Raw genomic sequence first — 92,018 nt, 5'->3', positions numbered from 1 at the left:
GCTTCCTTTGTACTCACCCTCTCGGGCTTTCCTCCGGGCTTTCGTTCTGTTGTGTTGCTGTGTTCTTGCGTTTCCGACTCTATCAGACTCTTTCGGGCCTGACCCCCAGTCAGCGGGGTTTGTCTTCCGGGCTGTTGGGCCCTTCCGACTCCCGAACTCTAGTGGATTTCCCCGGCGATTCATAATCGGCCTTCGGAAATGAATTCGGGCATGCCGAATTCGTTCCCAGTGGGAGATCGTGCTGAGTTGGGTGCCGCAACGAGGCGGCGGGATGAGTGGTCGCCTGAACCTTCCGGTCTCAGGGACAACTCGAAGAACCTTACGGATCCCCGCGTTCCGTGTCAACCCCGGTGGTCAGCTGGGGGACTGGAGGTCCTCCACGCGGTCCAGCAGCCGGGTGAGCATGTCGCCCAGCACCCCGCGCTCCGCCGTGGAGAGGTCCTGGAGGAGGTCCTCCTCGAAGACCGTGGCCGCGCGCATCGCGTCCAGCCACTTGCTGCGGCCCTCGTCCGTCAGCTCCACGATCACGCGGACCCGGTTGGACTCGTCCCGTTCGCGGGTGACCAGTCCTTCCGCGGTCATGCGGTCGATCCGGTGGGTCATCGCCGCCGGCGTGAGGCCCAGCTGCTTCGCGAGCTCGCTCGGGCCCATCCGGTACGGGGCGCCGGAGATGACGAGGGCCTTGAGGACCTCCCACTCCGCGTTGCTGATGCCGAGGGCCGCGGTCTGGCGTCCGTACGCGACGTTCATCCGGCGGTGCAGCCGGCTCAGTGCCGACACGACCTTCTCGACCTGGGGGTCGAGGTCCTGGAACTCGCGCTGATAGACGGCGATCTGTTCGTCGAGGGTCGGCTCGTGGACGGGCGTGGTGCCGTCGGGGGTGTCACCCATGGGTCGAAGTATGGCACGAGCCCGTTGGCGTCTAACTCCTTCGATGTGTAGAGTTAAGGATCGAAGTTTAGGTATGAAGTTCTGAAGTCTTCAGTCTTCGGCTCTCAAAGGCAGGTGAGAAGTGACCAAGGTGATGGGCGCTGCGATGCGGCGGATCCAGGCCGGGAACGCGCTGACCGCGTTCGGCATCGGTTTCACGGTTCCGTTCCTCTACATCTACGTGGCGCAGGTGCGAGATCTGGGCTCCATGGCGGCCACGAGCGCGTTCGTGGCGTTCGCCCTGGGCGCCCTCGTCGCGCTGCCCTTCACCGGTCGGGTCATCGACCGACGCGGTCCGGTGCCCGTGGTCATGGGTGCGGCCGTCGCCGCGTCGGCCGGTGCGCTCTCGCTCGGGCTCTCCACCGGCATCGTGCCCATCCTGCTGTCGGCGCTGGCGCTCGGCGCCGGGCAGGCCGTCATGCAGCCGGCGCTGGCCACGATGATCGTGTGGTGCTCCACGCCGTCCACCCGGACCCGTGCCTTCGCCCTGCAGTTCTTCATGCAGAACCTGGGTCTGGGCATCGGCGGTCTCATCGGCGGTCAGATCGTCGACGAGAGCCGGCCCGGCAGCTTCACCCTGCTGTTCGGCATCGAGGCCGTCATGTTCCTGGTGCTGGCCGGGGTCATCGCCACCGTGCGTCTGCCGCAGGTGCAGGGGTTCAAGGACGCCCGGCCCAAGGACACGGCACAGGCGGGTGGCGGCTGGAAGCGGCTGCTCCGGCACAAGGCCATGGTGCAGCTGTGCGTGCTGGGCTTCGTGGTGTTCTTCGCCTGCTACGGGCAGTTCGAGTCGGGTCTGGCAGCCTTCGGTACCGAGGCCGCCGGGATCTCCCCCTCCACGCTCGGTTTCGCCCTGGCCGCCAACACCGGTGCGATCGTCGTCGCGCAGTTCGTCGTGCTCAGGCTCGTCGAGAAGCGCCGACGGTCCCGGGTGATCGCGCTCGTGGGTCTGATCTGGACCGTGGCGTGGGTCATCGCCGGGTTCTCGGGTCTGGGGCACGGCAGCGCCATGATGGCCGCCGCGGCGTTCGTCAGCACGTACGCGCTCTTCGGCATCGGCGAGGCCATGCTGTCGCCGACCCTGGCGCCGCTGGTCGCGGACCTGGCGCCCGAGGGCTCGGTGGGGCAGTACAACTCGGCCTTCGCGCTGGTCAAGCAGATGGCGCTGGCGCTGGGACCGCTCGGGGTGCCGCTCGGTGCGGGCGTTCCGATGCTCTACATCGGTGTCTTCGTGCTGGTGTCGCTGGGGATCGCCGGTCTGGCGCTGCGGCTCGGCAGGCGGCTGAGTCCGGCGCAGGACAACCCGTGGCTGGCGAGCCGGGTCGTGGCGCAGGGCGGTCCGGTGGTGGCGGCCAAGGCCGGCGCCGCAGCGGAGCCCGTGAGCGCGTGAGCGCGTAGCGACGTACGCGTGGCACGAACGCGCGGCACGTATGTACGTACGCGTGAGTGGACGGATGCGCGGAAGGCCCCGGTCCTTGTGGACCGGGGCCTTCCGTGTGTGCGGCTGCTACTTGTCCGGCAGGGCGAACTCGCACCAGACGGCCTTGCCGCCGCCCGGGGTGCGGCGGGAGCCCCAGGAAGAGGCGATGGTGGCGATGATCGAGATGCCGCGTCCGGTCTCGTCGCCCGGTTCTGCGCGGCGGCGGCGCGGGAGGTGGTCGTCCCCGTCGGTGACCTCGATGATCAGGCGGCGGTCGGTGCGGCGCAGTCGCAGGCGCATCGGCGGGGTGCCGTGCTGGAGGGAGTTCGCCACGAGCTCGCTGGCGGCCAGGACGCCGAGGTCGCACAGCTCGACCGGGAAGCGCCAGGAGGCGAGGACTCCCTGGGCGAAGGCGCGGGCGCGCGGGGCGGCCTCGATGCCGCCGAGGAGTTCCAGGGCGGCGTTGTGGAAGAGCTCGGCGTCCGCGCCGGTGCGGGCGGGCTGCTGGAGGACCATCACGGCGACGTCGTCGTCGTGGTCGGCGTCCACGCCGAGGGCGCGCATCAGGCGGTCGCAGATGACGGCCGGGGTGCCCTGGGCGCCGGCGAGGGCGCGTTCCAGGGCGGCGACGCCCTCGTCGATGTCCTCGCCGCGGCGTTCGACCAGGCCGTCGGTGTAGAGGACGGCGGTGGAGCCGGGGCCGAGGGCGATGGTGCCTGAGGTGTGCAGCCAGCCGCCGGTGCCGAGCGGTGGTCCGGTGGGGTCGGCGGCTCTGCGGACGGTGCCGTCCTCGTCGCGGACCAGGATCGGGAGGTGGCCTGCGGAGGCGTACGCGAGGAGGCCCTCGTTGGGGTCGTGGACGGCGTACACGCAGGTGGCGATCTGGCTGGCGTCGATCTCGGCGGCGAGTCCGTCGAGGAGCTGGAGCACCTCGTGCGGGGGCAGGTCGAGGCGGGCGTAGGCGCGGACGGCGGTGCGGAGCTGGCCCATGACGGCGGCGGCGCGGACCCCGCGGCCCATGACGTCGCCGATGACGAGGGCGGTGCGGCCGGCGCCGAGGGTGATGACGTCGTACCAGTCTCCGCCGACGGCGGCCTCGGTGCCGCCGGGCTGGTAGGTGGCGGCCACCCGGAGGTCGTCGGGCTGTTCCAGTTCCTGCGGGAGCAGGGAGCGCTGGAGGGTGACGGCGGCTTCGCGCTGGCGGCGTTCGCTGGCGCGGAGCCGTTCGACGGCCTCGGTGTGGTCGGTGACGTCGGCGAGGTGGATGAGGACGCCGGTGTGGTGGGCCTCCGGCTCGCTCGCGGCTTCGGCCGCCGTGCCCGTGCCCGTGCCCGTACTCGTGCTGGTGCCCGTGCCCGTGCTCGTACCGGTGCTCGGGTGGGGCTTGGCCCTGGGGAACTCGACCGGGGTGCAGGTGACCGTGTACGAGTGGGCGCCGCCGGGTGCGGTGCGGTTCTTGGCGGTACGGGACTTGCCGCTGCGCTGGACCTGGTCGAGGAGGGGGAGGAGGCCGAGCTCGCCCAGTTCGGGGAGGGACTCGTGGGCCGGGGCGCCGGGGGTGCGGGCGCCGAAGCCGGCCGTGTAGGCGTCGTTCACGTAGGCGACGCGGTGCTCGGGGCCGTGGACGAGGGCGACGAGGGCCGGGAGCCGGCCGAGGACCTCGCGTACGGAGAGCTCGTCGAGGGAGGGTACGGCGGTGAGGGCGCCGGTCCGCCGGGCCGTGGCCGTGCCGTTGCCGCTGCCGGGGCCGGTGCCGGTCCCGGATCCGCCGCCGGTGGCCGTGCCGGTGCCGCGGACCGTGGGGTCGGCGGGGTGGCCGTCGGCGGCGGGCGCGGCCCGCTCGGTTCCGGGGTCGGCGCGGCCGCCGCGGGCTGCCGGGACCGCGCCTTCACCCCGCTTGGCCTGGGCGGCGGCGTGTTCGGTCCGGGCGGCGGCGCGGCGCTGCGTTCCGGGAAACCGGGCGCTCCAGCGCGTGAAGTTCACTGCGTTCAAGCCTCGTGGTGTCGCGAGTGGTCGCTGTGTCGCTCGTGGGCGGTCGCTGACTGGACGATGTCACTCTGTGCAGGGGTGAGCCCACCTATGGTCACACGTCCAGTGTGGCCGACCGCACTGACAACGTCAGCCCTGGCCGTTCTTCGGGGGGTTGGGGGCGAGGGGCGGGGGAGGGGCCTTCGGGCCGCCGCTTGCGGCCAGTTCGAATTCTGCCCTGGGGTGTTCGAGGGAGCCCAGGGAGACGATCTCACGCTTGAAGAGGCCGGAGAGGGTCCACTCGGAGAGCACGCGCATTTTCCGGTTGAAGCTGGGGAGGCGGCTGAGGTGGTAGGCGCGGTGCATGAACCAGGCCGGGTAGGCCTTGATCTTGCGGCCGTAGATGTGGGCGACGCCCTTGTGGAGGCCGAGGGAGGCGACGGAGCCCGCGTACTTGTGGGCGTACTCGGTCAGGACCTCACCGCGCAGGGCGGCGAGGAGGTTGTCGGCGAGGACCTTGGCCTGACGGACGGCGTGCTGGGCGTTGGGGGCGCATTCGGCGCCCTTCTCGGCCGCGGTGATGTCGGGGACGGAGGCGGCGTCGCCCGCGGCCCAGGCGTGCTCGACTCCTTCGACGGTGAGGAAGGAGGTGCAGGCCAGCCGGCCGCGCTCGTTCTTGGGGAGGTCGGAGGCGGCCAGCAGGGGGTGCGGTTTGACTCCGGCGGTCCACACGACGGTGCGGGTGGGGAAGCGGGCGCCGTCGCTGAGGACGGCGACGCGGTTCTCGCAGGATTCGAGGCGGGTCTGCAGCCGGACGTCGATGTTGCGGCGGCGCAGTTCGCGGACCGTGTAGACGCCCATGTCGGGGCCGACCTCGGGGAGGATCCGGTCGCTGGCCTCGACGAGGACCCATTTCATGTCTTCGGGCTTGATGTTGTGGTAGTACCGCGCCGCGTAGCGGGCCATGTCCTCCAGCTCACCGAGGGCTTCGACGCCGGCGAATCCGCCGCCGACGAAGACGAAGGTGAGGGCGGCGTCGCGGAGGGCGGGATCGCGGGTGGAGGAGGCGATGTCCATCTGTTCGATGACGTGGTTGCGCAGGCCGATGGCCTCTTCGACGGTCTTGAACCCGATGCCGTAGTCGGCGAGCCCGGGGATGGGGAGGGTGCGGGAGATGGAGCCCGGGGCGAGGACGAGTTCGTCGTACTCCATCTCGAGGGGGCCGGTGCCCTCGTCGGGGGTGGCGAGGGTGCTGACGGTCACGGTCCGTTTGGAGTGGTCGATGCGCTGGGCCTCGCCGATGACGATGCGGCACTTGGGGAGGACGCGGCGCAGGGGGACCACGACGTGGCGGGGGGAGATCGCGCCGGCGGCCGCTTCGGGGAGGAAGGGCTGGTACGTCATGTAGGGCTCGGCGGTGACCACCGTGACCTCGGCTTCGTCGGCTCTCAGCTTTCGCTGGAGCCGGAGCGCCGTATACATGCCGACGTAGCCGCCGCCGACGATCAGGATGCGCGTACGGGGCGGGGTACCGGGGGCCGTGCCCCGGGAGTTAGCAGCCTTCACCATCCCATGACGCAACGTGGCCGGGAGTTTGTCCACAGGCCCGACAAATTGTGTGACCGGAGGTAGTGCTGGGGCGGGGTGGAAGCGGGCGTTCGGTGTGAGCGTAAATCCGCAGGTCAGGACGTGCGGAATGACAGATTCCGAGGGTATGGAACGGAAAAGTGGGGGTGAATGCTCCGATCGGGCGGTGGTCCGTCCGGGGCTGCCTCTTCTGAATTGACTCTGGCTCAACTATGTTCGTATCTCGTCGAGGAGTAGTAGGACCGGGCCCGAGACCGTGGCCCCCTCGACGTGAAGGCGGGGAGTGTCTCCGGGGGGAGACAAATGATTACCGGGGGAAACATATGAACATTTCCGATTTCCATGGCTCTGCGACCGCGCTCTCGGTCGAGAGCAACGGTCGCGCGCTCGCGGGCGGCACCACGCACGGCGTAGGCCGGTCCACGCCGCTGCGCGTCGACGCCCAGCGCAACCTGGAACACGTGCTGCGAGCGGCCCGCGAGGTCTTCGGCGAGCTGGGCTACGGGGCTCCGATGGAGGACGTGGCGCGGCGCGCGCGGGTCGGTGTCGGCACCGTGTACCGGCGCTTCCCGAGCAAGGACGTCCTCGTCCGGCGGATAGCCGAGGAGGAGACCGCGCGACTGACCGAGCAGGCCAGGACCGCACTGGGTCAGGAGGAGGAGCCGTGGCAGGCGCTGTCGCGCTTCCTGCGCACCTCCGTGGCCTCGGGCGCCGGGCGGCTGCTGCCGCCGCAGGTGCTGCGGGTCGGTTCGGCGAGCGAGGACGGGGCCGAGGAGGCCGAGGAAGTACGGGTTCCGCAGCAGCGCCAGGCCGTCGTGGCCGCCGGTTCCCCCGACCTGCGGGTCGTGGGCACGCGGAGCGCGGTGGAGGACGAGCCCTCGGACGACGCGGGTGCGGGTGCGCTGCTGGAGGTCGTCGGCCGACTGGTGCACCGTGCACGGGAGGCCGGTGAGCTGCGCGCCGACGTCACGGTGGCCGATGTGCTGCTGGTGATAGCGACGGCGGCGCCCGCGTTGCCCGACCCGGCGCAGCAGGCGGCGGCTTCGACCCGGCTGCTCGACATCCTGCTCGAAGGGCTGCGGTCCCGGACGGCGTGACCTGCGTGGTTCGGCATCGGTCCGGCGCCGCTTCGGCGCCGGGCGGATGCCCGCCCACTCGAATCGGGTGACTCTCGTACCGTCCGGCCGTTCGCACGTCGGGGCGACCACAGGGCGATGGGCCGAATTGTGCCCGGACGAGTGGATGGCGCGCAGAGAGCTCCGACGCGCGAGCGCCGTGTGACACGCTTGATTGGTGTACCGGTTGAGTGTGTCGTGCGGGGGCTTCCGCGATGAGCGTTGACGGTCGGGAAGAGCCACTCGGTGGCGGCGGCAGCGAGGTCGAGACGGGCAGCCTGCCCGCACGGCAGGTGCCGGCCCAGCGCGAACCGGGCGGGCGCCACGCACGCCCCTCGGGCTCTTCCGGCCCCGGCGGGATCGGGAGCGAACTCCCCTCGTCCGACGGTGACTTGATCGCCCGGATGCGGGGCGGGGACGACGGTGCGTACGAGGAGCTGTTCCGTCGCCATGCCGATGCCGTACGGCGCTACGCGCGGACCTGCTGCCGGGACGGGCACACCGCCGACGACCTGACCGCCGAGGTGTTCGCACGGACCCTGCAGGCGGTACGGGGCGGGGCGGGGCCGGACCAGTCGGTGCGGGCCTATCTGCTGACGACCGTGCGCAGGGTGGCCGCGGCCTGGGCCAAGACGGCCAAGCGGGAGCAACTCGTCGAGGACTTCGCGGTCTTCGCGGAGCAGGCGTCCGCGGGCGCGGAGAGCGGAGCCGGGATCTCGGGGCTGTCCGGGGACGACACGCTCGAACTGGGCGCGGACGTGCGGGCGATGCACGAGGCCGAGCAGTCACTGGCCATGCAGGCCTTCCGCAGCCTGCCCGAGCGGTGGCAGGCCGTGCTGTGGCACACCACCGTCGAGGAGGCGTCGCCGAGCGCGATCGCCCCGCTGTTCGGGCTCAGCGCCAACGCGACGGCCGTGCTGGCCAGTCGTGCCCGAGAAGGGCTGAAGCAGGCCTATCTGCAGGCCCACGTGAGCGCGGCGTTGAGCGCGGGCGGTGACTGCGCGCGCTACTCGGACCGGCTGGGCGCGTACGCGCGGGGCGGGCTGCGGATGCGGGCGGAGCGGGGGCTGCGCAAGCACCTGGAGGAGTGCGCGAAGTGCCGGCTGGCCGCCGGGGAGCTCAAGGACGTCAACGCGGGCATTCCCGCGCTGCTTCCCGTCGCGGTCATCGGGTGGTTCGCGGCCGGGTACGCGGCCAAGGCCGCCGGGGTGGTGGCCGGTGGTGCGGTCGCCGCGGGCGGGGCCGGGGCCGCGGCCGCCGCCTCCGGCGGGTCGACCGCGGGGGCCGGGGCCGCCGGGGCCGCGGGGGGTGCCGGGGCGGGTGCGGGTGCCGCGGGCGGGGCCGCCGGGGCGGGCGCCGGGAGTGGGGGCGGGGCCGGGGCGGGGGGTGCGCTGGCTTCCGAGGGGCTCGGGATGCCGGCCAAGGCCGCCATCGCCGCCGGGATCGCGGTGGCCGCGGCCGCCGGGGTGGTGTTCGCGCTCGCGGGCGACGATCCCGAGCCGCAGGCCCGGGCGAAGCCCGCGCCCGGGGTGGCCGCGCCGGTGGTGCCCGATGCCCCCGCCTCGCCCTCGGCGGAGCCGAGGCCGGGTGGGGAACCGCCGCGCGCGCGGGGCTCCGTACCGCCGGCGCGGGTGCCGTCGCCGACGCCTTCGGCTCCGGCCGCCGCGGCTCCCCCGGCCCCCTCGCCGTCCTCGTCCCCGGCGCCGCCTTCGCCCTCGCCTTCGCCGAGCCGGGAGAGGCCCGCGCCCAGGCCGTCCCCGAGCCCGCCCTCCCCGAAGCCGACGCCGCCGCCGTCGAAGTCGCCGCAGGGGTTCCAGCTGGCCCGGCTCGACCAGTCGGCCTTCGGGAACCACAGCGGTCCCGAAGTGCAGACCTGGCGCAGCAGCTGGGTGTGGCAGCGCTGGGGGCTGGAGGTGGGCGGCCGCCGCTTCGCGCAGGGCATCACCGTGAACTCGCGTTCCTCGGTGGAGATCGCCCTCAACCGGCAGTGCACGAGTTTCTCGGCGCAGGCCGGGGTGGACGGGCTGTCGCTGTTCACCGACGGCTCGGTGCGGTTCTCCGTCTACGCCGACGGGCAGCGGCTGTGGCAGTCCGCCGCCCTCGGCCACGACGACCCGCCGGTGGGCGTGCAGGTGTCCCTCGCCGGCCGCGAGACGCTGCGGCTGGTGGTGGAGAAGGCCGGGCCGGGCAGCCTGCCGACGCTGGCGAGCTGGGCCGACGCCGTGATCAGCTGCCGGTGAGCCCGGCGGTGCGCGTGGCGATGCGGGCCGCGGCGAGCCAGTACGGTCTCGGCGGGCCGGCCGTCGTCAGCTAGCAGTACGGCGGCCGGCTCCGGGCCACCGTCTGGTCACCGCCGTCTGGTCACCGCCGTCTGGTCACCGCCGGCCGCCCTCGCGGCAGGGCTCAGGTGATCGAGACGTCTCCGTTGTCCTCCAGCAGCGTGCGCAGGGCCCCCGCCAGCGTGGCGCAGGTGGCGGCGTCGAGGGGGGCGAGCAGTTCGGCGTAGCAGCTGAGGTGGTCGGTGATCAGCGACTCGGTGAGTGCGAGGCTCTGCTCCGTGAGGCGGATGCGGACCGAGCGGCGGTCCTGCCCGTCCCGGACCCGCTCGACCAGGCCCTTGGCCTCCATGCGGTCGATGCGGTTGGTGATCGCGCCCGAGGTCACCATGGCGGCCGGGATGAGGGCGCCGGCGGTCAGCGCGTACGGGGGGCCGGAGCGGCGGAGGGTGAAGAGGATGTCGAGCTCGCCCACCTCCAGGTCCCGTTCGGCCGCGAAGGCCTTGAGGTGGCGGTCGACGATGCGGTTCATCCGCTGGATGCGGGCCACCACCTCGACGGCCCACAGGCCGGGCGCCAGCTCGGGCCGCTCGGCCGCCCACTGGCCCACGATCGCGTCCACCGCGTCACTCATGTCGCGTCCTCACCCTCATCCTCGTGCGTCGTCTTGCACCTCCAGACTATCTCAACGTTAAGACACTTGACGTTGAGAGGACTCCTCTGATTTTATCTCAACGTTGAGATTCTGAACCTTCAGAGGAATCGGGGTTGGGGCCACCATGACCACCAGTACGAGTGCCACGCGCACGACCGCCGCCCGCGGCAACACCGGCAGCGACACCGGCCGGCCCCGCCTCGTCCCCGTCCTGTGGCTGGCGCTGCTGGCCACCCCCGTCGCCGCCGCCGCCAACGCTCCCGTGCTGATCCTTCCGGACATGGCCGGCTCCCTCGGGGTGGCCACGTCCACCGCCGCCTGGCTCGTCGCCGCCTTCGCCTGGGCCATGGCCGTCGCCATCCCGCTGCTCGCCGGGCTGCTGCGCCGCCGCGGCCTGGCTCCGGTGCTCCGGCTGTCCAGCGCCCTCCTCCTCGGCGGCACGCTCCTCGTCGCCGCGTCCCCCTGGCTGCCGCTGACCCTCCTCGGGCGGGCCGCGCAGGCCGCCGGCGGCGCCGGTCTGGTGGCCGCCGCGATGAGCCTGGCCGGTTCGGCCCGCCGCATGGGCGTCATCAGTGCCGGCTTCGGCATGCTCGGCGCGACCGGCCCGCTCCTCGGCGCCCAGCTCTCGCACTCCGTCTCGTGGCGGCTCTCGCTCTCGGTGTCCCTGATTTCGCTGCTGGCGGTGCCCGCGGTGAGCAAGTACGCGAAGGCCCCGGCGGCCGCCCCGCAGGGCAGGTTCGACGCACGCGGCGCCGCACTGCTGACGCTGCTGGCCACGGCCCTGGTCCTGCTGCCCCACGCACCGGCCGTCGCCCTCGGCTCCGCGGCCCTCGCCGCCGTACTGCTCGCGCTCCACATGCGGCGGCGCCCCGAGGGCTTCGTCCCGGCCGCGCTGATCCGCAAGCCCCTCTTCCTCGGCTCCGCGCTGCTGGCGCTCGCGCTGTCGACCTCGTACTTCACGCTGCTGTTCGCCGTGCCCCGGCTGATCTCGGACCGTGCGGGCTGGGACACCGGCGCGGCCGGCGCGGGTCAGCTCGTGGCACTGCTCCTCGGCTCCGCGCTCTCCTGGCTGCTGGCGGCCGGCTCGGCGCGCATGGGGCGGGTGGCCGTCCGCACGGTGCTGATCGGGATCGGCACCCTGGCGGCCCTGGTCGCGGCCTTCGCGAGCCACGGACCCCTGCTGCTCCTGGCCACCATGGGCGGCGTGTTCGGTGCGACCGGAGCCAACGCCGTCCTGTCCACGCACGCCGCGTCGAGCGTCCCCGAGGCCCAGCGCCCCACGGCCATCGGCCTGTTCACCCTCTGCTACCAGCTCGGCGGCGCCTTCGGCCCGGCGATCGCGACGGCCCTGGTCCTCGGCTCCTGAGCCCCGGGTGCCTCAACCCCCGGGTGCCTCAACCCCCGGGCACCTCAACCCCGGCCGCCCCTACGGACCCACCTCGGCCCCGCGGCCTCAGGACAGCGCCGGGCGGTGCACCGGAACCCCCTCCGGCACCGCCCGCCGGCGTGCCGTCGAGGTCCCCGTCCAGCACGTGCCGCGGCGGGCCAGCAGCCGGCGCAGCCACAACTCCATCGAGACCAGTTCCGCCAGCCCGTCCAGCGGGACCGGCCGGCCGTCCGCCGCGTCGAGCAGGGCCTGGCGCACCACCCGCGCCTCGATCAGGCCCGCGTCCGCGAGCAGCGGCGAGGCGAAGAGCGACAGCAGCTCGCCGAGGGCGGCGCGCAGCCCCAGCCGGGTCGCCGTCTCGTTGGGGGTGTGGGCCGTGGCGCCCCAGCCCGGCGGGAGTTCGCGCACCCCGGCCGAGGCCAGGACGCTGCGCAGGATCTCCGCCCGGGCCCCCGGCTGGACGCGCAGGGACTCGGGGAGGGCGCGGGCGGCGCGTACGACCTGGTTGTCCAGGAACGGTGCGTGCAGGCGCTGGCTGCGGACCTCCACGGCCTGTTCGAACACCCGGTGGTCGGCGGCGTGCCGGGCCAGCAGCGACCGCGCCCGGGCCTCCCCCGGCCGCAGCGACAGCGGCGGCCGGCCGGCCGCGACCGTGAGCCGGATCGACACCTCCGCCAGGGCCTCGCCCGTGAGCCAGCCGGCCGCGGGACCCGGCCGCGACCAGGTCAGGGCGGCGAGGGAGGCGTCCACCGGACCGGAGGCGCGCTCGGTGACCCCGCCGTCGCGGAGCCGGGCCGCGGCGGCTTCCATGCCCGCGCGGTACGTCGTACGGGCGAGTCTGCGGGCCGCCGAGTACACGGTGAGCGGCACCAGCAGGGACTCCCCGGCAGCTCCGGAGGCGGAGGCCGAACGGGCCAGCGCCGCCACCGGCCGCAACAGGTGACGTCGGCGGCGGTCCATCAGGAGGTCGGCCATGCGCGCCGGGTGGGCGTCGAGGACCTGCCGGGCGCCGTGGCCGGTGAAGTGGTCGGCCGAGCCGGCGGCCAGTCTGCGCCGCTCGCGGGCGGCGAAGACGAGCGAGGGGCCGGGTTCGTCGGTGAGCGGGCCGTCGAGTTCGGCGTACGGGAGGGCTTCCCCGGCGGCGGCCACCACGACGTGGTGCAGGCGCGGGTCGGCGGCGATGGCCCGGGCCCGTTCCAGTTCGGCCTCGCGCCCCTGCGGGGTGGCGAGGTCGTTGAAGGTGACCGCGAGCAGCCGTGCCCCGGCGGGGCTGAGCAGGGTGCCGGGCGCTCCCGGCAGACCGGCCGCGAGCAGGGCGAGGGTCGCGGAGGCGCTGCCGCCGGAGAGGTCGGCGCCCACCCCGGGGGCCGGGGCGCCGCGGGCCGCGCGCCGGTCGGCGGGGCCCATGCCGGGCACGGGGCCGGGATCGTACGGCGGCAGCGTGTCGGGAGCATGCCGCGGCGCCGTGAGCCGGGCGCGCACCGCGTCCACCAACGCTTCCCGTACGCCCTCCACCGCGCGCTCGGGATCCGCCTCGGGGGCGGCCACCGCGAGCGAGGCGACCTGCTCGTAGCCCGTGATCTCGCGGGAGCCCTCGCGCAGGATGAGCGCGTGCCCGGGCGGGATGCGGCGCACCCCGGCGTACGGTGTGCCGTCGCCCAGTGCCTCCGGGCTGTCGGGGCACGCCAGCAGGGCGGCGAGATGGCCGATGTCGAGCTGTGCCTCGATGAGGTCGGCGAGCGGGAGGGCGGCGGTGGCGTACGCCGTGCCGCTCGCCCACGGGGTGTAGAAGACGGGGCGCGCGCCCGCGAGGTCGCCGACGACGGTGATCCGGCGGCCGGCCTGCACGACGGCGGTGTAGCTGCCGGACCACTGGGTGAGGTGGCGCAGGGCTCCGCCGCGGGCGGCGTACAGGGCCCGCCTCAACTCGGCGTCGGTCGCGCCGCAGCAGCCGAGGACGGCGAGCCGGGTGAAGGGGTCGGCGGGGTCGGCGGTGACCGTGCGGATCTCGTCGGGGCGCCAGTCGCCGACGGCCCAGAGGGGGTCGGGGTCGCCCCAGAGGAGTTGGGCGCCCACGGGGTGGACGGTGCGTTCGGCGTCCGCGCCGGGGTCGTCCGCGTGGGCCGCGTCCGCGAGGCCGCCGCTCAGCGGGGCGCCGCCCTCGGCGTGCCCGCTCGGGCCCAGGCCGTGGCTGTTGACCCGGCCGGCCGTGCCGAAGCTCGCGGCGATACTGCTCCAACCCACCAACCAGCGCACCGCCGCCTCCCCAGCCTGTGGGCACATGACCGGGGCACGGGCAGTACGGTCAGCGCTGAGGGCGCGGCCGACGGGACCCCGGGTGGCTCGGGTCCATGCTGCCACGGGACAGGCGTGCGAGAGTGGTTAAAGGGGGCGCACATGCAAACGAACACGCCCCGGCCACTCGGTATTTGGCGTTCCGTTCCCCCCGCCCCATAGGTCGCTTTCAGCCATTCTTCGGCCGTCGGAAGAGTCCCCCCGGGCCGGCGGAGCCCGGTGCGCGGGCGCGGTCCGGGAGGCGGAATCCGCCCCCCGGACCGTTCCGCCACCCGCGGGGATTGAGGTAGCGGCATCCCCCGGCCCGCCCGATCCGCGCAGCGGGCCGACCCACGCACCGCACATCGAATCGCCGGGCCACCGGACCGGCCAGAGCGCACGGGTGGGCGCACGGCCACACAGGCGGAGCACGCGATGACACGTGCGCCCCGGCACCGGGCCCGGGGCGGACTGTGCAAACGGACAACAATCCCGCCAAACGGAAGTAAGGGCCTTAACGCTTGGGAGGCGGGGAACTACGCTGGGTTTACGAAATGCCGGGCGCCTATGCCCCGGCGGCGTCTGCGTTCCGCGTGTGACGAGGGGTGGCGCATGTCCAGGGAGCTCCGCGAGCCCAATGAGAAGCTCGGCGCCGTCCTCGCCCTCGCGGGCATCAGCAACGCCGGGCTGGCCCGGCGGGTCAACGACCTCGGCGCACAGCGCGGCCTGACGCTTCGGTACGACAAGACGTCGGTGGCCCGCTGGGTGTCGAAGGGGATGGTGCCGCAGGGCGCCGCCCCGCACCTGATCGCCGCCGCCATCGGCGCGAAGCTGGGGCGGCCGGTGCCGCTGCACGAGATCGGACTGGCGGACGCGGACCCCGCGCCCGAGGTCGGCCTGGCCTTCCCGCGCGACATCGGCGCGGCGGTGCGCTCGGCCACCGACCTCTACCGGCTCGACCTGGCCGGGCGGCGCGGCGGTGGCGGGATCTGGCAGTCGCTCGCGGGCTCCTTCTCGGTGGCGGCGTACGCGACGCCGGCCTCGCGCTGGCTGATATCTCCCGCCGACGGCTCGGTCGCGCGGGAGGCCCACGGCCCCGGCGCACACGGTTCGGCGGTCCACGGCCCCGCGGCGCAGAGCCCCGTACCTGCTGCCACCCCCTCGGCTCACGACCCGGCGACGAACGGGACGGCCGCTTCGGCGCCGGCGCGCGAGGCGACGGCACCGGGTCCGCGGCCCTCCCCGGAAGGCCGCACGACCGGACCCGCGACAGGCCCGATGGCAGGTCCGGCGACGGGTCCGCCGTCCACCGTTGTGCCCGCGCAGCCCGCCGCCGAAACGCTCCGCGACCACGGGCAGCGCGTGGGCCACAGCGATGTGACGAAGCTGCGCGAGGCCGCAGAGGACGCGCGCCGCTGGGACTCGAAGTACGGCGGTGGGGACTGGCGTTCCTCGATGGTCCCGGAGTGCCTGCGGGTGGACGCGGCGCCGCTGCTGCTCGGCTCCTACACCGACGAGGTGGGCCGCGCCCTGTTCGGCGCGACCGCCGAACTGACCCGGCTGGCCGGGTGGATGGCCTTCGACACGGGCCAGCAGGAGGCCGCCCAGCGCTACTACATCCAGGCGCTGCGGCTCGCCCGCGCGGCCGCGGACGTACCGCTCGGCGGGTACGTGCTGGCCTCGATGTCGCTGCAGGCGACCTACCGGGACTTCCCGGACGAGGGCGTGGACCTCGCGCAGGCGGCCGTCGAGCGCAACCGCGGCCTCGCCACCGCCCGCACGATGAGCTTCTTCCGGCTGGTCGAGGCGCGGGCGCACGCGAAGGCGGGCGATTCGTCGGCCGCGGGAGCGGCGCTGCGGGCGGCGGAGGGCTGGCTGGAGCGGTCGCGGGAGGGCGATCCGGATCCGACCTGGCTGGGTTTCTACTCGTACGACCGTTTCGCGGCGGATGCGGCAGAATGCTACCGGGATCTGAAACTGCCCCGGCAGGTACGGCGCTTCACCGAGCAGGCGCTGTCCCGGCCCACCGAGGAGTACGTGCGTTCGCACGGGCTGCGGCTGGTGGTGAGCGCGGTCGCCGAGCTGGAGTCGGGCAATCTCGACGCGGCGTGCGCGGCGGGCACCCGGGCGGTGGAGGTGGCGGGCAGGATCTCCTCGGCGCGGACGACCGAATACGTACGGGACCTGCTGCACCGGCTGGAACCGTACGGGGACGAGCCGCGCGTCGCGGAGCTGCGCGAGCGGGCCAGGCCGCTGCTGGTCACACCGGCGTAGGACCTGATCGGGCGGCGGGCCCCGGGGCCCGCGTGGCCTCGTTGTCGGTGCCGGGGTGCAGTATGCAGGGGTGGGAGGTGTCAGCGTGGGCGGCGGCATGGGCGTGGACTGCGATGTGCTGGTGATCGGCGGCGGGATCGTCGGCCTGTCGACGGCGCATGCCTTGTCGAGCCTGGCTCCGGGGACCAAGGTGGTCGTCCTGGAGAAGGAACCGGGCCCGGCCCGGCACCAGACCGGCCGCAACAGCGGTGTGATCCACAGCGGGATCTACTACCGGCCGGGATCACTGAAGGCGCGCTTCGCGGTGAGCGGCGCCGCCGAGATGGTCAAGTTCTGCGCGGAGCACGGAATTCCGCACGAGGTGACGGGCAAGCTGATCGTCGCCACGGAGCGGGAGGAGCTGCCGCGGCTGCACGCCCTGGTCCAGCGCGGCCGGGAGAACGGCATCCCGGTGCGCGAGCTGGGTCCGGCGCAGATCAGCGAGTACGAACCGGAGGTCCGGGGCCTGGCCGCGATCCACGTCGGCAGCACCGGCATCGTGGACTACGGCCGGGTGAGCGCGCAGCTGGCGGAGTCCTCGGGCGCGGAGATCGTCTACGGCGGCGCGGTGGACCTGATCTCCCGCCGCGCGTCGGCGGTGGCGGTCCGCACCACGTCCGGTCTGGTGGTCCGGGCACGGGTGCTGGTGAACTGCGCGGGGCTGCAGTGCGACCGGATCGCCCGCCTGGCCGGCGACGATCCGGGGATGCGGATCATCCCCTTCCGGGGCGAGTACTACGACCTGGACCGCCCCGAACTGGTCCGCGGGCTGGTCTACCCGGTGCCCGACCCGGCGTTCCCCTTCCTCGGGGTCCACCTCACCCGCGGCATCGGCGGCGGGGTCCACGTCGGACCCAACGCGGTGCCGGCGCTGGCCCGCGAGGGCTACGACTGGTCGACGGTGCGGCCCCGGGACCTCGCGGACGAGCTCGCCTGGCCGGGATCCTGGCGGCTGGCCGCCCGGCACTGGCGGTACGGGACGGGCGAGATCCACCGCTCCCTGTCGAAGCAGGCCTTCACCCGGGCGGTACGGCGGCTGCTGCCGGCCGTCACCTCGGCGGACCTGCGGCCCGCGGCGGCCGGGGTCCGCGCGCAGGCCGTCCTGCGGGACGGGACGCTGGTGGACGACTTCCTCATCCGGGACGCCCCGCGCACGGTCCACGTCCTGAACGCCCCCTCGCCCGCGGCCACCGCCTCGCTCCCGATCGGCCGTGAGATCGCCGCCCGGGTCCTTCGGACCCTCGGCTCGGCCTGAGCGGCCCCGAAGCCGGCGCCGCGCCGCTTCCCGGGCGCTGCGCCCCGGCCGCCGTGCGTGCGCCGCCCGCCTGTGCCTGCGCGCCGCCCGCCCCTGCCCGCAGACGCCGGGCAGGGCGGAAGTCGTAGAATCACGGCATTGTGTCTGAGTCCCTGAACCCCCAGTCGCCCAGCCTCCCGGACGCCGCGCCGGAGGCGAGTTCGTACGTGCCGCCCAAGTGGCGGACGGAGCCCCGCTTCCCCGACGGGCCCTCGCCGGATCCGGCCGGCTCGCACCACGAGCGGCGGATCCGGAGCTTCCAGCCCCGGCGCAGCCGGGTCACCACCGGTCAGGGCGAGGCCCTGAAGCGCTTGTGGGGCACCTGGGGCCTGGACATCGACGGCCGCGAGGTCATCGACCTGAACGCGATGTTCGACGGCCTCCCCGTCGTTCTGGAGATCGGCTTCGGCATGGGCGAGGCCACCGCGCAGATGGCCGCCGAAGACCCCGGCACCGGGATCCTCGCCGCCGACGTGCACACCCCCGGACAGGGCAACCTGCTCGCGCTCGCCGAGCGCGGGGGGATGACCAACGTCCGCGTGGCCAACGGCGACGCGATCATCCTGCTCCGCGAGATGCTGCCGGCCGACTCCCTCGCCGGGATCCGCGTGTACTTCCCGGACCCCTGGCCCAAGGCCCGCCACCACAAGCGCCGACTGATCCAGCCCGAGTTCCTCACGCTGGCCGCCACCCGCCTGGCCCCCGGGGCCGTACTGCACTGCGCGACCGACTGGGAGCCGTACGCCGAGCAGATGCTCGAAGTCCTCACCGCGCACCCGGACTTCGAGAACACGCAGCCCGACGGCGGCTACGCGCCGCGCCCCGCGTTCCGGCCGCTCACCCGCTTCGAGGGCCAGGGCCTCGACAAGGGCCACGTCGTACACGACTTGCTCTTCCGTCGCAGGCAGAACTGACAACGTCACGGCGCGTGTCAGACCGGATCGCTAGGGTCATGGTGTGTTCCGAGCGCTCCTCGCTGTGCTCGCACGTCCGTCGGGCACGGTCCGCACGTGCGTGCTCCTCGTCCTGCTCGCCGTCACCGGCGTCTCGATCCTCGAACTCGTGCGGGAGCAGACCGGTACCCCGGGCTTCCTCGTCGGTCTCGCTCTGGCCGTGCTGCCGGTGGCGCCGCTCATGGCGGCCTTCCGGTGGCTCGGCCGGGCCGCGCCCGCGCCCTGGCCGCAGCTGCTGTTCTGTTTCGGCTGGGGCGCCTGCGCCGCGGCGCTGATCGCGATACTGGCCAACAACTTCGCCACCGAGTGGATAGCTGCGGCCACCGCCGATCCCTCCGACGCCGATCACCTGGGCTCGGTGGCCGTCGCCCCGGTGGTGGAGGAGAGCGCCAAGGCGGCGGCCCTGCTGCTGGTGTTCGTGTTCCGAAGGCGCCATTTCACCGGGCCCGCCGACGGTTTCGTCGTGGCCGGATTCACCGCCACCGGCTTCGCCTTCACCGAGAACATCCTCTACCTCGGCAACGCCTACGGTGAGGACCTCGCCGAGGGCTCCGGCGTGCTGGAGTCGGTGACGGCGGCGACCTTCTTCGTCCGGATAGTGCTGTCTCCGTTCGCGCATCCGCTGTTCACGGTGCTCACCGGGCTCGGTTTCGGGGCGGCCGCGCTCAGCGCGCGCCGTTCGCGCCGGATCTGCCTGCCGCTGCTCGGTCTGGCGCCGGCCATGGGCATGCACGCGCTGTGGAACGGCTCCTCGCGGTTCGGGGACCACGGCTTCTACACGGTCTACGCCTTCGTGATGGTCCCGGCGTTCGGGCTGCTGGTGTGGCTGGCGGTGTGGATACGGCGCGGTCGGCTGCGGGTCGTGTCCGGGGAGCTGGCGGTGTACGCGGCCGCCGGCTGGATCGGCCCCGCCGAGGTGCCGGCGCTGGCTTCGATACCGGCCCGGTCGCTGGCGCGCGCCCTGGCCCGGCGCACCGGTGGCCGGGCCGCCGGACGCGCGGTCGCCCGGTACGAGGCGGACGCGGCCGCCCTGGCCCTGCTGCGCAACCGGGCGCGCCGCGGCGGCCCGCTGGGGGAGCCGGACTTCGCCGGCCGGGAGAAGGAGTTGCTGCACCTGCTCTGGCAGCGCCGTGCGACGGCGGGCCCGGCGCTGGCCCGGGCTGCGGTCATGGAGGAGCTGCTGCCGCCGTCGTTCGACCCCTTGCGAGTTCCCCTGGCCGTCCCCGCGCCGGCGGCCGCGCCGCCCGCCGTACCCGTGCCGCGGCGGGCGGGGCCGCAGCTCAGACGTTCAGGCCCTTGGACTCCAGCCAGGCCAGCGGGTCGATCGTCGAACCGCCCTTGCGTACTTCCAGGTGGAGATGGGGTCCGGTGACGTTGCCGGTGGCGCCGACGCGGCCGATGGTCTCGCCGGCGCCGACCGCGCCCGAGGTCACGGACATCGAGGACAGGTGGCAGTACCAGACCTCCGTGCCGTCCTCCAGCTCCAGCACGATCCGGTAGCCGTACGCGCCGGACCAGCCGGCCGAGGTGATCTTTCCGGCGGCCACCGCCTTGGCGGGGGTGCCGGTCGGGGCCGCGAAGTCGAGGCCGGTGTGGTGGCCGGAGGACCACATGGAGCCGGAGTCGCCGTAGTGCGAGGTGAGGGTGTAGGCGGAGGTCGGCAGGGAGTAGCCGCCGGCGGATCTGGCGCGCTCCTGCTCGGCCTTGGCCTCGGCGGCCTTCTGCGCGGCCGCGGCCTCTTCCGCCGCCTTCGCCTCGGCCTGGGCCTTGGCCTCCTCGGCCGCCTGACGGGCCGCCTCCAGCTTGTCCTTGGCCTCCTGGGCGGCGGTCTCCTGCGCGGCCCGCTCGGCGTCCGCCCGGGCCTTCGCCTCGGCGGCGCCCTGCTGGGACTCGGCCTGCTGGAGAATGCGGTTGCGCAGCGCCTCGCCGGCGTCGGCGGTGCCGCTGTCGCTCTGCTGCGCGAGGATCCCCGTCCGTGCGGCCGCCTGGGCCGCCGAGCCGGAGCCCCCGTCCGACTGGCGGGAGTCGTCGCCGGACATCAGACGGGGCAGATCGGATAGTTCGGGCATCGACGGCAGGGATATCGCCACCTGCGGCCGGTCCTGCGCGTGGGCGATACCGCCGGCGCCGACCGCCGCGATGACGCCGACACCGAGGACGGTGGAGCTGCGCGCGAGCCCCCCGCGCTGCTTGGCGATCCTGTGCTTGCCGCGGACCGGACGGACCGAGTCCTCGGTGGGGTTCCACTCGCCCCAGGCGCCCGCGGTGGGCGGCTCCTGGATCTCGGTGCCTTCAGGGGCAGGCAAGTTGGAGGCCACCGGGGCACACTCCTCATTGACGCGCACGCGCACGGCGCCGTCTCTTGCGACGGCTGGGACGACCGCGCTGCGTTATCGAAAGGTAATAGACGCAGGGGAGTGATTCCAAGCTGTTGCGCTTGATCGTTCGCACCAATCGGCCACGCAATGGCTGGCTCTGGCCAGGCCTTTTCGCCGCAGAAGGCCATCAACTCGGGCAAAAATCAGGCAACTCCCCCCTCTCTTCGGCCACACGCAGAACATGACACCGCGTCAATAAACTTGCAGAGAGCATCACTTCGCACACAGTGCGTCACGCAGCGTCGTCGCGGCGCACCACCGGCACGGTCCTGCGCCGCTCCGGCTGCCGCGGCTCGGGCCGGCCCACCGCGAGCAGCGCCATGTCGTCCGTGGCCCCGCCGCCCGTGTGCCGGCGCACATCGCTGCTGAGCGCGCTGAGCAGGTCATGCGGCCCGGGGAAGATCCGCCCGCGCAGCCGGGCCGCCGGATCGTAGAAGTCGCCCGCCCTGTCGCGGGCCTCGCTCAGGCCGTCCGTGTAGAGCAGCAGGGTGCCGCCCACGGGGAAGGGCCACTCCTGCGCCCGGTCAGGCCGGCCGCCCAGCTCCCCCAGGCCGAGCGGCAGGGCGCGCTCCGCCGGGGCGAGGACCGCCAGCTCCCCGTTCCCGTGCAGCAGGAGGGGCTCCGGATGCCCCCGGTTGAGCAGCCGCAGCACCTCCGCGCCCGGCGGGACCTCCCCGAGCACGCACGTGGTGAACCCCTCCACCGCGTCCAGGCCGTCGCGCCGGGTGCCCTCCCGGGCCAGGGCCCGCTCCAGCCGCTGCGCCAACGCCTCCAGGGTGGGCTCGGTCTCCGCCGCCTCCCGGAACGCTCCGAGCACCACCGCCACGGCCTCCACCGCCCCCAGCCCCTTGCCCCGTACGTCACCCACCGCGAGCCGCACTCCGTACGGGGTGTCCTGGACGGCGTACAGGTCCCCGCCGATGAAGGCGTCGGCCTGCGCGGCCTCGTACCAGGCGGAGACGTGCAGTCCCCCGATGCGCTCGGCGGGCTCGGGCAGCACCGCCCGTTGCGCGGCCTCGGCGATCCCGCGCGCGGAGGCGAGCTGCTCGCCGCTGCGCCGCACCACCCGGTTGATCAGGAGCGCCAGCCCGGACACGGTCACCACGGTGGCCAGCTCGGTCAGCGTCTCGACCTTGCGGCCGGTGCCGTTGTGGAGGTGCAGCAGGAACACCGCGAGCGAGGCCAGCAGGCCGGTCAGCACCGTGGCCCGGAACGTGTAGAGCGGGGCGGCGACCAGCGGGGCCGCGGAGAAGAAGGGGGATCCGGTGAAGCTGGGCGGGGTCAGCAGGCTGAAGGCCGTGCCGAGTGCGATCAGCGCACCCGGCAGCACCCGGACCACCCGCCGGGCCGGACCGCTCCCGCCAGCGCTCCCGCGACCGCCCGCGCGCCCACCGTTGCCCTGTCGGCCCAGCCCCGCCACGCTGCTCTCCTGCCGCCCGGATCCCTCGTACGGATGCGGGCCCGCCGCCGCCACGCCCCTCAAGGCTGGCGGCAGGAGCGGCCGGAAGGCGAGCCGGCGGCGGCCGGACGGGTGACGGGGCGTGAGGAGCGGGGACCGTGGGCGGGACCGAGATCGGGGCCGGGGCCGGGCGGGCCGGGGCCGGGAAACGACGAAGGCCCGGCTCCCCAAGGGGAACCGGGCCTTCGTACTGAGTAGCGGGGGCAGGATTTGAACCTACGACCTCTGGGTTATGAGCCCAGCGAGCTACCGAGCTGCTCCACCCCGCGTCGGTAAACACAACTCTACGCCATCCGGGGGGAGCCCTTCGCCAATTAACGGCCGACCCGCCCCCGGATCCACATCGCCGCAGGTCAAAGCCCTGAAACCGACCCCAGACGGGCACTCTGCGGAACTCCGCTGAGCAAGATCGTCTCTGTTGCGGGCCGGTGACACTTCGGGAATCGTTCCGGGATCAGGCGCGGGCGATGATTCACCTGTCGCCAAGGCCAGGGGGAACACGAACCGGCCGGGCGACACCCACCACACCAACCGGCTCGGCCCTCCGCCGATGCCCCTGTGATTCCCGGGGGGAGTCCACCATGTCCGTTCGCACCGCAGCCGCCATCGCAGTCGTCGCCGGCGTCGTCACCACTCTGCTGCCGTTCTCGGCCACCGCCGCGTCCGCCGCACCCGCCACCGACGACCACGCCGTGCTGCGTACGGAGATGGGCGCTCCCGTCCCGAACGGCCCGCTGACCCGCGGCGGCGCCACCGAGTCCTTCGACCTGACGGTGAAGAACCCGACGGGCAAGGCCGTCACGTACACCCCGTGGATGCTCGTGGACCCGACCGGCCCGAGCCGGCTGAAGAAGGACGACGTCGTCTTCAAGGTCGAGGCGGTGGACGCCCCGGCGACCGGCTCCTCGATCGGCCAGCAGGACGGCGGGTGGCAGGGCACCTTCTTCCCCGCCGGCGGGCCGGGCGGGGCCGCGGGCGGCTTCGACGTCCCCGCCAACGGCAAGATGACCTGGAAGGTCACCATCGGCCTCGGCGCGAACTACCCCACCAACGACGGGGACTTCAGCCTCAGCGCCACCAGCTCCAACAACTCCGTGGCCGCCGGCGGCGCGGCCTCGCACACCTTCAAGGTCGACCCGCAGATCAAGACGGGCGAGCTGAAGACCTGGTTCAAGCAGGTCGACTCCGGCAAGGACGGCCGGGAGCAGCGCGCGTACCTGGACCTGAACTACCAGGCCACCGGCGACGGCACCTTCGGCACCGCCCTCGCGACCAGCCTGAGCCTGTCCCACCCGGGCGGGCAGGAGGCGGACTTCCGCGTGCAGGCGCTGTTCGACGGCCGCTGGCAGGACCTGAAGGCCGAGGACAGCCGCTACGAGCTGCCGCAGATCCCCAAGGGCTTCGGCGCCGCCGACGGCGTCCACACCCTGCCGCTGCGGGTCAGCCTGGGCAACCGCACCAAGCTGACGAAGCGGACCACGGTCACGATGGAGGCCGAGGTCCGTCACGCCGAGGGCAACTCCTACCCGCTCAAGACCGGCTCCGTGCAGTTCCCGCTCGTCCCGTTCGCGGAGACGGTGCCCACCGCCAGCCCCTCCACCACCCCCTCGGTCCAGCCGGCCGTCGCCACCTCCACCGGCAACGGCACCGTGACGGCCACGGGCACGACCAAGACCACGGCCACGACGGCGACCACGGCCACCGGCTCCCTCGCCACCACCGGCGCCGGCTCCTCCACCGGTCTGTACGCCGGTCTCGCCGCCGCCCTGGTCGCGCTCGGCGCGGCCGCCACCTGGCTCGGTCGCCGCCGCCGCGGCCTCTCCGCCTGATCCCCACCCCGTACGCACCTGCGCCCCACCCGGTCGGACCGGGTGGGGCGCAGGTGCGTACGGGTCCGGGTCAGCCGTCGGCGGGCGTGCGCCGGCGGGTCAGCACGTGGGTGGTGGAGCCGTCGTCCTCCCGCAGGTCCCGGACGTGCGTGAAGCCGATGCGGTGCAGCAGGCTCAGGGAGGCCGTGTTGGCGGCGGCCACGGTGGCGTGCACCTCGGTCAGGCCGAGGGTGGCGAAGGCGTACGCGACGATCGCCTCCGCGAGCTCGGTGCCGAGGCCCGAGCCCCAGGCCTCGGCGGCCAGGGCGTAGATGATCTCGTGTCCGTCGACCTCGTCGGTCCGCTTGATCTCGGCGTGCCCGATCAGCTCGCCGCCCCGCCGCACGGCCCAGACGTCGAAGAGGTCCTCGGCGTAGACCTTGGTGAAGACCCGCCCGAAGAGCGCCCGGTCCTCGGCCTCCGTAACGGGGCCGTCCCCCATCCACCGGGACACCCGGCTGTCCTGGAAGAGGGCCACGAAGCGTTCCTCGTCCTCGGGGACGTACGGCTCGAGGAGCAGGCGTTCGGTGCGCAGGACTGGAGTCACGGGCGACGACGCTACCCGCACCGTCCGGGACGCTCACCGGGTTTTCCGGGCCGCTCCCGTGGCATGACGGCACGTCCGCTCGCGTGGCCCGGCCGGAAACGACCGAGCGCCCCCTCCGGCCGGAGCCGGAAGGGGCGCTGGGCGCCGGGCAGGAGGCTTCGCCCCCGCCCGTGAGCGGTAGGCCATGTCGGACTCGAACCAACAACCAACGGACTAAAAGGCCTGTTCAGGCCGCCGAATCCTGCCGATTTGTGCGCCCCCGATCCAGCCGTTCCAACACGTCCGCTCACGCATCGCTCACGCATGCTGCCGCCCTCATCAGGCGGAGGTTCTGGCGCGCAAACCCCCCGGGGCCGATGACGACGTGCGTACAGAGCCGGCCCGGTTTATCGCCCCTGGATGTCCGCATGGTCCGAGGAACCATCACCGGAGACTGCTGCCGCCGACGCGCTTGCAGTCCCTTGCAAGATCACCGGTCCGTCAAGGCCGCTCCCCCGCCTGACGCAGCCTGGTTTTACCGGACGTTTCTCGAGGCAGTGGTCTCGATCGCTCATACCTGTGGTGCTGCGGAGATCACGGTTGAGGGGGCTGGACGACAGCAGTCATCACTGGGACACGGAACGCGGCAGCCGCCGCGCAGCGCGCGCAAATGATCGACTCCGTGATGGGAGCTGTGATCCACACTGCTGCCACAGGGGACGGAAGCCAGTGATCTTCAGGTCCGTCTGCCGGACCAGCGATCGGGAAGGTTGACGGCCCCGGAGCTGGGTTGGCGGAAACCTGTCCCTGGCCCACGGCCAGGCCAGGGCACACTTGTACGGTTCCAGGGCGGCCAGGCATAGGAGGGGGAGCCTTGGAGCTGGAACACCGAACAGAGAACTTCGTCAACGCGTCGTGGTCCATGGTGGATCTCAGGGACCTCATCTACGACATGGTGGGCCTGCTCTTCACCGAGCTGAGCCAGCACGGTGGGATGGCGGGAGACGACGGCGCCGGGCGGGCTTTCGCCGCTGTGTACAAGCCGGCGGTGGCGACCGTGTTCGCTTCGGCAGGCCGCGCGCACCAGGTCATGGCGAACGGAGCCGGCACCCTTCTCAAGGCCGCCGAGGACTTCGTCCGGCAGAACAGTGAGATCGCTGCGTCATTCCTCGATCAGAGCCTGGCTGCCCCTGGTATCGGTCCACAGCCGTCCGGCCCGGACTGCAACCCGCGTGTCAGTCACAAGGCCGAGGATCTTCCCGAGGTCGTCGGCGAGACGAGCTGGACCGACCAGTACCTCCTCGACAAGCGCTTCCATGGGTAGCGCGACAAGTTGCGCAAGACAGCAGCTGTCTGGAATTCGGCCGCGAAGATCCTCGAAGACGCCTACTGGGACTCCGGGACAGCTTGGAAAACCGCGACCGCCAACCAACAGGGCGATACGGCGACCGCGGTGGAGCAGTTCTTCAACCTGTTCGTGGGAAAGACGCCGCCACCCATCGAAGTGGGTGGCGAAGAAACCCTGATGGCGAACCTCCCCACCGCCTGCCGCATGATCGCCAAAGCGTGCGAGGCGTACGCGGACCACGTCGAAACGGCATCGAAGCGCATCCCCGAAGAGTCGAACCCCATCACGGGTGACACCTTGCTCCCCTGGGACCGCGCCCGCTTCGGCGGCGACGGACACGACGGCGGGCTGCACGAGCTGGTCTCCGGCGACATGCGCATCGCGAGCCTGGGCAAGATCCCGCCCGCCATGGACAGCTCCCAGGCGCGCGTCCCCATGCCCCAGCCCGACGGCGGCGGCTTCCTGCCATCGCTGCCGCCCTTCCTGGCGCCCCTGGTCCGTGCGCCGCTCCTGGTCCCGGTGGCGTACCGCCCCGCGAACGGGCCGCGGGTCCAGCCGATAGCGCCACCGACGCCGCCCAACCCGCGGTTCCCTCCCCTCACGCCACCGCAGCAGCAGAACTTCCAGACCTGGCTGAACTCGCTGCGTGCGGGCGACGTCTCGGGCGGCAAACCCGCCGAGGTCGCCTATCAACTGCGTGTGGCCGGCTATCCCGAGTACGAAGTCCCCATCGCCCCGGGCACCGGCAAGGGCACCACCCTTATGGTCGACGGTTTCCGTGACAGCGACGGGATGGCTGTCGAGGCCAAGTACGTCAACAACCCGGGCAAGAAGTGCTACCGCTCGCTGGAAGAGCTCCGCGCCAATCACCAGACGGGCAAGAAGGAGTTCCTCTTCGACCCCGACCGGAACGAGCTGCAGAAGTACGCCGCCGCACTGAACGACCCTCGCAACACCGAGATGCGCGGAGTGGAAACCGTAACCAACAATCCTGACTCCGTCGCCTACTGGCGCGTGATGATGGCGGCACACGGCGTCAAGGGCTATGCCCGCTACGTTCCCTGACCCACCCTGCCCCGCCGAGGAGTACACCCGTGGACGCGTCCCAGCTCGCCGAACTGCGCACCATGTACGTCTTCACCCCCATAGAGGGGCAGACCTGGGGGCTGACGTACGACAGCCTGAAGGCCAGGCTCCTGGAGCGCGATCCGGACGAGTTCATCCGGATCCAGGAGGGCGGGCAGGTCCGAGGTTCGGCCATGCACTATGGCATCACCCTCGACGGTGAAGAGCTCGAAGGGTACGCACGGGTCCAGCCGGAAGGCATCTCGATCCTCGACTCCACCGCCCGGACGGCTGCGAACTTCGTAGGCTGGCTCCGGGAGCACGTCGTCCCGGAAGGTGTGGCGATGACGTTCAACACCGCGTGGGGGCTGGAAGAGGATCTGCCTGACGCCACTGTCCCCGAAGTGACACGGCCCCGGCTTGTCGCAGCCTTCCTTACCCACCTCGAAGCCACCGGCCTGGAATGAGCGCACAGGGGCGATGCAGCAGTCCTGCCGCGTACTACCCGCCATGCTGCCGGCAAGGTCTTCACGATCGGCTTCGAAGCAGCACCCAAGCAGCACTGCCCCCACTCCGTACGGTCGATGACCTGGCCTCTCCAAGGAGGTGACAGCCGCCGGCCTGTGGTGCCTTCGCCTGCTCCGGCCCCCATGGCGCTCGCCGGGCCGGATCGGGGTCACGCTCCGGCACTCCACGATCGCTGACCTCGGGCATGTGCACGAGCCTGCTCCCCGAGGTCGACCAGGCAGCCGCAGAAGCCGTGACCCAGTTGGTGCCTCGTGCCCGGCCGTCCGTCTCCTGACCTGGGATGACGGGCCATCCGCTCACGCACGAGCCCGGAAACGGCTGAGCGCCCCACCTGGCCGAAACCGGGTGGGGCGCTCAGGAGCAGGTCGGAGGGGTCAACCCCCGCCCGTGAGCGGTAGGCCATGTCGGACTCGAACCGACAACCAACGGATTAAAAGTCCGCTGCTCTGCCAATTGAGCTAATGGCCCTCCAGGTGCTCACCCCAGAGCATAGCCGGACAGCGCCGGTCAGCCGATCGGGTATCGACTGACCGGCCTGTCGCCGTCAGTTCAGCGGCGTACCGGGGGGCGGGCGGCGGACGGGACGCCGGTCACCTTGACCGCCCCGGAGGTCCTGACCTCGGCGCCCTGGCCGTCGGCCGGGCGGGCCACGAGCGTCCACTCGTACTCGCCGGTGAAGAGGTACGTGCCGGCCGGGGACTTGCCGTCCCACGAGGGGGCGATCACACCGCGCGCCTCGCCGCCGGTGCGCACGACCGTGGTGATGCCGGACGTCCTGTTGCGCACCATCAGCTTCCACGACGCGACCGGCTTGGACAGCCACCAGCGGGCCTGCCAGGTCTTCGCCTGCCTGAAGTCCACGGTGGCGGCGAGGTCCTGGTCGATCACCGCGAGCGGGGAGGCCTGGCCGGCGACCCCGACCAGGTGCACGGTCTCGCTCGCGTCCGTGTAGGCCAGGCGGCCGCCGAACCGGTCGATGGTCCAGTCGGTGCCGAACGAGCCGACGTTCGCGGTGATGTCGGGCTCGCGGACCGGCGCGCCGGAGCGCAGGTTGGTGATCTCCAGGCCGGCGCCCGCCCGGTGCACGAGGTAGCCGTCGCCGAGCCGCACCTGGAAGGCCTCGGGGGTGAAGGGCAGCGGGATCCGCTTCCTGGTGGGCGCGTGGTAGGCGGCCGCGGCGTCTCCGTAGGAGGAGCAGGTGGAGTAGAACCAGTCGCCGTTCACCTTGAGCTCGAAGGGACGGCAGCCGGAACCGAGGTCGACCCGCTGCGTGACCTGGCCGGTCCGCAGATCGGTCCCGGTCACGACCCCCTTGTCACCCTCGGGAGCCCACAGGGTGGAGCCCCACAGCACGGACTGCGCCACGGCCTTGGCGTCGAGGATCCGTCCGGCGTCGATGTCGGCGACGAAGTAGCGCAGGGCGGAGTTCTCGGTCGCCGCGAAGAGCACGTAGCGGCCGGAGGCCTGCTCCAGCTGGACGGGTTGCAGCCACGTCTTGTGGGGCAGCGGCACCTGGCGGATCGAGCCGCCGGCGCCCGCGTCGATCACGTTCAGCGCGATTCCGCAGCCCCGGCACATGGGGTCGCCCGCGTCGACGGCCGACAGCGAGACGAACCGGCCGTCGCCCGTCGCGACGCTCCGCGCGGCGGGGGCGTCCTGGAGCCCGCACAGCTGGAGGTTGACGGTCGCGTCGCACTTCCAGGTGGGGGTCTGGGACACCGAGGGGGTGCCGGACACCGAGGCCGTGTATCCCTGGACGCTCTTCTGCGGGTCCTCCTGGCTCACGGCGAGCCGGCCCTGGGCGAAGGTGAGCCCGACACGGTTCGCCGGGTTCGGCGGAAGGTCCCTGACCTTCTTCACCACGGGAGCTCCGTCGGAGCCCGCCGTGATGCGGTGGATTCCCCAGTGGCTGGAGTCGGTGCCGCCGGCGAGGTAGGCGGACCCGTCGGCTCCGGGCGTGATCGGGTCGGTCCCGGTGCGCGGCAGCAGGGTCCGCGTCGCTCCGCCCGCGAGCGGCGCCGCGACCAGGCCCTCCGGGACCCGGGCGAGCAGCCAGTCCCCCACGGGCTGGACGGACCCGATCGACGCCGGGAACAGGTCGACGGTGCGGGTCACCTTGCCGTCGGCGCGCGAACGCAGCGTCACCTTGCCCGAGTTCTCCATCGCGATCCACTGCGCGCCGAGACCGAACGTGACGTGGGTCGTCTCCGTGACACCGTCCGGCAGCGGCACGGGGCGCAGGGTCGCCGTGGCGAAGTCGACCAGCGCGACGCTCTCGCCGCCCTTGCCGTTCAAGTACGAGACCAGTGCGCCCTTCTGGTCGAAGGCCCGCACCTGGAAGGCGTACATCCCGAACCGGTCCGGCGACGTGACGACCACGTCCTTGCGCGGCTCCTCCGCCCGGCCGATCAGGTGCAGCGTGACCCAGCCGACCTGGTCCACCTCGGTGGCGAGCACCTGGGACGGCGAGAAGGCCTTCGTCCAGGCACGGCCCGCGGGGGCGGCCAGCGTCTCGCTCCTGCCGGTGGCGAAGTCGTGCAGGGCCATCGGCCCCGCCGCCCCGCCGCTGCCGGCCTTCTCGCAGGCGACGGTGTCGCCGGAAGCCGCGGACCAGACGTCCGAGCCGTACACGACCTGGCAGCCCGTGTACGAGGCTTCGCGGCCGTCCTGCAGGCTGCGCCAGAGATAACTTGTGTCCCGCCACATCGCCAGACCGGTACCGGCGCCCGAGACGTACTCGTGGGCCGGATCCTGGTGCGGCGGCGGAGGGATCGTCAGGTCTGCGGTCGGCGTCGGCCCGGCCGTGGCCGGTACGGCCGTCACCCCACCGAGTCCGATGGCCAAGGCGAGCGCGGCGGCGCCCAGCACACGTGACCGTCTCAAAGAAGTCCCCCCCAGGAAGTGCGCGGGGGCGGTCGCGGGTTTCGCGTTGCCGTGCCCCCGCCGCAAAAAGTGTGTGGATCGTAGCAACACGCGGCAGGGCCCCCACGACCGCGGTCGTGGGGGCCCTGTCAGGGGGTTCAGCTCAGCTGGGGTCAGCCGTTGCGCTTCCAGCGCGGCTTGTCGTCACGGCGGCCGCCGAAGCCGCCGGCGGAGCCGGAGCCGGAGCCGGACGGACGGTGGTCGTCACGACGGCCGTAGGGACGGTCGCCGGCGCCACCGGCGCGGAAGCCGCCGGAGGGACGGTCGTCACGACGGTCACGGGTGAACGGACGGTCGCCACCGGAGCGGAAGCCGCCGGAGGGGCGGTCGTCACGGTTGTAGGTGCCGTTGCCCGTGGCCGGACGGTCGCCACCGGAACGGAAGCCACCGGAGGGACGGTCGTCGCGGCGGAAGCCACCACGCTCGCCACCACGGTCGTCACGGTTGAAGCCACCGGACGGACGGTCGTCGCGGCGGAAGCCACCACCGGACGGACGGTCGCCACCGGAACGGAAACCACCGGACGGACGGTCGTCGCGGCGGAAGCCACCACGCTCGCCACCACGGTCATCACGGTTGAAGCCACCCGAGGGACGGTCGTCGCGACGGAAGCCACCACCGGACGGACGGTCGCCACCGGAACGGAAACCACCGGAGGGACGGTCGTCGCGGCGGAAGCCACCACGCTCGCCACCACGGTCATCACGGTTGAAGCCACCGGACGGACGGCCGCCGCGGTCACCGCGGTCGTCTCGGCGGAAGCCGCCACGGTCGCCGCCGCGGTCGCCACGGTCGCCGCGGTTGTCGCGACGCTCGAAGTTGCCGCGGTCGTCGCGCTGGGTGCGCTGCTCCTCGCGGCGCTCCTGGGCGGCGATCTCGGCGGCAGCGGCTGCGGCAGCAGCCGCGACCTCGGCCTCGGCGGCCTCGGCCACCTCGGCGACAGCGGCCTCCGGGTCCTCGCCGCGCTCACGGGCGGAGCGGGCGACCAGGCGGTCGGCCTCCTCGCGGAGCTCGACGGCACGGCGCGACAGGCGCTCCAGCTGCTTGGTGAGCTCGGCGACCTCGCGCTCGGCCTGCTTGGCGGCGTTGTTCGCGGAGTCGGCCTGGACCTCGGTCAGCGAACGGGCACCGGTGATCTCGGCGACCTCGGGCTCGAAGGCGCCGGCGCCCTGGACGATGTGGCGCGAGGCGTCGACGCCCGCGTCCTCCATCAGGCGGAAGATCTGGCGGCGCTGGTGCGGCAGGGCGAGGGAGACCACGACGCCCGACTTGCCGGCACGGGCGGTACGGCCCGAACGGTGCAGGTAGTCCTTGTGGTCGCCGGCCGGGTCCACGTTCAGGACCAGGTCGATGCCGTCGACGTGGATGCCGCGGGCGGCGACGTCGGTCGCGACGAGCGCGTTGACGTAGCCGTCCTTGAAGTCGGCGAGGACGCGGGTACGGGCGCCCTGCGTCATGCCGCCGTGCAGTGCGTCGGCCTTCACGCCGGCCTCGACGAGCTGCTCGGCGATGCGGTCGGCGCCCAGCTGGGTGCGGACGAAGATGATGGTGCGGCCCTTGCGGGCGGCGATGGCGGCCGTGACCGGCGCCTTGTCCTTCGGCTTCACGACGAGGACGTGGTGCGTCATGGTCGTGACGTTGCCCTGGGCGCTGTCGACCTCGTGCGTGACGGGGTTGGACAGGTAGCGCTTGACCAGGGTGCCGATCTCGTTCTCCATGGTGGCGGAGAAGAGCATGCGCTGGCCGCCGCCGGGGATCTGGTCGAGCAGCTCGGTGACCTCGGGCAGGAAGCCCAGGTCGGCCATCTGGTCGGCCTCGTCGAGGACGGCGATCTTGACGTTCTCGAGGGAGCAGGCGCCGCGGTTGATGATGTCGCGCAGACGGCCCGGGGTGGCGACGAGGACGTCGACACCGCGCTCCAGGGCGTAGATCTGGTTGCTCATGGAGGTACCGCCGCAGACGACCTTCATCTTCAGGCCGAGCACGTCGCCGTAGGGCTGGAGGGCGTCCGCGACCTGCATCGCGAGCTCACGGGTCGGCGTGAGGATGATCGCGCGGGGCTTCTTCTTCTCGGTGTGACCGCCGGCCAGGGAGGCCAGGGTCGGCAGACCGAAGGAGAGGGTCTTGCCGGAGCCGGTGCGGCCACGGCCCAGGATGTCCTTGCCGGCCAGGGCGTCCGGGATGGTCGCGGCCTGGATCGGGAAGGGGGCGGTGACGCCGTTCTGGGCGAGCTTGCGCACGATGCCCTCGGGCAGACCGAGGTCTCCGAAGGTGATCGAGGGCTCGGCGTCCGCGTCGGCGTCGTCGAAGTCGGTGTCGGTGTCGGCGTCGATGGAGTCCTCGACGGACTCACCGTTCGTCACGTCGGCCTCAAGGGCCTCGATGATCTCGTCGGCCTCTGCGGCCTCGATGGCCTCGGTGACCACAAGGGCCTCGGCGTCGACGATCTCGTTGGAGTCGTTCTCGGGCATGACGGAACGGTCAGAACTGGAAATGGACATGCGAAATGCGAAACCTTCCGGAGTCTCGGCACGCGCCCAAACTCCGTGAATCGCAAATCGACCGCCTCAATGCGGTCAGCCACGGCTAGGGAGAGTACGCGCCACACGGCGCTCTTCGGATTCGGCGCCGGGCAATGGGATCAAACGATCTATAACCATACGCACCCTCCCCCGGGTCTGGCAAGTCAGTCCGACCGAAGTGCGTCTGACCTGCGAAAACAGTCCGCACCCGGCCACCCCGTCCGACCCCGGAGGCCCCGGGAGGGGCCCCGGCGACCCTAGGACTGGGGCGCCGGCTGGGTCGGCGGATCGGGTTGCGGAGTCGGCGGGTCCGGCGTGGGTTCCGTCACAGGGGGCGTCGTCGCCGGGGGCTGCGGAGTCGGGCTGGCCGGCTGCTGCCCACCGCCGGAGCCGCCCGATCCGCCGGAGCCCCCGGAGCCGCCCGACCCGCCGGATCCACCCGCGCCGCCCGAAGCACCCGCCGGGGGCTGCTGCGGGCCCTGCCCGCCCGCGCCGCCCGAAGCGCCCGCCGACGGCGCGGGCACGCCCGGCCGGCCGCTCGGCGCGCCCGGGCCGGGCGAGGCCCCGGTCGCGCCGGAGGCCTTGCCGTCCTCCTTGGGCCTGCCGTCCTGGTTCCCCGTACCGTCCTTCGTGCCGTGCCCGTTGCCGTGGACCCCGGAGCCCCGCCCGGACACGGACGCGCCCGCCTCGGCGCCGCTTCGGCGGTCCGCCGACGAGGAGGGACCGGGCTTCGCCGCGTCCTCGCCGACGCTCATGCAGCCGGCCGTCGCCGCGACCGCGAGCGCGGTGACGGCCAATCGGAGGGAAGCGGACAACTGGCGCACGGGGGCACCTCCGGAGCCTGAGGGTGAGAGTCCGCATGAGCGGGTCAATGTGCCCAACTCCCTTCGACCCGCTGGGGACACGCCCTCGGCGCCCTCAGCCGAACAGCTGCTCCGCCACCTGCGACCCGAGGTGCACCGCGCCGAGCCCCACCAGCACCGACATCACCACGTTCGCCCCCGCCAGGAACCGGTGGCCGCGCTCGGCCAGCCGCAGCGTCTCGTACGAGAACGTCGAGTACGTGCTCAGCGCCCCGCACAGCCCGGTCCCCAGGAGCAGTTGGAGCCGCGAGGAGGCGGCCCCCGCCAGCAGCGCGCCGGTCAGCACGCCGAGCAGCAGGCAGGCGCCCGCGTTGACCACGAAGGTGCCCCACGGGAAGACGGAGTCGTGCCGCGCCTGCACCGTACGGTCCGTCAGGTAGCGCAGCGGCGCCCCGACGACCGCGCCCACCACGACGAGCAGCCAGTTCACCGGGCGGCCCGGCCCGGCCGCCGTCCGCCGCCGTCCCCGACCGCGCGCCGGGTCACCGCGGCCGCCGCCCACACCGCGCCCAGCGCCGCCACCACCGTGAGTCCGGCGTAGGCCAGCGCGGCCCCCGCCCGCCCCTCGTCGAGGAGCCGCGAGAAGTCCACCGCGTAGGTGGAGAAGGTGGTGAAGCCGCCCAGCACCCCGACCCCGGCGAAGGGCCGCAGCAGCGGATGCGGCGCGCTCCGACCGCCTTCGCTGATCAGGACCATCAGTACGCCGATCAGCGCGCACCCGGACGTGTTGATCCACAGGGTCGCCCACGGGAAGGCCCCGGGCCCGGCCGGCCACAACAGGGCGACCCCGTACCGCGCCGCGGCCCCGACGGCCCCGCCCGCCGCCACCGCCGCGAGCACCCGGCCCTGCGGCTCGGCGCGCTGCGCGGGGACGTGCAGGTCGACGTCCGGGTCGATCGCCTCGGCGCCGGGGACCGGCCGGGTCACCCGTACCCCAGCGCGTGCAGCCGCTCGTCGTCGATCCCGAAGTGGTGGGCGATCTCGTGCACCACGGTGACCTCCGTCTCCGCGACCACGCTCTCCCGGTCCTCACACATCCGCAAGGTGGGGTTGCGGTAGATGGTGATCCGGTCCGGCAGCACCCCGGCGTACCACTCGCCGCGGTCCGTCAGGGGAGTCCCCTCGTACAGGCCGAGCAGCTCGGGGTCGTCGGCGGGCGGTTCGTCCTCGACGAACACCGCCACGTTGTCCATCAGCCGCGTCAGCTCCGGCGGGATCCGGTCCAGCGCCTCTGCGACGAGCTCTTCGAACTCCTCGCGCGTCATCTCCAGCACCCGGTCATTGTCCCTCCGGTGGGGGCGCCTCCCGCTTGCGGGGGAGAAACCGTTTTGGCGATAGCTCCCCGGATCCCATATGCTTCTCACGTCCCCGACGCGCTGAAGAAGTGCCCGGCGGGCCTTTAGCCCTCATCGTCTAGTGGCCCAGGACGCCGCCCTTTCAAGGCGGTAGCACGGGTTCGAATCCCGTTGGGGGTACGCATTACCGTGTGCAAGACTTGTTCTCGCACACTGCAAGGTCCTGTGGAGCAGTTGGTTAGCTCGCCACCCTGTCAAGGTGGAGGTCGCGGGTTCAAGTCCCGTCAGGATCGCTGAAGCCGGAAACGGTTTCGTGGCTGGGTAGCTCAGTTGGTACGAGCGATCGCCTGAAAAGCGATAGGTCGCCGGTTCGACCCCGGCCCCAGCCACCATCAAGAAGGCCCCGTCCATCGGACGGGGCCTTCTGTGGTTACTCCTCCTCGGCCCGCGCCGCCGTCCGCGACCTGCGGTGCCACTGCACCAGGCCGACGGCGAGGGCGCCCGCCGCGACCAGCCCGAGCAGCGCCCAGTCCGGGACCGCGTCGGCCACGGAGCCGACCCACTGCTCCACCGCGAACGAGTCGTCCACGTCCAGCAGCCCCGGCAGCGCGCTCGCCCCGTCGTAGACGAGGAACAGCGCGCCCAGGGTGATGAAGAACAGCCCGGACAGCAGCGAGGTGGTGTGCAGCTCGAAGCGGCCCACCGTGCACGTCCGTCCGCGCAGCCAGCGCCGCCGGCCCAGCTCGAACCTCTCCCACAGCAGGGCCATCAGGAAGAGGGGCACCGCCATGCCCAGCGCGTAGACCGCCAGCAGCAGGCCGCCGTAGACGGGGCTGCCGCTGACCGCCGCGACCGTCAGGACGCTGCCCAGGATCGGCCCGGCGCAGAAGCCGGCCAGTCCGTAGACCGCACCGAGCGCGTACACCGACAGGGCGGTGGTCGGCCGGATCCGGCCCGACAGCTCCGAGATCCGCTGCGAGGCGAAGCCCAGGCCCAGGATCTGCGCGAGCCCGAGCGCGATGATCAGCCAGCCGCCCGCGAGGACGAGCAGGTCGCGGTTGCCGTGGAAGAACCGCCCGGCGTACGAGCCGGCCGCCCCCAGCGGTACGAGGGTGCTCGCGAGGCCCGCGTAGAAGATCCCGGTGCGCGCCAACAGCCGGGAGGCGGAGTCGATCGAGTACGCGAAGAAGGCCGGCAGGAGCAGCGCGCTGCACGGGCTGAGCAGCGCGAGCAGGCCGCCCAGCAGGGCGGCCAGGTAGCCGATGTCGGTCACCGCTTCGCCGCCGCGGCCTTGGCCTCGGCGATGGCGGCCGTGAAGGTGGCGAGCGGCCGGGCGCCGGCGATGGGCTTGCCGTCGAGCAGGAACGACGGGGTGGAGGTGACACCGATGCGGTAGCCCTCCTCCTGGTCCTTGCGCAGCGCCGCCGCGGCCTGCTCGCCGGCCATGTCCGTCTTGAAGCGCTCCAGGTCGGGGACCCCGGCCTCCCGGGCCAGCTCCACGAGCCGGGCCTCGGCGAAGCCCTTCTCCTTGGAGCCGTCGGCGTACGCGGCCGCGTGGAAGGCGGTGAACCGGTCCTGCTGCCCGGCCGCCCAGGCGGCCTTGGCGGCGGCCTCGGAGTCGGCGCCGAAGATCGGGAAGTTGCGCCACTCGATGCGCAGGGTGCCGTCCTCGACGTACTTCTTCACCAGTTCGGGTTCGGTGTCCCGCGCGAACTTGCCGCAGTAGCCGCACTTGAAGTCGGAGTACTCGATGAGAACGACGGGCGCGTCGGCACGGCCCACGGCCAGTTTGTCGCCGGACTCGCGGCGGGCCAGTGCCCTGAGCTCGGCGGCGGGGTCGGTCCGGGACGCGGCGGCCGCGGAGGAATCGGCGGGGCGCTTCTCGGCGGGGGCGGTGGCCTGCCAGGAGACGAGGCCGAGGGTGATCGCGGCGACGGCGACCCCGGCGGCGTACAGGAGGGGCTTGCGCGAGGAGGAAGAGGAGGAAGAGGAGGAGGAACGGGAGGAGGAAGAGGACACGCGGGTGCTCCAGTGCTGCGGGTGGTGAGAGGGACCGGTGGGGGGCGGCCCTCCTAGACCCGCATCACGGACAGCTCCACCGGGCCGGGCGCCGGCCGGTCCGGACCGCGTACGAGGACGCGTACGGGCATCGGCACGCACGGCCGCGCCCCCTCGGGCAGCGGCCGCGCCGGCGGTACGTGCGCGTGCTCGCCCCCGGCCCGGGCCGGGGCGGCGGGGAGCCCGCCGTGGTCGTGGGATCCGGGGTCGCAGGCCGGACCGCCGCCGTCGGGGGCTGCCGGGAATCCGGAGGCGACGGCCACCGGCGGGCCCGGGGCCGCCTCCAGGACCGCCGCCAGGACCGCCGCCGGGCCCGCCGGGGCGGGTGCGGGAGCGGGCGCGGCCGGGAGCAGCACCGCGAGAACCGCCACCACCACTGCCGTGGCCGCCAGGCCGGCCCACACCGTCAGGGCGGCGCGGGACAGGGGACGGCGACGGGGCAAGGTGGGCTGCCTCTCATACGTACGGCTGACTGAGTCGTCCCGAAATGGTACGGGTCCGCCCGACAAATGCGTTCGCCACCCGGAGGGCCCAGGTGAGATCCTCGATCAGGTATGTCTACTTCCTTCGCCGCCCTGCAGACGCTTCTCGGTGAGATCTCCCTCCGTGACGCGCACCGCCTCGGCCGCCGCCTCGAAGGCGCCCGCCGTATCCGCAAGCCCGAGGCCAAGCAGGCCGTGCTCGACGAGATCGCCGCGGAGGCCGAGAAGGCCGCCGCGCGACTGGCCGGGCGCGCCTCGCGGATGCCGGAGGTCACGTATCCCGAGAACCTGCCCGTCAGCCAGAAGAAGGACGAGATCGCCGAGGCGATACGCGACCACCAGGTCGTGATCGTCGCCGGTGAGACCGGCTCCGGCAAGACCACGCAGATCCCCAAGATCTGCATGGAGCTGGGCCGCGGCGTCCGGGGCATGATCGGGCACACCCAGCCCCGCCGGATCGCCGCCCGCACGGTCGCGGAGCGCATCGCCGAGGAGCTGAAGTCCGAGATCGGCCGGACGGTCGGCTGGAAGGTCCGGTTCACCGACCAGGTGGACCAGGACGCGACCTTCGTGAAGCTGATGACGGACGGCATCCTGCTCGCCGAGATCCAGACGGACCGCGAGCTGCGCGCCTACGACACGATCATCATCGACGAGGCCCACGAGCGGTCCCTCAACATCGACTTCCTGCTCGGCTACCTGGCCACGCTGCTGCCCAAGCGCCCCGACCTCAAGGTGATCATCACCTCGGCGACGATCGACCCCGAGCGCTTCTCCCGGCACTTCGGCGACGCGCCGATCGTCGAGGTCAGCGGGCGGACGTACCCGGTGGAGGTCCGCTACCGGCCGCTCCTCGAAGAGGATTCCGAGGACAGCGACCGCGACCAGATCACCGCGATCTGCGAGGCCGTGGACGAGCTCCAGTCCGAGGGCGCGGGCGACATCCTGGTCTTCCTCTCCGGCGAGCGCGAGATCCGCGACACGGCGGACGCCCTGAACAAGCGCAATCTGCGGTTCACCGAAGTGCTGCCGCTCTACGCCCGCCTCTCGCACGCCGAACAGCACCGCGTCTTCCAGCAGCACACCGGCCGCCGGATCGTCCTCGCCACGAACGTCGCCGAGACCTCCCTGACCGTCCCGGGCATCAAGTACGTGATCGACCCGGGCACCGCCCGGATCTCCCGCTACAGCCACCGCACCAAGGTCCAGCGGCTCCCGATCGAGCGGATCTCACAGGCCAGCGCCAACCAGCGCAAGGGCCGCTGCGGCCGTACCTCCGACGGCATCTGCATCCGGCTGTACTCCGAGGACGACTTCGAGGCCCGCCCCGAGTTCACCGACGCCGAGATCCTGCGCACCAACCTGGCCTCCGTCATCCTCCAGATGACCGCGGCCGGCCTCGGCGAGATCGAGAAGTTCCCCTTCATCGACCCGCCGGACCACCGCAACATCCGCGACGGCGTGCAGCTCCTCCAGGAGCTCGGGGCGCTCGACCCGGCCGAGAAGGACCCCACCAAGCGGCTCACCCAGATGGGCCGCCAGCTCTCCCAGCTCCCGGTGGACCCGCGGCTCGCCCGCATGGTCATCGAGGCCGACAAGAACAACTGCGTCCGCGAGGTCATGGTCATCGCGGCGGCCCTGTCCATCCAGGACCCGCGCGAGCGGCCTTCGGACAAGCAGACCCAGGCCGACCAGAACCACGCCCGCTTCAAGGACGAGACCAGCGACTTCCTCTCGTACCTGAACATGTGGCGCTACGTCCGCGAGCAGCAGAAGGAGCGCGGCTCCTCCTCCTTCCGCCGGATGTGCAAGCAGGAGTACCTGAACTTCCTGCGGATCCGCGAGTGGCAGGACATCTACTCGCAGCTGCGCACGGTCGCCAAGTCGATGGGCATCCACGTCAACGAGGCCGACGCCCCCGAGCAGGTCATCCACGTCTCGCTGCTGGCCGGTCTGCTGTCCCACATCGGGCTCAAGGACACCGACAAGAACGAGTACCTGGGAGCCCGCTCGGCCAAGTTCGCGATCTTCCCCGGCTCCTCGCTCTTCAAGAAGCAGCCGAAGTTCGTGATGTCGGCCGAGCTGGTGGAGACCTCGCGGCTGTGGGCCCGGGTGAACGCCAAGGTGGAGCCCGAGTGGGTGGAGCCGCTGGCCCAGCACCTGATCAAGCGCACGTACAGCGAGCCGCACTGGGAGAAGGACCAGGCGGCCGTGATGGCGTACGAGAAGGTCACGCTGTACGGCGTGCCGATCGTCGCCCAGCGGAAGATCAACTACGGCCGGATCGATCCCGAGGTCTCGCGCGAGCTCTTCATCCGCAACGCGCTGGTCGAGGGCGACTGGCGCACGCACCACAAGTTCTACGCGGACAACCGCAAGCTCCTCACCGAGGTGGAGGAGCTGGAGAACCGGGCCCGGCGCCGCGACATCGTCGTGGACGACGAGACCCTCTTCGACTTCTACGACCAGAAGATCCCCGCCCACGTGGTCTCCGGGGCGCACTTCGACTCGTGGTGGAAGCACAAGAAGCGCGAGGAGCCCGAACTCCTCGACTTCGAGCGGGAGATGCTGCTCACGGAGAAGGCGGCCGGGGTCACCAAGGCCGACTACCCGGACACCTGGCGGCAGGGGCAGCTGAAGTTCCGGGTGACCTACCAGTTCGAGCCGGGCGCGGACGCGGACGGCGTGACCGTCCACATCCCGCTCCAGGTGCTGAACCAGGTCACCGACGAGGGCTTCGACTGGCAGATCCCGGGCCTGCGCGAGGAGGTCGTCACCGAGCTCATCCGCTCGCTGCCGAAGCCGATCCGCCGGCACTACGTGCCCGCGCCGAACTTCGCGACGCGGTTCCTCGACACGGCAGTGCCCCTGCAGGAGCCGCTGCCCGTCACGCTGGCGCGCGAGCTCCAGCGGATGGTGGGGGTCCCGGTCTCGGCCGAGGACTTCGACCTCGGCCGGATCCCGGACCACCTGAAGATCACCTTCCGGATCGTCGACGAGCGCCGCAAGAACCTCGCCGAGGACAAGGACCTCGAAGCCCTGCGGCTGAAGCTGAAGCCCAAGGCCCGCCAGGCCCTCTCCAAGGCCGCCGCGGCCACCGCCGAGCGGGCGGGCGGGGAATCGGTGGAGCGGACCGGGCTGACGGACTGGACGATCGGCACGCTGACCAAGGTGTTCGAGACCCGCCGGGCCGGGCAGCCGGTGAAGGCGTACCCGGCGCTGGTGGACGAGGGCACGAGCGTGTCCGTACGGCTCTTCGACACCGAGGCCGAGCAGCAGCAGGCGATGTGGCTGGGCACGCGGCGGCTCATCCTGCTGAACATCCCGGTGAACCCGGCGAAGTTCGCCTCGGACCACCTGACCAACCAGCAGAAGCTCGCGCTGTCCAGGAACCCGCACGGCTCCATCCAGGCCCTGTTCGACGACTGCGCGACCGCGGCGACCGACAAGCTGATCGCGGACCACGGCGGCCCCGCGTGGGACGAGGCGGGCTTCCGGCGGCTCTACGAGGCGGTCCGCGCCGACCTCGTGGACACGACCGTGCGGACGGTGAGCCAGGTCCAGCAGGTGCTGGCCGCCTGGCAGGCCTGTGAGCGCCGCCTGAAGGCCACCAACAGCCTCGCCCTGGTCGGCAACGTCCAGGACGTCAGGACGCAGCTGGCGGCGCTCGTGCCGGCCGGGTTCGTCACCCTCACCGGGCTGCGCCGGCTGCCGGACCTGATGCGCTATCTGGTGGCGGTGGACCGGCGGCTCCAGCAGATGCCCACGGGCGTCCAGCGCGACACCACGCGCATGGAGAAGGTCCACGAGATGCAGGACGAGTACGCCTGGCTGCTGGAGCAGTTGCCGAAGGGGCGGCCGGTGCCGGAGGCGGTCACCGACATCCGCTGGATGATCGAGGAGCTGCGGGTCAGCTACTTCGCGCACGCCCTCGGGACGGCCTATCCGATCTCCGACAAGAGGATCGTGAAGGCGGTGGACGCGGCGGCCCCGCCGTCGGCCAGGTGATCCGGTTCGACTGCACCCCCTGAGCTGCGGTACAGTCTGATTCGCAGCCGCCGAGCGGCCGCAAATCAAGGACCTGTGGAGCAGTTGGTTAGCTCGCCACCCTGTCAAGGTGGAGGTCGCGGGTTCAAGTCCCGTCAGGTTCGCAGAAACGTCAGGGCCCGCATCCCCCCAGGGATGCGGGCCCTGACGCGTTGGTGGGCCAACACCCGGGCGCCCGGCGGCTCCGGGGCCGCCACGGGCCCGCGCGGTGCCGGTACGCGACCCGCACGCGGGCGGTGGGCAGTCCGTACGAGCGCGAGGCCGACGCCGGCGCCAGGGCCCCGCTCGCGGGAGCCGTGAGGGCCGCGGGGGCCTTGGTGTCCCCGTGACGGCTCCGACGGGAGAATCCCCCGTTCGCGTGAGGCGTCGTGCGAGGCACGTCCCCTTTACGGGGTGCGTGAGCGGATATACAAGAGTGATCATCTGTGACGGGTGTCACCGCATGAGTTTTTGCGACCCATACTTTTATCGCATCCCTACGCCCGCTCGATTTAATATGTGCAATGGCACCCACCCCCCGCCGAGCCCCGCGCAATGGTCCGCACCGCCCTGACCTGGGCATAAAAAAGATCGCGCTGGACCCGGCGGAGTCCAGCGCGATCGAACGACAGGATCCTGTTGGGGCAGGCTCCGTCGTATGAAGCTATGTGGGTTTCATCGGATTGGGGGACCCGATATAGACCCGTCAAAACGGGGTGTTAACGCGACCTCAGGCCTCGCTGCGCTGCTGCGGAATTCCCGCGAGCAGCGCGCGAACCTCGGCCTCGCGGTATCGGCGGTGTCCACCCAGGGTGCGGATGGACGTGAGCTTGCCAGCCTTGGCCCAGCGGGTGACCGTCTTCGGGTCCACGCGGAACATCGTGGCAACCTCAGCCGGGGTCAGCAGCGGCTCGGCATCAGGGGTGCGAGCGGTCATGAGCGGCCTCCTCGGGAGAACCGAACCATCTCGGTTCTTTCCTCTAAATTCTGCACCTTGGCCCACGTTGCCCGAAATGGACATACGCGGGCCGAGTCGGTTATAGGACGAACGGCTTGTCCTCGGCACTACAACTACACCATCCGTCCAGCCTCGACGGCCAAACCGACGGAATTGCCCTCCGAGGTGTTCATCAGCGGCGGAAGCCGATGGACCGTCCCATAACGGACAGTCACCCCACTGTGACGATCAGTCACAGAGTGATCAGGAGTCGCCAGACCCCCCGTAGAGCGCAATGCCGAGCATTCCGCCCTTAGTTGGGCGGAAGGAACCCTCCCCGGACTCCTTGTCCTATTTTGGCACGAGGGTAGGGGAAGGGCGCAAGGGTGTGGTTAGTGCGGTCCGTCACGCTTGGGCCAATGGCCCGTATCGGGACGTAGGTCCTGGCACTACGTCCCAAATCTTACGATCAGGGCTCTGATCAGCCATTATTGACCGATCGACCGATACGCCACAGTACGTACGCGGGCCCTGGGGGAGAAAAAAGCCACACAGGCCACTTTCGGCCTAATTCGCGAAAAGTCGCTCCCGAACCGCCCGCCAGCGCTCCGCCAGCTCCCCGTACGCCTCGGACGCCCCCTCCCGGTCCCCGGCCCGCAGGGCCGCGATCCCCGCCGCCAGGTCGCCGGCCGAGCGGTCGGCCGCCAGCCGGTCCGCCGGCAGGGCGTGCAGCAGCCCGCCGTAGTCCAGCTCGACCATCGACCTCGGGTGGAACTCCTCCAGCCAGCTCCCGACCTCCACCAGGCCCTCGGCGAGCATCCCGTACCCCTCCGCGTCGCGCAGGGTCCGCAGGGCCCGGGCGAGCCGCCGGCGGGCCTGCACCATCGGCGTCCGGTAGCGCAGCCGCTCGCCCGGCACGTAGTCACGCTCCTCGTCGGCCACGAGGACGAACCAGCGCAGCGGGATCTGCCAGACGCCCGTCCGGATCCAGGGGCGCGCGTCCGGGTTCCGCTCGCGCCAGCGTTCGTACTCCTCGGCCGCCTGCCTACGCGTCCCCGGCGGCAGCGCGGCGTCCAGCACGGGAAGCGGGAAGGAGGCGACCAGTTCCTCCAGCGCCAGCCAACCGCGGAGCCGGGTGCGCCACGGGCAGACCAGCAGCACGCCGCCCACCTCCGCCGTGAAGGCGTCCGCGCTCTCGTGCGCCGGCACCCCCACCACGGGGACCCGCACCAAATCCGTGAGCGACCTGCGCAGTTCGTCCTGGGCGGTCGGGGTCGCCCCGCGCCGGGCGTAGGCGGCCCAGTGCGTGCGCTCCGGCTCCGCGAAGGCGGCCAGGGGCTCGTAGACGCGCAGGTACGAGGCGTACGGGACGGTCGGCGCCGAGCGCGCGGACGGCAGCAGGGGTTCGGAGGATTCGCTCACGCTCTCGTACTCCCCTCTTTGCGGGTCCGGTTCACCTCCGGGGGCTCCCGGCCCGGCCCCCGGGGGCCTCGTACTCCGAGTGTGTTCCGATCCCCGGACAGATCGCCTACGCGGGGCCCGGAGGTCTTACTCTGCTCCCAGCACGCCCTCCCCCACCCGCAGGGCGGGCGTCTTTCCGCCGCATCTCTTCCATGGGAGTCACCACCGTGACCGAAATGACCGACGGCGTCCTGCACACCCTGTTCCGCACGGAACAGGGCGGTCACGAGCAAGTCGTGCTGTGCCAGGACCGAGCCTCCGGCCTGAAGGCCGTCATCGCGATCCACTCCACCGCCCTGGGCCCGGCCCTCGGCGGTACGCGCTTCCACGCGTACGCCTCGGACGAGGAGGCCGTCCTCGACGCGCTGAACCTCGCGCGCGGCATGTCGTACAAGAACGCCCTCGCCGGTCTCGACCTCGGCGGCGGCAAGGCCGTCATCATCGGCGACCCCGACGTCATCAAGAGCGAGGAACTGCTCCGGGCCTACGGCCGGTTCGTGGAGTCCCTCGGCGGCCGCTACGTGACCGCCTGCGACGTCGGCACCTACGTGGCCGACATGGACGTCGTGGCCCGCGAGACCCGCTGGGCGACCGGCCGCTCCCCCGAGAACGGCGGCGCGGGCGACTCCTCGGTCCTCACCGCCTTCGGCGTCTTCCAGGGCATGCGCGCCAGTGCCCAGCACCAGTGGGGCGACCCGACGCTGCGCGACCGCAAGGTCGCCGTGGCCGGTGTCGGCAAGGTCGGCCACTACCTGGTCGAGCACCTGCTGGCGGACGGCGCCCAGGTCGTGATCACGGACGTGCGCGAGGAGTCGGTGCGCCGGATCCTCGACAAGCACCCGGGCAAGGTCACCGCGGTCGCCGACACGGACGCGCTGATCCGCGTCGAGGGCCTGGACATCTACGCCCCCTGCGCGCTCGGCGGCGCCCTGAACGACGACACGGTGCCCGCCCTCACCGCCAAGATCGTCTGCGGTGCGGCGAACAACCAGCTCGCGCACCCGGGCATCGAGAAGGACCTCGCGGACCGCGGCATCCTCTACGCGCCCGACTACGTGGTCAACGCCGGTGGCGTCATCCAGGTCGCCGACGAGCTGCACGGCTTCGACTTCGACCGCTGCAAGGCCAAGGCCACGAAGATCTTCGACACCACGCTGGAGATCTTTGCTCGCGCGAAGGCGGATGGCATCCCGCCGGCCGCCGCGGCCGACCGGATCGCCGAGCAGCGGATGGCGGACGCCCGCGCCGCCCGCGCCCTCTAGGCCCCCTTCGGGCCCTCGGGTGCGCCCGCCGGGGTGCGGCGAGACGGAACTCACTGCACTTCGGCGGGTCGCCCGCCAGGAAAAGGTTAAAATCGCAGCTGACCAGCGAGGACGGGGCGCCTTGTTGGTTCTGCACCGGGGCGCGTCATGCGGGCGGCGTACCGTATGGCCGCGGAAGCAGGTACCGTTAAACCCCTACGGACGGTCTCTCCACGGAGAGCCCGCTCCGAACCATGAACGCGTGTCAGACTCTGGGGCCGTCGAGCCCCGTCACCGAGGGGGTCGAGCCATGGGGCGCGGCCGGGCAAAGGCCAAGCAGACGAAGGTCGCCCGCCAGCTGAAGTACAGCAGCGGCGGGACTGACTTGTCGCGTCTGGCCAACGAGCTGGGCGCATCGACCGCGGAACCGCTGCCAGTCAGCGAGCCGGTCGAGGTAGACGACGACGAGCTGGACGAGGACGACCCGTACGCTCGGTACGCGGAGCTCTACAACCGCGATGACGACGACGAGGACGAAGAGTCCGGTCCGTCGGCTCACCGCCGTGGGGCTTGACGCGCGGATCCTTCTGCACGGCAGCATCTGCGTCTGACAAAACATCGAAACCCGGTCCGGGGCCTGCGCCCCGGACCGGGTTTCCGTGCTGCTCAGCCCGCGTAGGACCCGGTCAGCGTCGCGCCCTCGGCGTGGTCGCCGCGGTCCAGGATCTCGCCGGCGACCCAGGCGTCGACGCCCCTGTCGGCCAGCGCGGTCAGGGCCACGTCCACCGACTCCTGCGGGACCACGGCCATCATGCCGACGCCCATGTTCAGGGTCTTCTCCAGCTCCAGCTGCTCCACCTGCCCGGCCTTGCCCACCAGGTCGAAGATCGCGCCGGGGGTCCAGGTCGAACGGTCGACCGTGGCGTGCAGGTGGTCCGGGATGACCCGGGCCAGGTTGGCCGCGAGGCCGCCGCCGGTGATGTGCGAGTAGGCGTGCACCTCGGCCGTACGGGTGAGCGCCATGCAGTCCAGCGAGTAGATCTTGGTGGGCTCCAGGAGCTCCTCGCCCAGGGTGCGGCCGAGCTCCTCGACGTGCTGGTCCAGGGACATCCCGGCCCGGTCGAAGAGGACGTGCCGGACGAGCGAGTACCCGTTCGAGTGAAGGCCGGACGACGCCATCGCGATGACGGCGTCACCCGTACGGATGCGATCCGCGCCGAGCAGGCGGTCGTACTCGACGACACCGGTGCCGGCGCCCGCCACGTCGAAGTCGTCCGGGCCCAGCAGGCCGGGGTGCTCGGCGGTCTCGCCGCCCACCAGGGCGCAGCCGGCGAGGACACAGCCCTCGGCGATGCCCTTGACGATGGCCGCGACACGCTCGGGGTGGACCTTGCCCACGCAGATGTAGTCGGTCATGAAGAGCGGCTCGGCGCCGCAGACGACGATGTCGTCCATGACCATCGCGACCAGGTCGTGGCCGATGGTGTCGTACACGCCGAGCTGACGGGCGATGTCCACCTTGGTGCCGACGCCGTCGGTCGCGGAGGCGAGCAGCGGGCGCTCGTAGCGCTTGAGGGCGGAGGCGTCGAAGAGGCCGGCGAAGCCGCCGAGGCCACCGAGGACCTCGGGGCGCTGCGTCTTCTTCACCCACTCCTTCATCAGTTCGACGGCGCGGTCGCCCGCTTCGATGTCCACGCCTGCGGCTGCGTAGCTGGCACCGGTGGTCTTCTCTGTCATGACAGGAGAGAGCTTTCGTGTCGTTACTGCGTGTGGTGCTGGGCCCCCGGAGAAGCCTCAAAGAGAGGGCCCAGCGCAGGTTGAGCAGGGCGAACCGAGAATCGCCTACGGACGGCGGAGCGCGTCGGCGGCGTCGGTGCCGCCCGCGAGCTCGCTCTCCAGGAGCTGCTTGCCGAGGAGCTGCGGGTCGGGCAGCTCCATCGGGTACTCGCCGTCGAAGCAGGCACGGCAGAGGTTGGGCTTCTGGATGGTGGTCGCCTCGATCATCGCGTCGAGCGAGATGTACGAGAGCGAGTCCGCGCCGAGCGAGGTGGCGATCTCGTCGACCGTCATGCCGTTGGCGATCAGCTCGGCCCGCGTGGCGAAGTCGATGCCGAAGAAGCACGGCCACTTCACCGGCGGCGAGGAGATCCGGATGTGGACCTCCGCCGCGCCGGCCTCGCGGAGCATCTTGACGAGGGCGCGCTGGGTGTTGCCGCGGACGATCGAGTCGTCGACGACCACGAGGCGCTTGCCGCGGATGACTTCCTTGAGCGGGTTGAGCTTCAGGCGGATGCCGAGCTGGCGGATCGTCTGCGAGGGCTGGATGAACGTCCGGCCCACGTAGGCGTTCTTGACCAGGCCGGAGCCGTACGGGATCCCGCTGGCCTCGGCGTATCCGACGGCGGCGGGCGTGCCGGACTCCGGCGTCGCTATCACCAGGTCGGCGTCGACCGGGGCTTCCTTGGCCAGGCGCCGGCCCATCTCGACACGCGAGAGGTAGACGTTCCGGCCGGCGATGTCGGTGTCCGGGCGCGCCAGGTAGACGTACTCGAAGACACAGCCCTTGGGCTTCGCTTCCGCGAATCGGGAGGTGCGCAGGCCGTTCTCGTCGATCGCGATGAGCTCGCCCGGCTCGACCTCGCGGACGAAGCTGGCGCCGCAGATGTCGAGGGCGGCGGTCTCGCTCGCGACCACCCAGCCGCGCTCCAGGCGGCCGAGGACCAGCGGGCGGATGCCCTGCGGGTCACGGGCGGTGTAGAGGGTCCCCTCGTCCATGAAGACGAGGGAGAAGGCGCCCTTGACCTTCGGGAGGACCTTGGTGGCCGACTCCTCGATCGTCAGCGGCTTGCCGTCCTCGTCGGTCTGCCCCGCGAGCAGGGCGGTGACCAGGTCGGTGTCATTGGTGGCGGCCACCTGGGTGGCCCGCCCGTCCTGACGGGGGAGGTCGGCGACCATCTCGGCAAGCTCGGCGGTGTTCACCAGGTTGCCGTTGTGACCCAGGGCGATCGAGCCGTGGGCGGTCGCGCGGAAAGTGGGCTGCGCGTTCTCCCAGACGGAGGCCCCGGTGGTCGAATAGCGGGCGTGACCGACCGCGATATGACCTTGGAGCGAGCCGAGAGAGGTTTCGTCGAAGACCTGGGAAACGAGGCCCATGTCCTTGAAGACGAGGATCTGGGAACCGTTGCTCACAGCGATTCCCGCGGACTCTTGTCCGCGGTGCTGCAATGCATACAGTCCGAAGTAGGTGAGCTTGGCGACCTCTTCACCCGGAGCCCAGACACCGAAGACGCCGCAAGCGTCCTGGGGGCCCTTTTCGCCGGGGAGCAGGTCGTGGTTGAGTCGTCCATCACCACGAGGCACGCTCCCGAGTGTAGGCGAGATCGACCACTGGTCCGAATTGGGGACGGCCGGGAAATGTCACAGCACGGAGGGTGACCGGACCCCTCCGTCTCGGTATGCGGATCACCTTGTTGACATGCACGAAGGCATTCGTACAAGCTCTCGGCTCATGCAGCCCCTCGGTGACCGCACCGTCACCCTCGTCGAGCGCCGGCACGTGGACCTGGTCCGTGTCGCGAGCGCCATCTGTCGCTGTTCCGCGTAGCCGCAACTCGTCTCCGCCCTTTCTCATTTCCGCTCCGCCCCGCCCTGCTCCGCCGTGCCCCGCGCCGTCCCGCGCCCCGCCCGGAGCCGGCCGGCGGACCGTGCCTTGGAGTACCTGTGTCTTCGTACGAGAACAAGCTGTCCCGTCGTGCCTTCGGAGGCGCCGTCGGCGTGACCGCGGCGACCGCCGCGGTGGGGCTGGGAGCCGCCCCCGCCGAGGCCGCGGAGGCCGTCGACGCCCGGGCCGCGGGCCCCCGGGAACGGGAGTTCCGGGCCGCCCCCGGCCGGCGTTCCCGCAGGCCCAACATCCTCTTCATCCTGGGTGACGACCTGGGCTGGGCCGACCTGTCCGCGTACGGCTCCCCGCACATCAGGACCCCGAACCTGGACCGGCTGGCCCGCGAGGGCGTCCGGTTCACCGACGCCTACTCGGGCTCGGCGACCTGCTCGCCGACCCGGTTCAGCCTGTACACCGGGCGCTACCCGGGCCGTACCAAGGGCGGGCTGGCCGAGCCGATCGCGGACAAGTCGGTGGGCCTGGACCCCACGCACCCGACCCTGGCCTCGCTGTTGAAGGGGGCCGGCTACGCCACCGCGCTGATCGGCAAGTGGCACGCGGGTTACCTGCCCGACTACAGCCCGACCCGGTCCGGCTGGGACGAGTTCTTCGGCAACTTCGGCGGGGCCCTGGAGTACTACTCCAAGCTGGGTCTGGCCGGTGAGTACGACCTCTACGAGGGCGACGCCGAGTACAAGGACCTGCGGTACTACACGCGGATCATCACGGAGCGGGCGAGCGAGTACGTCTCCAGCGACCACCACGGCAGGCCGTGGCTGCTGAACCTCAACTTCACCACCCCGCACTGGCCGTGGATCGCCGACGGGGACACCGAGGAGAGCGCCGAGATCGTCCGCCGGATCAAGGCGGGCGACGGCCGCGCCCTGTGGCACCAGGACGGGGGCTCCGTCGAGAAGTACAAGGAGATGGTCGAGGACCTCGACCGCTCGGTCGGCGAGGTGCTGAAGGCGCTGAAGCGCTCCGGCCAGGAGGAGGACACCCTGGTCGTCTTCTCCAGCGACAACGGCGGCGAGCGCTTCTCGTACAACTGGCCGCTGTCCGGCAACAAGGCCTCCCTGCAGGAGGGCGGGATTCGGGTGCCGAACATTGCGCGCTGGCCCGCCCGCCTCGACGGCGGCCAGGTCAGCCACGTTCCCGTGTTCAGCCCCGACTGGACCGCGACCCTGCTGGAGGTCGCCGGGGCCCGCCCGCACCCGGCCTACCCGCTGGACGGGGCGAGCCTGGCCGGCTACCTGCTGCGCGGCGAGAAGGTCGCCGAGCGGGACCTGTTCTGGCGGGTGCGGGGGGAGCGGGCGCTGCGCCGCGGCGACTGGAAGTACTACCGCGGCAAGGCGGGCAAGGACCAGCTGTTCCACCTGGCCGGTGACGTCCGCGAGCAGGCCGACAAGGCCGCCGTGGACCCGGCCCGCCTGGCACAACTGCGTACGGCCTGGGAACGCGTGGACGCCCAGCTCCTCCCGTACCCGGGCTGAGCCCCGCCGCCCGCGCGCAGCCCCGTACAGGTCACTCGGCTGCGGAGGAGGCCTTGGCGGTCAGGCCCTTGCCGTCGGGGGCGGTGAGGGTGAGGGTCCGGCCGTCGATCTTCGTGGTGAGCGGGCCGCTGCCGAAGAGCGCGGTCAGCGTCCGCTCGACCTCGCCCGCCGGGCCCTCGCAGGCCATCCGGGTCGTGGTGAGCGGGCCGAAGGTGACCGTGGGACCGTCCACGGTCGCCTTGGCGCTGAACCGGTTGCAGCCGAGGGTCCCGCCCGCGGTGCCGTCCGCGGCGATGGCGAAACGGGCCTTGCCGGCGGCCTCGGCGGGCACCGAGGACACCGTCTCCCCGCTGATCAGCGAGTCGACGGTCCAGTCCGTGACGATGAGGGGGGCGTCCGGGTCGCGGGGCTGCGAGGTCATGGCGATGGTGCTCCCGTCGGCGGTCTTCAGGGTGAGCCGGTCGGGCCCCCGGTCGATCGTCAGCCGGCCCGAGAACAGCTTGGCGAAGGCCGTCTCGAATTCCATGTCCGGGCAGGCCATGGTGGTCGACATGCCGGGGGTGACGGTCAGGGCGGAGGTGCCGTCGAGGACGACCGCCGCCCGGAAGCCGTTGCAGCCGTAGCTGCCCTTGGCCGTGTCCTGCGCGAGGTCGACGCGGGCGGACTCGGGAGCGTGCAGGGTGCGGCCGCCGGTGGTCAGGGACTCGACGGCCCAGGAGCCCACGACGGCGGGCAGCGGGGCGCTCCCGTTCTCCCCGGACGGGCCGCAGCCGGCCAGAGCGAGGGCGAGTGCGAGGACGAGGGCCGGGCCCGCGGAGCGGTGGACGTGCCGGAAGGTACGCATGCCCCTGGGACGGACGGGACGCCGGGTCGGTTCCGTCATGGCCGCGCTCAGCTCATCAGCGGCAGCAGCGCGGACAGGTCGGCCCGCTCGCCACTGGCCCTGACCCGCGCCCCGTCGAGTGCCTCGGCCCATCCCGTACGGCCGGTCGCGAGCCGGATCCAGGTGAGCGGGTCGGTCTCCACCACGTTCGGCGGGGTACCGCGGGTGTGGCGCGGCCCCTCGACGCACTGGACCACCGCGAAGGGCGGGATCCGTACCTCGACCGCACCGCCGGGGGCCTTGAGGGCGAGGGCGTCGGCGAGCAGCCGGGTGCAGGCGGCCAGCGCCTGCCGCTCGATCGGGACGTCCAGTCCGGCGGCCCGGTTCAGGTCGTCGGTGTGGACCACCAGCTCGACGGTCCGGGTGACCAGGAAGTCGGCCAGGGTCATGTCCCCGATCCACAGGTCCAGCACGCGGGCGTCCGGGTTCGCCGCGAGCGCCGCGGCCATGCGGGCGGCCGCCCGCTCGTACAGCTCGGGCAGCGGGGCGCCGGCGAGGGTCTCCCGGGCCGCTTCGGAGATCTTCCCGGCGAGGGAGGCGGTGGCGAAGGGCCATTCGACGGCGGACAGTTCGGCGACGGCGGCGGGCGGCCGGGCGAGGCCGGCGGCCAGCGAGTCCGCGATCCAGGCGACGTGCGCGGCGAGGTCGGCGACGGTCCAGTCGCCGAGCCCGCTGGGCCGTGCCAGCTGCTCGGGCCCCAACTCCCCGACGGCTTCGCCGACATGCGCGAACTGCGCGGTGACGGCCGTGCGGATCCTGGCGGGGTCGAAGGTGCGCTGCTTCTTCCTGGCGGGCGGCATGCGGTGACCCTATCCGGGCGGCGCCGGCTGCGTGCGGCCGCACCGCGCGTCCCGGGCAGCGCCGAGGCCCCGCCCACGGGGTGGGCGGGGCCTCGTACGCGCTGCGGGGATCAGGCCAGCAGGGCCGGGATCGTCGCCTCGTGGGCCTCGCGGAGCTCGGCCAGCGGGAGGGTGAACTCGCCCTGGACCTCGATCTCCTCGCCGTCCACCACGCCGATGCGGGCGACCGGCAGGCCCCGCGCACCGCACATGTCGGTGAAGCGGAGCTCCTCGCTGCGCGGTACGGCCACGATGGCCCGGCCCGCGGACTCGGAGAACAGGAAGGTGAAGGCGTCCAGGCCCTCGGGCACCACGATCCGGGCACCGTTGCCGCCGCGCAGGCAGGACTCGGTGAGCGCCTGGATCACGCCGCCGTCGGACAGGTCGTGGGCGGCGTCGATCATGCCGTCGCGGGAGGCCGAGATCAGGATCTCGGCGAGCAGCTTCTCGCGCGCCAGGTCCACCTTCGGGGGCATGCCGCCGAGGTGGTCGTGGACGACCTGGGACCAGGCCGAGCCGCCGAACTCCTCGGCCGTGTCGCCCAGCAGGTACAGCAGCTGGCCGGCCTCCGCGAACGCCATCGGCGTACGGCGGTTGACGTCGTCGATCACACCGAGGACCGCCACGACCGGGGTCGGGTGGATGGCGATGTCACCGGTCTGGTTGTACAGCGAGACGTTGCCGCCGGTCACCGGGGTGCCCAGCTCGAAGCAGCCGTCCGCGAGACCGCGGGTGGCCTCGGCGAACTGCCACATGACGCCCGGGTCCTCGGGGGAGCCGAAGTTCAGGCAGTCGGAGATCGCCAGCGGCTTGGCGCCGGTCGCGGCGACGTTGCGGTACGCCTCCGCCAGCGCGAGCTGCGCGCCCGTGTACGGGTCGAGCTTCGCGAAGCGGCCGTTGCCGTCGGTGGCCATGGCCACGCCGAGGTTCGACTCCTCGTCGATGCGGACCATGCCCGCGTCCTCGGGCTGCGAGAGCACCGTGTTGCCCTGCACGAAGCGGTCGTACTGGTCGGTGACCCAGGACTTCGAGGCCTGGTTCGGGGACGAGACCAGCGCCAGGACCTGCGCGCGGAGCTCCTCGGAGGTCTGCGGACGGGGCAGCTTGCCCGCGTCGTCGGCCTGGAGGGCGTCCTGCCACTCGGGGCGGGCGTACGGGCGGTGGTAGACCGGGCCCTCGTGGGCGACCGTGCCCGGGGGCACGTCCACGATCTGCTCACCGTGCCAGAAGATCTCCAGGCGCTCGCCGTCGGTCACCTCACCGATGACGGTGGCGATGACGTCCCACTTCTCGCAGATCTCCATGAAGCGGTCGACGTACTGCGGCTCGACGATCGCGCACATGCGCTCCTGCGACTCGCTCATGAGGATTTCCTCGGGCGAGAGCGTCGCGTCGCGCAGCGGGACGGTGTCGAGCTCGACGCGCATGCCGCCGGAGCCGGCGGAGGCGAGCTCGGAGGTGGCGCAGGAGAGCCCGGCGCCGCCGAGGTCCTGGATGCCCGCGACCAGCTTCTCCTTGAAGATCTCCAGGGTGCACTCGATGAGGAGCTTCTCCTGGAAGGGGTCGCCGACCTGGACGGCGGGGCGCTTGGTCGGCTTGGTGTCGTCGAAGGTCTCGGACGCGAGGACCGAGACGCCGCCGATGCCGTCGCCGCCGGTGCGGGCGCCGTAGAGGATGACCTTGTTGCCGGGGCCGGAGGCCTTGGCGAGGTGGATGTCCTCGTGCTTCATGACGCCGATGCAGCCGGCGTTGACCAGCGGGTTGCCCTGGTAGCAGGCGTCGAAGACGACCTCGCCGCCGATGTTGGGCAGGCCGAGGCAGTTGCCGTAGCCGCCGATGCCCGCGACCACGCCCGGCAGGACGCGCTTGGTGTCGGGGTGGTCGGCCGCGCCGAAGCGCAGCGGGTCCACGACGGCGATCGGGCGGGCGCCCATGGCGAGGATGTCGCGGACGATGCCGCCGATGCCGGTGGCCGCGCCCTGGTAGGGCTCGATGTACGAGGGGTGGTTGTGCGACTCGACCTTGAAGGTGACCGCGTAGCCCTGGCCGACGTCGACGACGCCGGCGTTCTCGCCGATGCCGACGAGCATGGCGTCGTTCTGCGGGACCTTCTCGCCGAACTGCTTCAGGTGGACCTTGCTGCTCTTGTACGAGCAGTGCTCGGACCACATGACCGAGTACATGGCGAGCTCGGCGCCGGTGGGGCGGCGGCCGAGGATCTCCCGGATGCGGGCGTACTCGTCCTCCTTGAGGCCGAGTTCCTTCCACGGCTGGGAGGCGTCCGGGGTTTCGGTGGCGTTCTTGACGGTGTCGAGGCTCATGCGCTGACCAGCTTCTTCAGGACCGAGGTGAAGAACGGGAGGCCGTCGGTGCGGCCGGTCCCGATCAGCGGCTCGACCGCGTGCTCGGGGTGCGGCATGAGGCCGACGACGTTGCCCGCGGCGTTGGTGATGCCGGCGATGTCGCGCAGCGAACCGTTCGGGTTCACGTCGACGTACCGGAAGGCCACGCGGCCCTCGGCCTCGAGCTCGTCGAGGACGCGCTCGTCGGCGACGTACCGGCCGTCCATGTTCTTCAGCGGTACGGAGATCTCCTGGCCGGCGGTGTAGTCGCCGGTCCACGCGGTCTCCGCGTTCTCCACCCGCAGCTTCTGGTCGCGGCAGATGAAGTGCAGGTGGTTGTTCCGGAGCATCGCCCCCGGCAGCAGGTGGGCCTCGGTGAGGACCTGGAAGCCGTTGCAGATGCCCAGGACGGGCATGCCGCCCCTGGCCTGCTCGATGATGGTCTCCATCACCGGCGAGAAGCGGGAGATGGCCCCGGCGCGCAGGTAGTCCCCGTAGGAGAAACCGCCCGCGAGGACGACCGCGTCGACCTGGTGCAGGTCCTTGTCGCGGTGCCACAGCGAGACGGGCTCGGCCCCGGCGAGGCGGACGGCGCGCAGCGAGTCACGGTCGTCGAGCGTTCCGGGGAACGTGACGACTCCGATGCGAGTGGTCACCGTCAGGCCTCGACCTTCACGGTGAAGTCTTCGATGACGGTGTTGGCGAGGAACGTTTCGGCCATCTTGTGGATGCGGTCGAGGGCGGCCTGGTCGACCGGTCCCTCCACCTCCAGTTCGAAGCGCTTCCCCTGGCGGACGTCGGCGATCCCTTCGAAGCCCAGGCGCGGCAGTGCACGCTGCACCGCCTGGCCCTGGGGGTCGAGGATCTCCGGCTTGAGCATGACGTCGACTACGACGCGTGCCATCGGGCACTCCCGTGTGGTGGTTGGTGCGAAGGCGGTTCCCTCAGCGTACCCGGCCAAAATTTCTACGCGGGTAGATATGCGAAGGGTGCGATCACCACGCCGTTTCGACTTCACCAACGCTTCGCAAAATCCGCCGGAAAACCGCGTACCCGGCATTGCGGCAGGACACGCGGAGAGAATTAACTGGGCTTCGCAATGCAATGGGAATCGGGGTACAAAGGAATCACTCCGGGCGAGTGACTTTTGCCGCTTCGCAACGGGGGATGAATGATGCATTGCCCCGAAACATCCACACAGGCGACATCGCCCCACGTCAACAGGTGGCGGCGTCGCACGAAGGGACCGATATCCGTGGCGCAGCGCGTAGTAGTCACGCTCTCCGACGACATCGATGGCGGAGAAGCGGCGGAAACGGTCGTGTTCGCTCTGGACGGTAAGTCGTACGAGATCGACCTCAATGTGGCCAACGCAAAGAAACTGCGGAAGGGCCTGGCCCCCTTCGTCGCCGCCGGCCGGCGCCAGTCGCGCTCGGGGAAGGCCTTCAAGCACACCTCCGTCGCCCCCGACCCGGCGGTCGTCCGGGCCTGGGCCCGGTCCAACCAGTACGACGTGCCCCCGCGCGGCCGCATCCCGAAGAAGATCTACGAGGCCTACAACGCGGCTCACTGAGGGCCGATTTGCCATCCACCCCCATCCGTCGGCTAGTGTGTGGATCACGCCAAGGGGCCAGGCCGCAGGTCAGAGCCTCCGAGGTCGTGCGGGTGTAGTTCAGTAGCAGAACATCCCTCTTCCAGAGGGAAGGCGCAGTGTGCGATTCCTGTCACCCGCTCTGCATGGCTTTCCGACCACCACGGTGGATCGGGTAGAGTGATGCACGCACCGCCCCGGCGGTGCACTGCTTGCGGACGTAGCTCAGTTGGTAGAGCACCACCTTGCCAAGGTGGATGTCGCGCGTTCGAGTCGCGTCGTCCGCTCTGTACAGAGAAGGCCCCGATCATTGCGATCGGGGCCTTCTTCGTGCTTCCTTCGTGCTTCCCTCGCGCTTCCTTGGCATTCCTTCCCTTTCTCCTCTTCGTCCCGTCCCGGGGCGCGGGCGGCCACCCTGACAAATGTCATCGCGGGCCATGACAGCGCGCACTGCCGACCCGGTCCGGCCGCCCCGAGGCTGGGGACATGACCGATACCGTGATCGAAGCCCAGGACCTGCGCCGCGGCTACGCCGGCGGCTTCGAGGCCGTCCGGGGCGTCTCCTTCTCCGTGGCGCGCGGCGAGGTGTTCGCCCTCCTCGGGACCAACGGCGCGGGCAAGACCTCCACCGTCGAGCTGCTGGAGGGACTGGCCGCGCCGAGCGGGGGCCGCGTGCGCGTCTTCGGCCTCGATCCGTACACGCGGCGCGACCGGGTCCGCCCGCGCACCGGGGTCATGCTCCAGGAGGGCGGTTTCCCCTCCGACCTGTCGGTCGCCGAGACCGTCCGGATGTGGGCCGGGCTCACCACGGGCGCCCGCCCGGCCGGGGAGGTGCTGGACCTGGTCGGCCTGGGCACCCGGTCCTCCGTACGGGTCAAGCAGCTGTCCGGCGGCGAACGGCGGCGCCTCGACCTGGCGCTGGCCCTGCTCGGCCGGCCCGAGGTGCTCTTCCTCGACGAGCCGACCACCGGCATGGATCCCGAAGGCCGCCGGGACACCTGGGCGCTGGTACGGGAGCTGCGCGCGCAGGGCGCCACGGTGCTGCTGACCACGCACTACCTGGAGGAGGCCGAGGAGCTCGCGGACCGCCTCGCGATCCTCCACGAGGGCGAGCTCGTCCTCTCGGGCACCCCGGCCGAGGTCACCGCCACCCGGCCGGCCAGGATCCGCTTCACCCTGCCGGACGGGGTGCCCACGGCCCGGCTGCCGCTGACGCTGCGCGCGGCGGCCTTCGGACAGCGCGTGGAGATCCGTACCGGACGGCTCCAGGCGGACCTGACCGAGCTGCTGGGCTGGGCCCGCGAGAGCGGAGTCGTACTGGACGGGCTCGACGCCCGGTCCGCCTCCCTGGAGGAGGCCTTCCTGGAGATCGCGGAGGGCCGCCGCAGCGCCGGCCGCCGCACCGAGGACACGCCTGCGGAGATCCGATGAACACCCTGACCCCGAACCCCGGCCGGCTCGTCGCGCTCGGCCGCTCCGAGATCACCCTGCTGGTGCGCAACCGGGCCGCGCTCGGCGTGGCCTTCCTGATGCCCCTGCTGATGGTGTTCGTCCTGCGCTCCTCCCTCAGCGGGGTCGACGGCGCGCAGACCGTCGGCGAGGCCACCGTGACCGGCGGGATCGGCATGGTGCTGATCCTCGTCGTGTACATGAACCTGGTCTCGGCCTACGTCGCCCGGCGCGAGGAACTCGTCCTCAAGCGGCTGCGCACCGGCGAGGCGAACGACCTGGAGATCCTCGCCGGGACCGCGCTGCCCTCCGCCGTCCTGGCGCTCGGCCAGATCGCGGTGCTCGCGGTGGCCGGCGCGGCCGTGCTGGACGTGCGCACGCCCCGCAACCCGCTGCTGCTCGTGGCGGCCGTCGTCATCGGTGTCCTGCTGCTCGCCGGGCTGTCCGCGCTGACCAGCGCCGTCACCCGCACCGTGGAGACCGCCGGCTTCACCACGCTGCCGCTGTTCCTGCTGAGCGTGCTCGGCTCGGGGCTGTTCATGCCGGCGGACTCGCTGCCGGACCTGGCGGCCTCCCTGTGCGAACTGCTTCCGTTGAGCGGGGTGATGACCCTCGTGCGGGCCGGCTGGAGCGGCGGCGTGGAGAGCGGCGACCTGCTGGGGGCCGGGCTGGGTGCGCTGGCCTGGACCGTGATCACCGTGTTTGCTGTCCAGCGGTGGTTCCGCTGGGAACCGCGCAGGTAGGGCGAGTCGGGGGACGGGGAGACGCGGAGATGGCGAAGCTGACGGGGTGGTGGAAGAACCGCAGCAGTGCGGGAAAGCTGGAGCTCTACACCCGGTGGTCGTTCCACCTCTTCGTGCTCCTGGAGATCGTGTCCTTCGGGCTGCTTCCGCTGGTCGCCGCGGCCGGCAGGTCCTCGGTCCTGGTGCCCGGCACGCTCTTCGTGATGCTGTGCGCCCACGCCGTGCTGTGCGGGGTGCTCAACTCCAGGGCGCTGGACTGGGTGGTGGGGCGACGCGAACGCCCGGTCCGGCTGGCGGTGTTCCTGGCCGTCGCGACGGGCGCCGCCACCTTGGCCGTCCTCGCCCTGGAGGCCACGGGAAGGATCGCGGACCCCTCGGCGGCTCCGGCGCTGGTGTCCGGGCTGACCGCCTTCGGCTCCGGCTCGCTGGTGCTGTCCCTGAGGTCGGTGCGCAGGATGCGGTACGTGCCCCCGGCCGCGGCGACCGGGACGAGCCTGGCCGCACTCGCCCTCGGGCTGCCCGCCGGAGAGGTCTTGGGGTATCTCGTCGGGATCCTGCTGGGCAGCCTGTTCTTCTGCTTCACCAGCGGGTTCTCCGCGTGGCTGCTGAACACGGTCTACGAGCTGGACCGCTCCCGCGAGGTGCAGGCGCGCCTCGCGGTGGCGGAGGAACGGCTGCGCTTCGGGCGCGATCTGCACGACGTGATGGGCCGCAACCTGGCGGTGATCGCGCTCAAGAGCGAGCTGGCCGTCCAGCTGGCGCGGCGCGATCGGCCGGAGGCGGTGGAGCAGATGATCGAGGTGCAGCGCATAGCCCAGGAGTCCCAGCGGGAGGTACGGGACGTGGTGCGGGGCTACCGGGAGGCGGATCTCGCGGTGGAGCTGGAGGGGGCGCGCGGGGTGCTGAGCGCGGCCGGCATGGACTGCCGGGTCGACTTCCGGGCCGGCCGCGAGCTGCCCCCCGAGGTCCAGTCGGCGCTCGGCTGGGTGGTCCGCGAGGCGACGACGAACGTACTGCGGCACGGGGACGCGCACCGCTGCCTGATCCGGCTGTCCGCCCCGGAGACCGGCCCCGTGACGCTGGTGGTGGAGAACGACGGGGCGCCCGACACCCCGGCCGGGCCGCCCGGCTCGGGCCTGGCCGGGCTGCGGGAGCGGCTCGCGGCACTGGACGGGACCCTGCAGGCGGGCTTGGTGGGCGACGGCCGGTTCCGGCTGCTCGCGGAGATCCCGGACCGGGAAACGCAACGACTGGAGGTGCGGGCGTGAGCCCCGTACGCGTACTGCTCGCCGACGACGAGCACCTGATCCGCGGGGCGCTGGCGGCCCTGCTCGCCCTGGAGGACGACCTGCTCGTCGTCGCGGAGGCGGCCTCGGGCCCCGAGGCGCTCGCCATGGCGCGGGCGCACCGGCCGGACGTCGCGGTGCTGGACCTGCAGATGCCCGGCGCCGACGGTGTGAGCGTCGCCACATCGCTGCGGGCGGAACTCCCCGATTGCAAGACCATGATCGTGACGAGTCACGGTCGTCCGGGCCACCTGAAGCGGGCCCTGGCCGCGGGGGTGCGGGCCTTCGCCCCGAAGACCGTCTCGGCGCAGCGGCTGGCCGAACTGATCCGGACCGTGCACGCGGGCGGTCGTTACGTGGACCCGGAGTTGGCGGCCGACGCCATCAGCGCGGGGGACTCGCCGCTGACCGCGCGGGAGGCCGAGGTGCTGGAACTGGCGGCGGACGGGGCACCGGTCGCGGAGATCGCCGAGCGGGCCGCGCTGTCACAGGGGACCGTACGGAACTACCTGTCCTCGGCGGCGACGAAGCTGGGTGCCGAGAACCGGCACACGGCGGTGCGTCTCGCACGCGAGCGAGGTTGGGTATAGTGGTTCTCGCGCTACGGCGCACCTGCGGACATAGCTCAGTTGGTAGAGCACCACCTTGCCAAGGTGGATGTCGCGCGTTCGAGTCGCGTTGTCCGCTCTGCAGTGAAGAAGCCCCCGGTCCTCGGACCGGGGGCTTCTTGGTGTCTCAGGACCAGGTCAGGCCGGTGAGCCGCTCGTACGCCTCGATGTACTTGGCGCGGGTCTGCGCGACGACCTGCGAGGGGAGGGCCGGCGGCGGGAACTCGCTCTTCGGGTCCCAGCCGGAGGCCGGGGACGCCAGCCAGTCGCGGACGTACTGCTTGTCGAAGGAGGGCTGCGAGCGGCCCGGCTCCCACTGGTCGGCCGGCCAGAAGCGGGAGGAGTCCGGGGTCAGCACCTCGTCGGCGGCGACGAGGCTGCCGTCCTTCGGGTCGAAACCGAACTCGAACTTGGTGTCGGCCAGGATGATGCCGCGCTCGCGCGCGATGTCCCGGGCGCGGCCGTACACGGCCAGGGTGGTCTGGCGCAGCAGCGCCGCCGTCTCGGCGCCGGTGGTGCGCGCCACCTCCTCGTAGGAGACGTTCTCGTCGTGCTCGCCGACCTCGGCCTTGGCCGCCGGGGTGAAGATCGGGCCGGGCAGCTCGGAGCCGTCCACGAGCCCCTCGGGAAGGCCGAGCCCGCACACCGTACGGGTCTGCTTGTACTCGGCGAGTCCGGAGCCGGTCAGGTAGCCGCGGGCCACGCACTCGACCGGGACCATGTCCAGATTGCGGCAGATCAGCGTGCGACCGGCCCAGTCGGCGGGGGCGCCGGCGGGCAGGTCGGTGGAGATGACGTGGTTCGGGACGAGGTCGGCGAGCTGGTCGAACCACCACAGGGAGAGCTGGGTCAGGACGCGGCCCTTGTCCGGGATCTCGGTGGGCAGGACCCAGTCGAAGGCGGACAGGCGGTCGCTGGCGACCATGACGAGGCGGTCGTCCTCGTCGCGGTAGAGGTCGCGCACCTTGCCGGTGTGGAGGTGGACGAGGCCCGGAACCTGAACCGGCTCGGGCTTTTCGACGAATCCGGACACGGGGTCTCCCTGTGGTTCTGTATGAAGCGCACCCCGATTCTCGCGCACCTTCGTCCCCTCCTGTGGACAGGGGTGGGTCGGTCGCGGGTCAGTCGTGCTTGCAGATCCGGTCGAGGAGGTTGGCGGTGGCCCGCTGCACCCGCTCGTCGACGTGGCCCGGGCGGTCGAGGGCCGGGGACCAGGCGAAGGTGCCGGAGGCGAAGACCAGGGCGCCGCTGGGCGCCCGGTAGAGGGAGGTCTCCTGGTGGCGCCGGTGACCCTCGCTGTCGAGGTACGGGGAGTGCGCCAGCAGGATCCGGTCCTGGTGCTCGGGGAGCTGGGTGCGCGGGAAGTACCGGTCGGCCTCGCCCGCGACCAGGCCGGGCAGCTCGTCGTTCTCCCCGGCCCCGGTGGAGTCCCAGAGCCAGTGCGTGGCGTTGCGCACGATCAGCGGCGCGGGCTCGGGGACCCGGCCGGCGTACTGGATGCCGAGCAGCTGCTGCTCCGGGCGGTCGACCTCGCGCCACAGGCTGGGGCGGCCCGGACCGCGCCGTTTTCGGCAGGTGAGGAGCCGGTCCGCGTCCCCGGAGGGGGAGGGGGAGAGCTCGACCTGCCAGTACATGGTGTTGGCGGAGAGGAAGACGAGCGAGGTGCCGTGCAGGCGGGCGCGCTCGACGGTGCGGCGCATGGGGGCCGACCAGTACTCGTCGTGGCCGGGGAAGACCAGGCCGCGGTAGCGGGTGGGGTCGACACGGCCCGCGTGCAGGTCGCGGGTGTCGGCGTAGGCGATGTCGTAGCCGTAGCGCTCGGCCCAGCGGATGAAGTCGTAGGCGTGGCCGACGTGCAGGGGCAGGCCGGCGCCCGCGTAGGGGCGGTCGAAGGAGACGGTGTGGGCCGCGTCCTGCTCGCCGAGCAGCCGGCCGTCCTCGTCCCAGGCGTGGTAGAGGCTGGCGCCGGTGTGACCGTCCTCCGGGTAGAGGTTGTACGCCTGCCAGGTGATGTCCGGGAGCAGGAGCAGGAGGTCGGCGGGGTGCTCGTCGCGGACCGTGAAGGGGATGTGGGAGCGGTAGCCGTCCGCGGTGGTCAGGACGGCGACGTACGCGCCGACGCTCCAGTAGGAGGGGACCTGCAGCCGCCAGGACAACCACCAGTGGTGGCAGGAGACGGTGCGGTCGGCCGCCAGGGGGGCGGGCTGGACGATGCCGGACAGCCGCGGGCTCGTGGTGATCTTGGAGGCGCCGTCGCCGCCGTAGTGGCCGATCCGGTAGACGTCGACGGAGAACTGCTGGGGCGGGTCGACGGTGATGTGGAAGTCGATGGCTTCGCCGGGGGTGACGGCGCCGGTGGAGGCGAACCCCTTGATCTGGCGGTGCACGTCGTCGGCGGTGCGGGGACCGCCGTTGCCGCGGGCGCGGGGGATCCGGCCGGTGCCGGCGGCCGCGGCGGCCGGGTCCACGTACCAGGGGACGACGTGGCCGGTGTCGTCGAAGTAGAGCTCGCTCCCCCGGAACCAGGGCAGGGGGCCCTGCCCGAACGGGTCGGTCACCGCGTGCGCGAGCGCCCCTGACTCCCAACGCCGGATCTGGTCCGCACCCATGACCGCTCCCCTCCCTCGCTCCCCCGAACGGGCGTACATCGTCTCGGCGCGCGGCACGTTCCCTGCTGAGACGGCAGTTCCCGGACACCCCGGTTCAGGACATCCAGCCGCGACCGATCCCAGCACATCACATAACGCACTCAGTCCGTCACCGTTCGTCGCGAATTGACGGGACCGGAACATTCGCATCCGCTTTTTCGTACGAGCCGTACCCCTCCGGGGGCGGCGATCGGGGCACGCTCGGGGCCCGCGCGGACCGGTCCGGGCCCGGCTCAGACCAGCCGGACCGGCTTCTCCGGGCGCACGCCGAGGTCGGCGAGCCAGTCCCGCAGCGGTTCCGGGTTCCCGTCCTCGACCAGGCACATCACGCGCGGGGCCAGGTCGGAGCGGCGGTCGCCGCCGACCAGCAGGACCGGCCCGTCGAGCCAGTCCAGTCCGGGGGCGGCCCCGGCCGAGTCCACGGCCGCGCAGCACACCATCGCGGTCACGTGGTCGGCCAGCAGGTCCCGGCCGCTGCGTGGCGGCTGGAGCGGGAACAGCGGCACGGCGTCCGCGCCGCGCGCCTTCCCGGCGCCGGCGGCAGGACCGGCGGCCCGCTCCTCGCGGGCCAGGTCCCCGCTGAGCCGGCCGGCCAGGGCCTCCGAGGCCGCGCCCGCGCCGGTGGGGTCCGTGAGGTAGCCCAGCACCCGCTCCAGCGTGGGTCCGGCGAAGCCGTCCACGGCGGGCCGGGCGGCGCAGGTGGCCTCGATCGTGGCCGGTCCCGCCGCCGCGGCCGCTGCCGGGGCGCCCGATGAGTTCAATGCGGCAGGTGCGGCCGGTGCGGCCGCCGTGCCGGGCGCTCCGGGGCCGGCGGACCCGGCGGGCCCAGCGGGTCCGGGGGAAGCAGCGGCGGGTCCGGCGGGCCGGCCCGCCGGGACGGCCAGGGCGTCCAGCGCCGCGTGCAGCCGGGCCGCCTCCGCACGCCACTTGCGGTCCACGACCTCCTCCGGATACGCCGTCCAGTCCACCGGGGACCAGTCCGGCCCGGTCTCGGCCGGCCCGCCGTGGAAGAGGCGCGCGGCCAGCAGCGACGTCGCCTCGTCGACCACTCCGGGCTGCTCCAGCAGGTCACAGGCGGGGCGCTCGCCGAGCCGCGAGGTGAACCCGTCGGCCAGCCGGTCCCGCCGCGACAGCTCGGTCAGCGCGGAGACCACTCCGGCGTCTAGGTGCGCGGGCCAGCGGCCCATCCGCCAGGCGGGCAGCGCGACCCGGGTCAGCAGCCGGTCCCAGCCCGCGTAGGCGAGGCCGACCTGCTCCTGGGCGACGATGCGCAGCCCGTAGTCCACACCCTGTGCACGCTCCGAGGCGGCCGCGGCCACCCCGCGCTCCATCTCGGTGGCGTCCGTCCGGCACAGCCGCAGCAGCAGCCGGGCCGGGGCGCCGATCCAGCCGAGCCCGCGCCGGTTGCCCACGTCCACGGCCGCGTCCAGGCCCCGTACGAAGCCGCGCGCGTCGGCTATGTCCGGGTGCGCGGAAGGTCCCGTACCGGCGACGACCGGCGCGAGGACGGCCCGTAGCTCCGCGACGCGCATCCACCACAGGAACGGCGAACCGATCACCAGCACGGGGGCGGCACCCTGCTCGGACTCCGGGCCGGCGGATATGGCGCCGCGGCGGTGGGCCGCGTGGGTGCGGTCCTCCAGCCAGCTGTCGCAGTCCGGCGTCAGGGCTATCGCGGAGGGCGGCGGCACGTCCATGCGGTCGGCCAGGTCCCGCACCAGCCGGTAGAGGTCGGGCGCTGCGGCCTCCGACAGCGGCACCGTCGGCGTGACGGCGGGGCTCGCCCGCAGCACCACCGCGCCGAAGACGCCGCCGACGAGCAGCACCACGGCCGCGAGGACGCACACGACGAGGGTCACCACGGGCCAGGGGTCACCGGCCAGCCGGCCCGTCGTCCGGGCGGCCACCAGCACCACCGCGAGGGCGGCGGGCAGCAGCCCGACGGCCAGGGCCCTGCTGCGTACCCGCAGCACGGCGAGAGCGCGGGAACGTGCGGACGGCACGCCCGCTTCCATGATCGAACCGGTTCCGGACACGGCCGGACCTCACCCCCTCTGCCCTGCGGCGACGTTGCTCACTCCCCCACTGTGACACCCGCCACTGACATCGCAATGCCGGTGGGCCAAGTGCCGGAATGCTTGGCATCGCACCCTAGTTGGGGCACGCCCGGCCGTCAGGCGGACGGGGTGACGATCACCCGATGGAATGGCTTTGGGTAAAGGTGGGTGCGTTCGAACGCGGCCGGATGCACTCGCACGCGAACACGCCCGCGGGCCCGGGCGCAGCATCTGCGCACCGGGCCCGCGGGTCAGCGGAGCCGCTGGTCAGCCGAGCCCGGCGGCCTTCGCCGCGATGTCCGTACGGTGCTGCGAGCCGTCCAGCCGGATGCGCGCCACCGCCTTATACGCCTTCTCGCGGGCCTGTGCCAGATCGGAACCGGTCGCCGTCACGGACAGCACGCGGCCGCCCGCGCTGACGATCGCGTCGCCCTCGCGCCGGGTCCCGGCGTGCAGCACGTACGCGTCGGGCGCGTCCTCGGCGGCCACCTCGGCCAGGCCCTCGATCGGGTCCCCGGTGCGGGGGGTCTCGGGGTAGTTGTGGGAGGCGATGACCACCGTGACGGCCGCGTCGTCGCGCCAGACGAGCGGCTCCTCGGTGTCCAGGGTGCCGTTGGCGGCGTTCAGCAGCACGCTCGCGAGCGGGGTGCGCAGCCGGGCCAGGACCACCTGGGTCTCGGGGTCGCCGAATCGGGCGTTGAACTCGATGACGCGCGTACCGCGGCTGGTGATCGCGAGGCCGGCGTAGAGGAGCCCCGAGAAGGGGGTGCCGCGGCGGCGGAGCTCGTCGACGGTGGGCTGGAGGACCAGCTCCATGACCTCGTCGACCAGCTTCGGGTCGGCCCAGGGCAGCGGGGAGTACGCGCCCATGCCGCCGGTGTTCGGGCCCTGGTCGCCGTCGAGGGCGCGCTTGAAGTCCTGCGCGGGCTGGAGCGGGACCACGGTGACGCCGTCGGTGATGGCGAAGAGGGAGACCTCGGGGCCGTCGAGGTACTCCTCGATGACCACGCGGTCGCAGCCGAGCGCGTGGGCGCGGGCGGCGGCCAGGTCCTCGGTGACCACGACGCCCTTGCCGGCCGCGAGTCCGTCGTCCTTGACGACGTACGGGGCGCCGAAGGCGTCGAGGGCCGCGTCGATCTCTTCCGGGGTGGTGCAGACGTAGCTGCGCGCGGTCGGGACCCCGGCCGCGGCCATCACGTCCTTGGCGAAGGCCTTGGAGCCTTCGAGCTGCGCCGCCTCGGCGGACGGGCCGAAGACGGGGATGCCCGCGGCGCGCACGGCGTCGCCGACCCCGGCGACCAGCGGGGCCTCCGGGCCGACGACGACCAGGTCGGCGCCGAGTTCGGTGGCGAGGGCGGCGACGGCGTCGCCGTCGAGGGCGTCGACCGGGCGGAGCTCGGCCACCTCGGCGATGCCGGCGTTGCCGGGAGCGCAGTACAGCGCGGAGACGTCGGGGTCGAGGGACAGAGAGCGGCACAGGGCATGTTCGCGGGCGCCGCCGCCGATGACGAGGACCTTCACGCCGCCCAGGGTAGCCCGGCCCCGGTGGCGCGTTTCGTGCGGCCACCCAATCGGGAGGCCCTACTCGTTCGTGTATTCCTCCACAACGGTGGCTCCCAGCTCGCGCACGATCAGGTCGTGTCCGGTCAGGGCGCTCTCCACGAGGTCGGGATCGTCCTCCTCCGCGAAGTCGTCCTCGGGGGCCACCGGCGGGGGCGCCTGCTGTACGGGGGGCTGCGGGGCCGGGGCCGACTGCTGGTGCGGCTGCTGCTGCGGGTACTGGGGCGCGGGGGCCGCCTGCGGGGACGGCTGCGCCGGCGGCGGGTTGTAGGCGGGGGGCGGCGGGGCGGCGTAGGAGGAGGAGCCCGGGGCCATGGGGGCCGGGCCCCCGCCGCCCACGACGGCGTCGATCTTCCAGTTGACCTGGAACTGCTCGGCCAGGACCGCCTTGAGCACGTCCTCGCTGCCGCTGCTCGCGAAGTTGTCGCGGGCTCCGGCATTGGGGAAGCCGAGCTGGAGGGTGGTGCCGTCGAAGCCGGTGACCTGGGCGTTCTGACTGAGCAGGATCCAGGTGAAGCGGCGGCGGTTCTTCACGGCCTCCAGGACGCCGGGCCACATCGCCTGGACCTGCCCCGCACCGGCGGCCATGCCGGGGGAGGGGGCGGCGGCGGCCGGGGCTGGCGCCGGGGCCGGTGCGGCTGCTGCGGGCGGGGCGACGGGCGCGGGCGCGCCCTGGCCGGGGGCGGACGCGCTGGGCCAGGCACCGGCGGCCGGGGCTGCGGCGGGTGCGGGTGCGGCCGGCGTCGCGGGGGCGGCGGCTCCGGGCCAGGCGCCGGGGGCGCCGCTGCCGGGCTGGGCGGCTCCGGGCCAGGCCCCGGGCGCGGGGGCTGCGGGGGCGGGCGCGGGGGCGGGCGCGGCCGGAGCCTGGGCGGCGGGCGCCGGCTGGACCGGGGCCTCCGGCTGCGCGGGAGCCCGTACCGGCGCGGGCGCGGGCACCGCGGCGGGCGGCTGGACGGCAGCGGCGGCGGCGCGCGCGGCGGCGACACCCCCGCCGGGACCGGCGGGGGCCATGGCGTGCGCCTCGGGCCCGGGCACGTAGCCCATGGCGGGCGCGGCGGCGGGCGCAGCGGCGGCCCCGCCGCGCTCCAGCCGGTCGAGCCGGGCCTGGAAGGACCGCTCGTCGTCGAAGGCGGCGGGCAGCAGCACGCGGGCGCAGATCAGCTCCAGCTGCAGCCGCGGCGAGGTCGCGCCGCGCATCTCCGTGAGCCCGGTGTTGACCAGATCGGCGGCGCGAGACAGCTCGGCGGCCCCGAACACGGACGCCTGGGCCTGCATCCGCTCCAAGACGTCGGCGGGGGCGTCGATCAGCCCCTTCTCCCCGGCCTCGGGCACGGCGGCCAGGATGACGAGGTCGCGCAGCCGTTCCAGCAGGTCGGCGACGAACCGGCGCGGGTCGTTCCCGCCTTCCACCACCCGGTCGACGACCTCGAAGGCCGCCGCTCCGTCGCGGGCGGCGAAGGCGTCGATGACGGAGTCGAGCAGGGAGCCTTCGGTGTACCCGAGCAGGGAGGTCGCCATGGCATACGTCACACCGTCCTCACCCGCGCCGGCGAGCAGCTGGTCCATGACGGACATCGAGTCACGCACGGACCCGGCGCCGGCGCGCACGACGAGCGGCAGCACGCCGTCCTCGACCGTGGCGCCTTCCCGCCCGCAGACCTCGCCCAGGTAGTCCCGCAGGGTGCCGGGCGGCACCAGCCGGAAGGGGTAGTGGTGCGTCCGGGACCGGATGGTCCCGATCACCTTCTCCGGCTCGGTGGTGGCGAAGATGAACTTGAGGTGCTCCGGCGGCTCCTCGACCACCTTCAGCAGGGCGTTGAAGCCCGCCGAGGTGACCATGTGGGCCTCGTCGATGATGTAGATCTTGTAGCGGCTGGACGCCGGCCCGAAGAAGGCCTTCTCGCGCAGGTCACGGGCATCGTCCACGCCACCGTGCGAGGCGGCGTCGATCTCGATGACGTCGAGGGACCCCGGCCCGTTCCTGGCGAGGTCCCGGCAGGACTGGCACTCCCCGCAGGGCGTCGGAGTGGGACCCTGCTCACAGTTCAGACACCGGGCGAGGATGCGCGCGCTGGTGGTCTTCCCGCACCCGCGCGGCCCGCTGAACAGGTACGCGTGATTGACCCGGTTGTTCCGCAGGGCCTGCATCAGCGGTGCAGTGACATGCTCCTGCCCGATGACCTCGGCGAACGACTCGGGGCGATAGCGGCGGTACAGCGCAAGGGACGACACGTCTACGAGGTTATCCGGGCCCACCGACAACAGCGGCCCGCCGGCGCCACGAAGGCCCCCGGGAACGCAAAGCGCCCCCCACGCACCCGCCAGAGCCCACTTACCCTTGCTGCCTTCCGGCCCTGGGGGAGTTGGGTGAGATAGCGCCACGTGAGGGGCTGGCCCCACCCTAGCGGATGGATGGCCCCGGAATCGAGCCGGACCCCGGCCCGTCCTCCCGCGGACGATCACGTTCGCGAGCACCCCTCAACGTCTTGTATTGTTTGCGGCGGAGGATTCGCCTAGTGGCCTAGGGCGCACGCTTGGAAAGCGTGTTGGGGGCAACCCCTCACGAGTTCGAATCTCGTATCCTCCGCCATTGCTCTCACCGGGCAATACGTTGAAGAGCCCCACCGCTTGCGGTGGGGCTCTTCGTCGTTCTTCAGGTCTCGTTGTCCTGGTCTTTGTCCACAAGGACCTTCTGCGAGGGGCCCCAGATGGCCTCCCCGATCTTCTGGGCCACGTCCTTCAGCATGGCGTCGGGCACGTGCAGGTACCGCGCGCGCATCCGGGAAGAGGTCCCCGCCTCCCAGCCCATGATCTGGTCGATGACCCTGTCCGGAACCCCGAGCAGCATGAGCACGGTCGCGGCGGTGTGCCGTGCGTCGTGGAGACGCGCGTCCCTCACCCCCGCGTCTCCAATGAGCTTCTTCCAGTCGTGGTAGTCCGTGTTCGGGCTGAGCGGACCGCCGAGCGGCTTGGTGAACACGTACTCGGACTCAGTCCACAAGTCGCCGGCCGCCTTCCGCTCGCGGGCCTGCACCTCCTTGTGAGCCCGGAGCATCCGGACCAGAGGCCCTGGCAGGGGCACCGCACGGCGCCCAGCGCGCGACTTGGTGTTCTTAGTCTCCCGCCGCACCTGGCTGCGCAGGGGGCAGTACCCAGCCTTCCGGCCGCACGGATCGGCTTCCTTGCATCCGTGCGCGTACTTCGGCCGCAGCCGGTTCCGGCGCAGCTTCAGGTACTCGTTCTCCAGGTCCACGTCGGCCCACCGGAGCCCGAGCGTCTCCCCCTGCCGCAGGCCGAGCGCGAGGGCGAGCATCCAGCGGGCGCTGTTGCGGCGCTTGTTCACCTCGATCAGCAGGCTCTGGATCTCCTCGACCGAATAGGGCTCGATCTCGTCTTCGGCCTCCTCCACACGCGGCGGCTTGGCCAGCGCGGCGGCGTTCTTCGCAGCGTGGCCGCGCCGTACCGCCTCACCCAGCGCAGTGCGGGCGGTCCGGTGGGCCTGGTGGGCTGTGGCGGGCTTGCTGCCTTTCGCCTTCATCCGGCGGTACAGGCTCTCCAGGTGTTCCGGCTCCAGGCGGTCAATCCGGTGCTTCCCGATACCGGGCACGAGGTGCACCCGAACAGCCACCTCGTAGCCGTCGTAGGTGTTCTCACTGACGGCTTCCTTGGCGATGTTCTCGACCCAGTGCCACAGCCACTTCTCGACCGTCCACAGCTTCCCCGGCTGCTGCGCAGTCCCCTGGTCACGCTGCTTCTCCAGCCGCTTGACCTCCTCCATGAGGAGATCCTCCGTAAGCCGGGTGATGTGCCTCCGGTACGGCTCGCCGTTGTCCCGGTAGCCCATCGGCACTCTGGCGTGCCAGCGTCCGTCCTTTCCGAGGTAGATCGCGGTTTCGCCGTTGGCGCGGCGGGTGCCCTTCTTGCTTCTCTCTGCCACAGGCAGACTCCTGTCTCAGGTGGGTCGGGACGGCGGCTGCCCGGCTGCACGGGGCCACCGTCCCGACGTCGTCAAGCCGCGTGCTGGGTGGTGCGGAGGCGGATCACGTACTCGGCCGGCGCATCGACCGGGACCCTGCGGAGTCCACCGATCAAGACGGACTCAAGTGCGCCGGTGCGGATCAGGGCGAAGCAGGTGGTTCTGCCGACGCGGAGGCGGCGGGCGGCTTCCTCGACGGTCAGCAGGACCAGCGTTGGATCTTCCGCGTGGGACGCGGCGGCATGGATGTCGTGCATGGGCTCGCTCCTTGGCGGGGGTCGTAGCGCAGGGGTGGACGAGGTCTGCGCCCAGGGCGCGGGATCTGGGGGCGCATGTCTGTCGGCTGGTCCTGCTGTCCGAGGCCCGGGATTCTGCGTCATCGCGTCATCTGCGTCATTTGTGGGCCTGACCTGCGTTTTTGGGGTGACGCAGTGGGGGGCTGTGTGTCATCGGCTGTGTCACCCCGCGTCTGCGGGTGTCGGAGGCGGTGACGCAGGTGACGCAGGTGACGCAGGTGACGCAGGATGACGCAGCTGTGGGCCATCTGCGTCACCCCTGTCTGCGCAGGCCACAAGCGGTTTCGGGGCCCGTGGTGACGCGGGTGACGCAGCATCTCTTCTCTTAGGAAAAGAAGGCGGTGGTTTCTGTTGTGGTGCGCTCCGCTCAAGACGAAGAAGGGGCCGCTTCGCGGCACGACCCTCGGCGCGGCGGCGAGCCGCCGGACAGGCAAGAGGAGCACCCCCGGCCACGGCGAGGCGTGCTCCTCTTGCTCGTACAGGACGGCCCTGGGGGCGCGGGTCAGAATGCCTCTTGCTGCTGGCCCGGAGGCTCGTGGGCCGGTCGGGTCATCGCGATGTAGCGGGCCGCTTTGGTGCGGCCCCAGTCGACCAGCACACCGCGTGCGGCGAGGGTGGGCTGAAGGCGCTTGAGACGGTCGGAGAAGACCTTGCCCGTGGTGGGCCACCCTTTGGGTAGGGGCCGGAAGTCCTCGCCCGCGTAGAGCTGCGTGACGGCGTGCAGCCACTCCGCCGACGTCATCCGGACCTCCTCGCCCGGCTCGGCGCCGGCGGCGTGCTTGAGGACGGTCTGTGCCATGAGGTCGCCCTCGATCACGTCGTCGTTGAGTTCGTCCAGGCCCGCCCGGTAGGCGTTCAGGGCCCCGAAGCCGCTCGCGGCGTCGAGCTGCGCGCAGAGGTGCGCGAAGTCGGCCATGCGCAGGTCGGCGGGGATGTCAGCTTCGGCGGCCCGGACCTTGACGGTCAGGTCCAGGAGCGAGCCGAGGATGACCGGCAGAACCTCCGCGTACTCCGCCCACAGCTCCGCTTCCGTCCGCCGCACCCGGGGCCGCACCAAGCGGAGCGGAAGGAGACGTTCGGCGAGGTCAGGGCGGATGACGCCCACGTCGATACCGGTCAGCAGAAGCGGCCGGCGGTAGCGGGAGCGGTAGACGTCGCCGTCGCTGAACAGCGCCCGCTTGATGCTCTCGGCCCCGGTCACGATGCAGCACATCAGGTCGGACAGGTCCGGCGGCAAGTGCGAGAGGTTGTCCAGGGCGGTAATCCATCCGGCGGCCACGGCCGTGATCAGGTTCTCCTCGTCCTTCGGGGCCCGGCGCAGGTCGCCGGTCATGCCCTCCACGATCCGCATCAGCATGCGAGCCGCGGTGGACTTCCCCGCGCCCTGGGGGCCGGTGAGGAACGGTGCGGGGACGGGCACGGACGGTTCCAGGCAGCCGATCACCCAAGCGATGGCCAGGCACTCGCTCTCGGCGCTCGCGAAGTTGCACAGCCGCAGCAAAGCATCGATGCCCTTGCCGTCGGTGTCCTTCTCGGGAAGGGGTAGTTCGCCGGTGAGCTGGGTGCGCCGCCAGCAGACCTCGCGCGGGTCGGGGACGCGGATGTCCCAGCCGGTGGGGTGGATGCGGACGGACTTGCCGTCATCGCGGCCCAGGTCCAGCCACGTCGCCCCGTCGAATCCCGGGGCAACGCGGATGTGGGTGGCCTGTACGTCCTGGCTGAGCGCGAGTGCTTCGATCAAGTCCAATGCCTCCTTGAGTGCTGTGCCGTTGAAGGAGCCGATCCCGTCGTTGTAGAGGCCGACCATGAGTTCCTGCCGGTGGCTTCCGGTCGTGCCCTGGGAGCGGATGGGGCGGGCGACGGGGTGGCCGTTCTTCTGCGCGTAGACGGTGCCTTCGGTGGTGCGGAAGTACCTGAAGTGGTCCTGCGCATACTTGGTGATGATCTGGCGTGCCGGGTTCTTCTCGTCCTCGGGCACGGTCACATCCCCAATGCGGTGCGCGCGTTGGTCCAGGCGTCCTCGCAGTGCCGGGCCGATTCGCCCTTGGCCTGCGCGGCGGTGAACAGACGCGCGGTGTGGGCCTCGGTCAGGCAGCCGCACCGACCATGGGCCGACAACACGGCGAGGAACGTGCGGTACACGGTCGTGTGGATGGCCTCGCGGGCCCCGGCGATGCGCTGTGCGGCCATGGCGATCCCCCGTTCCAGGTAGACGGGTGAACGGTGCGGGCACTGCCCGCCCCCGGCCGGCACCGCCACGATGACGGGGCGGGTCTGCCGGACCGTGGGTTCCTTCACCACGAGCGAGCGCACGACGTCCGGCAGCGCGGCCATCGTTCCGGCGCCGGGGCCGCGCCAGCGGACGTAGGACATCGTCGACTTCACGTCGACCCCGGGGCGGACCCCGTTCTTCGACTGCATGGCGCCCCGGTAGATCCAGTGCTCGCCGCGCGTCGTCGGGACGACCGTGGTGGCGGGGAGGGTGTGGCGAGCCCAGGTGACGGCTTCGGCGTCGTCCAGGTCCACCACGGTCAGACCGGCACCGCCCGGGTGGTAGGCGACGGCCCCGGCCTGACGCCAGGCGCCAGCCCATGCCGGGCCGATGAGGACACTCGGGTCGGTAGTGGCGGCGCCCCAGGCGTGGCAGGGAGCCGGGCACTGGCAGGGGCCGGCGGCCTTCATGTGGGGCCGGTCCCCGCACGCCGAGCGGGTGCAGGCCGGGCAGTTCCCGAACGGCTCCTTCCCCTCCCGCAACGGCAGCACGGGCAAGCCGATCTCCGCCAGCCAAAGCGCCGTCCGCAGCTGTCCTCGTACGTTCGTCGGCACGCTCATACCGCGCTCCTGACGCCGCTGAAGCCCGCGGACAACGCCAGCAGGCGAGGGGACCGGACGGTGGCCTCTCGCGGAAGGTCTATGGGGTGGGTCATGCTGGTGGTCTCCTGTTTCTGTCGAAGGGACGGAGAACCGGGGCGGTCGCGGTCTTGTGGTGAGAGGCGACCGCCCCGGGCACAGCTACTGGTGGCGGGCCCACATGGCGTACTCCTGGCGGACGTAGCTGCGGGGCTGCCGGACGCTGTCCGGGTGGTCCGGGGTGTACGGGCCGTCCGCGTAGCCGCTCGGGCCGAGCCCGGCGGCGGCGTCGATCTCCATCAGGCGCCGGGCCGCTTCGACGGCGAGGGTGACGGCGTCGCCCTGGACGGGGTCGTCGTCGGTGAGCGCGATGCGGTCCAGGAGTGCGGCCTTGCGGAGCCAGAATTCGCGGACCTGGATGCCGTGCAGGCAGTCCCGGACCCCGCGGGCGGTCCAGCCGATCTCGCTGATGATGCTCGGGGCCTTCGCGTATGCGGTCTCGGGCGCCGGCCAGTGGCTCACCTGCTGCTCGGCGGCGACGTACAGGCGGACCCGCTGCCGGTCGCGGGTGGGGTGCTGGCGGACCTGTCCGGTCCGGAACGTGGCGGACAGGGACTTGGTGATCTCTTCGGCTTCGGCCGGGGTGCAGATGACGCGGATCTCGAACACGGTGGGCTCCTTCAGTGGTGGAAGCGGTTGCGCTTGAAGACGGCCCGGCGGATGTTGACGACCGTCCCGCCGTTGCGGCCCGGGTTGTTGCCCAGGACCTGGGCGGCGATCCAACCGCCGAAGATGACCGCAGCGAGGATGACGAGCTGCTGGATAAGCGCGGCCACGGCTGCGATGAACGTGGTCAGGAGCATGAGCCCGCCACAGACGGCGGCGAAGCCGATGCCGCCGAGGGCGATGTTCACGGCGAGCGGGTTGATGGCCGGGCGCTGCGCCACGGGCTTGGGGACCTTGGCGGGGGCGAGGGCGTAGCCGGTGATGATCCGGCCGTCCGGGAGCTGGATCGACTGGACGTCCGGGACGGTGTGCGGCTGGCGGAGGGCGAGCGGTGCGGGCGTGAGGGGGACGGGGCGGTAGGTCTGCTCGGTGGTCTCCCAGGGGGTGGCCTCGTGGTTCACGGGTCCTCCTATTCGGCGATGTCGGTGAGAGCGGTGGCGGCGGACTGCACGAGGTTGGTGATGGGCTCGTAGGCGCCGGTTCCGGCGGTGAAGAACCCGAAGAGGAACAGGACGATCGCGGCCCCGGCACCGGCGGCCTTGGCCTTGAGGACGAAGAACGAGGCGATGCCGAACAGCAGGACGGCGGAGATGGTGAAGCCCATGGGTGCTCCAGTCGATGAGGGGGCGGGCGGGGTCAGCGGGTGCCGTTGCGGTAGGTGCGGGCCCACAGGTTGTAGAGGTGTCGGCCCTTGCGGACCCGGATGCCGTGGCCGTCGCAGCGGCGGCAGTGCTTGCCGCGCTTGGGCTTGCCCTTGCGGTCTTGCTTGAGGGAGAAGCCGAGTCCGTCGCACTTGCGGCAGCGGCCGAACGGCGATGCCGCGCACACTCCTGCGTAACCGAGCGTGAGCAGCAAGCAGAGAGCGATAGCGAGCAGGGAGAGGGTCACAAGGGCCTCCAGGGCGGGATTCCAGCGTTTCCGCAGGTCGGCCGCTATCTGCTAGCAGCCTGATCAAGGGTGGTTTTGGCCGCTAGCGGGGTCGCTAGCGCTAGCGACGGTTGCCGCTAGCTCTAGCGACCCTCGGGGGCTCGTTCGCGCCCCGCTTCTTGTCGCGCTCTGTAATCGCTTTGGCGATGTGGGAGCGGTCGATGCCGCGCTTGTTGACGGTCTTGCCGTCGATGCGGCGGCCGATCTGGTCGGTGGTGATGCCGTACGGCTTGAGCGCCGCGGTGAGCTGTTCAGCCTTCGGCTTGGGCTCCATCTCGGCCCACGGCCCGTAGACCTCGGGGCGGAGTTCGGCGAGGCGGTCCACGACGGTCTCGGACCAGATCTTGGCCTCGCTCTTACCGATGACGGTGGCGATGTCGTCCAGGATCGTCGCGAGCGCGGCGTCGGCCGGCGCCTGTCCGGCGGCGTCGCCGGTGAGGGTGCCCTCGTTCTCGCGCAGGGTCTGGGCGCGGGTGAGGATGGTCTCGGCGTCGCGGCCGTCGGCGAGGTAGGTGCGGACGATCCCGGCGTCGTCGGACATGCCCTTGAGCAGGCCGACTCCCTTGTGGGACTTGAGGAGCCGGGAAGCGTCCAGTCCCTCGCCGTACGATCCGGCGCCGAGGATGGTCTCCGAGACCTGGTAGGCGCCGACGCGCAGGGCGAAGCGGGCCTGGTGCTGGTCGCGGAGCACGGAGGGGCAGGCGGTGTCGTCGGGCTTCTGCGTCGCGGTCATCACCGAGACGCCGACCGCCGGGGCAACGCGGGCGAGGAAGACCAGCAGGTCAAGGATTGTCTTCCCGTGGACGGGGTGCATCAGGTACTCCTGCACCTCGTCCACCACGAAGAGCACGAGCGGCATGTCGTACTTCTTGTCCCGGGAGATGGCCGGGGTGAGCTTGCCCTCGGGGCAGACATGGAGCGGGAGTTCGGAGAGCCGGTGGTAGCGGTCCTCCACGTCGGACTTGAGTTCCTGGAGTGAGTGGACCAGGTGCATGACCGGGTCCACGCCGCCCTGGGGGACGGTGCCGAAGCCGACCCGGTGGGCGACCATGGAGAACTTCCGCCAGTCCGGGGACGCCTTGCCGTCGAACACGTACAGGCGCACGTACGGGTCCAGAGCCGCGGCCAGCGCGATGGTGCGGGCGGAGAACGTCTTGCCCTGCCGGGGGACGGCGCCGACCAGGAGCGAGAGCCACAGCATGCTGATCTCGACCTCGACGCCGCGCTCGTCGCGGCCCCACGGGAACGGCTTCCAGAAGTCCACCCGGTCCGCGCCGAGCAGCGGGGTGCGGCCGGTGGGGACGGCGAGCGGGTCGCGGTTGGCCACCCACATCGAGACCCGGCGTGAGCTGGTCGTATCGCGGTCCAGGAACACCTGTGTCTCGGCCACGTCGATACCGGAGGCGAGAGCGTCGCGCTTCTTGACCGCGTCGGAGAACGTCTTGCCGTAGGGCAGGTCGACCACGACGCGCCAGCCGTCACCGTCCTGCCGGATCGGCTGTGGGAAGGCGATGCCCTGATCGGGCTTGGTCAGCCCGGCGGCGAGGAACGCGCGGGTCACGACGTCGGACGTCAGCTTGCGGTTGCGGAACTTCACCTTGGCCGCGTCGATCAGCGGCCGGTCCGCCGGCGTGCCCGCCCAGCCGAGTGCGCCGGTGAGGGCTATCACGGCGAGGGTGAGGAGCCAGGCCGGGGCGAGCACCCACATGGCGAGGGTGGCGCCGAGGCCGATCACGCTGGCCAGGGTGGCGATGATGCCGCGCAGCTTCACACGGGAGTCGCGCTGCCGCGAAAGCTTGAGGTACTCGCCCGCGTCTTCGGTACGGACGGCGGCCAGGCGGACCGGGAGGCCCTCGGCGTCGGAGACCCACCGGCCGGACGCCCCGATCCAGCGGAACGCGCCGCGCGGGGCGTAGGCCAGGAGCTTTGCGGAGTAGACCGGGGTCCTCACGAGGTGAAAGGCCGTGGTCTGGCCGTAGTGGCCGGCCGCCCACCTGGCGACGGCGGCGCGCTGCTTGGCGCTGGTCAGCCAGTCCGGGAGGACCGGGCGTCGGGCCTTGTTCTTGGCCTCGATCACCTCAGCGATCGAAGGCGGGAACTCGTGCTTGGGCGGGTCAACCGGGTCGCCCTCGGCCACCTCGCCGTTGTCGTCCGGCTGGTCGTCGGGGAGTTCGGCCTCCCACTCGCCCGGCTTGGCCTCGCCCGGGGCGAGCGGGGCGGCCTTGCCCTTCGTCGTCGGGAACGGCAGCACCGACGCCGACCCCGTGGAGTTCTCGGCCCCGACCAGCTGGTGGCCGTCGGGGGCTTCCGTCTGCTGAATGACGTGGATCTCAGACACGATGGGTCTGCTCCCTCTGTGGAGTTGTCAGGAAAGGCGGGGCCCGGACGGCGCTTTGGACGGCCTACCGTCCGGGCCCCGCCTGACGTGGGTTTGCGCAGCTCAGAGGCTGGTCAGGGCTTCGGTGGGGATCTCGTAGATGTCGGTGACGGAGTCGACGTTGTCGTAGAGGCCGGGGCCGAACTGGACGTAGGCGATGTGGAGCGCGGTGCCATCGCGGTCAGTGGTCTCGTAGATGTGGACGGCCGCGTTGGCGCGGCGCCCGCGCCGGATCAGCTGGCGGGCCGTGGTGGTGGTCAGCTGCTCGGGGCGCCAGCACACCGGGCTGGTCTGGCCGGTGCGGCGCATCAGGGTGTGGAGACTGACGGGACGCATGGTCTGGCTCCTTCGAAAGGGGTTCAGGCAGCGCGCTGTTCTTCGGGGTAGGCGCAGGTCACGCACGTGCCGAGCGAGGCCGGGATGCGGTATCCGGCGTCGGTCTGGCAGGCGGGGCAGACCTGGCGGGCGGCGTTCGCCTTGGCGAGTGCCGCCCACTTGGCCGGGGTCATGGGCCGGACCGGTTTGGCCAGGTCGACGCGGTACAGGTAGGCGATCAGCGGGCTTCGCCGATAGCGGGGCCGTTCCACCTGGGCGACCACGTCCTGACCGCCGGGGCGGAGGCCGGCGGCGCGGAGCTGCCGGAAGGTGGCCAGGCCGTCCGGGGCCAGCCGCCAGGGGTAGACCGGAAGCCCGCCCATCAGCCGAGGCGGTGGTAGGCGGCCCGGCATGCTCCGGCGTGGTCGTTGGCGCTGCGGCGGGCGTCGGTGACGCGGTGGCACATGTCGGTGCGGTAACCGCAGCCGTGGCAGCGCCATCGGCAGGAGTCCTTGGTGCCGGCCACATCGATGGCCGCGCCGACCTGGTTGTGCATCCGGATCAGCAGGGCCGTGGGCTCGACCGGCGCGGTGTTCGGGGAGAGCTTCACGCCGCGGCTCCTTCCAGAACCTGGGGCTGGCGCAGTTCGCTGTAGCGGGAGGAGACCCAGCCGATGGACCAGCCGGTCAGGTCGGACGCGGTACGCACGGGCAGATCGGCCGAGTAGGCGGCGATCACGATTTGCCGGGCCCGGTCCTCGGGCAGCTTCTCGGCTGCGGGGCCGGCGGCCAGCAGGGCGGCGCGTTCACGCTCGGCCTGCTCGGCCCGCGCGGTCTGTTCACGGCGTTCACGCTCGGCCCGGTCGCGCTCCTGCTGCTCGCGGTGCTGGGCGATCTCGCGTTCACGGCGTTCACGCTGCTGCTGCTCGTGTTCACGCTCGCGTTCAACGCGTTCACGCTCGTCCCGCTGCTGGGCTTCGCGGGCCTCTTCTCGCTCCCGCTCCTCGCGCCGGACGCGCTCCTCGTGTTCAGCGCGTTCACGGGCCAGGCGCTGCTCGTGGTCACGCTGTTCACGAAGGAGTCCGGCCTCGTGCTCGCGCCGCTCACGCTCACGGCGCTCGGCCCGCTCCTCACGATCGATGGCCGCTTGCTGACGCGCTTCCCGCTCGGCCCGCTGCTCCGCCTTCAGGGCGTTCACGGCGGCCGTGATGGCCCGCCGGTAGGCGAGTCCGGTCTCTGCGGTGACGATCAGGAGGAGCGGGGCGACGGAGTGGACAGCCACCCCGACCAGGTCCCCGGCCAGGGCGGAGTCCGCGACGTTCAGGGCCAGGGTCATGCCGCCGGTCATCCAGCGCAGGGCGATCGGCCACCGCCCGCCGTGCCCGCCGAGGCGGGCCAGTACGGAGTCGAGACGGACCACGATGACGACCGCCGCGTCCACCACCAGGGGCAGGATCGGGGCGGTCCAGCGCCACTCGGCCGGTGTGTGGGCGGTCATCAGCGGGGTGACCGTGAGGACGGAGTACAGCATCGCTCCGGCCACGATCAGCCATGTCCCGACGGACAGGGCGCGCTCTGCTGAACGGATCTGAACATCGTTCACGCCGCCGTCTCCGTCCCGCTCGCGGTGCCACGCCGGCCGTCGCGACGGCCGTTGACCGTCGCCCGCTCCGGCGTGAGGTTCAGGGCGTTCAGCCACGGGGCACCCCCGCGCTTGGCCCGGTACATCTGCTCATCCGCCAGCCGCAGCAGCGCCGACACATCGGCGGCGCCCGCCCCCGGGTGGTGGTCGACCGCGCCGATGGAGGCCCCGACCGTGAACACGTGGCCGTCCACATCGATCGGCTCTTCGAGCCAGTCGGTCAGCTGGCTCAGCGTCCAGGCCAGATCCTCACGGCTGAACACGCGGCCCACGGCGGCGAACTCGTCCCCGCCGAGCCGCACCACCGTGCCCTCGTACTCCTCGGCCCAGCGGGCCAGCCGCTCCCCGATGGCGCGGAGCACCGCGTCACCGGCGGCATGCCCGTGGGTGTCGTTGATCTCCTTAAACCGGTCAAGGTCGATGACGTAGACCGCACCCGGCCGCCGGGCCAGCATCCGCGATGCCCGCTCGGCGAACCCGTCGCGGGTCAGCAGACCAGTCAGCGGATCCCGGCGGGCGGCCTCAATCCGGCGCCGCAGGCGCAGACTGTGCAGCGACCATCCGGCCGCGAGCGGAAGAGCGGCCGACAAGGCCGTCAGGGTGTGGCTCATGCCGCACCGCCGATCCAGCGCCGGTGCAGCGACCAGCCGACGTGCTGGACACCGAAGCCGAGCGCAGCGACCCCGAGGAGCCAGCCCTCGTGCACCGCCACGGCACTCACCGTGCAGATCACGACGGCGAGCGAGCCGAGCCAGATCAGCACCCGATGCAGGTCCTGCATCGATCGGGCGCTCATGCCGCCGCTCCCTTGCGGGAACGGCCCCGGGCACCGGCCGCCGGCCGCCGCATCAGCGGAACGACGTTGAACAGTTCCGGGGCGTTCGCCTCGATCACCTGGGCGGCGATCCGGCTGACGTTGTCCGGCAGGTCCGGGGACTCAGCGAGGATGTCCCGGGCCGCGTCCAGGCGGGCCGCACGCTCCTCCTCGCTCTCGCCCTCCACCCCGAGCCACAGCTCCAGCGGGGTTCCCAGGGCCAGCTCGATGAACTCGTCGGTGCTGACGGCCTCGTGGCCGCCGATGTACGTACGCATGGATCTCTCCTGACGAGCGAAGGGATCCGGGGCAGTCTCGGTCCGTGGTGAGAGGCGACCGCCCCGGGGTGGAGTTACACACAGGGCCCCAGCACACGGGGCCCGCGCTCCGGCCAGGAGTCGAACCTGACCTACGACCATCGGAGCAACACGGAGGGCGGAGCCCTCCGATTACGCAGTGCCGGATCCGTTGAGAAGGCTGATCCGGGCAGGCCACCCGGCCCGACATGGGCGGTCGGGGTAGTGGCCTGCACCCATCGACCACACCTGTGCATGTGGCTGGGTCGGCACGCTCTTCAGTTCTCAAGCAACGGACGCTGCCTCCGTACTCACCCCTGCGGGCTTTCCTTCGGGCTTCCATGAGGAACATGTATTACGTGTTCCTTATCTTGCAGAGAAGGATTCGCTCCGTCAAGCCCTTCGGCTTTTTGGGTTTCTGCGAGTCCCTCGCTCGATCTGCTTCCAGATTGGCTTCAGCGGCGAAGACGATCGACCCCGCACATGTACGACTTGTGGACGACTTCGCTACGGTGAAGTCGCACCAAGTCGTCCCAGGGGGGAGAGCACGGCATGGCCAACGAACGACTGCGCGGCGCGATCATCGAGAGCGGCCTGACGCTCGATCAAGTAGGGGCACGTCTGGGGGTGTCAGCGAAGACGGTGGAGCGCTGGATCGGTGACCCAAAGCGCAAGCCGTACCGGCGCTTCCAGTACGCCGCCGCCTCACTGCTTCAGTGCGAGATGTCCTACCTCTGGCCCGAGGAACGGACATCTGCCGAGGTGACAGAGGCGGGCAACGCAGAGCTGATCAAGCTGTATCCGCACCGCTCCGTCGTACCGAACCGCTTGTGGCCACAGCTCTACGCGAAGGCGAAGGAGCACTTCGACGTGCTCGTCTACTCCGGCTTCTGGCTCACCGAGGACTCCGCGTTTCACCAGGTCGTGAAGGAGAAGTCAGCGGCCGGCGTCTCCATCCGCTTCATGCTCGGCGAACCGGAGAGCCCGGCCGTCGCGGTGCGCGGTGCAGATGAGGGCATCGGATCCGCCATGGCCAGCAAGGTTCGGAACGCGCTCGTCAACTACGGCCCCCTCTTCGGTCTCCCGGGGGTCGAGTTCAGGCTCCACGCCACCACCCTCTACAACTCGATCTACCGGGCCGATGACGAGATGCTGGCCAACGGCCACCTGTACGGGGTCGGCGCGTACATGGCCCCGGTCCTGCACATCCAGCGGGTGCCAGGGGGCGAACTGTTCGATGCGTACGCTGAGAGCATCGAACGGGTCTGGGAAACGGCCAGGCCCATTGCCTCGCCCGTCGACTTCGGAGGTCCACACGCATGAGCCGAATCGACTACTTCCGCGACCCCAACGCGCCGGCCGCCAACTCCGTGGTCCCCTCGGTGACCGCAGTCGTCCGTGACGACGCCGGACGGCTGCTCATCATCCACAAGACCGACAACGACCTGTGGGCGCTCCCCGGGGGCGGCCACGACATCGGCGAGAGCATCGGCGACACGGTCGTACGGGAGGTGGAGGAGGAAACGGGGATCACGGTCGAGATCGACGGGATCTCGGGGCTCTACACCGACCCTCAGCACGTGCTCGCGTACGACGACGGGGAGGTGCGGCAGCAGTTCTCGATCTGCTTCCGCGCCCACCCGACCGGCGGTTCACTTCGGACAAGCAGCGAGTCGAAAGAGGTCCGCTGGATGGATCCGGCAGACCTCGACGACCTGGACATCCACCCGTCCATGAGGCTGCGCATCCAGCACGGCCTGGACGACTCGCGGACCGAGCCCTACATCGGCTGATCTCCGGCGGCCACCTTGGCCATGCGGGACTCCACCCGCTCCGCAGCCGCATGGATTTCCGGTGCCGCCCGCTGGATGAAGCGGCCGACGATCGTGTCCGGCCCGTACCGCTCCACGATCTCGGCCAGCCGCCGCGCCGGCGTGGTGTGGAGCCCGTCCGGCGTAGTCGTCATGTCGCAGAACAGCAGCGCGTCCACGAGCTCGGGGCGCTCCAGCTCGAATTCGCTCTCCAGCTCATGCCGGAGTCCTCGCTCCTCGGCCTCCAGGAGAGCGCAGGAGTGATGGGCCACTAGGCGGACAACCCGTTCGTCCGCGCCCTCCTGGTCGCGGAGAAACCGGGCCCCGTCCAGCGGGTGGAAGCCAGTGGTGGCGAGGCTCGGCGAGTAGCCGATGTCATGCAGCACCGCGGCTGCTTCCAGCAGCTCCGCATCGGCGCTGAGGATCGGGCCCAGGGATCGGGCGCGCTCGGCGACCCCGAGCGAGTGCACCCACCGGCGCGGCAGCGGATCAGACAGCAGCGATTCGGAGAGCGAGTACGCCCACGTAGTCAGTCCCATGACGGCCAAGGCTACGGCCGGCCGGTCTGAGTGGGGAGGGCGCGTACGGTACGCCCCTTGCCGTGGACAGTGTCGAGCAAGCCTGTTCCCTCCATCTGGGCAATGGCGCGGCGCACGGCCGTGCGCGATACGTCGAAGCGCTCACACAGCTTGGCCTCGGACGGGTAGACGTCACCGACTGCAAGCGAATCCTCCGTGATCACGTCGGTCATCCGCTCCACGAGCGTTCGTCGGTCGCCGCCCCGTGACACGCTCCAGCCCTTGCCGGGCGCGGACTGAACCACACCCTCAGCTTCGAGAACCTTCAGCGCGCGGCGGATCGTGTTGCGGGCGACCCCGTGCGCGCTGACGAGATCGGCCTCCGACGGCAGCGCGTCAACGATCTCGCCCTCTGCGATCCCCTTGCGCAATGCCTCCGAAATAGCCAGGTAGGTTCCGCGCGGACTGGCCTCCGACACGTGGGCTCCTCTCGCTCTCTCCGTTGCTCGCTGCCAAGGGTGCCACGGGGCTCGGCACCCGACCGGGGGTGCTCCTACCCCCGGCAATTCTTGTCCTGGTCTTTGTCCAGTACGCCCACGGTCGCCGCCGTTCAACGCCGTACGCGTACCCGGAGCGGCCTGCCCTGCGAACCTCCCTGAACGCCTCCGGACGGCCATGCGGACAGTTGGAAAGCGTGTTGGGGGCAACCCCTCACGAGTTCGAATCTCGTATCCTCCGCCAGTGCCTCACCGGGCACTTGAAGGCCCCGACCGGGAAACCGGCCGGGGCCTTCTGCGTTCCCCCTCCCGTACGCCGGTCAGTGCGCGACGGGCTCCGCCGGTTCGCGGGTTCCGCTTCGTGTCGCGGGGGCTCCCGCGGGTGTCCGGTCCCGCATCAGGACCAGGGCCAGGGCCGCGGCGGCCAGGACTCCGGCCGCCGCCGCCGTGAAGGTCGCCGACATCGCCGAGGTGAAGGCTTCGCGGGCGGCGGGCGCCAGGGCCGGGTCGCTCAGCGCCGCGGCGACGGAGTGGCGGGCGGCGTCCGGGGCCGAGCCGGGCAGCCCGGCGGCGTAGGTGGTGGAGAGCACCGCTCCCAGTACGGCCACGCCCAGGGCGGCTCCGGCCTGCTGCACGGTGTCGTTGAGGGCGGAGCCGACGCCGGCGTGCTCCTCGGGGACGGCGCCCATCAGGGCGGCGGTGGCGGCCGGCATGGCCAGGCCGCTGCCGATGCCCATCAGCACCATGGCGGTGGCCAGCGGCGCGAAGCCGTCGCCCGCTTCCAGGGTGGTCAGGACACCGAAGCCGGAGGCGATGACCGCCAGTCCGAGGGCGGTCATGACGCGGTTGCCGATCCTCCGGCCGAGGGTCGCGCCGAGGCCGTTGAAGAGGAGCGTGGCGACGGCCAGCGGGGTGAAGGCGAGGCCGGTCTCGGTCGGGGTGTAGCCGCCGACGAACTGCAGGTACTGGGTCAGGACCAGCATCAGGCCGCCGTTGGCGAAGGTCAGCAGGACCAGGGAGAAGCTGGCGCCGCTGAACATCCGGTCGCCAAAGAGCGCGAGCGGCACCATCGGGGAGTCGGTGCGGGCCTCGTGGACGACGAAGGAGGTCAGGGCGGCCACGGCGACGCCGAGCGGGACGAGGGTGGACGCGGCGGTCAGGCCGTCCTTCGGGAGGGCGATGATCGTCCAGATCAGGGCCGTCATACCGGTGACGGACAGGGCCATGCCCGCGAAGTCGGGCCGCCGCCAGCGGCCCTTGGACTCCGGCATGAGGATCAGCGCGGCGGCGATGGCGAGCAGCGCGATCGGCACGTTCATCAGGAAGACCGCGCCCCACCAGTAGTGGGCGATGAGCACGCCGCCCAGCCCCGGGCCGCCGACGAGGCCGAGCACCGCCACCGCGCCCCAGGCGGAGATGGCCCTGCGGCGCTCCTCCTCGTCGAAGACGGTGATCAGGATGGAGAGGGTGCTCGGCATCACGAGGGCGCCGCCGATGCCCATCACCACGCGCCCGGCGATGAGCTGGGCGGGGGAGTCGGCGTAGGCCGCGAGGAGCGAGGCGACTCCGAAGAGGGCCAGTCCGATGACCATCACGCGGCGGCGGCCGAACCGGTCGGACAGGCTGCCCGCCGTGAGCAGCAGTCCGGCGAAGACCAGGATGTACGACTCGATGATCCACTGGATGGCCTCGGCGCCGGCGCCGAGGTCCTCCGCGATCGGCGGGATCGACACGGTCAGCACCATGTTGTCGACGACCAGCACCAGGGTGCTGAGGCAGAGCACGATCAGGATGAGCCAGCGTCGCGGATGGCGAGTCCCGGCCTCAGCCACGTCTATGTCCACGTCCACGGTGATCACTTCCCCCTCTTCCGCGTCGCTGCGTACAGCGTTCGCTTGCGTGAGAACAACGTACGCTCATGCGTACAGCGTTCGCAAGCGCCCGTACGGACCCCCGGGGGACGGGGCCCGCCCCGCCCCCCCACGCGTGCGCGGCTCAGCCGAAGGAGGGCATCTCCCCGACCGTCGTCGACATGTCGATCACCGCGAAGGCGGCGCCCTGCGGGTCGGTGACCGCCGCGAACCGGCCGAACGGGCTGTCCATCGGCCCGAAGTGCAGCTTCCCGCCGTGCTTCTTCGTCTTCGCGACCGCCTCGTCGCAGTCCGGGACCCCGAAGTAGATCTGGATGTACGACGGAAGGTCCTTCGGGAAGTCGTCGCCCATCTTCATCCGGCCGAGCACCGGGTTCCCGCCGCCGCCGACGCTGAAGACCTTGAAGTCCATGCCGGCCATCTCGGGGTCGTCGCCCGGGTCCATCTGCTGCGCGCCGTACGGGAACACCTTCGGGAAGAACGCGTCGGCCTTGTCCGGTTCCCGGGTGAAGACCTCCGCCCACGCGTACGAGCCGGCCTCGCCCATCTTCTCGAAGCCCTTGTGCTCGCCCGGCTGCCAGACGCCGAAGACGGCGCTGCTCGGCTCCTTGGCGATCACCATGGTGCCGAAGGATCCCACCTGCATCGGGCCCATCAACACCTCCCCGCCGGCCGAGGTGATCTTCTCGGCCGTGGCCGCCGCGTCGGGCGAGGCGAAGTACAGGCACCACTGCGAGGGGGCGTCGACCCCCGGCATCGGCGGCACGACGGCCGCCACGGCCTTGCCGTCGGAATAGGCCTGCGTGTAGTTGCCGTACTCGCTGCTGGCTTCGCCGAAGGTCCAGCCCAGCACGTCGGCGTAGAAGGTCTTGGCCCCTTCCACATCGGTGAACATCGCGTCCACCCAGCACGGCGCGCCCTCGGAGAACTCAGGCATGATCGATCGACTCCTCGACTCGTTGCTGTCGTCCCGTACCTGTCGTCGGACTCACGCTAGGCGCGCGGTGTGCCGACCGCGCGGGGAACGCGCCCACGCGGGACGCTGGTGCCATGGACAAGGACATCACCATCCGGCTGGCCCAGCAGCCGGAGGCCGACGCACTGCTCGGCCGGAGCCCGCTCGCCGCGCTCGTCGGGATGCTGCTGGACCAGCAGGTGCCCATGGAGTGGGCGTTCTCGGGGCCCTGGACGATCGCCCGGCGGATGGGCGCCGACGATCTGGACGCGCACGCCATCGCCGCGTACGACCCGGAGGCCTTCGCCGCCCTGCTCTTCGAGAAGCCCGCCGTGCACCGGTATCCGGGGTCGATGGCGACGCGGATCCAGCAGCTGTGCGCGTACCTGGTGGAGCACTACGGCGGGAACGCGGAGGCGGTCTGGGCCGACGCCGCGACGGGCCGGGAGCTGCTGAAGCGGCTCAAGGAACTGCCGGGCTTCGGGGAGCAGAAGGCGCAGATCTTCCTCGCCCTGCTGGGCAAGCGGCTCGGCGTGCGCCCGACGGGGTGGCGGGAGGCGGCGGGCGGGTACGGCCAGGCCGGCGTCTACCGTTCGGCGGCCGACATCACGGGCCCGGAGTCGCTGGCCAAGGTGCGGGCGCACAAACAGGAGATGAAGGCCGCCGCCAAGGCCGCGAAAGCCGCCGGCGGGTCCTGACGCGGCCGGAGAAATGGAAGATCAATTCCCGTTGCGGGACCGTAGATTGGGGCCCATGACAGAGAATCTGACCCGTGTCGCGACTGCCGAAGCCATCTACGACGCTCCCGGCAGCCTCATCACCCTGCTCACCGACACCGACGAGCTCACCTGCAACACCGCCACCTTCGAGGAGGGTGCGGCGGGAGCCCCGGTGCACTTCCACACCAAGGCCACCGAGTTCTTCCACGTCACCGCCGGGCAGCTCGACGTCCTCGTCGACGACGAGATCCACACCCTGGGCGCCGGCGACTTCATAGCGGTCCCGCCGGGCGTCAAGCACGCCTTCGCGCCCGCCGCCGGCCACACCGCCAGCGTCTTCGTCGGCTTCACCCCCGGCATGGCCCGCTTCGACTACTACCGGCTCCTCGGCCGGGTCAACGCGGGCGAGGCCACCGTGCAGGACATCAAGGACAGCTCGGCGACCTACGACAACCACTACGCGGAGAGCCCCGTCTGGAGCGGCCGCCGCCGCAGCGCGGAGCCGTAGACCACGTCCGCGTCGAGGCGGCGCAGTTCCTCCGCGATCAGTTCGGCGTTGCTGCGGATCTTCAGGGCCACCTTGCGGTCGACGCTCCCCGGCAGGACCAGGGTGGCCAGCGCGCCCGCGGGCCGGTCCACCCGGATCTCGCCGCCCGTGGTCCGCAGGCTGACCCGGGTGATGACCGGGCCCGGGCTGTCCGCCCGGTCGACCGGCACGCCGAGCCGGTCCTCCAGCCAGCGCGCCAGCAGTTCGGCGCTGACGTTGCCGGCCTCGCTCTCGACCGTCGCCCCCGTCACCGGCAGCGGCTTCTGGTCGAGGGCGGCGGCGAGCAGCGCCCGCCACTGCGTCAGCCGGGTCCAGGCCAGGTCGGTGTCGCCGGGCTGGTAGCCCGCGGCCCGCTCGTCGAGCACGGCGACCGGGTCCGCGGCGGCGGCCGCGTCGGTGATGCGGCGTTGCGCGAGCGCGCCCAGCGGGTCGCCCGCCAGGTCGGCGGGGGCGTCGGCCGGCCACCACGCCACCACGGGCGCGTCCGGCACGAGCAGGGGCAGTACGACCGAGGCGGTGTGCTCGGTGAGCGCCCCGTGCAGGCGCAGCAACACGATCTCCCCGGTCCCGGCGTCGCTCCCGACCCGCAGTTCGGCGTCCATCCGGGTGGCGCGGAGCGTGAGCGGGCCGCGTGAGACCCGCCGGATCACCGCGATGATGCGGCACGGGTGCTCGCGCGAGGCCTCGGAGGCCGCGCGCACGGCGTCGTAGGCGTTCTCCTCGTCGGTGACGACGACGAGGGTCAGCACCAGCCCCATGGCGGGACTGCCTATGGCCCGGCGGGCTTCGAGCAGGGCCCGGTTGACCTTGCTGGACGTGGTGTCGATGAGTTCGGTCCGCATGCGACGAGTCTGTCAGCGCGCACCCGGGTCGCGGCAATCGGTTCGCTCGACTCCGCCTCGAAACGGCGCCGCACGGGGGCGTCAGCGCCGCTTGCGGGCCGTCCCGAAGACGGAGCGGGAGATCTCCCGGCCCAGCTGGGTCCCGATCGAGCGCGCCAGCGAGCGGAACAGCCCGCTGCCCACCACCTGTTCGGCCAGGGAGGGATCCGGTTTCGGAGCGCTGCGCGCCGCCCGCGCCGACTCCTTCTCCGCCTCCTTGGCCTGCTTCTCCGCCTCGGCCGCGGCCGCGGCGGCCTCCGCCTGCGCCTCGGCCGCGGCCTGCTCGGCGCTGATCTTCTCGTACGCCGACTCGCGGTCGACCGGCTCCGCGTAGCGCGACCAGAGCGGCGAGGACCGCACCGCCCGGTCCAGGGCGGCCGGTTCGATCGGACCCATCAGCGACTGCGGGGCGCGCAGCCGGGTCGCCGCGACCGGGGTGGGGGCGCCCTTCTCGCTGAGCACGGTGACGACCGCCTCGCCGGTCCCGAGTCCGGTGAGCAGCTCCTCCAGGTCGTACGCGGAGTTCGGGAAGGTCCTCACGGTCGCCTTCAGCGCCTTGGCGTCGTCGGGGGTGAAGGCCCGCAGTGCGTGCTGCACCCGGTTGCCGAGCTGGGCGAGCACGTCCGCCGGTACGTCCTTGGGGGTTTGGGTCACGAAGAAGACGCCGACACCCTTGGAGCGGATGAGGCGCACGGTCTGGGTGATGGCGGTGAGGAAGGCCTTGGAGGCCCCGCTGAACAGCAGGTGCGCCTCGTCGAAGAAGAAGACGAGCTTGGGCTGCTCCAGATCGCCGACCTCCGGCAGGTCGTGGTAGAGGTCGGCCAGCAGCCACATCAGGAAGGTGGAGAAGAGCTGGGGCTTGTCCTGGACCGCCGGGAGTTCCAGGACGGAGACCAGTCCGCGGCCGTCCGGGGCCGTGCGCAGGAACTCACTCGTGTCGAACTCCGGCTCTCCGAAGAACTCCGCGGCGCCCTGCTGCTCGAAGGCGGTCAGCGCCCGCAGGATCACCCCGGCCGTCACGGGGGACAGCCCGCCGATGCCCTTGAGTTCGGCTTTCCCCTGGTCGGAGACGAGGAAGGCGACGACCGCGCGCAGGTCCTTGAGGTCGATCAGCTCCAGGCCCTTGGTGTCGGCGTAATGGAAGATCAGGCCGAGGGACTGCTCCTGCGTCTGGTTGAGCTGGAGCACCTTGGACATGAGGACCGGGCCGAAGCTGGTGACGGTGGAGCGGACCGGGATCCCGGGGCCGATCCCGCCGAGGGAGTAGAACTCGCTCGGGTACGCGGTCGGCTCCCACTTCTGCGCCACCTCCCGGGCCCGTTCCTCGATTTTCGGGCCGGCCGTGCCGGGCGCCGAGATCCCGGAGACGTCCCCTTTGACGTCCGCGAGGAAGACGGGCACGCCGTGCGCCGACAGCTGCTCGGCGATGAGCTGGAGCGTCTTGGTCTTGCCGGTGCCGGTGGCGCCGGCGACCAGCCCGTGGCGGTTCAGCATCGACAGCGGGATGCGGATCTGACGGTCGGGCAGGCAACCGCCGTCCCAGAGCAGGGCTCCGAGATCGAGCGCGGGTCCGGTGAAGGCGTACCCGGCGGCGATCTTGTCGGCTGGGCCCGTCTGGTCCGCCGGGACGGCGGGGTCGGTGCTCTCGCTCATGGATCACTCCCCAAATAGCACTGTTCGCCACTTTTGCACCACCGCTTCGAGGCTGCGCCCGCAGGCGCGGGCCCGGTAGGCTTTCCGTGTGATCTTCAAGCGCATCGGAAGCGGGCGGCCGTACCCCGACCACGGCAGGGAAACCACCCGGCAGTGGGCGGACGTCGCGCCGCGCCCGGTCCGGCTCGACCAGCTCGTGACGACCAAGGGACAGCTGGACCTCGAAACGCTGCTCGCCGAGGACTCCACCTTCTACGGCGACCTGTTCGCCCATGTCGTGAAGTGGCGGGGCGACCTCTACCTGGAGGACGGGCTGCACCGCGCCGTGCGCGCCGCCCTGCAACAGCGCCAGGTCCTGCACGCCCGCGTCCTCGAGATGGACTGACGTGTTCGCGTAGATTGCGCCTTTCGGGTCACCATTGACCTATCAGCAGATCATTTAGTAGGCATCGCCACCGGGCCGCACTACGCTGCGCCCATGAGCATGCTCACTCCCCCCGGCATGGGCGGAAAGTACCGCGTCACGGGAGCCGCCTACCCCCGTATGAGCCGCAAGCGGAGCCGTCCTCGGATCGTCCTCGCCCTCCTCGGTTCGGTCCTCGCGCTTGCCCTGGTCGGCTACGGGGCACTGCAGCTCATCGACGTGTTCCGCGGCGACAGCCCCAAGCGGAACACGGCTGCGGGTGCCAAGGACTGCCCGACGACGCCGCCCAAGGGCGCTGCCAAGAACGGCCCCGCCGCCGCCACCACCGCCTCGGCCGCCGCGAAACCCGCGGTCGTGCTCCCGCCGCCCGGCGAGATCACGGTCAACGTCTACAACGCCACCCCGCGCGCCGGTCTGGCCAAGGCCGTCGGCGACGAACTGGCCAAACGCGGCTTCGTCATCGGCCACGTCGGCAACGCCCCGGCCGACTTCGACAAGAAGGTCCCCGGCACCGGGATACTGCTCGGCTCCCCCACGACGGACAAGGCCGCCTACTCCGTGCTGGGCACTCAGCTCGCCGGCACCACCCAGCAGACCGACACCCGCGAGGGCGCGGACATCGACCTGATCCTGGGCGACGCCTTCAAGGAGCTCAGTACGAAGGAGGACGCGGACAAGGCGCTGGCCGTCCTGGCCAACCCCGCGCCCGCGCCCGCCCGATGCTGAACGTCTGAGCCTCTGAACGCCTGCACGCCTGCACGCCTGAACCGCGTACCGGCGTACCGGCCGGCCGCTCCACCGCCCGTGCGCGGTGGCGGCCGGCCGCCGGACGGCTATTCGGCGGAGCCGTACATCCGGTCGCCCGCGTCGCCCAGCCCCGGCACGATGTAGCCGTGCTCGTTGAGCCGCTCGTCCACCGCGGCCGTCACCACGGTCACCGGCGTGCCCGCCAGCTCGCGCTCCATGATCTCGACGCCCTCGGGCGCCGCCAGCAGCACCACGGCGGTCACGTCGTCGGCGCCGCGCTTGATCAGCTCCTGGATCGCCGCGACGAGCGTGCCGCCGGTGGCCAGCATCGGGTCGACGACGTAGACCTGGCGTCCGGAGAGGTCCTCCGGCATGCGCGTCGCGTACGTGGAGGCCTCCAGGGTCTCCTCGTTGCGGACCATGCCCAGGAAGCCCACCTCGGCGGTCGGCAGCAGCCGCACCATGCCGTCGAGCATGCCGAGGCCGGCCCGCAGGATCGGTACGACGAGCGGGCGCGGGTGGGAGAGCTTCACACCCGTGGTCGGGGCGACCGGCGTCTCGATGTCGGCCTGCTCGGTGCGCACGTCGCGGGTGGCCTCGTACGCGAGCAGGGTGACCAGCTCGTCGGCGAGCCGCCGGAAGGTGGCGGAGTCGGTGCGCTTGTCGCGCAGGGTGGTGAGTTTGTGCGCCACCAAGGGGTGATCGACGACCTGCAAACGCACAACATCCTCCAAAACTGAGCCTGCGACCAGCAAAAACGGCCGCACGACGCGACCTGCACCCAAAAGGCTACGCGGTGACGCGGCCCCTTCGCGTCCGAAGCGGTGGCCACGCCCGCAACGGCCTGCGGATGCGACCCGCGCGGA

The 92,018-nt window shown here is 71.8% G+C and carries 82 protein-coding genes, 10 tRNA genes and 1 other RNA gene; 36 read left to right on the top strand and 57 right to left on the bottom strand.

Annotation, left to right across the window (positions count from 1 at the left end; all coding sequences use genetic code 11):
* Window positions 1-354: 354 nt before the first annotated feature.
* On the bottom strand, window positions 355-891 hold the full coding sequence (locus ACFYP3_RS22990; protein WP_388835466.1) for a MarR family winged helix-turn-helix transcriptional regulator: 537 nt from the start codon (window positions 889-891) through the stop codon (window positions 355-357).
* Window positions 892-1,024: 133 nt separating this feature from the next.
* On the opposite strand from ACFYP3_RS22990, the gene ACFYP3_RS22985 reads away from it, so the two are divergent.
* Window positions 1,025-2,320, top strand: coding sequence for an MFS transporter (locus tag ACFYP3_RS22985; RefSeq protein ID WP_199808210.1), 1,296 nt, complete (start codon window positions 1,025-1,027; stop codon window positions 2,318-2,320).
* A 117-nt stretch (window positions 2,321-2,437) separates the two neighbouring features.
* Here ACFYP3_RS22985 and ACFYP3_RS22980 read toward each other — a convergent pair whose 3' ends face one another.
* Together ACFYP3_RS22980 and ACFYP3_RS22975 are read right to left on the bottom strand one after the other, a co-directional pair.
* Window positions 2,438-4,333, bottom strand: a complete 1,896-nt coding sequence (locus ACFYP3_RS22980) for a SpoIIE family protein phosphatase (RefSeq protein ID WP_388835489.1) — start codon at window positions 4,331-4,333, stop codon at window positions 2,438-2,440.
* 135 nt (window positions 4,334-4,468) lie between these two features.
* Window positions 4,469-5,887 (bottom strand): NAD(P)/FAD-dependent oxidoreductase, encoded by a 1,419-nt coding sequence (locus ACFYP3_RS22975; protein ID WP_388835464.1) that lies wholly within the window; start codon window positions 5,885-5,887, stop codon window positions 4,469-4,471.
* A gap of 341 nt (window positions 5,888-6,228) precedes the next feature.
* On the opposite strand from ACFYP3_RS22975, the gene ACFYP3_RS22970 reads away from it, so the two are divergent.
* A complete protein-coding gene (locus tag ACFYP3_RS22970) occupies window positions 6,229-7,002 on the top strand; it encodes a TetR/AcrR family transcriptional regulator (RefSeq protein WP_388835461.1) in 774 nt (257 codons plus the stop codon).
* Between the two features lie 233 nt (window positions 7,003-7,235).
* The gene (locus ACFYP3_RS22965; protein ID WP_388835459.1) at window positions 7,236-9,260 is read left to right on the top strand and encodes a sigma-70 family RNA polymerase sigma factor; all 2,025 of its coding nucleotides are present in this window, start codon (window positions 7,236-7,238) and stop codon (window positions 9,258-9,260) included.
* Between the two features lie 163 nt (window positions 9,261-9,423).
* On the opposite strand, the gene ACFYP3_RS22960 is transcribed toward ACFYP3_RS22965, so the two are convergent.
* Window positions 9,424-9,930, bottom strand: coding sequence for a MarR family winged helix-turn-helix transcriptional regulator (locus ACFYP3_RS22960; protein WP_388835457.1), 507 nt, complete (start codon window positions 9,928-9,930; stop codon window positions 9,424-9,426).
* A gap of 145 nt (window positions 9,931-10,075) precedes the next feature.
* Here ACFYP3_RS22960 and ACFYP3_RS22955 point away from each other — a divergent pair, with 145 nt between their 5' ends.
* Window positions 10,076-11,317, top strand: a complete 1,242-nt coding sequence (locus tag ACFYP3_RS22955; RefSeq protein WP_388835455.1) for an MFS transporter — start codon at window positions 10,076-10,078, stop codon at window positions 11,315-11,317.
* A gap of 87 nt (window positions 11,318-11,404) precedes the next feature.
* On the opposite strand, the gene ACFYP3_RS22950 is transcribed toward ACFYP3_RS22955, so the two are convergent.
* The gene (locus ACFYP3_RS22950; protein WP_388835452.1) at window positions 11,405-13,594 is read right to left on the bottom strand and encodes an asparagine synthase-related protein; all 2,190 of its coding nucleotides are present in this window, start codon (window positions 13,592-13,594) and stop codon (window positions 11,405-11,407) included.
* A gap of 630 nt (window positions 13,595-14,224) precedes the next feature.
* Between ACFYP3_RS22950 and ACFYP3_RS22945 the strand changes: the two genes are divergently transcribed.
* The 4 genes from ACFYP3_RS22945 (at window position 14,225) to ACFYP3_RS22930 (ending at window position 19,544) form a co-directional block, all read left to right on the top strand.
* A complete protein-coding gene (locus ACFYP3_RS22945) occupies window positions 14,225-15,886 on the top strand; it encodes a sporulation protein (RefSeq protein WP_388835450.1) in 1,662 nt (553 codons plus the stop codon).
* A gap of 97 nt (window positions 15,887-15,983) precedes the next feature.
* Window positions 15,984-17,180: an L-2-hydroxyglutarate oxidase gene (gene lhgO, locus ACFYP3_RS22940; protein ID WP_388835486.1), complete on the top strand. Its 1,197-nt coding sequence runs from the start codon at window positions 15,984-15,986 to the stop codon at window positions 17,178-17,180.
* Between the two features lie 206 nt (window positions 17,181-17,386).
* Entirely contained in the window at window positions 17,387-18,133 is a 747-nt protein-coding gene (gene trmB / locus ACFYP3_RS22935) for a tRNA (guanosine(46)-N7)-methyltransferase TrmB (protein ID WP_388835483.1), read from the top strand.
* A gap of 43 nt (window positions 18,134-18,176) precedes the next feature.
* Window positions 18,177-19,544: a PrsW family intramembrane metalloprotease gene (locus ACFYP3_RS22930; protein ID WP_388835447.1), complete on the top strand. Its 1,368-nt coding sequence runs from the start codon at window positions 18,177-18,179 to the stop codon at window positions 19,542-19,544.
* Here the strand turns inward: ACFYP3_RS22930 and ACFYP3_RS22925 are convergent.
* The 3 genes from ACFYP3_RS22925 to ACFYP3_RS22915 form a co-directional block, all read right to left on the bottom strand.
* On the bottom strand, window positions 19,453-20,490 hold the full coding sequence (locus ACFYP3_RS22925; protein WP_388835444.1) for a M23 family metallopeptidase: 1,038 nt from the start codon (window positions 20,488-20,490) through the stop codon (window positions 19,453-19,455). The two genes, ACFYP3_RS22930 and ACFYP3_RS22925, sit on opposite strands and share 92 nt — an antisense overlap.
* Before the next feature lie 292 nt (window positions 20,491-20,782).
* Window positions 20,783-21,970, bottom strand: a complete 1,188-nt coding sequence (locus ACFYP3_RS22920; RefSeq protein WP_388835440.1) for a PP2C family protein-serine/threonine phosphatase — start codon at window positions 21,968-21,970, stop codon at window positions 20,783-20,785.
* A gap of 234 nt (window positions 21,971-22,204) precedes the next feature.
* A tRNA-Met gene (locus tag ACFYP3_RS22915) sits at window positions 22,205-22,278 on the bottom strand.
* Between the two features lie 312 nt (window positions 22,279-22,590).
* On the opposite strand from ACFYP3_RS22915, the gene ACFYP3_RS22910 reads away from it, so the two are divergent.
* Window positions 22,591-23,838 (top strand): hypothetical protein, encoded by a 1,248-nt coding sequence (locus ACFYP3_RS22910; RefSeq protein ID WP_388835438.1) that lies wholly within the window; start codon window positions 22,591-22,593, stop codon window positions 23,836-23,838.
* 70 nt (window positions 23,839-23,908) lie between these two features.
* Here ACFYP3_RS22910 and ACFYP3_RS22905 read toward each other — a convergent pair whose 3' ends face one another.
* The gene (locus tag ACFYP3_RS22905) at window positions 23,909-24,424 is read right to left on the bottom strand and encodes a GNAT family N-acetyltransferase (RefSeq protein ID WP_388835435.1); all 516 of its coding nucleotides are present in this window, start codon (window positions 24,422-24,424) and stop codon (window positions 23,909-23,911) included.
* A gap of 853 nt (window positions 24,425-25,277) precedes the next feature.
* On the opposite strand from ACFYP3_RS22905, the gene ACFYP3_RS22900 reads away from it, so the two are divergent.
* The 3 genes from ACFYP3_RS22900 to ACFYP3_RS22890 are packed head-to-tail and all read left to right on the top strand — an operon-like array spanning window position 25,278 to window position 27,283.
* Window positions 25,278-25,727 (top strand): hypothetical protein, encoded by a 450-nt coding sequence (locus tag ACFYP3_RS22900; protein ID WP_388835432.1) that lies wholly within the window; start codon window positions 25,278-25,280, stop codon window positions 25,725-25,727.
* Between the two features lie 9 nt (window positions 25,728-25,736).
* On the top strand, window positions 25,737-26,816 hold the full coding sequence (locus ACFYP3_RS22895; RefSeq protein WP_388835429.1) for a restriction endonuclease fold toxin-2 domain-containing protein: 1,080 nt from the start codon (window positions 25,737-25,739) through the stop codon (window positions 26,814-26,816).
* 29 nt (window positions 26,817-26,845) lie between these two features.
* Complete coding sequence (locus tag ACFYP3_RS22890) at window positions 26,846-27,283, top strand: hypothetical protein (RefSeq protein WP_388835426.1); 438 nt, start codon at window positions 26,846-26,848, stop codon at window positions 27,281-27,283.
* 456 nt (window positions 27,284-27,739) lie between these two features.
* On the opposite strand, the gene ACFYP3_RS22885 is transcribed toward ACFYP3_RS22890, so the two are convergent.
* The 7 genes from ACFYP3_RS22885 to ACFYP3_RS22855 all read right to left on the bottom strand — a co-directional run bounded on the left by ACFYP3_RS22885 (window position 27,740) and on the right by ACFYP3_RS22855 (window position 34,925).
* Window positions 27,740-27,812, bottom strand: a tRNA-Lys gene (locus tag ACFYP3_RS22885).
* Between the two features lie 81 nt (window positions 27,813-27,893).
* Window positions 27,894-30,227: a hypothetical protein gene (locus tag ACFYP3_RS22880; RefSeq protein WP_388835423.1), complete on the bottom strand. Its 2,334-nt coding sequence runs from the start codon at window positions 30,225-30,227 to the stop codon at window positions 27,894-27,896.
* 152 nt (window positions 30,228-30,379) lie between these two features.
* Window positions 30,380-32,767 carry a DEAD/DEAH box helicase gene (locus ACFYP3_RS22875; protein WP_388835420.1) on the bottom strand — a complete coding sequence of 796 codons (2,388 nt, stop codon included), beginning with the start codon at window positions 32,765-32,767 and terminating at the stop codon, window positions 30,380-30,382.
* A 278-nt stretch (window positions 32,768-33,045) separates the two neighbouring features.
* Window positions 33,046-33,612: a hypothetical protein gene (locus tag ACFYP3_RS22870; protein ID WP_388835417.1), complete on the bottom strand. Its 567-nt coding sequence runs from the start codon at window positions 33,610-33,612 to the stop codon at window positions 33,046-33,048.
* Between the two features lie 94 nt (window positions 33,613-33,706).
* A complete protein-coding gene (crcB, locus tag ACFYP3_RS22865; protein WP_388835415.1) occupies window positions 33,707-34,081 on the bottom strand; it encodes a fluoride efflux transporter CrcB in 375 nt (124 codons plus the stop codon).
* On the bottom strand, window positions 34,078-34,578 hold the full coding sequence (locus ACFYP3_RS22860) for a CrcB family protein (RefSeq protein WP_388835412.1): 501 nt from the start codon (window positions 34,576-34,578) through the stop codon (window positions 34,078-34,080). The genes crcB and ACFYP3_RS22860 overlap by 4 nt, the downstream gene beginning before the upstream one ends.
* On the bottom strand, window positions 34,575-34,925 hold the full coding sequence (locus ACFYP3_RS22855) for a metallopeptidase family protein (protein WP_030012899.1): 351 nt from the start codon (window positions 34,923-34,925) through the stop codon (window positions 34,575-34,577). The genes ACFYP3_RS22860 and ACFYP3_RS22855 overlap by 4 nt, the downstream gene beginning before the upstream one ends.
* Before the next feature lie 128 nt (window positions 34,926-35,053).
* Between ACFYP3_RS22855 and ACFYP3_RS22850 the strand changes: the two genes are divergently transcribed.
* The 3 genes from ACFYP3_RS22850 (at window position 35,054) to ACFYP3_RS22840 (ending at window position 35,338) form a co-directional block, all read left to right on the top strand.
* A tRNA-Glu gene (locus tag ACFYP3_RS22850) sits at window positions 35,054-35,126 on the top strand.
* A 39-nt stretch (window positions 35,127-35,165) separates the two neighbouring features.
* A tRNA-Asp gene (locus ACFYP3_RS22845) sits at window positions 35,166-35,239 on the top strand.
* Window positions 35,240-35,261: 22 nt separating this feature from the next.
* Window positions 35,262-35,338, top strand: a tRNA-Phe gene (locus ACFYP3_RS22840).
* A gap of 38 nt (window positions 35,339-35,376) precedes the next feature.
* On the opposite strand, the gene ACFYP3_RS22835 is transcribed toward ACFYP3_RS22840, so the two are convergent.
* Genes ACFYP3_RS22835 through ACFYP3_RS22825 form a run of 3 tightly spaced genes read right to left on the bottom strand, consistent with a single transcriptional unit; the run spans window position 35,377 to window position 37,447 of the window.
* Window positions 35,377-36,219 (bottom strand): cytochrome c biogenesis CcdA family protein, encoded by an 843-nt coding sequence (locus tag ACFYP3_RS22835; protein WP_388835409.1) that lies wholly within the window; start codon window positions 36,217-36,219, stop codon window positions 35,377-35,379.
* Window positions 36,216-36,965, bottom strand: a complete 750-nt coding sequence (locus ACFYP3_RS22830) for a DsbA family protein (RefSeq protein ID WP_388835406.1) — start codon at window positions 36,963-36,965, stop codon at window positions 36,216-36,218. The genes ACFYP3_RS22835 and ACFYP3_RS22830 overlap by 4 nt, the downstream gene beginning before the upstream one ends.
* A 53-nt stretch (window positions 36,966-37,018) precedes the next feature.
* Entirely contained in the window at window positions 37,019-37,447 is a 429-nt protein-coding gene (locus ACFYP3_RS22825) for a hypothetical protein (RefSeq protein ID WP_388835403.1), read from the bottom strand.
* A gap of 111 nt (window positions 37,448-37,558) precedes the next feature.
* Between ACFYP3_RS22825 and hrpA the strand changes: the two genes are divergently transcribed.
* Both hrpA and ACFYP3_RS22815 read left to right on the top strand, forming a co-directional pair.
* Window positions 37,559-41,494 (top strand): ATP-dependent RNA helicase HrpA, encoded by a 3,936-nt coding sequence (gene hrpA, locus ACFYP3_RS22820; RefSeq protein ID WP_388835401.1) that lies wholly within the window; start codon window positions 37,559-37,561, stop codon window positions 41,492-41,494.
* Window positions 41,495-41,563: 69 nt separating this feature from the next.
* Window positions 41,564-41,637: transfer RNA gene (locus ACFYP3_RS22815), tRNA-Asp, on the top strand.
* 605 nt (window positions 41,638-42,242) lie between these two features.
* On the opposite strand, the gene bldC is transcribed toward ACFYP3_RS22815, so the two are convergent.
* Together bldC and ACFYP3_RS22805 are read right to left on the bottom strand one after the other, a co-directional pair.
* Window positions 42,243-42,449, bottom strand: a complete 207-nt coding sequence (bldC, locus tag ACFYP3_RS22810) for a developmental transcriptional regulator BldC (RefSeq protein ID WP_003949541.1) — start codon at window positions 42,447-42,449, stop codon at window positions 42,243-42,245.
* A 567-nt stretch (window positions 42,450-43,016) separates the two neighbouring features.
* The gene (locus ACFYP3_RS22805) at window positions 43,017-43,871 is read right to left on the bottom strand and encodes a hypothetical protein (RefSeq protein WP_388835398.1); all 855 of its coding nucleotides are present in this window, start codon (window positions 43,869-43,871) and stop codon (window positions 43,017-43,019) included.
* 206 nt (window positions 43,872-44,077) lie between these two features.
* On the opposite strand from ACFYP3_RS22805, the gene ACFYP3_RS22800 reads away from it, so the two are divergent.
* Together ACFYP3_RS22800 and ACFYP3_RS22795 are read left to right on the top strand one after the other, a co-directional pair.
* Complete coding sequence (locus ACFYP3_RS22800; protein WP_388835395.1) at window positions 44,078-45,172, top strand: Leu/Phe/Val dehydrogenase; 1,095 nt, start codon at window positions 44,078-44,080, stop codon at window positions 45,170-45,172.
* 289 nt (window positions 45,173-45,461) lie between these two features.
* The gene (locus ACFYP3_RS22795) at window positions 45,462-45,725 is read left to right on the top strand and encodes a DUF3073 domain-containing protein (protein ID WP_319723731.1); all 264 of its coding nucleotides are present in this window, start codon (window positions 45,462-45,464) and stop codon (window positions 45,723-45,725) included.
* A gap of 92 nt (window positions 45,726-45,817) precedes the next feature.
* Here ACFYP3_RS22795 and purM read toward each other — a convergent pair whose 3' ends face one another.
* Window positions 45,818-46,888: a phosphoribosylformylglycinamidine cyclo-ligase gene (gene purM, locus ACFYP3_RS22790; RefSeq protein WP_365468382.1), complete on the bottom strand. Its 1,071-nt coding sequence runs from the start codon at window positions 46,886-46,888 to the stop codon at window positions 45,818-45,820.
* Window positions 46,889-46,993: 105 nt separating this feature from the next.
* Window positions 46,994-48,511: an amidophosphoribosyltransferase gene (gene purF / locus ACFYP3_RS22785; RefSeq protein ID WP_267033687.1), complete on the bottom strand. Its 1,518-nt coding sequence runs from the start codon at window positions 48,509-48,511 to the stop codon at window positions 46,994-46,996.
* Between the two features lie 148 nt (window positions 48,512-48,659).
* Here purF and ACFYP3_RS22780 point away from each other — a divergent pair, with 148 nt between their 5' ends.
* Window positions 48,660-48,755 (top strand): putative leader peptide, encoded by a 96-nt coding sequence (locus tag ACFYP3_RS22780; RefSeq protein WP_324617183.1) that lies wholly within the window; start codon window positions 48,660-48,662, stop codon window positions 48,753-48,755.
* A 116-nt stretch (window positions 48,756-48,871) separates the two neighbouring features.
* Window positions 48,872-50,305, top strand: a complete 1,434-nt coding sequence (locus ACFYP3_RS22775) for a sulfatase (protein ID WP_388835391.1) — start codon at window positions 48,872-48,874, stop codon at window positions 50,303-50,305.
* A gap of 31 nt (window positions 50,306-50,336) precedes the next feature.
* Here ACFYP3_RS22775 and ACFYP3_RS22770 read toward each other — a convergent pair whose 3' ends face one another.
* The 5 genes from ACFYP3_RS22770 to purS all read right to left on the bottom strand — a co-directional run bounded on the left by ACFYP3_RS22770 (window position 50,337) and on the right by purS (window position 55,273).
* Window positions 50,337-51,149 (bottom strand): META domain-containing protein, encoded by an 813-nt coding sequence (locus tag ACFYP3_RS22770; RefSeq protein ID WP_388835388.1) that lies wholly within the window; start codon window positions 51,147-51,149, stop codon window positions 50,337-50,339.
* A 47-nt stretch (window positions 51,150-51,196) separates the two neighbouring features.
* A complete protein-coding gene (locus ACFYP3_RS22765; protein WP_388835385.1) occupies window positions 51,197-51,988 on the bottom strand; it encodes a sterol carrier family protein in 792 nt (263 codons plus the stop codon).
* 110 nt (window positions 51,989-52,098) lie between these two features.
* A complete protein-coding gene (gene purL / locus ACFYP3_RS22760; protein ID WP_388835382.1) occupies window positions 52,099-54,348 on the bottom strand; it encodes a phosphoribosylformylglycinamidine synthase subunit PurL in 2,250 nt (749 codons plus the stop codon).
* On the bottom strand, window positions 54,345-55,025 hold the full coding sequence (gene purQ, locus ACFYP3_RS22755; protein WP_388835379.1) for a phosphoribosylformylglycinamidine synthase subunit PurQ: 681 nt from the start codon (window positions 55,023-55,025) through the stop codon (window positions 54,345-54,347). The genes purL and purQ overlap by 4 nt, the downstream gene beginning before the upstream one ends.
* A gap of 2 nt (window positions 55,026-55,027) precedes the next feature.
* Window positions 55,028-55,273: a phosphoribosylformylglycinamidine synthase subunit PurS gene (gene purS, locus ACFYP3_RS22750; protein ID WP_030009438.1), complete on the bottom strand. Its 246-nt coding sequence runs from the start codon at window positions 55,271-55,273 to the stop codon at window positions 55,028-55,030.
* 351 nt (window positions 55,274-55,624) lie between these two features.
* Between purS and ACFYP3_RS22745 the strand changes: the two genes are divergently transcribed.
* The 8 genes from ACFYP3_RS22745 (at window position 55,625) to ACFYP3_RS22710 (ending at window position 60,125) form a co-directional block, all read left to right on the top strand.
* Entirely contained in the window at window positions 55,625-55,942 is a 318-nt protein-coding gene (locus ACFYP3_RS22745) for an Lsr2 family protein (protein ID WP_388835376.1), read from the top strand.
* Between the two features lie 88 nt (window positions 55,943-56,030).
* A tRNA-Gly gene (locus tag ACFYP3_RS22740) sits at window positions 56,031-56,102 on the top strand.
* Window positions 56,103-56,174: 72 nt separating this feature from the next.
* Window positions 56,175-56,247, top strand: a tRNA-Gly gene (locus ACFYP3_RS22735).
* A 199-nt stretch (window positions 56,248-56,446) separates the two neighbouring features.
* Entirely contained in the window at window positions 56,447-57,391 is a 945-nt protein-coding gene (locus ACFYP3_RS22730; protein WP_388835373.1) for an ABC transporter ATP-binding protein, read from the top strand.
* Window positions 57,388-58,152, top strand: a complete 765-nt coding sequence (locus ACFYP3_RS22725; RefSeq protein ID WP_388835370.1) for an ABC transporter permease — start codon at window positions 57,388-57,390, stop codon at window positions 58,150-58,152. The genes ACFYP3_RS22730 and ACFYP3_RS22725 overlap by 4 nt, the downstream gene beginning before the upstream one ends.
* 29 nt (window positions 58,153-58,181) lie before the next feature.
* Window positions 58,182-59,420 (top strand): sensor histidine kinase, encoded by a 1,239-nt coding sequence (locus tag ACFYP3_RS22720; protein ID WP_388835367.1) that lies wholly within the window; start codon window positions 58,182-58,184, stop codon window positions 59,418-59,420.
* A complete protein-coding gene (locus tag ACFYP3_RS22715) occupies window positions 59,417-60,028 on the top strand; it encodes a response regulator transcription factor (protein WP_030707959.1) in 612 nt (203 codons plus the stop codon). Before ACFYP3_RS22720 ends, ACFYP3_RS22715 begins: the two co-directional genes overlap by 4 nt.
* Window positions 60,029-60,052: 24 nt before the next feature.
* Window positions 60,053-60,125: transfer RNA gene (locus tag ACFYP3_RS22710), tRNA-Gly, on the top strand.
* Between the two features lie 48 nt (window positions 60,126-60,173).
* Here the strand turns inward: ACFYP3_RS22710 and ACFYP3_RS22705 are convergent.
* The 6 genes from ACFYP3_RS22705 to ffs form a co-directional block, all read right to left on the bottom strand.
* On the bottom strand, window positions 60,174-61,079 hold the full coding sequence (locus ACFYP3_RS22705; RefSeq protein WP_388835363.1) for a phosphoribosylaminoimidazolesuccinocarboxamide synthase: 906 nt from the start codon (window positions 61,077-61,079) through the stop codon (window positions 60,174-60,176).
* 88 nt (window positions 61,080-61,167) lie between these two features.
* Entirely contained in the window at window positions 61,168-62,655 is a 1,488-nt protein-coding gene (locus tag ACFYP3_RS22700; RefSeq protein ID WP_388835360.1) for a N,N-dimethylformamidase beta subunit family domain-containing protein, read from the bottom strand.
* 272 nt (window positions 62,656-62,927) lie between these two features.
* Window positions 62,928-64,709: a hypothetical protein gene (locus ACFYP3_RS22695; protein WP_388835480.1), complete on the bottom strand. Its 1,782-nt coding sequence runs from the start codon at window positions 64,707-64,709 to the stop codon at window positions 62,928-62,930.
* 309 nt (window positions 64,710-65,018) lie between these two features.
* A complete protein-coding gene (gene purD, locus ACFYP3_RS22690) occupies window positions 65,019-66,272 on the bottom strand; it encodes a phosphoribosylamine--glycine ligase (RefSeq protein WP_388835357.1) in 1,254 nt (417 codons plus the stop codon).
* Window positions 66,273-66,332: 60 nt separating this feature from the next.
* Window positions 66,333-68,543 (bottom strand): DNA polymerase III subunit gamma and tau, encoded by a 2,211-nt coding sequence (locus ACFYP3_RS22685; protein WP_388835354.1) that lies wholly within the window; start codon window positions 68,541-68,543, stop codon window positions 66,333-66,335.
* Between the two features lie 64 nt (window positions 68,544-68,607).
* Window positions 68,608-68,706: signal recognition particle sRNA small type (gene ffs / locus ACFYP3_RS22680), an RNA gene on the bottom strand.
* Window positions 68,707-68,813: 107 nt separating this feature from the next.
* On the opposite strand from ffs, the gene ACFYP3_RS22675 reads away from it, so the two are divergent.
* A tRNA-Ser gene (locus ACFYP3_RS22675) sits at window positions 68,814-68,901 on the top strand.
* A gap of 63 nt (window positions 68,902-68,964) precedes the next feature.
* Here the strand turns inward: ACFYP3_RS22675 and ACFYP3_RS22670 are convergent.
* The 16 genes from ACFYP3_RS22670 to ACFYP3_RS22595 all read right to left on the bottom strand — a co-directional run bounded on the left by ACFYP3_RS22670 (window position 68,965) and on the right by ACFYP3_RS22595 (window position 80,511).
* Complete coding sequence (locus tag ACFYP3_RS22670; RefSeq protein ID WP_388835351.1) at window positions 68,965-70,248, bottom strand: tyrosine-type recombinase/integrase; 1,284 nt, start codon at window positions 70,246-70,248, stop codon at window positions 68,965-68,967.
* 71 nt (window positions 70,249-70,319) lie between these two features.
* Window positions 70,320-70,544, bottom strand: coding sequence for an excisionase family DNA-binding protein (locus tag ACFYP3_RS22665; RefSeq protein WP_385968641.1), 225 nt, complete (start codon window positions 70,542-70,544; stop codon window positions 70,320-70,322).
* Between the two features lie 541 nt (window positions 70,545-71,085).
* Window positions 71,086-72,561 (bottom strand): ATP-binding protein, encoded by a 1,476-nt coding sequence (locus ACFYP3_RS22660; RefSeq protein ID WP_388835348.1) that lies wholly within the window; start codon window positions 72,559-72,561, stop codon window positions 71,086-71,088.
* A 2-nt stretch (window positions 72,562-72,563) separates the two neighbouring features.
* Window positions 72,564-73,415, bottom strand: coding sequence for a bifunctional DNA primase/polymerase (locus ACFYP3_RS22655; protein ID WP_388835346.1), 852 nt, complete (start codon window positions 73,413-73,415; stop codon window positions 72,564-72,566).
* A 180-nt stretch (window positions 73,416-73,595) separates the two neighbouring features.
* Window positions 73,596-74,102, bottom strand: coding sequence for a hypothetical protein (locus tag ACFYP3_RS22650; RefSeq protein ID WP_388835343.1), 507 nt, complete (start codon window positions 74,100-74,102; stop codon window positions 73,596-73,598).
* A gap of 11 nt (window positions 74,103-74,113) precedes the next feature.
* The gene (locus ACFYP3_RS22645) at window positions 74,114-74,560 is read right to left on the bottom strand and encodes a hypothetical protein (RefSeq protein WP_388835340.1); all 447 of its coding nucleotides are present in this window, start codon (window positions 74,558-74,560) and stop codon (window positions 74,114-74,116) included.
* Between the two features lie 8 nt (window positions 74,561-74,568).
* Window positions 74,569-74,763, bottom strand: coding sequence for a hypothetical protein (locus tag ACFYP3_RS22640; RefSeq protein ID WP_376017770.1), 195 nt, complete (start codon window positions 74,761-74,763; stop codon window positions 74,569-74,571).
* Between the two features lie 32 nt (window positions 74,764-74,795).
* Window positions 74,796-75,047, bottom strand: a complete 252-nt coding sequence (locus ACFYP3_RS22635; RefSeq protein WP_388835337.1) for a hypothetical protein — start codon at window positions 75,045-75,047, stop codon at window positions 74,796-74,798.
* Window positions 75,048-75,147: 100 nt separating this feature from the next.
* Window positions 75,148-77,424: a cell division protein FtsK gene (locus tag ACFYP3_RS22630; protein WP_388835334.1), complete on the bottom strand. Its 2,277-nt coding sequence runs from the start codon at window positions 77,422-77,424 to the stop codon at window positions 75,148-75,150.
* Window positions 77,425-77,526: 102 nt separating this feature from the next.
* Window positions 77,527-77,799: a hypothetical protein gene (locus ACFYP3_RS22625; RefSeq protein WP_388835331.1), complete on the bottom strand. Its 273-nt coding sequence runs from the start codon at window positions 77,797-77,799 to the stop codon at window positions 77,527-77,529.
* 23 nt (window positions 77,800-77,822) lie between these two features.
* Complete coding sequence (locus ACFYP3_RS22620; RefSeq protein ID WP_388835328.1) at window positions 77,823-78,161, bottom strand: RRQRL motif-containing zinc-binding protein; 339 nt, start codon at window positions 78,159-78,161, stop codon at window positions 77,823-77,825.
* Complete coding sequence (locus tag ACFYP3_RS22615; RefSeq protein ID WP_388835325.1) at window positions 78,161-78,388, bottom strand: hypothetical protein; 228 nt, start codon at window positions 78,386-78,388, stop codon at window positions 78,161-78,163. The genes ACFYP3_RS22620 and ACFYP3_RS22615 overlap by 1 nt, the downstream gene beginning before the upstream one ends.
* Entirely contained in the window at window positions 78,385-79,380 is a 996-nt protein-coding gene (locus ACFYP3_RS22610; protein WP_388835323.1) for a DUF2637 domain-containing protein, read from the bottom strand. Before ACFYP3_RS22610 ends, ACFYP3_RS22615 begins: the two co-directional genes overlap by 4 nt.
* Window positions 79,377-80,030 carry a GGDEF domain-containing protein gene (locus ACFYP3_RS22605; protein ID WP_388835320.1) on the bottom strand — a complete coding sequence of 218 codons (654 nt, stop codon included), beginning with the start codon at window positions 80,028-80,030 and terminating at the stop codon, window positions 79,377-79,379. Before ACFYP3_RS22605 ends, ACFYP3_RS22610 begins: the two co-directional genes overlap by 4 nt.
* Complete coding sequence (locus tag ACFYP3_RS22600; RefSeq protein ID WP_388835317.1) at window positions 80,027-80,215, bottom strand: hypothetical protein; 189 nt, start codon at window positions 80,213-80,215, stop codon at window positions 80,027-80,029. Before ACFYP3_RS22600 ends, ACFYP3_RS22605 begins: the two co-directional genes overlap by 4 nt.
* A complete protein-coding gene (locus ACFYP3_RS22595; protein ID WP_388835314.1) occupies window positions 80,212-80,511 on the bottom strand; it encodes a hypothetical protein in 300 nt (99 codons plus the stop codon). The genes ACFYP3_RS22600 and ACFYP3_RS22595 overlap by 4 nt, the downstream gene beginning before the upstream one ends.
* A 570-nt stretch (window positions 80,512-81,081) precedes the next feature.
* Between ACFYP3_RS22595 and ACFYP3_RS22590 the strand changes: the two genes are divergently transcribed.
* Together ACFYP3_RS22590 and ACFYP3_RS22585 are read left to right on the top strand one after the other, a co-directional pair.
* Window positions 81,082-81,852, top strand: a complete 771-nt coding sequence (locus tag ACFYP3_RS22590; protein ID WP_388835311.1) for a helix-turn-helix domain-containing protein — start codon at window positions 81,082-81,084, stop codon at window positions 81,850-81,852.
* Window positions 81,849-82,322: an NUDIX domain-containing protein gene (locus ACFYP3_RS22585; RefSeq protein ID WP_328311583.1), complete on the top strand. Its 474-nt coding sequence runs from the start codon at window positions 81,849-81,851 to the stop codon at window positions 82,320-82,322. Before ACFYP3_RS22590 ends, ACFYP3_RS22585 begins: the two co-directional genes overlap by 4 nt.
* Here the strand turns inward: ACFYP3_RS22585 and ACFYP3_RS22580 are convergent.
* From ACFYP3_RS22580 to ACFYP3_RS22565, 4 genes are all read right to left on the bottom strand, one after another.
* Window positions 82,310-82,879, bottom strand: coding sequence for an HD domain-containing protein (locus ACFYP3_RS22580; RefSeq protein ID WP_388835308.1), 570 nt, complete (start codon window positions 82,877-82,879; stop codon window positions 82,310-82,312). The genes ACFYP3_RS22585 and ACFYP3_RS22580 overlap by 13 nt on opposite strands.
* An 11-nt stretch (window positions 82,880-82,890) precedes the next feature.
* Complete coding sequence (locus tag ACFYP3_RS22575) at window positions 82,891-83,337, bottom strand: GntR family transcriptional regulator (protein ID WP_388835305.1); 447 nt, start codon at window positions 83,335-83,337, stop codon at window positions 82,891-82,893.
* Window positions 83,338-83,675: 338 nt separating this feature from the next.
* The gene (locus ACFYP3_RS22570; protein WP_388835302.1) at window positions 83,676-85,214 is read right to left on the bottom strand and encodes an MFS transporter; all 1,539 of its coding nucleotides are present in this window, start codon (window positions 85,212-85,214) and stop codon (window positions 83,676-83,678) included.
* Window positions 85,215-85,350: 136 nt separating this feature from the next.
* A complete protein-coding gene (locus ACFYP3_RS22565; RefSeq protein ID WP_388835299.1) occupies window positions 85,351-86,163 on the bottom strand; it encodes a VOC family protein in 813 nt (270 codons plus the stop codon).
* A gap of 113 nt (window positions 86,164-86,276) precedes the next feature.
* Here ACFYP3_RS22565 and ACFYP3_RS22560 point away from each other — a divergent pair, with 113 nt between their 5' ends.
* The gene (locus ACFYP3_RS22560; RefSeq protein WP_388835296.1) at window positions 86,277-86,879 is read left to right on the top strand and encodes an HhH-GPD-type base excision DNA repair protein; all 603 of its coding nucleotides are present in this window, start codon (window positions 86,277-86,279) and stop codon (window positions 86,877-86,879) included.
* A 55-nt stretch (window positions 86,880-86,934) separates the two neighbouring features.
* Window positions 86,935-87,408, top strand: coding sequence for a cupin domain-containing protein (locus ACFYP3_RS22555; protein ID WP_388835294.1), 474 nt, complete (start codon window positions 86,935-86,937; stop codon window positions 87,406-87,408).
* On the opposite strand, the gene opcA is transcribed toward ACFYP3_RS22555, so the two are convergent.
* Together opcA and ACFYP3_RS22545 are read right to left on the bottom strand one after the other, a co-directional pair.
* On the bottom strand, window positions 87,357-88,289 hold the full coding sequence (gene opcA / locus ACFYP3_RS22550; protein WP_388835291.1) for a glucose-6-phosphate dehydrogenase assembly protein OpcA: 933 nt from the start codon (window positions 88,287-88,289) through the stop codon (window positions 87,357-87,359). The genes ACFYP3_RS22555 and opcA overlap by 52 nt on opposite strands.
* 81 nt (window positions 88,290-88,370) lie before the next feature.
* Window positions 88,371-89,981, bottom strand: a complete 1,611-nt coding sequence (locus ACFYP3_RS22545; RefSeq protein WP_388835288.1) for a helicase HerA-like domain-containing protein — start codon at window positions 89,979-89,981, stop codon at window positions 88,371-88,373.
* Between the two features lie 88 nt (window positions 89,982-90,069).
* On the opposite strand from ACFYP3_RS22545, the gene ACFYP3_RS22540 reads away from it, so the two are divergent.
* Window positions 90,070-90,366 (top strand): type II toxin-antitoxin system VapB family antitoxin, encoded by a 297-nt coding sequence (locus ACFYP3_RS22540; RefSeq protein ID WP_030010424.1) that lies wholly within the window; start codon window positions 90,070-90,072, stop codon window positions 90,364-90,366.
* 93 nt (window positions 90,367-90,459) lie between these two features.
* The gene (locus ACFYP3_RS22535) at window positions 90,460-91,131 is read left to right on the top strand and encodes a LytR C-terminal domain-containing protein (RefSeq protein WP_388835285.1); all 672 of its coding nucleotides are present in this window, start codon (window positions 90,460-90,462) and stop codon (window positions 91,129-91,131) included.
* Window positions 91,132-91,238: 107 nt separating this feature from the next.
* Here the strand turns inward: ACFYP3_RS22535 and upp are convergent, their stop codons facing one another.
* Complete coding sequence (gene upp / locus ACFYP3_RS22530) at window positions 91,239-91,874, bottom strand: uracil phosphoribosyltransferase (RefSeq protein ID WP_030010426.1); 636 nt, start codon at window positions 91,872-91,874, stop codon at window positions 91,239-91,241.
* Window positions 91,875-92,018: the final 144 nt, after the last annotated feature.

Source organism: Streptomyces sp. NPDC005533, assembly GCF_042871845.1.
Lineage (GTDB): Bacteria > Actinomycetota > Actinomycetes > Streptomycetales > Streptomycetaceae > Streptomyces.
The sequence above is the reverse complement of the archived record's forward strand: the minus strand, read 5'-3'. Positions and strand labels throughout refer to the sequence as shown.

Coding starts and splice junctions, on each gene's coding strand:
- ACFYP3_RS22990 (WP_388835466.1), bottom strand. CDS start 891: ATGGGTGACACCCCCGACGGCACCACGCCCGTCCACGAGCCGACCCTC.
- ACFYP3_RS22985 (WP_199808210.1), top strand. CDS start 1,025: ATGGGCGCTGCGATGCGGCGGATCCAGGCCGGGAACGCGCTGACCGCG.
- ACFYP3_RS22975 (WP_388835464.1), bottom strand. CDS start 5,887: ATGGTGAAGGCTGCTAACTCCCGGGGCACGGCCCCCGGTACCCCGCCC.
- ACFYP3_RS22970 (WP_388835461.1), top strand. CDS start 6,229: ATGAACATTTCCGATTTCCATGGCTCTGCGACCGCGCTCTCGGTCGAG.
- ACFYP3_RS22965 (WP_388835459.1), top strand. CDS start 7,236: ATGAGCGTTGACGGTCGGGAAGAGCCACTCGGTGGCGGCGGCAGCGAG.
- ACFYP3_RS22960 (WP_388835457.1), bottom strand. CDS start 9,930: ATGAGTGACGCGGTGGACGCGATCGTGGGCCAGTGGGCGGCCGAGCGG.
- ACFYP3_RS22955 (WP_388835455.1), top strand. CDS start 10,076: ATGACCACCAGTACGAGTGCCACGCGCACGACCGCCGCCCGCGGCAAC.
- ACFYP3_RS22945 (WP_388835450.1), top strand. CDS start 14,225: ATGTCCAGGGAGCTCCGCGAGCCCAATGAGAAGCTCGGCGCCGTCCTC.
- lhgO (WP_388835486.1), top strand. CDS start 15,984: ATGGGCGTGGACTGCGATGTGCTGGTGATCGGCGGCGGGATCGTCGGC.
- ACFYP3_RS22910 (WP_388835438.1), top strand. CDS start 22,591: ATGTCCGTTCGCACCGCAGCCGCCATCGCAGTCGTCGCCGGCGTCGTC.
- ACFYP3_RS22875 (WP_388835420.1), bottom strand. CDS start 32,767: ATGTCCATTTCCAGTTCTGACCGTTCCGTCATGCCCGAGAACGACTCC.
- hrpA (WP_388835401.1), top strand. CDS start 37,559: ATGTCTACTTCCTTCGCCGCCCTGCAGACGCTTCTCGGTGAGATCTCC.
- bldC (WP_003949541.1), bottom strand. CDS start 42,449: ATGACCGCTCGCACCCCTGATGCCGAGCCGCTGCTGACCCCGGCTGAG.
- ACFYP3_RS22795 (WP_319723731.1), top strand. CDS start 45,462: ATGGGGCGCGGCCGGGCAAAGGCCAAGCAGACGAAGGTCGCCCGCCAG.
- purM (WP_365468382.1), bottom strand. CDS start 46,888: ATGACAGAGAAGACCACCGGTGCCAGCTACGCAGCCGCAGGCGTGGAC.
- ACFYP3_RS22780 (WP_324617183.1), top strand. CDS start 48,660: ATGCAGCCCCTCGGTGACCGCACCGTCACCCTCGTCGAGCGCCGGCAC.
- ACFYP3_RS22770 (WP_388835388.1), bottom strand. CDS start 51,149: ATGCGTACCTTCCGGCACGTCCACCGCTCCGCGGGCCCGGCCCTCGTC.
- ACFYP3_RS22765 (WP_388835385.1), bottom strand. CDS start 51,988: ATGCCGCCCGCCAGGAAGAAGCAGCGCACCTTCGACCCCGCCAGGATC.
- purL (WP_388835382.1), bottom strand. CDS start 54,348: ATGAGCCTCGACACCGTCAAGAACGCCACCGAAACCCCGGACGCCTCC.
- purS (WP_030009438.1), bottom strand. CDS start 55,273: ATGGCACGCGTCGTAGTCGACGTCATGCTCAAGCCGGAGATCCTCGAC.
- ACFYP3_RS22730 (WP_388835373.1), top strand. CDS start 56,447: ATGACCGATACCGTGATCGAAGCCCAGGACCTGCGCCGCGGCTACGCC.
- ACFYP3_RS22725 (WP_388835370.1), top strand. CDS start 57,388: ATGAACACCCTGACCCCGAACCCCGGCCGGCTCGTCGCGCTCGGCCGC.
- ACFYP3_RS22720 (WP_388835367.1), top strand. CDS start 58,182: ATGGCGAAGCTGACGGGGTGGTGGAAGAACCGCAGCAGTGCGGGAAAG.
- ACFYP3_RS22700 (WP_388835360.1), bottom strand. CDS start 62,655: ATGGGTGCGGACCAGATCCGGCGTTGGGAGTCAGGGGCGCTCGCGCAC.
- ACFYP3_RS22695 (WP_388835480.1), bottom strand. CDS start 64,709: ATGGAAGCGGGCGTGCCGTCCGCACGTTCCCGCGCTCTCGCCGTGCTG.
- ACFYP3_RS22665 (WP_385968641.1), bottom strand. CDS start 70,544: ATGCACGACATCCATGCCGCCGCGTCCCACGCGGAAGATCCAACGCTG.
- ACFYP3_RS22655 (WP_388835346.1), bottom strand. CDS start 73,415: ATGAGCGTGCCGACGAACGTACGAGGACAGCTGCGGACGGCGCTTTGG.
- ACFYP3_RS22640 (WP_376017770.1), bottom strand. CDS start 74,763: ATGGGCTTCACCATCTCCGCCGTCCTGCTGTTCGGCATCGCCTCGTTC.
- ACFYP3_RS22625 (WP_388835331.1), bottom strand. CDS start 77,799: ATGCGTCCCGTCAGTCTCCACACCCTGATGCGCCGCACCGGCCAGACC.
- ACFYP3_RS22620 (WP_388835328.1), bottom strand. CDS start 78,161: ATGGGCGGGCTTCCGGTCTACCCCTGGCGGCTGGCCCCGGACGGCCTG.
- ACFYP3_RS22605 (WP_388835320.1), bottom strand. CDS start 80,030: ATGAGCCACACCCTGACGGCCTTGTCGGCCGCTCTTCCGCTCGCGGCC.
- ACFYP3_RS22600 (WP_388835317.1), bottom strand. CDS start 80,215: ATGAGCGCCCGATCGATGCAGGACCTGCATCGGGTGCTGATCTGGCTC.
- ACFYP3_RS22595 (WP_388835314.1), bottom strand. CDS start 80,511: ATGCGTACGTACATCGGCGGCCACGAGGCCGTCAGCACCGACGAGTTC.
- ACFYP3_RS22590 (WP_388835311.1), top strand. CDS start 81,082: ATGGCCAACGAACGACTGCGCGGCGCGATCATCGAGAGCGGCCTGACG.
- ACFYP3_RS22585 (WP_328311583.1), top strand. CDS start 81,849: ATGAGCCGAATCGACTACTTCCGCGACCCCAACGCGCCGGCCGCCAAC.
- ACFYP3_RS22580 (WP_388835308.1), bottom strand. CDS start 82,879: ATGGGACTGACTACGTGGGCGTACTCGCTCTCCGAATCGCTGCTGTCT.
- ACFYP3_RS22565 (WP_388835299.1), bottom strand. CDS start 86,163: ATGCCTGAGTTCTCCGAGGGCGCGCCGTGCTGGGTGGACGCGATGTTC.
- ACFYP3_RS22560 (WP_388835296.1), top strand. CDS start 86,277: ATGGACAAGGACATCACCATCCGGCTGGCCCAGCAGCCGGAGGCCGAC.
- ACFYP3_RS22555 (WP_388835294.1), top strand. CDS start 86,935: ATGACAGAGAATCTGACCCGTGTCGCGACTGCCGAAGCCATCTACGAC.
- opcA (WP_388835291.1), bottom strand. CDS start 88,289: ATGCGGACCGAACTCATCGACACCACGTCCAGCAAGGTCAACCGGGCC.
- ACFYP3_RS22545 (WP_388835288.1), bottom strand. CDS start 89,981: ATGAGCGAGAGCACCGACCCCGCCGTCCCGGCGGACCAGACGGGCCCA.
- ACFYP3_RS22535 (WP_388835285.1), top strand. CDS start 90,460: ATGAGCATGCTCACTCCCCCCGGCATGGGCGGAAAGTACCGCGTCACG.